We start from the raw sequence: 113,951 nt of genomic DNA, 5'->3' as shown, positions 1-113,951 counted from the left end.
ATCCGGCATTCGGCGAGAGGGAAACGCCCAAGAGCGTCTTCTCCACCCTCCGCGACGGCGACGTCCTGGTCCACCACCCGTACGACTCGTTCTCCACGAGCGTCCAGCGCTTCATCGAACAGGCTGCGGCCGACCCCCAGGTTCTGGCGATCAAGCAGACGCTCTACCGCACTTCGGGCGACTCCCCCATCGTCGACGCGTTGATCACCGCCGCCGAGGCGGGCAAACAGGTTGTGGCACTGGTCGAGATCAAGGCGCGATTCGACGAGCAGGCGAACATCAAGTGGGCCCGCAAGCTCGAACACGCGGGTGTGCACGTGGTGTACGGGCTGGTCGGGCTCAAGACCCACTGCAAGACGTGCCTCGTCGTCCGTCGCGAAGGGTCCACCATCCGGCGTTACTGCCACATCGGTACCGGCAACTACAACCCGAAGACCGCTCGGCTGTACGAAGACATCGGCCTGCTCACCGCTGCACCTGAGATCGGCGCAGACCTCACCGACCTGTTCAATTCCCTCACCGGCTACTCGCGGAAGACGCAGTACCGCAACCTCCTCGTCGCGCCGTACGGTGTGCGCCGGGGAATCATCGAGCGGATCGACGGTGAGATCGCGCACAAGCTGCGGGGCGAGAACGCCGGAATTCTTCTGAAGGCCAACGCCTTGGTCGACGAACAGGTGATCGACTCGCTCTATCGCGCATCCAAGGCCGGTGTCCCCGTCGAGATCGTCGTGCGTGGCATCTGCGCCCTCAAGCCCGGAGTTCCCGGCTTGAGTGAGAACATCCACGTCCGGTCGATTCTCGGACGATTCCTCGAGCATTCCCGGCTCTTCCATTTTCGCGGGGCCGACGAGTTCTGGATCGGCAGCGCAGACATGATGCACCGCAACCTCGACCGACGTGTCGAGGTCATGGCGCAGGTGAAAGATCCTCGACTCACTGCTCAGATAGGCGAGATCGTCGATTCCGCGCTCGATCCCGTCACGCGGTGCTGGGTGCTCGGGCCTGACGGCCGGTGGGTTCCGTCGCCGGCCCACGGCGAGGAGGTTCGCGACCACCAGGAGGCGATGATGCGCAAACGAATGGGCACCGGATCCTGATCGCGGCGAGCGCGCGGCAAAAGGAAGGAAATCGGTGAGCAGTTCACCCGGCAAACCGGTCAAAGCCAATATCTTCGCTGCCGGGGCAGTGCTGTGGCGAAAGTCTCCCGGTAATCCCGACGAGATCGAGATCGCGCTCATTCACCGGCCCAAATATGAGGACTGGTCATTTCCCAAGGGAAAGCTCGACCCCGGTGAGACCGCCGTGGTGGCCGCACTGCGTGAGGTGGAAGAAGAGACGGGTATTCGCGGGCGCCTCGGCAGGCATCTCGGCGCGTTGACATATCCGATTCCGGGCCACCGCCGATTGAAACGAGTCGAATACTGGGCAGCGGAAGCCCGCGCCGGTGAATTCGTCTCCAACAGTGAAGTGGACGAGATGCGGTGGCTTCCCGTATCCGAGGTGGCCGACCAGCTGTCGTATCCCATGGATCGCAAGATGCTCCGTCGATTCACGGCCCAGCCGCCCGACACCGCGACCGTGCTGCTGGTCCGGCACGCCAAGGCTGGAAGCCGGAAACGCTACAAGGGCGACGACACCACCCGGCCCTTGGATGCGAACGGCCGACTTCAGGCCGAAGCGCTCGTCGCGCAGCTCGCGGCGTTCGGGGCCACCGACATCACGTCGGCCGACCGGACGCGCTGCACACAGACGGTCGAGCCGCTGGCACGCGCGGTGGACACGACCGTCCGGTTGGATCCGCTGCTGTCCGAGGAGAGTTACACCGCCGACCCGGTTGCCACCCGCACGCGGGTCCGCAAGATCGCCGCTCTCGGCGGAGTTCAGGTGATCTGCAGTCAGGGTGGCGTCATTCCCGATCTGCTCGACTGGTGGGCGGAGATCGACGGCATCACACTTCCACCGGCACGGAACAGGAAGGCGAGCACCTGGGTGCTCTCGCTGTCCGGTGGCAAACTCATCGCCGCGGACCACATCGACAGTCCGCTGCCTCCCACTCGGAAGGACTGAGCCCCACCGGCCGGAGTTCCCCGGGAGGCAGGAGAACACAGACAGGCGCCAACCCCCAGGGTCGGCGCCTGTCTGTGTTCGGGCAGTCCCGTGTGCGCTGTATTACTTGGCGCGCTTCGCGGGAGCCTTCTTTGCTGCGGTCTTCTTGGCGGCCGTGGTCTTGGCCGGAGCCTTCTTGGCTGCAGTCTTCTTGGCTGCAGTCTTGGCCGGAGCCACCTTCTTCGCCACGGTCTTCTTCGCGGCCGCGGTCTTGGCCGGAGCCACCTTCTTGGCTGCAGTCTTCTTGGCAGCCGCGGTCTTGGCGGGAGCTGCCTTCTTGGCTGCGGTCTTCTTGGCAGCCGTCTTCTTTGCAGCAGCCTTCTTGGCGGCAGCCTTGGTGGCGGGCGCCGCTGCGCCGCGCTTGACTGCCGGACCGGTGGCCGGAAGCTTCTGGCCGCCAGCGATAACCGCCTTGAACTGAGCGCCCGGACGGAACGCCGGCACCGACGTCGGCTTGACCTTGACGGTCTCACCCGTGCGCGGGTTACGTGCGACACGGGCCGCGCGACGACGCTGCTCGAAGACACCGAAACCGGTGATGGTCACGCTGTCGCCGCGGTGCACTGCCCGGACGATCGTGTCCACGACATGCTCGACAGCTTCCGTTGCCGTGCGCCTGTCGGTGCCCAGTTTCTCGGTCAGAACATCGATGAGCTCTGCCTTATTCATTGAAATTCCTCCGCGAACTAATGGTCCATCATCGGACCGACTACGAACTACGGTAAACCTGAATACCGCAGGAGTCTATGTGCCACGCCAATTCTCATACAACGCGGCACCATTCTCAGGAACTTATTATCTGGGAGACAGGGCTCCGATTCCGACTTTCAGTCGGCCGGAGTGGGCTCCGGAAGTGTCGCAGGTTTCCAAGAAGGCCTTGACTTTTCAAACTCGGAAATGGCTTCTACCTGCCGTAATGTCAATCCGATGTCATCCAGACCCTCGATCAGACGCCACCGCGTGTAGTCATCAATCGCAAAGGGCACCACGGTGGTTCCGGCCGTCACAGTCTTGTTCTCGAGGTCGACAATCAATTCGAGACCGGGTTGCTCGTCGAGCAACTTCCAGAGCAGTTCGACATCCGACTGGGCCACCTGAGCGGCCAGCAGACCGGCCTTGCCGGCGTTGCCCCGGAAGATGTCGGCGAAGCGAGACGCGATCACGACCCGAAATCCGAAGTCGGATAGCGCCCACACGGCGTGCTCCCGGGAGGAGCCCGTGCCGAAATCGGGCCCGGCCACCAGAACGCTGCCCTTGTCGTACGGAGCGACGTTCAGAACGAAGTCCGGATCGTTCCGCCACGCGGCGAACAGACCGTCCTCGAAACCGGTGCGGGTCACTCGTTTCAGGTACACCGCCGGAATGATCTGGTCCGTGTCCACGTTGGATCGCCGCAGCGGAACGCCGATACCTTTGTGTGTGCTAAAGGATTCCATCGAAAAATCTCCTAAATTCCTTGGGTCCTAGGCCAGATCTGTCGGCGCGGACAGTGTTCCCCGGACTGCGGTCGCGGCGGCGACCAGCGGCGAAACCAGGTGAGTCCGGCCGCCCTTGCCTTGACGGCCTTCGAAATTGCGGTTGGACGTGGAGGCCGAACGCTCGCCGGGCGCGAGCTGATCCGGGTTCATCCCGAGGCACATCGAGCACCCCGCCTGCCGCCATTCGGCGCCCGCGGCGGTGAAGATCTCGCCGAGACCCTCCTTTTCGGCCTGCGCGCGAACGCGCATCGAACCCGGCACGATCAGCATCCGGACCCCGTCTGCGACGTGGCGGCCGCGCAACACGTCGGCCACGGCCCGCAGATCCTCGATCCGGCCGTTGGTGCACGAACCCACGAAAACTGTGTCGATCGCCACCTCACGCAACGGAGTTCCGGCTTCGAGACCCATGTAGGTCAACGCCTTCTCCGCGGCCTGGCGTTCGCTCTCGTCCACGATCTCGGCCGGATTCGGAACGGCCTCGCCGAGCGGCAGCCCCTGCCCCGGGTTGGTGCCCCAGGTCACGAACGGCGTCAGGGAGCTCGCGTCGATGTGGACCTCGTTGTCGAAAACCGCACCCTCCTCGGTCTTCAACTGCTCCCAGGCCTCCACCGCGGCGTCCCAGTCGGCGCCCTTCGGCGCGTGGGAACGTCCCTTGATGTATTCGTAGGTGATCTCGTCGGGGGCGATCATGCCTGCCCGCGCACCCGCCTCGATGGACATGTTGCAGATGGTCATCCGCGCTTCCATCGACATCTTCCGGATCGCCTCGCCGCGGTACTCCAGGACGTAGCCCTGGCCACCGCCCGTTCCGATCTTCGCGATGACGGCCAAAATGAGATCTTTACTCGTCACGTCTTCGGGCAATTCGCCGTCGACGGTGATCGCCATCGTCCGGAAGGGACGCAACGACAACGTCTGCGTCGCCATGACGTGTTCGACCTCACTGGTGCCGATACCCATCGCGAGTGCGCCGAAGGCGCCGTGGGTGGACGTGTGGCTGTCGCCGCACACCACGGTCATGCCGGGCTGGGTGAGACCCAGCTGGGGGCCGACGACGTGGACGATGCCCTGGTCGATGTTCCCCATCGGGTGCAGCCGGACACCGAATTCCTCACAGTTACGCCGCAGCGTGTCCACCTGGGTCTTGGAAACGGGGTCGGCGATCGGCTTGTCGATGTCGACGGTGGGGACGTTGTGGTCCTCGGTGGCGATCGTCAAGTCGGGCCGGCGCAGTGGGCGCCCCGCCAGCCGAAGTCCGTCGAATGCCTGCGGACTCGTCACTTCGTGAACGAGATGCAGATCGATGTAGATGAGGTCGGGGTTGTCTCCCTCACCCCGGACCACGACGTGGTCGTCCCACACCTTCTCTGCCAGGGTGCGTGCTTTCTCCGCCATCTTCTCCACCTCTGTGTGTCTTCTCGCACCGCGGGCTTCGGGCCGGTCCGCAGTGCGCTTGATGTCGTTACCCTCTTCCCGGACACGCACTCGACGTGAGACGAAGGTGCGCTATGATCCCAGTATGCGAGAACGTGGTATCGACCTATGAGACAGCATAGCGGCATCGGAGTCCTTGACAAAGCGGTGGGCGTGCTGCATGCCGTGGCCGAGAAGCCCTGCAGCCTCACCGAACTGTGCTCGCGCACCGGACTCCCCCGCGCCACCGCCCACCGGCTGGCCGTCGGGCTCGAGGTCCACCGCCTGCTGACCCGCGACTCCGACGGGCTGTGGTGCCCCGGTCCCGGCCTCGCCGAACTCGCTGCAACGGCTAACGATCCGCTCGTCTCGGCGGCGGCGCTCGTCCTTCCGCGACTGCGCGAGATCACCGGTGAGAGCGTGCAGCTGTACCGCAGGGAAGGCACCCAGCGCATCTGTGTGGCGGCGATGGAGCCGCCCACGGGCCTCCGCGACACCGTTCTCGTCGGGGCACGACTGCCGATGAGCGCCGGCTCGGGCGCCAAGGTCCTTCTCGCCTGGGCCGACCCGCAGACCCAGCGCACAGTCCTTCCCGACGCGGCGTTCGGCGAACGCGTGCTGCTCGAGGTCCGCCGTCGCGGCTGGGCACAGAGCGCCGCCGAGCGTGAACCCGGTGTCGCCAGCGTCGCCGCACCCGTGCGGGATTCCGGCGGCGCTGTCATCGCAGCGATTTCGGTGTCCGGACCCATCGACAGAATGGGCAGGCGCCCCGGCGCCCGGTGGGCGGCCGACCTTCTCGCCGCCGCGGAGGCGTTGCACAAGAGACTCTGACCATTCACGACCGACGTTCACCGCGACAGGAGAAGCCGATGGGGAAGAACCAACGATCGCAGATCACGATGACGGATTCGGAGATCGCCGAATTCGTGGACCGGAGCCGGATCGCCACGCTCGCAACGGTGGCAGCGGACGGCAGACCTCATCTGGTCGCCATGTGGTACGCCGTGATCGACGGCGAGATCTGGTTCGAGACGAAGTCGAAATCGCAGAAGGCGGTCAACCTGCGCCGCGACGACCGGGTCACCGTTCTGATCGAGGACGGCCAGACGTACGACACCCTGCGCGGAATTTCCATCGAGGGCCGGGCGGAGATCGTGGAGGCCCCGGACGCGATGTTCGCGGTCGGAGTCAGCGTGTGGGAACGGTACACCGGGCCCTACACCGACGATCTGCGTCCCGCCATCGACCAGCTGCTGTACAAGCGGGTGGTCGTGCGGATCGTTCCCGAGCGCATCAGAAGCTGGGATCACGCCAAACTCGGCCTGCCCGCGATGCCGGTGGGCGGGACCACGGCCGCGTTCCTGGAGACGGCCGACCGCCGCGCCTGATCGCGGGCAGAAAAAACGGAAGCATTCTCGGTGCCCGCGGCGTAGCTTCACAGAGTGAACCGACTACCCGAGGGAGTTCACCATGACCGACGCCAGTAACGAGGACACGAAAAAGAAATTCCGCGAAGCACTCGAGCGGAAGAATCATCAGGCCGGGCTGTCCGCCGATCACAAGGACGGACATTCCAAGGCGCACGAGGCCCACGGGCCTGCCGACCACAAACGCGAATTCCGCCGCAAGACCGGATAAACGACACATCCGGGTAAAAAGAAACACCCTCCAATTTCTTGGAGGGTGTTTCTTATTTGTAGCCCCGACGGGATTCGAACCCGCGCTACCGCCTTGAGAGGGCGGCGTCCTAGGCCGCTAGACGACGGGGCCAGGAACTTTGTCTTGCTTTGGAAGCTCAGCAAGCATAGCTTCCAGAAGTTCGGAGTCAAAATCGGCCGAACTTCCGCTGGGGTACCAGGACTCGAACCTAGAATGGCGGTACCAGAAACCGCTGTGTTGCCAATTACACCATACCCCAATGGCCGTTCTCGAACCGCTGAGCTTCTGGGCTCTGCGGCCCGCCTCGGGCCGAAGAAGAGATTACCAGCCTACTGCCGGGATTTACCAAATCGTATGGTCAGAGGCTGTTTTTGCACCCTTTTCGGCCCGAGAGCGGCGTTCTAGCCGACGATGCCGGCCCGCGCCGTGCGCAGCCGGGACAGCGAAACGTCGCGGCCGAGCAGTTCCATCGATTCGTAGAGCGGCGGGCTGATGTGCGAGCCCGTGACGGCCACCCGCACCGGAGCGAACGCCTTACGTGGCTTGAGGCCCAGTTCGTCCACGAGAGCGGTCTTGAGGGCCTCTTCCAGTGAGGCCGCGTCCCACACCGCGACTGCGTCCAGCGACGCGAGGGCGGCCTCGAGAACCGGTGCGGAGTCGGCGCCCAGGTTCTTGGCAGCGGCGGCAGGATCGATCGCGAAGTCGGCCTCGTCGACGAACAGGAACTTCAGCAGATCCCAGGCGTCGGACAAGACAACGATGCGCGTCTGAACCAGTTCGGCAGCGGTCGCGAAGACGGACTCGTCCACGGTCTCCCCGAGATGGCCGTGGAGTGTCAGGAACCCGCGCAGGCGCGCGGCGAAATCAGCGGGCTCGAGCAGCCGGATGTGTTCGGCGTTGATCGCGTCGGCCTTTTTCTGGTCGAACCGGGCCGGATTGGAATTGACCTTGGAGATATCGAAGGCGGCGACCATCTCGTCCAGCGAGAACACGTCGTGGTCGTCGGAAATACCCCAGCCCAGCAGCGCCAGGTAATTCAACAATCCCTCGGGGACGAAACCGCGGTCGCGATGGATGAAGAGGTTCGACTCGGGGTCGCGCTTGGACAGTTTCTTGTTGCCCTGCCCCATGACGAACGGCAGATGCCCGAACTTCGGAGTGAAATCGGCCACGCCGATCCGCTGCATCGCCTCGTAGAGGGCGAGCTGCCGCGGCGTCGACGACAGCAGGTCCTCGCCGCGCAGGACGTGCGTGATCTTCATCAACGCATCGTCGACGGGGTTGACCAACGTGTACAGCGGAATCCCGTTGCCGCGGGTGAGGGCGAAGTCGGGAACGGTTCCGGCCTTGAACGTCGTCTCGCCGCGCACGAGGTCGTCCCACGTCAGGTCGTGGGCCGGCATCCGGAGCCGGACGACGGGCTTGCGGCCCTCGTCGAGGAACCCCTGCCGCTGCTCCGGCGTCAGATCACGATCGAAGTTGTCGTAGCCGAGCTTGGGATCGCGGCCGGCCGCCTTGTGCCGCTCCTCGACCTCCTCGGGCGTCGAGAACGACTCGTACGCCTCGCCCGCCGCGAGCAGTTTCGCGACGACGTCCAGATGCAGGTCCCGTCGCTGGGACTGGCGGTAGGGCTCGTACGGTCCCCCGACCTCCGGGCCCTCGTCCCAGTTCAATCCGAGCCAGCGCAGCGCGTCCAGGATCGCCTGGTACGACTCCTCGCTGTCACGGGCAGCATCGGTGTCCTCGATGCGGAACACGAACGACCCACCGTTGTGACGGGCGAACGCCCAGTTGAACAGGGCGGTTCGGACGAGCCCCACGTGCGGGGTTCCGGTGGGCGACGGGCAGAAACGGACGCGAACTTCGCTTGTGGTCATGGCTCACTTGGGTCGACGCTGGGAAAACGGACTCCTACAGGCTAGTCCGCTCCCGATTTCGACACGAGAGCCGTCAGCGCTTGGCAGTCACCGGGTTGGTAAGGGTGCCGATGCCACCGATGGTCACGCTCACGCTCTGTCCGTCGACGATCGGACCGACGCCCTCCGGGGTGCCCGTGAGGATGACGTCGCCCGGGAGCAGCGTCATGACGGCCGACACCCATTCGATGATCTTCGGAATGTCGTGCAGGAGAAGCGAAGTGTTGCTCCGCTGCTTCACCACTCCGTCCACCTCGGTGGTGATGTCGACGTCGGAGGCGTCGAGCTGGGTCTCGATCCACGGTCCCAGTGGGCAGAACGTGTCATGACCCTTCGCTCGCGTCCACTGCCCGTCGTGGCGCTGGTGGTCACGGGCCGACACGTCGTTGGCCGCCGTGTAACCGAGCACCACGTCGAGGGCCTTGGCTGCGGGGACGTCCTTGCAGGGGCGTCCGATGACGACGGCGAGTTCTCCTTCGTAATGAACTTCATTGGAGGACTTCGGCAGGACGATTGCGGCGTCGGGGCCCACGATCGAGGTGTTGGGCTTGAGGAAGATCACAGGATCGGCCGGCGCCACTCCCCCCATCTCGGCGGCGTGGGCGGCGTAGTTCTTTCCGATCGCCACGACCTTGCTGGCGAGGATCGGTGCCAGCAGTCGCACATCGGCGAGCGGCCAGCTCCGGCCGGTGAAAGTGGGACTGCCGAACGGGTGCTCGGCGATCTCCTTCGCGATCCGGGACTCCCCGTCCCCCTCGATACTGACGAACGCAACACCATCGGGACTTGCCACTCGACCAAGACGCATGGCGCCGAGTCTATCGGCCCGGGTTCACCGCCGTACCGGGACGCCGGGGGACGCGGGGTATAGACTCCGCATGTTCGCCAATATATGAGACTTCAATCCTAGATATTGAGATGACATGACAGCATCGATCGACACGCCGTCCGCCGTCGGAACCGCCCGCAGATGGTGGATGCTCGCACTCGGGATGTTCGCCCAGGCCGCACAGGCGGTCTTCGTGAACGGCGTCGCCTTCCTGATCCCCGAACTCCAGGAGAATCACGGGCTCAGCCTCGCCCGCACCGGACTCCTCGTCGCCGCACCCACCCTCGGGGTCATGCTGACGCTGATCGCGTGGGGTGCCCTGGCCGACCGCTACGGCGAACGCCGAGTGCTGGCCGCCGGAATGGCGTCCACGGCGGCCGCGGGAATGGGCGCGGCCCTGTCCGGATCACTCACGGCCACCGCAGCCTTCCTGCTGCTCGGCGGCATGGCGGCGGCCTCGGCGAATGCCGCGAGCGGGCGTGTCGTCGTCGGATGGTTCCCGCCGGAGCGGCGCGGACTGGCGATGGGCATCCGGCAGATGTCGCTGCCGCTGGGCATTGCCTGCGCTGCGCTGACGCTCCCCTCGGTCGCACACGACCACGGCATCGGATGGGCGCTCGCGCTGCCCGCCGCCCTGTGCGCGGCTGCCGCGCTGGCCTGTGCACTCTGGGTGGTCGATCCGCCCAGGCCGAGCCGAAGTGCCGCGGCGGATCTCGGCATGCTCGCGAATCCGTATCGCGACAGCGGGATCCTGTGGCGCATCCACGCCGTCTCGGTGCTGCTCGTCGTGCCCCAGTACACGGTGTGGACGTACGCGCTCGTGTGGCTGATCTCCGAAAGGCATTGGGAAGCAACGGCGGCAGGCCTGATCGTGACAGTCGCCCAGATCCTCGGCGCGTTCGGCCGGATGGGAGTCGGTTTCTGGTCCGACGTGGTCGGCAGTCGCATGCGTCCGCTTCGCTGGGTCGCCGTCGCCGGCGGGGTGTCGATGGCGGCGCTCGCCGTGACGGATGCGATGGACTCGCCGCTGGCGATCGTGGCGCTGCTGGCGGCGTCCGTCGCGACGGTGGCACCGAACGGCCTCGCCTTCACCGCCGTCGCCGAGCTCGCCGGTCCGTTCTGGGGCGGACGCGCACTCGGTGTCCAGAACACCGGTCAGTTCGTCGCAGCCTCGATCGTTCCCCCAGTGTTCGGCGCATTGATCGGAATCGTCGGCTTCCCGGTGACTTTCGCCATAGCCGCAGGGTTTCCGGCCGCCTCGATATCACTGATCCCCGTGGCCCGGTCCGAAGACCGGTCCACGGGGATCGAGGGAGACAAGATCGAATCGCGATCCTAGAGGGCGGCGGCGATCCGGTCGCCGACCTCCGACGTGACGACCTTCGAGTCACCACGGGACGCCAGATCCGCCTCGACGGCAGACTCGATGCGCGCGGCATCGCCGTCCCGGCCGAGGTGACGCAGCAGCAGCGCCGCCGACAGAATGGCCGCCGTGGGATCCGCGATCCCCTGGCCGGCGATGTCCGGGGCGCTGCCGTGCACCGGTTCGAACATCGACGGGTTGGTCCCCGACGCGTCGATGTTTCCCGACGCCGCCAGTCCTATGCCTCCCGTGACCGCACCCGCGAGGTCGGTGATGATGTCGCCGAACAGGTTGTCGGTGACGATCACGTCGAAGCGGGACGGGTCGGTGACCATGTAGATGGTGGCCGCGTCGATGTGGCAGTACGCCGTCTCTACGTCCGGGTATTCGGCGGACACCGTCTCCACGGCACGCGTCCAGATCGCACCGGCGTTGGAGAGGACGTTCGTCTTGTGGATCAGGGTGACGTGCTTACGCCGGGTCTGCGCGAGCGCGAACGCGTAGCGCACCACCCGCTCGGCACCGAACCACGTGTTGATCGACACCTCGGTCGCGATCTCGTGCGGGGTGCCGACGCGGATCGCGCCACCGTTGCCGGTGTACGGACCCTCGGTGCCCTCGCGCACGACCACGAAGTCGATGTCCGGCTGCGCCGCGAGCGGCGACTTCGATCCCGGATAGAGCTGCGACGGACGCAGATTCACGTGATGATCCAACGCGAATCGCATGTTCAGCAGCAGACCCCGCTCGAGCACGCCTGGCGTGACCGACGGGTCGCCGATGGCGCCCAGCAGGATCGCGTCGTGCTCGCGGATCGCCGCGAGATCGGCGTCCGGGAGCAGCTCCCCGGTGGCGTTGTATCGACGGGCACCGAGGTCGTACTCGGTGGTCTCGAGATCGGGTACGAGCTTCCGCAGCACCTTCAGCGCCTCGGCAGTGACCTCGACACCGATGCCGTCACCCGGAATGACCGCAAGCTTCATGAACGCCTCACTTCACATAGAGCTGTGCGCGCGCCACGACAACGGAGGTCGCGACACGCGCACAGTGGGGATTAAGCCAGGTTGACGAGCTCGATCTTGGTGGCGCCGACGGCGGTGGAGATCGCGTCCCGCACCTCGCTCGGCACCTCCCGGTCGACGCGGAGGAGGATGGTCGCACCCTCGCCCTCGGCGTCCTGGCTGAGCTGGGCAGCCTGGATGTCGATGCCTGCGTTGCCGAGCTGCGTACCGATCTTGCCCAGCGCGCCGGGCTGATCGGTGTAGTTGACCACCAGGTTGAGACCCTCGGCGCGCAATTCGAAGTTGCGGCCGTTGATGTTGACGATCTTCTCGACCTGCTGCGGTCCGGTCAGCGTGCCCGAGACGTTGATGACGTTGCCGTCGCCGAACACGGCGCGCAGGTCCACGACGCTGCGGTGGTTGGGGCTTTCGGCGGCCTTGGTGACCTCCGCCGTGACGCCGCGCTCCTCCGCGAGTGCGGGGGCGTTGACGAACGTGACCGCGTCCTCGATGACGGCGGAGAACACACCGCGCAGAGCCGAGAGCGCGAGCACCTCGACGTCCTCGGAGGCGAGCTCGCCGCGCACGTCGACGGAAAGGTTGACGGGCAGTTCACCCGACAGGGCGCCGATGAGCACACCCTGCTTGCGGACGATCTCGAGCCACGGGGCAACTTCCTCGCCCACGGCGCCACCGGACACGTTCACGGCGTCGGGAACGAAATCGCCTGCGAGAGCTAGCAGTACGGACTTCGCGACGTCGGTTCCGGCGCGGTCCTGAGCCTCGGTCGTGGAGGCACCGAGGTGCGGCGTCACGACAACCTCGGGCAGGTCGAACAACGGGCTGTCGGTGCAGGGCTCGGTTTCGAACACATCCAGGCCCGCGGCGCGCACGTGACCCGACTTGATGGCCTCGGCCAGCGCTGCCTCGTCGATCAGGCCGCCACGGGCAGCGTTGACGATGACGACGCCCTTCTTGGTCTTCGCCAGGTTCTCCGTGCCGAGCAGTCCCTTGGTCTCGGGAGTCTTGGGGAGGTGCACGGAGATGAGATCGGCGCGCTCGAGAAGTTCGTCGAGGGTGACGAGCTCGATGCCGAGCTGCGCGGCACGGGCAGCCGACACGTAGGGGTCGTACGCGATGACGTGCGTCTCGAACGCGGCGAGACGCTGCGCGAACAGCTGGCCGATGCGGCCGAGGCCGACGACGCCGACGGTCTTGCCGAAGATCTCGACACCGTTGAACTTGCTGCGCTTCCATTCGCGGTCACGCAGGGTGGCGTCGGCCGCGGGGATCTGGCGGGCGGTGGCGAGCATCAGCGCGACGGCGTGCTCGGCGGCCGTGTGGATGTTGGACGTCGGGGCGTTGACGACCATGACACCACGCTCGGTGGCGGCGGGCACGTCGACATTGTCGAGGCCGACACCGGCACGGGCGACGATCTTGAGCTTGGTACCGGCCGCCAGAACCTCGGCGTCCACGGTGGTGGCGGAACGGACGAGGATCGCGTCGGCCTCGGGCACCGCCGCGAGCAGGGCCGGGCGATCAGGTCCGTCGACCCATCGCACCTCCACACCGTCGCCCAATGCCTCGACGGTGGACGGCGCGAGCTTGTCGGCGATCAGAACTACAGGACGGCCTGGCTGGCTCACGTGCAAACTCCCTGAATAGGTGGGTGTGGGGGTGTTTTAACCACACACAGCTTAGTCCGCCCTCACAGGAAAACCGCATCCCGGTCTGCGATACCACATAGTGGACGCCTGTAACAACGGAATCGGACACGAAACAACACCGGCCCGATGTCACATCGGGGGCCTCTGACGAGACCGATGCGACATCGGGCCGGTGGTTCGGTGGAACTGTAAATCAGTGAAACCTAGGCGGTTTCGGTGATCGGGCGGTCGACCCAGCTCATCAGGTCGCGCAGCTTCTTGCCGGTGACCTCGATGGGGTGCTCGGCGTTCGCCTTGCGCAGGCCCTCGAGCTCGGTGTTGCCGTTCTCGACGTTGGCGACGAGGCGGCGGGTGAACTCACCCGACTGGATGTCGGCCAGGATCGCCTTCATGCGCTCCTTGGTGCCGGCGTCGATGACGCGCGGGCCGGAGAGGTAGCCACCGAACTCCGCGGTGTCGGACACCGAGTAGTTCATGCGGGCGATGCCACCCTCGTACATGAGGTCGACGATGAGCTTGAGCTCGTGCAGCACCTCGAAGTACGCCATCTCGGGCGCGTAGCCGGCCTCGACCATGACCTCGAAACCGGTCTTGACCAGTTCCTCGGTGCCGCCGCAGAGCACGGCCTGCTCGCCGAAGAGGTCCGTCTCGGTCTCTTCCTTGAACGTGGTCTTGATGACGCCGGCGCGGGTGCCGCCGATGCCCTTGGCGTAGGACAGCGCGAGAGCCTGGCCCTCACCCTTGGGGTCCTGGTCGATCGCGATGAGCGCGGGAACACCCTTGCCGTCGACGAACTGACGACGCACCAGGTGGCCGGGACCCTTGGGGGCGACCATGCCGACGGTGACGAACTCCGGAGCCTTGATCAGGTCGAAGTGGATGTTGAGGCCGTGTCCGAAGAACAGCGCGTCGCCGTCCTTCAGGTTGGGCTCGATGTCATTGGTGAAGATCGACGCCTGCGCGGTGTCGGGTGCGAGCACCATGATCACGTCGGCCCACTCGGAGACCTCGGCGGGGGTACCGACGGTCAGGCCCTGCTCCTCGGCCTTCGCGCGGGACTTCGAGCCTTCCTTGAGGCCGATACGCACATCGACGCCCGAGTCGCGCAGGCTCAGCGAGTGCGCGTGGCCCTGGCTTCCGTAACCGATCACAGCGACCTTACGGCCCTGGATGATCGACAGATCGGCATCGTCGTCGTAGAACATCTCGACTGCCACAGTTCAACCTCTTTCTTGGATTTGCGTATCTAAAGTACTAGCGAGTGGCCGTGATGGACTTCGGCCCCCGTCCCACGGCCACGACCCCGGACTGCACGATCTCCCGGATACCGTACGGATCGAGCATCCGTAGCAGTGCATCCAGCTTGGATCGCGTTCCAGTCGCCTCGATCGTGACCGACTCCGGGGAGACGTCGATCACCTTGGCGCGGAACAGATTCACGGTCTCGATCACCTGCGTGCGCACGCTGGCGTCGGCTCGCACCTTGATGAGCACCAGCTCGCGGGCGACGGAGGCCTCACCGTCCTGCTCGACGATCTTGATGACGTTGATGAGCTTGTTGAGCTGCTTGGTCACCTGCTCGAGCGGGAACTCGTCGACGGTCACGACGATGGTCATGCGTGAGATCTCGGGAAGCTCGGTACCACCGACGGCGAGCGACTCGATGTTGAACCCACGACGGGAGAACAGCGCGGCCACCCTGGCCAGCACGCCCGGCTTGTCCTCGACGAGAACACTGAGGGTGTGGCTGGTGCTCACTGATCTTCCTCCCCGGCCGCTGCGGCCGTGCCCGAACGCTGCTCGCGCTCCATGGCTTCGTGAATGACGGCCGGCTCGGCAGCCGCTTCGTCGTCGTCGAACAGCGGACGGATGCCCCGTGCCGCCATGATCTCGTCGTTGCTCGTGCCCGCTGCGACCATCGGCCACACCTGGGCGTCGGCACCGACGATGAAGTCGATCACCACCGGCTTGTCGTTGATGGCCTGCGCCTCACGGATCGCCGCCTCGACGTCCTCTTCGCGCTCGACGCGAATGCCGTGGCAGCCCAACGCCTCCGCGAGCTTGACGAAGTCGGGGATGCGAATCGCACCGTGCGTGCCGAGGTTGGTGTTGGAGTAGCGCTGGTCGTAGAACAGCGTCTGCCACTGGCGCACCATGCCGAGGTTTCCGTTGTTGATGAGCGCAACCTTGATCGGGATGCCCTCGAGCGCGCAGGTGGCGAGTTCCTGATTGGTCATCTGGAAGCAGCCGTCACCGTCGATGGCCCACACCTCGGTGTCGGGCATGCCCATCTTGGCGCCCATCGCGGCGGGCACGGCGTATCCCATCGTGCCGAGACCGCCGGAGTTCAGCCAGGTGCGCGGCTTCTCGTAGTTGACGAACTGCGCGGCCCACATCTGGTGCTGTCCGACGCCGGCGCAGTAGATCGCGTCGGGACCGGCAAGCTTGCCGACCGCCTGGATCACGTACTCCGGGGACAGCGCGCCGTCGGACGGACGGTCGTAGCTGAGCGGGTACGTGCGACGGATTCCGTCGAGGTACGCCCACCACTCGGTGAGGTCCAGCGTGGTTCCGGTGGCCAGGTCGGCCTTGATCGCCTCGATCAGTTCGACGATGACCTCTTTGCAGTCACCCACGATCGGGACGTCCGCGTACCGGTTCTTGCCGATCTCCGCCGGATCGATGTCGGCGTGGATGACCTTGGCATCGGGGGCGAACGAATCGAGCTGACCGGTGACGCGGTCGTCGAAGCGTGCGCCGAGCGTGATCAGCAGGTCGCTGCGCTGCAGTGCCGCCACCGCCGCGACCGTGCCGTGCATGCCGGGCATGCCGCAGTTCAGCGTGTGACTGTCCGGGAACGCGCCGCGCGCCATGAGGGTGGTGACCACGGGAATGCCGGTGAGCTCGGCCAGTTCGAGCAGTTCCGGAGACGATTCCGACTTGATGACGCCACCACCGATGTACAGCACCGGGTGCTTCGCGTCGGCGATCAGGCGGGCCGCCTCGCGGACCTGCTTGCCGTGCGGCTTGGTGACGGGACGGTATCCGGGCAGCCGCATCTCCGGCGGCCACGAGAACGTGGTCTGCGCCTGGAGAACGTCCTTCGGGATGTCGACGAGCACCGCGCCGGGACGCCCGCTGGAGGCGAGGTAGAAGGCCTCCGCGATGATCCGGGGGATGTCGACGCCGTCGGTGATGAGGAAGTTGTGCTTGGTGATCGGCATCGTGATGCCGGAAATGTCGGCTTCCTGGAACGCGTCCGTGCCGATGAGCGCACGGCCGACCTGGCCGGTGATGGCCACGACCGGAACGGAGTCCATCTGCGCGTCGGCGAGCGGCGTCACGAGGTTGGTCGCACCGGGACCGGACGTCGCCATGCAGACTCCGACCTTGCCGGTCGCCTGGGCGTACCCGGTGGCGGCGTGGCCTGCACCCTGCTCGTGACGGACGAGCACGTGCCGGACCTTCGTCGAGTCGAAGAGCGGGTCGTAGACAGGCAGAACGGCACCACCCGGAATGCCGAATACCGTGTCGACCTCGAGCTCCTCGAGGGCTCGGACCACGGACTGGGCGCCACTGACCCGCTCGGGGGCGAGTTGGCGGCGGCTACCGGTCTGAGTCGCGGCGGCCGCGGTCGTCGGGCTTGCTGCCCCCGACTTGCGCGGCGTGGGTTGAGGCCGTGCGGTTGGTGCGCTCACTGGGAAATCCTCTGATTCTGGCTCCGGGCAACAAAAAACCCCCGTCAGCTGATGCTGTACGAGGGTGGCGCGTCGTTATCTGGCGAGTTGAAGGAATCGACTCAGGCGACGACGCGCCGGCCGATTACGAGCAACTCATTCTGTTTCACGCGCTCGACGGTAGGCGCGCTAATAGTGAACAGTCAACTTGGTGAGTCGGCCGTCCCAGAATATGAGATACATCGGCTGCGGTGCGAAGATGTAGAGGTGTCAACTCCGCAGCAGCCCGTGCCACCAGAATCATCATCCCACACGACGAACCCACCCAAGCAGGTCATCCGGATTTCTCCCCTGGCCTACCTGGGATGCGCCTTCCTCCTGTTCGCCGTGTCGTTCCCCATCTTCGGCTGGCCCGCCGCCTTCGGCTGGCTCGTGATCGCCCCGATCGTCGCGGTGGCCTGGGTCGCGCGGGTGCGCACCACGGTCACGTCCGAAGGACTCGAGGTGCGCAGGCTGTTCGGCGGCCGGTCGCTGGCATGGTCCGAGATCACGGGATTCCGCTTCCCCAAGCGCGGCTGGGCCCGGGCGACGCTGACCGACGGGGGCGAGGTGACCCTTCCCGTCGTCACGTTCGATCGGCTCCCCGAGATCGCCGACGCCAGCGGCGGCCGCATCACCGACCCCTACGCGGCAGCCGCCGCGGCGGACGAAGCGGCACACCACGCCGGCGCCGAGTCGAACGGCGAACAGCCGGTGAAGAACCGGCCGGACACAGACGGGGAATAGTGCGCGAGTAGCGTTTGTCAGTACTTCCGTACGCTGACTAAGGAATACGCTCATGCCCCCGCTGAGGTCCCGAACCACCACCGCAGGACGAAATGCCGCAGGCGCCCGCGCACTGTGGCGCGCCACCGGAATGACCGACTCCGACTTCGGGAAGCCGATCGTCGCGATCGCGAACTCGTACACGCAGTTCGTTCCCGGGCACGTCCACCTGAAGAACGTCGGCGACATCGTCGCCGACGCCGTCCGCGCCGCCGGTGGTGTACCTCGCGAGTTCCACACGATTGCTGTCGACGACGGCATCGCGATGGGTCACGGCGGGATGCTGTACTCCCTTCCCAGCCGCGAAATCATCGCCGACTCCGTCGAGTACATGGTCAACGCGCACACCGCCGACGCACTGGTGTGCATCTCCAACTGCGACAAGATCACCCCCGGAATGCTCAATGCGGCACTGCGTTTGAACGTCCCGACCGTGTTCGTGTCCGGCGGTCCCATGGAGGCCGGCAAGGCGGTGGTGGTGAACGGTGTCGCCCAGGCACCGACCGACCTCATCACGGCGATCTCGGCGAGCGCCAACGACGAGGTCGACGAGGAAGGACTGTCCGAGGTCGAGCGCAGCGCCTGCCCGACGTGCGGGTCGTGCTCGGGCATGTTCACCGCGAACTCCATGAACTGCCTCACCGAGGCGCTCGGTCTGGCGTTGCCGGGCAACGGTTCCACGCTGGCCACCCACGAGGCCCGTCGCGCGCTGTTCACCCGCGCGGGAACAACCGTCGTCGAAGCCGCGCTGCGGTACTACCGGGACGAGGACGACTCCGTCCTCCCCCGCAACATCGCGACGCCTGCCGCGTTCCGCAACGCGATGGCGCTGGACGTCGCGATGGGCGGTTCCACGAACACGGTGCTGCACACGCTCGCGGCCGCGCAGGAGGGTGAGGTCTACGACTTCGATCTCGACAAGATCGACGAGATCAGCCGCAAGGTGCCGTGCCTGTCGAAGGTCTCGCCCAACTCGGACTACCACATGGAGGACGTGCACCGGGCGGGCGGAATCCCCGCCATCCTCGGCGAACTCCGCCGGGCCGGACTGCTCGAGAGCGACGTCTCGACCGTGCACACGGAGAGCTTCGACGAGTGGCTCGACACGTGGGACATCCGGTCCGGCAAGGCATCCGACGAAGCCGTCGAACTCTTCCACGCCGCGCCCGGCGGTGTCCGCACCACCGAGCCGTTCTCGACGAACAACCGCTGGTCGTCGCTCGACACGGACGCCGCCAACGGCTGCATCCGCGACTTCGAGCACAAGCACACGGTCGAGGGCGGCCTGGCCGTGCTGCGCGGCAACATCGCCCTCGACGGCGCGGTCATCAAGACGGCGGGCATCGACGAAGACCTGTTCCACTTCCAGGGACCCGCGCGCGTCGTGGAGTCGCAGGAAGAGGCGGTGTCGGTGATCCTAGGCAAGAAGATCCAGCCCGGTGAGGTCCTTGTCGTGCGCTACGAGGGTCCCGCAGGCGGCCCGGGCATGCAGGAGATGCTGCACCCCACCGCATTCCTCAAGGGCTCCGGCCTCGGGAAGAAGTGCGCGCTGATCACCGACGGCCGCTTCTCCGGCGGTTCCTCGGGACTGTCCATCGGCCACATCTCCCCCGAGGCCGCCAGTGGCGGCGCCATCGGCCTGGTGGAGGACGGCGACCAGATCCTCATCGACATCGCGACCCGCACGCTGAAGCTCCTCGTCGACGACGCGGTGCTCGCCGAGCGCCGGGCGAAGATGGACTCGTCCGAGCGTCCGTGGCAGCCGGTGAACCGCGAACGCACCGTCACCACAGCCCTGCGCGCGTACGCCGCGCTGGCCACGTCCGCCGACAAGGGCGCGGTCCGTCAGGTCCCCTGACGCACCCGCACCGGGCGCACCGAGCAACACGAAGCCGGGTGCCGCAGCAGGAGCTTCCTGCCGCGGCACCCGGCTTCCGTCGTCGGTGCGCCCACGGATTCCGCCTCGAATGTGACCGCGCTCACGGGTGATCAACTCGCTCAAACGGCAACACCCCAGAACAGGTTCTACTGATCGATTTGATTAGTTGAGACCGCGCTTCTTGCACACGGCGCTCAGTAGTGGTTCCCTCAGTTGGCCGTTGAGACCTACATCACAACCGGCAGCACCACCGGAACATCTCCGGCCCACGAGGCCATCGGGAACACAACCTAGGAGCGACACATGCCAGGAGTCGGCATTTGGCGAACGAAATCCGTTGAGCAATCGATAGCGGACACCGACGAACCCGACACCCGGCTGCGGAGGGAACTCACCGCGAAGGACCTCACCGTCTTCGGTGTCGCCGTCGTGATCGGCGCCGGCATCTTCACGCTCACCGCCCGGACTGCAGGCAACGTCGCCGGGCCGTCCATCTCGCTCGCCTTCGTCCTCGCCGCCATCGCGTGCGGCCTGGCCGCCCTCTGCTACGCCGAGTTCGCCTCCACCGTCCCCGTCGCGGGCAGTGCGTACACGTTCTCCTACGCCACCTTCGGCGAGTTCGTCGCCTGGATCATCGGCTGGGACCTCATCCTCGAATTCGCCCTCGCGGCGGCCGTCGTCTCCAAGGGCTGGTCGCTGTATCTGGGTAACGTCCTCGGGTTCAGCGGATCCACCACCGCCCACCTCGGTCCCATCGACTTCGACTGGGGCTCGCTCATCATCGTCGGCGGCATCACGATCGTGCTCGCCATCGGGACCAAGGTGTCCTCGCGCGTGTCCGCCGTCATCACGGCCATCAAGATCGCCGTCGTCCTCCTCGTCATCGCCGTGGGCGTCTTCTACATCAAGAAGGAGAACTACGCCCCCTACATCCCGCCCGCCGAGGGCAACGAGAGCGCCGCGCACGGTGTGCACCAGACCCTCTTCTCCTTCCTCTCCGGAGCCGACGGCAGCAGCTACGGCTGGTACGGCCTGCTCGCCGCCGCAAGCCTCGTCTTCTTCGCCTTCATCGGATTCGACGTCGTAGCCACCACCGCCGAAGAGACCAAGAACCCGCAGAAGGCGCTCCCCCGCGGCATTCTCGGCTCGCTGGCCATCGTCACCGTGCTCTACGTCGCCGTCACCCTCGTGATCACCGGCATGGTGAAATACACCGACCTCAAGACCGGCAGCCCGCTCGTCGGCGACAGCAGCGCCACCCTCGCCACCGCCTTCGAGGCACACGGCATCACCTGGGCTCAGACCGCCATCAACTTCGGCGGACTCGCCGGCCTCACCACCGTCGTGATGGTGATGATGCTCGGCCAGACCCGCGTCCTGTTCGCCATGTCCCGCGACGGACTCGTCCCGCGCAGTCTCGCCAAGACCGGCAAGAACGGCACCCCGGTCCGCATCACGCTGTTCGTCGGCGCCGTCGTGGCACTCCTCGCCGCCTTCTTCCCGATGGGCACGCTCGAGGAGATGGTGAACATCGGCACCCTCTTCGCGTTCGTGCTCGTCTGCATCGGCGTCATCATCCTCCGCCGCACGCGCCCCGATCTGCCCCGCGGATTCCGCGTTCCGCTGGTCCCGCTGGTCCCCATCCTCGCCGTCCTGGCCTGCGGCTGGCTGATGCTGAACCTCTCGGTCGAGACCTGGATCCGATTCCTCGTGTGGATGGCCATCGGCGTCGTCGTGTACCTCGCCTACGGCCGCCGCAAGTCGGTCCTCGGACAGAAGCTCGCCGCACAGGCCGGCCCGCCCGAGGAGGAGACCATCCCGGAACTCGTCCAGCGCTGATTTCGAACGAAAACGACTGCGCCGCACTCCCGATCCGGGGGTGCGGCGCAGTCGTGGATATACGAGACGTTCAGATGAGGGGGTTGGCGCCGTTCAGGAAGATCCACACGCAGACACCGGCGGCAACGCCAAGGATCAGTGCCGCGAAGGACCCGATGAACGGGCGTGTCGCCCAGCCCCGTCGGCCGTCGAGCGAGATACGTCCCGGCCCGGTGAGAATGATCACGCCGGCGCACACACCCAGCAGCGTCTCGTATTCGGTGCCTGCAGGCGCGAAGTACTCGAGCCCCGGTTCCGCGATCTGCCGGAACGCCCACGCATTGATCATCACGGCCAGCACCGAGGCTGCAGCGAGCGGGGTGACGAGACCGAGGATCAGCAGCGCACCACCCGCGACCTCACCGATGGCGCCCAGGATCGCAAGCAGTTTCGCCTGCTGGAACCCCGAGTTCACCAGCACCTCCTCGAACCCGTCGAGTCCCGGACCGTTCCACATCCCCGTCAGCTTCTGCAGACCGTGCACGAGTGCCGTACCGCCGACCGCGAGTCGCAGGGCCAGGAGGCCGAGGTCCAGGGTGCCGCGGCCGATCTTCACGTCGCCTTCGCCGATCCGGTCGATCGACGGATCACCCGCCGTGGCACCGAGGGACGCGCCGGAACCCGCGCTGATCACCTGTGTCGGCTGGTCCGGCATGCCGGACGCCCCCGCCTGCCGGTACGCGGGGATCTGCTCGGTGGGAAGGCCCGCGCCGCGCGCATCGCCGTAGTCGAGTTCGTCGTCGGTGTGCGGGAGACCCTGCCCCGCGGAACCGGACGTCGGCGTGGCCGACTGGAAGCGCTCGGTGGGAAGGTCGTAAGGGCTCGAGACCTTGCCGTAGCCGGGGGAGGCGCCCTGGTCCACAGCACCCTGGTCCGACGACTCGCTGGGGTCTTTCCGCATGTCAGTCACACCGTCAAGCCTAGGTCGACCGGCCGGACATCGCTGGTAGGCGGAACCGGCGTGGCGGCGACCTCGCACTCTTCCGTAACGTCTCCATCATGATGGTGGGTGGGCGGCGCCGTACGGCGTCCCGCAAGATGGCGATGTCCGCATTGTGCGTCACGGCGGTCCTCGCCGCCGGGTGCGCGAAATTCGACGACTCCGCGTCCTCACCCTTCACACCCGAGCCGACGGGTGCATCGGGCGCCGAGGTGGAACCGGAGAACCCGCCGCCGTCCACGACCACCACCCCACCGCCGAGCGGGCCGCTGGGACCGTGCCAGGATCCGGACCCCAGCGTCATCGCCACCTGCCTCGACACCACCGGCGGACTCGTCGTCCTCCCCGACGGGGCCACCGCCCTGGTCGCGGAGCGGCGGACCGGACGCATCCTGCAGGTCGCCCAGGGGCAGACCCCCAAGGAGATCGCGCACGTCGACGTCGACGGCACCACCGACGGCGGACTACTCGACATCGCGCTGTCGCCGAGTTTCGTCGAGGACAACCTCATCTACGCCTACGTCACGACCCCGACCGACAACCGGGTGGTGCGGATCGCACCGGGAGACTCCGCGAAGGAGGTTCTCGGCGGGATTCCACGCGGCGACGCGGGCAATGCGGGGTCGCTCGAATTCTCCGGCGACGAACTGATGGTCCTGACCGGCAATGCGGGCAATGTCGCCGCGGCTGCCGATCCGGCGTCCCTCGCCGGGAAACTGCTGAAGGTCACCGCCCTCTCGCCCGCACCGGCACCGGCGCAGCCCCGCCCTCAGGTGGTGTTGTCGGGCATCGGGACCGCGGGAGGGGTGTGCGTCGACCCGGGTGTGGCCGTGTGGGTCACCGACCGCACCCCGTTGGAGGATCGGCTGTTGCGGGTCAGCGCCGACGGGGCGGTGTCGTCTCCGGTGTGGACGTGGCCGGAGCGGCCCGGCGTCGGCGGCTGCGTCGCCGCCGGTGACGTCGTGGCGGTGTCACTGAGCACCGCGAAGGCCATGTCCGCACTCGCTGCCGACCCCGGCACGGGAGCCGTGACCACAGCCCCCGGTGTCATCGTCCAGGACCGGTACGGCCAACTCGGCGGCGCCGCACTCGGACCCGACGGTCTCATCTGGGTGAGCACCGTCAACAAGACCGGCGGTCAGCCCGGACCCAACGACGACCGCGTGATCAAGATGCCCCTGCCCTCCGGTGGCGGCGGATTCGACTGACGGCCCGCCCCCGTCGAAACGAACGGGACGCTCGTTCGGTTGATCCGAACGAGCGTCCCGTTGGTGCAGAAGGGGGCTCAGCCGCAGGCCTCGATGACCAGTTCCTTGACGCGGGCCGGGTCGGCCTGACCACGGGTGGCCTTCATCACGTCGCCGACGATCTTGCCCGCGGCCGCGACCTTGCCGCCGCGAATCTTCTCGGCGATGTCGGGGTTCGCGGCCAGAGCCTCGTCGACGGCCGCCTTCAGCTTCGTGTCGTCGCGTTCGACGACCAGCTCGGGGTGGTTCGCGACGACCTGCTCGGGGTCGCCCTCACCCTCGAGGACGTGGTCGACCACCTGGCGGGCCACCTTGTTGTTGAGCTTCCCGCTGTCGATCAGCGCGACCACCTGCGCGACCTGAGCCGGCGTGATCGGCAGCTCGGCGAGTTCCACCCCGCGGGTGTTCGCCTGCTGCGCCAGGTACGACACCCACCAGGACCGTGCGGCCTCCGGGGAGGCGCCGGCCTCGACTGTGGCGATGACGAGGTCGAGGGCGCCCGCGTTGACGAGGTCACGCATGACCTCGTCCGAGACACCCCAGTCGGCCTGGATCCGGCCGCGGCGGACCCACGGCAGCTCCGGCAGGGTGCCACGCAGTTCCTCGACCCATTCCGCGCTGGGCGCGACCGGCTCGAGATCGGGCTCCGGGAAGTAGCGGTAGTCCTCGGCGGTCTCCTTGCGGCGGCCCGGCGACGTCGTCCCGTCGGCCTCCTGGAAGTGCCGGGTCTCCTGGATCACCTCACCGCCGGCCTCCAGCACCGCGGCCTGGCGGCGCATCTCGTACCGGACCGCCACCTCGACGCTTTTGAGGGAGTTGACGTTCTTCGTCTCGGTGCGGGTACCGAGTTCGGTCGCCCCGATCGGCATGAGGGACGCGTTGGCGTCGCAGCGCATCGAACCCTGGTCCATACGGACGTCGGACACGTTCAGCGACTTCAGCAGGTCGCGCAGGGCGGTGACGTACGCGCGGGCCACCTCGGGGGCGCGGGCACCGGCGCCGCTGATGGTCTTGGTGACGATCTCGACCAGCGGGACGCCGGCGCGGTTGTAGTCGAGCAGCGAGTGGCTGGCACCGTGGATGCGCCCGGTCGCGCCGCCGACGTGCAGCGACTTTCCGGTGTCCTCTTCCATGTGCGCGCGCTCGATCTCCACGCGCCACGTGGTGCCGTCGTCGAGGATGACGTCGAGGTAGCCGTCGGTGGCAATCGGCTCGTCGTACTGGGAGATCTGGTAGTTCTTCGGCTGATCCGGGTAGAAGTAGTTCTTCCGTGCGAACCGGCCCCACGGCGTGATGGAACAGTTCAGTGCGAGTCCGATCCGGATCGCGGACTCGACCGCCGCCTCGTTCACGACGGGCAACGAGCCGGGCAGACCGAGGCACACCGGGCAGACCTGCGTGTTCGGCTCGGCGCCGAACTCGGTGGGGCACGGGCAGAACATCTTCGTGTTGGTGCCGAGCTCTACGTGCACCTCCATGCCGAGAACAGGCTCGTACTTGGCGAGCACTTCGTCGTAGTCGAGGAGGTCCGGAGTGTCGACAGCAGTCATGCCACAGAGTTTATGCGTCCGGCGGTTCGCCGGAAAACGCGGTCAGCCGAAAAATGCGGCCGCCTCGTCGTACCGCTCCCTCGGCACCGTCTTGAGGCGCCGGGTCGCCTCCTGCAGGGGCACGAGGTCGATCGACGTGCCGTGCAGGGCCACCATGTTGCCGAAGTCGCCGCGGTGGACGGCGTCGGTGGCGTGCACCCCGAAGCGGGTGGCGAGCACCCGGTCGTACGGCGTCGGGGTTCCGCCCCGCTGCACGTGCCCGAGTACCGTCGTCCGCACTTCCTTGCCGATGCGGCGGACGATCTCGTCGCCGAGCTGCTGCGCGACGCCGGTGAAGCGTTTGTGACCGAACTCGTCGATGCCGCCCTCGCGCAGACTCATCGACTCCGGGGTCGGAGTGGCGCCCTCGGCGACGACGCAGATGAAATGCGAATCGCCGCGCTGGAATCGCTTCTTCACGAGGGAGCAGACTTCGCCGACGTCGAACGGAACCTCGGGAACGAGAGTGAGATGCGCACCGGTCGCGAGCCCGGAGTGCAACGCGATCCAGCCCGCGTGCCGGCCCATCACCTCGACGAGCATCACCCGCTGGTGGGATTCGGCGGTGGTGTGCAGGCGGTCGATCGCATCGGTCGCGATGGACAGAGCGGTGTCGAAACCGAACGTCACGTCGGTGCAGTCGATGTCGTTGTCGATCGTCTTCGGAACCCCGATCACGGGCACCCCACTCTCGGCGAGCCAGCTCGCGGCGGTGAGTGTGCCCTCCCCGCCGATCGGGATGAGCGCGTCGATCCCGTTGTCGTCGAGAGTCTGCCGGATCTGATCGAGGCCGGCCTTCAACTTGTCGGGGTTGACCCGCGCGGTGCCGAGGATGGTGCCGCCCCGGGTGAGGATTCGATCGATCCGGTCGTCGTTGGACAGCACCACCTTGCGATCCTCGAGCAGGCCGCGCCAGCCGTCACGGAATCCCACCACCGAGCTGCCGTATCGGCCGGCGGCGGTCCGAACCACCGCCCTGATCACCGCATTCAGTCCGGGGCAGTCTCCGCCTCCGGTGAGCATTCCGATCCGCATCCAAGCACCCCTCGTCGTCTCGTGTGGTGATGGTGGTTCTCATTACACATCTTGCCGCTCGAACCGTGTTCGAGCACCTCGGACCGGCCGGTTCGCTCAGCCGGGTGTGACGAGACCGCTCTCGTACGCCAGGACCACTGCCTGTGCGCGGTCGCGCAGATCCAGTTTGGACAGCACCTTGCCGACGTGCGTCTTGACGGTCTGCTCGGCGACGAACAGGCGCTCCGCGATCTCGGTGTTGGACATGCCGCGGGCGATGAGTTCGAGCACCTCGCGTTCGCGGGGCGTCAGCGCCGACAGCGCGGCCGGTTTGCGGCGCGCCGTGCTGCGGCGGCTGGTCACGTCGGCGATGAGACGCCGGGTGACGGTCGGCGCGAGAAGCGCCTCGCCGTCCGCGACCACCCGCACGGCACGGATGAGTTCCTCCGCGGGCGCGTCCTTGAGCATGAAGCCGCTGGCCCCGATGCTCAGCGCCTCGTACACGTAGTCGTCGACGTCGAACGTGGTGAGCATGAGCACGCGCACCGGCGGATCGAAACCGGCCGACAGGATGACGCGGGCCGCGTCGAGTCCGTTCATCTCCGGCATGCGGACGTCCATCAGGACCACGTCGGGTCGCAGCCGGCGGACCTCGCTCACCGCCACGGCCCCGTCCGGAGCGTCACCGATGACACTGATGTCGGGCTGTGAGGCGAGCAGGGCTCCGAAGCCCTGCCGGACCATAGCCTGGTCGTCGGCGATGAATACGGTGATGGCCACCCAGCCAGCCTAGGCGGAGGCCACCGGGAACTCGGCGTGGACCTCGAATCCGCCGTTGTCGTGCAGGTGGGTGGTGAGTACGCCCCCGACTGCCTGCGCACGCTCGCGCATACCGATGATGCCGTTGCCGCCGGTCGACTCGTGTCTGGTCAGCGCCGAGACGAGGCTCCGCCTCGGCTGGCCGTTCACGATCGACACGGACGCGATCGGCGACTCGTACGCGATCTTCACCTCGACCGCGGCGCCCGCCGCGTGGCGGGCCGTGTTGGCGAGGGATTCCTGCAGGATGCGGTACATCACGAGCCCGACCGACTCCGACACGAGCGTCGGGTCGCCGTCGACGTGCCAGGAGACGGGAATGCCGGCTCTGCGGCTGCCCTCGAGCAGCTCGCTGATCTGCTGAACCCCGGGCTGCGGCGCGTGCTCGGCCAGCTGGCCGTCGCTGCGCAGCACTCCGAGCAGTCCGCGCACCTCGTTCAACGCGGCGCGGCCGGCGGCTCCGATCGATTCGAACTCGGCCCGCGTCTCGTCCGACATGTCGGCGATGCGGTACGGCGCGCTCTGCGCCTGCACCACGACCATCGACATGTGGTGCGCGACGACGTCGTGCAGGTCCCGGGCGATGCGCGCCTTCTCCTCGAGGATCGTCCGGCGAGTGCGCTCGAGCTCGCTCAGCTCCTCCTGCTGTGCGAGCTGCCGGCGGGACAGCACCAGCCAGCGGATCAGCAGGCCGAAGACGACGATCGCGGTCAGGCCCACCGCCCACCCGCGGCCGTTGGTGCCCGGGGTGTCGGCGAGGAACAGCAGGACGGTGGAGATCCATGCCACACCCACGACCGGAATTGCGGCGCGCATGCTGACGGCGGCCAGCAGGGCGAGCATCACCAGGATGTGGACCACCTGCCAGGGGTAGTCGTAGCCGTCCTGCAGTGCGAAGACGCGCGGAATCACCAGCGCCGAGACCGCGGAGACGGCCCAGGCCAGCGCCGGATTCGACCGGATGAGCAGGAACGGGAACGTCGCGAGCGCTGCCACGAACGGTTGAATTGGAGGACTGACCTGGTGGGTCAGCTGCAGGGTCGGCCACGCCACGGCGAACAGAATCGCCGTGACCACGACGATTGCCACGTTCAGCCACTGACCTTCGGCGGCTCTCCGGATGCGCGTCTTCGTCTTCACATCGTCGACATTAGAAACCCTGGTCACGGAGTGTCCTCATACCCCGGGTCCAGGTCGGCGTAGCCCCGCAGTATGAGATCGGTGCCCCCTCGCACCACGAAGCCAGAGATCGAACCGGACTCCGGGGTGATGTGGCTGCGCAACACGAATTCATAACGTTCTCGTCATGCGAACGACGGGGACACGGAGAACGACTTGGGCCGCGGTGGCGTGCGCCGCAACCGCACTACTGACCACGACAGGATTCGCAGGCACCGGCGCGGCGAGCACACCCCGGCACGAGAACGTCGCCGCCTCCGCCGCGGTGCACACCCTCACCGCACCGGCAGAGCTCTCCGGGGACTCCATTCCCGCGGACTTCGCTTCCGTGATGGGGTACACGCCGGTGCCGATCGACGGGATGCTCGCCAATCCCGGCGGAGACTGCTCGTCCCCCGTGCCGCTGCCCCTCGAGTTCGACACCTCGTGCAAGGCACACGACCTCGGGTACGACCTTCTGCGGTACGCATCACGGTCCGGCGAGGACCTGGGTCCCTGGGCGCGGCAGAGCCTCGACGCGCAGCTGGATCAGCGCATGCACGCGGCGTGCGACACCCGCGCCGACGAGCAGGCACGGGCGCAGTGCTTCGTGATGGCGAATGTCGCGACCACCTTCGTCACCGGAAACAGCTGGCGACAGGGCTATTCGGCACCGGTCACCGAATCCGGGCTCCCGTATGTACTGGCAGGCGGTGTCGGTGTCGCGCTCCTCGCCGGCGCGGCCTGGTCGATCCGCCGCCGCCCGCATCCGGTCGGAGCCGTCGCATGACCACCGCCGCTCTGTCCGATCCCGGACGGAGCACGGTGCACGGTCGCTCGCGAACGAAGCCGAATGCCCTGCGCCGGACACTGGTCACGACGATTCCGGTCTCTGCTCTCCCCCGCGCCTCGTCCACGATCGTCGTCACCGCCGTCACACTCGCGTCTCTCGCTCCTTCACTGCTCCCCCGGAGTGCGCTGACGCAGGCCTTGTTCACCGGGGTCCTCGCCGCATTCGGTTTCGGGTTCGTCGTCCTCATCCGTCGGGTGAGGTACCTCGTCACCCGTTCGCGCAGCCATCACCCTCCGCGGGACTCGGTGCGTCTGCTGGTCCTGATCGGCGCCATGATCGTGGTGGCCTGGGCGATCGTGCTCGCCGACCACTGGCAGGATTCGCTGCGCGCTGCCATGGGCATGCCGGGCATCGGGCCGGATCACTGGATGCAGGCGATCATCGGGGCGGCGCTGACGTTCCTGCTGTTCGTCGGCATCGGCAGCTTCGTCGGCACGGTCGCCCGCCGTCTCGGCTGGATCGGCAGCGCCACCACCGCCGTCGTTCTCGCGACCGGACTGCAACTGGTCGCCGGTCCCGCGTTGTGGGGAATGATGTCGCGTTCCTACAGCGACTCCAACGCGCTCGTCGACGTGTCCCTGCACCGGCCGATGTCCGCCGAATTCTCCGGCAGCCCGGACTCCGCGATCAGCTGGGAGTCGCTCGGGCGCCAGGGACGACGGTTCGTAGCAGCGGGCGAGCAGTCGGCCGGCATCCGCACCTATGTGGGAATGGACTCGGCGCCGAACATCGAATCGCGTGCGGCACTGGCAGTCTCGGAGCTCGAGCGGGCCGGCGGATTCACCCGGTCCGCCATCGTCGTCACCGTACCCACCGGCTCGGGGTGGATCGACGAGAACGCCGCCGAGGGATTCGAGGAACGCTTCGCTGACGACGTCGCCATCGTCGGCATGCAGTACTCGTACCTGCCGAGCTGGATCACGTTCATGTTCGGACGTTCCGCTGCAGACGAATCGGCCGCAGCATTGTTCGATGCCGTCGCCGAGCGGATCGCCGACCTCCCCGACCTCCTGCGCCCGGCACTCTACGTCTACGGCCAGAGCCTCGGATCCGTCGGCGGCAGTTCAATTTTCACCGACGCCGACCAACTCCGCGAGCGAGTCTGCGGCGCACTGTGGGCAGGCCCGCCCGCCGGCTCCGTGCTGACGGACGGAGCGAAAGTGCTCGCGAACACATCCGACCCGGTGGTGTGGTGGTCCCCCGACCTGATCGTGCACCGACCCGACCTCTCGCTCGCAGAACGCGATGCGCCGGTACCCCAATGGATTCCGGGCATCACGTTTCTGCAGACGAGCGTCGATCTGGTGTCCGCGCTGAACTTCGCGGCCGGGCACGGACACCGCTACGGCAGCGAGCAGGGCACCGCCCTGCCCGACTGCTCCCAGCTCGGCGAGACCGGGCCCTAGTTCGGCGAGCCGATCGGACCGCGTGCAGCCTCGTAGGCGGCACCGACGCGGTACAGCCGCTCGTCGGCCAGCGCGGGAGCCATGATCTGCAGGCCCACCGGCAGACCGTCGTCCGCGGACAGTCCCGACGGCACCGACATCGCGCAGTGCCCGGCCAGGTTGGTGGGCAGCGTGCACAGGTCCGAGAGGTACATCGCGAGCGGGTCGCCGACCTTCTCTCCCAGCTTCCACGGGGTGAACGGGCTGGTGGGCGACACCAGGACGTCCACCTTCTCGTAGGCCTTCTCGAAGTCCCTGGCGATGAGCGTCCGCACCTTGAGCGCCTGACCGTAGTAGGCGTCGTAGTAGCCCGACGACAGCGCGTACGTGCCGATCATGATGCGGCGCTTGACCTCCGGGCCGAAGCCGGCGGCACGCGTCGCGGCCATCACCTGGTCGGCGCTCATGTCGCCCTCGTCGATGCGCAGTCCGTACCGCATCGCGTCGAAGCGCGCGAGGTTCGACGACACCTCGCTCGGCAGGATCAGGTAGTACGACGCGAGCGCGTACTCGAAGTTGGGGCACGACACCTCGACGACCTCGGCACCGAGTTCGGTGAGTTGCGCGACGGCGGCGTCGAACGAGGAGATGACCCCGGGCTGGTAGCTGTCGGAGTGCAGTTCCTTGACGACACCGACCTTGACGCCCTTGAGATTGCCGCCGGCACCCTCACGCGCAGCCGCCACCACGGGTCGCACGGGCGCGTCGATCGACGTCGAGTCGCGCGGGTCGTGCCCGGCGATGACCTCGTGCAACAGTGCCGTGTCGAGGACCGTGCGGCCGCACGGGCCACCCTGGTCGAGCGAGGACGCGCAGGCCACCAGGCCGAACCGGGAGACCGTGCCGTACGTCGGCTTGGTGCCGACCGTCGCCGTGACGGCGGCGGGCTGACGGATCGAGCCGCCGGTGTCGGTGCCGATCGCGAGGGGAGCCTGCCGGGACGCGAGGGCCGCGGCACTGCCGCCGCCCGAGCCGCCCGGGATGCGCGTGGTGTCCCACGGGTTGCGGGTGGGGCCGTAGGCGGAGTTCTCGGTGGACGAACCCATCGCGAACTCGTCGAGGTTGGTCTTTCCCAGGATCGGGATGCCGGCCTCGCGCAGTTTCGTCGTGAGCGTCGCGTCGTACGGTGCGATCCAGCCTTCGAGAATCTTCGACGCGCACGTGGTGGGCATGTCGGTGGTGGTGAAGATGTCCTTGAGCGCCAACGGAACTCCCGCGAGCGGGGAGGCGGGCGCATTGCCTGCGGCGAGGCTGCTGTCCACTTCCTTCGCCGACACGAGGGCCTGCTCGCCTGCCACGTGCAGGAAGGCGTTCAGTTCGCCGTCGACTGCGGCGATCCGGTCGAGATGTGCCTGGGTGACCTCGACGGACGACACCTCACGGCGGTGGATCTTCGACGCGAGATCTGCGGCGTCGAGTGTGGTCAGTTCGGCGCTCATTCGCCCTCTCCAAGGATCTGCGGGACGGCGAAGCGATCCTGCTCGACAGCCGGGGCGCCGGACAGCGCCTGCTCGGGAGTCAGGCCGGGGACGATCACGTCGGGACGGGTCACGTTGGTGACCGAGTTCGGGTTCGCCATCGGCGGAACATCCTCGGCGGGTACCTCGGTGACCACCTTCACGTGGCTGAGAATCGAGTCCAGCTGACCGGCGAACTCGTCGAGCTCGGCGTCGGTCAGGGCGAGTCGAGACAGCCGCGCGAGGTGCGCGACCTCGTCACGGGAGATGGCAGGCACCGCGGGGCCCCTTTCGGTTCGGACGTACACAAGTGGGTCCCAGCCTAGAGCCTGGCTCGATCAGCCGTGCAGCCAGCGCCGCAACCTGCCCGTCAGGAACGGCAGAACCACGAAGACCATCACCGGAGTCGTCACCACCGACGCCACCACGGTGCGGGTCACCACGTCCAGTGCCGCGAGCCGGGGGGTGACGAACAACGCGATGAGGAGTGATATCGGGAAGAAGCCGAGCCAGATGGTGACCGCCTGCTTCCATCGCGGCGGTGGCGGCGTGACCCGAACGGCGTGCGTGAGCGTCGACTGCGGTTCGAACCAGCCCTCCACCCCGGTCAGCCGGTGCGTGACCGTGTCCTGCGCGAGACCAGTCCCCCTGCCTACCCACACCTTCCTGGCGGGCGACGTCGTCCACGCCTCGAGAGTGTCCTCGTCCGCGAACCGGTACACCACGTGGTACTGCTCGGGATCGGACGCCGCACGCAGCCAGCCCCCGCCGAGGAACCCCGGGAATGTGCCCGCCATCGCCATCCCGGCGTCCGTCCAGCGCAGGAATTCCTGTTCCCGGCCGGCCGCCACCCGCCTCGAGACGGACGTCGTCACTCCCGTTGCCGTGGTGTTCATGCACCCATGTTTGGGCTGTCGTGTTTCGCGGACGAGGCGAATCCGTATCGGCGGTGTCACGAATCGAGCGCGACCTGCGAGTCCCCGTCCCGTCCCCGGCGAAGCCGCAGGGGGGACCGCATACTCGGGAACGAAAGTGCAAGGATGGTGAGCGACGGGGGTCGCAGGTACTCCCGCGTCTATCTCGTGGTGAAAGGGACGCACGTGTCGTATCTGCTTCGCGTCCAGCTCCCCGACCGTCCCGGTAGCCTCGGCTCTCTCGCCGTCGCCCTGGGCTCGGTGGGTGCTGACATTCTGTCGCTCGACGTGGTGGAACGGGGTGCCGGATTCGCCATCGACGACCTCGTGGTCGATGTCGAGCCGGGATCGCTCCCCGACACCCTCATCACGGCCGCCGAGAACCTGCCCGGCGTCACCGTCGACTCCATCCGGCCGTACGCCGGAATCCTCGACACCCACCGCGAGCTCGAGCTCATCGACCAGGTCGCCACCGCGGCGGACGATCGGCTGCAGGTCCTCGTCGACGGGGCGCCGCGCGTGCTCCGGGTCGGCTGGTCCGTGGTCGCCGACCTCGGACCGCACGGCGCATACCGTGTGGTCGGCAGCTCGGGAGCTCCCGAGACCCACGCCACCGAGATCCCGTGGATGCCGCTGGAGAAGCCCACTGCGCTCGACGGCGAGGGCGACTGGGTGCCGCAGGTGTGGCGCGACATGAACACCACACTCGCGGCGGCTCCCCTCGGGACCACCGGCCGTGTGCTGATGCTCGGCCGCCCCGGCGGCCCGGAATTCCGTCCGTCCGAGATCGCCCGGCTGGGTTACCTCGCCGGCATCATCGCGACGGTCCTGAGCTGACCGCCGTCCCGGGCCGAGAGGTCCGGCGGTGGTCGCCTCAGACCAGTTCGCGAACCAGGACCGTCAGCTCGACACCCGGCACGGGCACCCAATTGCGTTCGGGCACAGGCACGAAACCGTTGCGGTCGTAGATGCGGCGGGCATCTTCCATGTCCGGCTGGGTGGACATCACGACCGCGCGGTCCCCGCGGTCGTAGGCCGTGTCCAGCACGTGCCGCACGAGCGCCGACCCGACCCCGGACCCGCGGGCGTCGGGTGTCACGGCGAGCATCCGGAATTCGAGTTCACCCGGCTGCGCGACATCGGCGTACGGTGACGCCGGTTCTGCGATCGTGACGGAACCCACGATCTGGCCCTCCATCACGGCCACCCGGACATCCGCCTTCTCCGCGCGCTCGGCCGTGTCGCGCAACCGGTTCGTGTACGGATCGTGCGCCTCGACGAATCCGCCGCCCACGTAGGCGATCACCGTCAGGTCACCGACGGCCTCGTAGTCGTCCGGCGTCGCATTCCGAATCTCGATCATGTCCAGAACTATGACAGGACGGCTCACGCCGCCCAAAATGCGAGCGTGAGGTTCCGATCACACTCCGGAATCCGCGACCGCGTCCGGTCCGCCCTCCAGCAGTCGGCGGAACCCGTCCTCGTCGAGGACCGGCACTCCGAGTTCAACGGCTTTGTCGTGCTTCGTTCCCGGCGATTCGCCGACCACCACGAATGCCGTCTTCTTCGACACCGAACCCGCGGCCTTACCGCCTCGGACGAGGATCGCCTCCTTCGCCTGGTCGCGCGAGAACGTCTCGAGCGAACCCGTGACGACGATCGACAGTCCCTCGAGATTGCGCGGAATCGATTCGTCGCGTTCGTCTTCCATGCGAACCCCGGCCGCGGACCACTTCTCCACGATCTGCTGGTGCCAGTCGACGCCGAACCACTCGGCGACGGCAGCGGCGATGGTGCCGCCGACCCCGTCCACTGCCGCGAGTTCCTCGACGGAGCTCTCCCGGATCCGCTGGAGCGACCCGAATTCACCGGCCAACGCGCGCGCCGCCGTGGGACCGACATGACGGATGGACAGCGCGACCAGCACCCGCCACAGCGGCTTGTCCTTGGCGGAATCGAGATTGTCGAGCAGCCGGCGGCCGTTGGCCGACAGCCCGCCGGCCTTGGTCCGGAAGAGCGACGTCTTGAGCAGATCGTCCTCGGTGAGCGAGAACAGGTCGCCCTCGTCACCGATCGCCTTCGCTTCGAGCAGGCTCGTGGCGGCCTCGTAGCCGAGGACCTCGATGTCGAATGCGCCGCGTCCCGCGACGTGGAACACGCGTTCCCGGAGCTGCGCGGGGCAGTACTGCTGGTTGGGGCAGCGAATGTCCGCGTCACCCTCCTTGGCGGGGGCCAGCGGCGTGTCGCACTCCGGGCAGTGGGTGGGCATCACGAACTCGTACTCGTCGCCCGTCCGGGCGTCGACCACCGGCCCGAGAACCTCGGGAATGACGTCACCGGCCTTGCGCAGCACGACCGTGTCGCCGATGAGCACGCCCTTGCGTTTGACCTCCGAGCCGTTGTGCAGGGTGGCCAGGGAAACGGTGGAGCCGGCGACCGTGACCGGTTCCATGTAGGCGAACGGGGTGACCCGGCCGGTACGACCGACGTTGACCCGGATGTCGAGGAGCTTGGTGGTGGCCTCTTCCGGCGGGTACTTGTAGGCGATCGCCCAGCGCGGCGCCCGCGACGTGGACCCCAGCCGGCGTTGCAGCGACGTCTCGTCGACCTTCACCACCAGACCGTCGATCTCGTGCTCGACGTCGTGCCGATGCTCGCCCCAGTACTGCACCCTGTCCACGACGGCGTCCGCGCCCGTGACGCGGGCGGTGTGGGTCGACACCGGCAGGCCCCACGCCGCCAGTGCCGTGTACGCGTCGTACTGGGAGACCGGCTCGAATCCTTCGCTCCGGCCGAGGCCGTGGCAGATCATCCCGAGGCGCCTGCGGGCCGTCACGGCCGGATTCTTCTGCCGCAGCGATCCGGCCGCGGAGTTCCGGGGATTCGCGAACGGCGCCTTGCCTTCCTCGACGAGCGCCGCGTTGAGTGCCGCGAAGTCCTCGAGCCGGAAGAACACCTCGCCGCGCACCTCGAGGAGCGCCGGGACCGGGTATTCGTCTGTGCCGGTGAGCTTTTCCGGGATATCGTCGATGGTCCGCGCGTTGAGCGTCACTTCTTCGCCGGTCCGGCCGTCGCCGCGCGTGGCGGCCCGGACGAGCCGACCGTTCTCGTAAACCAGGTTCAGCGCCACCCCGTCGATCTTCACCTCGCACAGGTAGTGCAGGTCGGGGCCGGTCTCCTGCTCCACCCGGCTGATCCAGGTGCGCAGTTCGTCGGTGGCGAAGACGTTGTCGAGGCTGAGCATCCGCTCGAGATGGTCGGCGGAGGCGAAGTCGGTGGCGAAACCGCCGCCGACGAGTTGTGTCGGCGAATCGGGCGTCCGCAGGTCGGGGTACTGGTTCTCGAGGTCGTTCAGCTCGCCCAGCAGCACATCGAACTCTCCGTCGGAGATGATGGGCGCGTCGCGGACGTAGTAGCGGAACTGGTGCTGCCGCACATCCTCGGCCAGCTCGTTCCAGTGCTCCCGGACGTGTCCGGGAGCCGGTGTCGGGGCTTCGGTCGATTCACTCACTACCGAAGATTAACCGGTCCGGCCGACACCGAACGCCGGACTCAGAGTGATTCGGGGTCGTCGGTGAACGCGCTGCTCACCTCGGCGCACAACTTCAGCGCCTCCCGGCTCCAGGACGCATCGGCGCCCGCGAGCCCGCAAGCGGGAGTCACAGCGACCTGGGTCCGCAGCATCGTGCGCGCAAATCCGAGCCGGTCGATCAGCGTCACCGCAGGTCGGGCCAGGTCGCGCCACGTGGCAGGCACGGCGGGAGCGTCGGTCGGGACGAGGCCCAGTGCGAGCTCCTTGCCCGCGTCGAGCAACTCGCCGATGCCGTCCAGGTCCGCGGACGCCAGCTGTGACACGTCCAGACCCACCGCGCGGGCACTGCTGCGCCGCAGGAGGTCGGTGGGCAGACCCGCAGAACAGCAATGCACCATGGTCACCGCGCCGCAGCCCGCGAGCGCGGCCTCGAGCACGGCGAGAGCCTCCGGTTCCGGCATCGCCCGCACGGTCTCGAGCCGCGATCGACCGGACAGTGTGCCCGCCAGCACGGCGGGCAGTCGCGGCTCGTCGAACTGGACCAACACCTGCGCGCCGAGACGTCGGGTGACTTCCGCGGCGTGCCGCGCGAGTCCCTCGCCCAGCGATTCGGCGAAGTCGCGCACCGCACCCGGGTCGGTGAGCACGCGCCGGCCGGTGCCGAGTTCAACCTCGGCCGCCAGCGTGAGAGGGCCGACCGACTGCACCTTCACCACGTGGTCGGCGCCGACGAGGCCCGCACTCTCCCACGCCTCCTCGAGGGCGTCGAGATCCTGGTTCAGGAGGTCGGTCGCCCGCTTGGCGACCGAGCCGCGACGCTGCACCACGCGGTAGGCCGTCGTGGACACGTCCAGTTGCAGATCCACGAGCAGAGCGCTGGCGCGTCCGATCATGTCGGCGCCGAGCCCGCGGGCGGGCAGTTCGACCAGGTGCGGGAGCCGGCCGAGTTCGCCGAGGACGACCGTGGCGGCTTCACGCGGATCGGTGCCCGGCCACGAGCCGACGCCGGTGACGGCTCCGGCCAGTGAGATACCTTGCGTCACTGCGTGTTCGGACGCGCGTCGGTACCCGAGATGGTTCCGCTGCCCAGCACGATGTCGCCTGCCGCGTCGGTCCGGTACAGGACGACGGCCTGCCCCTTCGCGACGCCGGTGAGCGGCTCGCGAAGGGAGATGGCGATGCCGCCGTCGACCGCTTCGGCGACGGCCTCGGCGAGACCGCCGTGGGCCCGCACCTGGACGGTGCATTCGACCGGTCCGGCCGGCGTGCTCCCGGATGTCCACACGGCGCGGTCCGCCGTGATGGCGTGCACCTCGAGGTTGCGCGCGGAACCCACACGGACGGTGCCGGTGTCGGGCTCGATCGACGTCACGTACCGCGGTTGCCCGTCGACTGCGGGACCCTGGACGCCGAGGCCCTTCCGCTGGCCGATCGTGAAACCGTGCACGCCTTCGTGTTCCGCGAGCACCTCACCCGATTCGGCGTCGACGACACTGCCCGGACGGACACCGATGCGGGCGCCCAGGAATGCGCGGGTGTCACCGGACGGGATGAAGCAGATGTCGTGGCTGTCGGGCTTGTTCGCCACGGCGAGGCCACGTTCGGCGGCCTCCTCCCGGATCCGGTCCTTCGGGGTGTCACCCACCGGGAACATCGCCCGCGACAGCTGCTCGGCGGTGAGCACACCGAGCACGTACGACTGATCCTTGCCCGCGTCGACGGCACGGCGCAGCACGCCGTTCTCGAGCTGCGCGTAGTGGCCGGTGGCCACCGCGTCGAACCCGAGGGCGATCGCACGGTCCGCGAGGGCCGCGAACTTGATCTTCTCGTTGCACCGCAGGCACGGGTTGGGGGTCTCCCCCGCGGCGTACGACGCCACGAAGTCGTCGATCACGTCTTCCTTGAAGCGGTCGGCGAAATCCCAGACGTAGAACGGGATTCCGAGCACGTCCGCGGCACGCCGGGCATCACCGGCGTCCTCCTTGGAGCAGCAGCCCCGGGATCCGGTCCGCAGCGTGCCCGGCTCGGCGGACAGTGCGAGATGCACTCCCACCACGTCGTGTCCGGCAGCGACCGCCCGTGCCGCCGCCACAGCGGAATCCACGCCGCCACTCATGGCCGCCAGTACTCGCATCAACGATCCCCTCCACGCGCTCCGACACCTGCGAGCCCGGCGGCGCGGGCCCGCTCCACAACTTGCGGCAGTGCCGCGATGACTGCATCCACGTCCGCGACCGTCGACGTGTGCCCGAACGAGAAGCGCAACGATCCCCGCGCGGTCGCGGAATCCACGCCCATCGCGGTCAGGACGTGGCTCGGGCGAGCGACTCCGGCGGTACACGCCGAGCCGGTCGAACACTCGATCCCGGCGGCGTCGAGCAGCATCAGCAGCGAATCGCCCTCGCAGCCGGGGAACGTGAAGTGCGCGTTGCCCGGCAGTCGCGCGCTGCCCACCGGCCCGTTCAGCACGGCGCCGGGAACGATCTCGCCGACGCGCTCGATCAGGCGGTCGCGCAGGACGGTCAGTTCCGCCGCGCGGGAGTCGAGGTCGGCGGTCGCGGCGTGCAGCGCCGCCGCCATGCCGACGACACCCGCCGTGTCCGGGGTGCCCGAACGCAGGTCGCGTTCGTGTCCCCCGCCGTGCAGCAGCGGCACACACGGCACCTGCCGTCCCAGCAGTAGTGCACCGACGCCCTGCGGTCCGCCGACCTTGTGCGCGGCGATGCTCAGCGCGGACAGCCCGCTCGCAGCGAAGTCCACGGGGATGTGCGTGACGGCCTGAACGGCGTCACTGTGCATCGGCACACCGAACTCGGCCGCGACCGCGGCGAGTTCGGTGATCGGCATGATCGTGCCGACCTCGTTGTTGGCCCACATGATCGTGACCAGGGCCGTCTCGTCCGCATGGACGGCGAGTTCGTCGCGCAGCGTCTGCGGGGACACCCGGCCCAGTTCGTCGACGGGCAGCCACGTGACCTGAGCACCCTCGTGCTTCTCGAGCCACTCCACCGCGTCGAGAACCGCATGGTGCTCGACGGAACTGGCGAGAAGCCGCACCCGGCCGGGGTCGGCGTCGCGCCGGGCCCAGAAGATGCCCTTGACGGCGAGGTTGTCGCTCTCGGTGCCACCGGAGGTGAAGATGACCTCGGACGGCCTGGCGCCGAGGTCGGCGGCGATGGACTCGCGGGCCTCCTCGATGCGACGGCGGGCGGCGCGCCCGGAACCGTGCAGCGAGGACGCATTGCCTACGGTCCTGAAGATGTCGGTCATCGCCCGGACGGCTGCGTGCACCATGGGAGTGGTGGCTGCGTGGTCCAGGTAGACGGGGTGATCGGCACTGCGGGCAGAGGTCATGACGTGACCAGGATAGCTCAGGCGACGAGACGCTCCGCCGCCTCGATGCCCGCGGCCGCCGTCCCGACCGCACCCTGCAGCGGATCGACGATGTCGTGCGCTGCGAGATCGATCCGTTCGTCGCCTCGTGCGGCGCGCTCACACCGGGCCGCCAGATCGCGACGGCACTCCCCCGGATACTCGATCGGCGCCAGCCGGACCTCCGCGGTGACACCCTTCTGACGGATGATGCGCCGGATCGACTGACCGATCGTCTCCTCGCCCACGAAGCACGGCCCGGTCGTCAGCTCCCCGCCCCGGCCGGTGTACCGCAGCGAGATCGGCTGGACGGGGCATTCCGCGTCGATCGCCGCCTGAAACAGCGCGGGCCGGAAGCCGCCGTACGCCCGTCCGCACCACGTGGTGCCCTCCGGGAACGCCACGACTCGTTCGCCGCAGCGCAGCCTGCCCGCCGTCGTCGCCACCGTGTCCGGGAGCGCCCGCAGGCTCTGCCGCTCGATCGGGACGACCCTCATCCGCCGCGCGAGCGACCCCAGAACCGGCCAGTCCAGCAGATCCCCGCGGGCGACGAAGTTCGCCGGTGCGATCGCGCTGAGCACCAGCACGTCGGTCCACGACACGTGGCCGGCCACCACCAGGATCCCGCCGGTGTGGCGGCGCTTTCCGCGATGATCGACGATGACGAGTCGAATTCCCATGCAACGCAACAGGATCGCCGCGTACCGCCGCTGCAGGCCGGTCCGCCACGACCGGGGCAGCAGCCATCCCGCGGTCAGGAGCGGCGCCGTCGCCAGGGCCGACACCACGAGGCACCACCGAACGACCACGGTCGGGGTCGACACACGGTTCGACTCGGCGGGCAGACATCCAGCGCCGCACGGACTCGACGGCATCCACGAGTGCACGGTCACCTCGGTCGACTCGGACACGGCCGTGCTCATGCCCGTGCCCCCGCCTCGAGAGTGGCCGACGCCGACCGCAGCCGTTCGAGGTACCGCTCGTTGGCGCCGTGCAGTCCCTGCAGGGCGACGAAGTCGGCGACACCGAACTCCGGATCGTGCGCGGGCTCACCACACACCTTGGCCCCGAGGCGCAGGTAGCCCCGGAGCAGCGGCGGCAGGGTCGGCCGGGCGGGCGGCTCGATCTCGTCGAGCGACCGCCCGTCGACGCGCACCGGGTTCCTGGGCACGGCCCGCGCGGCCGGGTCGTTGCCGTACTTGCGGAGCAGCAGATCACGGACCCCGCGGACGTTGGAACCGGCGACGGCGTCCGGATGCTCCCGCATCGGCACGGAGACGCACCCCATGACCCATTCGTATCCGGTGAGTTGCAGGTAGTGGAGGATGCCGGCCCACATCAGGCTCAGGACCGAACCGGAGCGGTGGTCGGGGTCGACGCACGCCCGGCCCATCTCGACGATGCGGTTGCCGACGGGGTCCAGAGCGGAGATGTCGAATTCGGTTGCGGTGTAGTAGCCGCCGGCCTGGGCAGCGGCGTCGGGTGGGAGCATGCGGTAGCACCCGACGAACTCGCCCGACTCCTCGTGGCGGACGAGGAGGTGGTCGCAGAAGTCGTCGAACCGGTCGGCGTCGAGGGCATCCGCGTGTGCGGGGACGGAGAATCCGGGTTCGGAGGCGAACACGCGGTAGCGCAGCCGCTGGGCGGCCACGCGGTGTTCGCGGTCGGACGAAACGACCAGGGAGTATCGGGGCGTGGTTACAACAGAATCGGCGGTCTCACTCGGTGCGCGGAGAACTGACGAAGTTGTCATGGCGCAGGTTTACCGAGCAGGGGCGGCGTGGGGGCATCGCCCGGGTGTCGTGTCGATGCAGCCCGGATGAACGACGGAAGATACGACGGCGGCCCCGCTCCCCTCGAAGGGAACGGGGCCGCCGTCGGTCCGGAATCAGCCCTTGTGGGCCTTGACAGCCTCGGTGAGCTGCGGAGCGACCTTGAACAGGTCGCCGACGATGCCGTAGTCCGCGATCTCGAAGATCGGGGCTTCCTCGTCCTTGTTCACGGCGACGATGGTCTTCGACGTCTGCATACCTGCGCGGTGCTGGATGGCACCGGAGATGCCGAGCGCGATGTACAGCTGCGGGGAGACCGTCTTACCGGTCTGACCGACCTGGAACTGGCCCGGGTAGTAGCCCGAGTCGACCGCGGCACGCGAGGCACCGACAGCGGCACCCAGCGAGTCGGCGAGTTCCTCGACGACGGAGAACTTGTCGGCGCTGCCGACCCCGCGGCCACCGGAGACGACGACGGTAGCCTCGGTCAGCTCGGGGCGGTCGCCACCGACGATCGGATTACGCGAGGTGATCTTGACGGCGCCCTCGTCCTGGGCCGGAACCTCGACGGAGACCTGCTCGCCTGCGCCTGCTTCGGGCTTCGCCTCGATGGCACCCGGGCGGACCGAGATGACCGGGACGTCGCCGTTGGCCTTGGCCTCGACGGTGAACGCGCCACCGAAGATGGAGTGCACGGCGCTGCCGTCGGACTTCACGTCGACGACGTCGACGAGCAGGCCGGAGCCGATGCGGGCAGCAAGACGTCCGGAGACCTCCTTGCCCTCGACGCTGGCGGCGGTGATGACCGCAGCCGGGGCTGCCGACTCGACGAGCGACGCGAGCACGTCGACCTTCGGGGTGACCAGGTAGCCGTCGATGTCGTCGGACTCGGCGACGTAGATCTTGGCCGCGCCTGCGGCGGCGAGGCCCTCGGCCAGCTTGTCGGCGGTACCGGCGGGACCGGTGACCACTGCGGCCGGCTCACCGAGCGCGCGAGCGGCGGTGATGAGTTCGGTGCTGACCTTCTTCAGCGCACCCTCTGCGTGCTCGACGAGCACCAGTACTTCTGCCATGTCTAACTCTCCCTGTATGTGTCTGCTGGTCTGTAGAGGGGCGCGATCAGATGATCTTCTGGCCCACGAGGTAGGCAGCGATCTTGCTGCCGCCGTCGCCCTCGTCGACGATGCGCTCACCAGCGGTACGCGGGGGCTTGGGGGTGGAAGCGGTGACGGTGGTGCCCGCGTTGGCGACACCCACGGTCTCCGGGTCGACACCGAGGTCGGCCAGCGTGTAGACGAGAACTTCCTTCTTCTTCGCGGCCATGATGCCCTTGAAGGAGGGGAAGCGGGGCTCGTTGATCTTCTCGGTGACGCTGACGATGACCGGCAGGCTCGCCTCGAGGCCGAAGAGGCCCTCGTCGGTCTCGCGCTCGCCGGTGGCGGTGCCGTCGGCGACCGTGAGCTTGCGCAGCTGCGTGAGCTGCGGGATGCCCAGGTACTCGGCGATGATGGCCGGAACGGCGCCGACGCGGCCGTCGGTGGCCTCGTTACCGGCGATGATCAGGTCGGCAGGCTCTTCGTTCTCGAACGTGATCTGCCCGAGTGCCGCGGCCAGGGTCCACGCGGTCTGCACCGCGTCGGAGCCGTGGAGGGCCGGGTCGTTGATGTGCACTGCCTTGTCGGCACCCATGGACAGGGCCTTGCGGATGGCGTCGGTGGCGCGGTCCGGACCTGCGGAGAGGACGGTCACCTCGCCGCCCTGAGCCTCCTTGATCAGGAGCGCTTCTTCGACGGCGCGCTCGTTGATCTCGTCGAGCACTGCATCGGCGGCCTCGCGGTCAAGCGTGTAGTCACCGTCAGTCAGCTTGCGCTCGGACCACGTGTCGGGGACCTGCTTGATCAAAACAACGATGTTCGTCATGGGTCTTCGTCGACCTCCTGTGTGTTCTTGCGTGGTTATCGTGAGTTGCTCCGCGTGGGCCGAGCTCCCGTTTTCGATATTTCGTCGCACGATTGCTCTGCGACAGATTACCCCACGTTAAGTTACCCGTCGGTAACTTACGTGAAAGTCTCGTTCACCATAACGGCCGAAAGCGCATTTCATCCCTGTGATGTAGACCACCTGGACGAGCGACCTTGCCGGTGGCACTAACCTCGCACCGGTGAGCGAATCATTTGTCGGCGACCGCGAGGACGCACCGCTGCCCCCGCTCGGTCACGAGCAATTGCCAACGACCGGAGACGAGCAACTGCCCCTCACGGGCGAGCGGACCGTGCCCGGGATCCCCGAGGAGAACTACTGGTTCCGGCGTCACGAGGTGGTCTACCGCGACCTCCTCCCCCGCTGCGCGGGACGCCGGGTGCTCGAGGCCGGATCCGGAGAAGGCTACGGCGCCAACATGATTGCTGATGTGGCACAGAGCGTCACCGGACTCGACTACGACATCTCCGCGGTCGAACACGTGCGTGCGCGGTACCCCCGCGTCGAGATGCTGCACGGCAACCTCGCGGAACTTCCCCTCGACGACGAATCCGTCGACACGGTCGTCAATTTCCAGGTGATCGAACACCTATGGGACCAGGCCCAATTCCTGCGCGAGTGCTTCCGGGTGCTGACGCCCGGAGGGGAACTGCTCGTCAGCACACCCAACCGGATCACGTTCTCGCCGGGCCGCGACACACCCCTCAATCCGTTCCACACCCGCGAACTCGACGCGGCCGAGCTGACCGAACTGCTCGAGGAGGCCGGGTTCACGGTCGCCCTCATGACCGGCGTCCATCACGGCGATCGGCTGAGGTCCCTCGACGCCAAGCACGGCGGCTCGTTCATCGGCGCGCAGATCGACCGCGCACTCGCCGGTGAACCGTGGCCCGACGAACTGACCCGCGACGTCGAGGGCATCACCGTCGACGATTTCGCCCTGCACGAGGGCGACATCGACGACAGCCTCGACCTGGTGGCCGTCGCGGTGAAGGATCCTGTTCGGTGACCGAAACCGACAACCGCACCGGAGCGGGCGACGCGACGGAACCGGGCATGTTCTGCCTGGTTCTGCACTCTCACCTGCCCTGGCTCGCCAACCACGGTCGGTGGCCGGTGGGCGAGGAGTGGCTGTACCAGTCGTGGGCGGCGTCGTACCTCCCCCTCACCGCGATGCTGCGGCGGCTGTCCGACGAGGGTCGCTCGCATCTGCTGACCCTCGGCATCACCCCCGTTCTCGCAGCTCAGCTCGATGATCCGCACTGTCTCGCGGGAATGCATCACTGGCTCGGGAACTGGCAGATCCGCGCGCACGAGGCGGCAGGCCTGCCCGACGAGGCGCACCGCGATCTCGGTGCCCGCGAGCACCGCGCCTCCGCCGCCGCACTCGCCGACTTCGAGCTGCGCTGGCTGCACGGCGGCTCACCGGTACTGCGCGACCTTCTCGACCGCGAGGCGTTCGAACTGCTCGGCGGGCCGCTGGCCCACCCGTTCCAGCCGCTGCTCGACCCGCGGTTGCGCGCCTTCTCCCTTCGCGAGGGGCTCGCCGACGCCACCGCGCGGTGGAACTGCACACCGACAGGTATCTGGGGGCCCGAATGCGGGTACACCCCCGGCATGGAGACCGGATACGCCGAGGCGGGCGTCACTCATTTCATGGTCGACGGTCCCGCCCTGCGCGGCGACACGTCGCTCGGCAGGCCGGTCCGTGAGTCCGACGTCGTCGCGTTCGGACGCGACCTGCAGGTGAGCTACCGGGTGTGGTCGCCGAAATCGGGCTATCCCGGGCACGGCGCCTACCGCGACTTCCACACGTACGACCACGACACGGGTCTCAAACCGGCCCGGGTCACCGGCCGCACGGTCGACTCGGCCGACAAGGCGCCGTACGACCCCGCCCTCGCGACGGCCGCGGTCGATCGGCACGTGGCCGACTTCGTCGCCACCGTCCGCAAGCGGCTGCGCGCCGAGTCCGAGCGCATCAGGCGGCCCGCTCTCGTCGTCGCGGCGTTCGACACGGAACTGTTCGGGCACTGGTGGCACGAGGGCCCCGAGTGGCTCGAGAAGGTGCTGCGCGCGCTGCCCGAGGCCGGAATTCGGGTCGGCACCCTCGACGACGCCCGCAGTCAGGGCTACGTGGGCGAACCCGTCCAGCTCGAGAACTCGTCGTGGGGATCCGGCAAGGATTGGCGGGTATGGGCCGGCGATCAGGTCTCGGACCTGGTGCAACTCAACTCCGAGGTGGTCGCGACCGCCCTCGACACCGTCGACAAGACTCGCGACGCCGACACCGCCCCCGGACGTCCCGCGCTCCGGAGCCGCGTGAACGATCAGATACTGCGGGAGGCACTCATGACGGTGTCGAGCGACTGGGCGTTCATGGTCAGCAAGGATTCGGCGGCCGGGTATGCCCGCGACCGGGCACACAAGCACGCGCACGCCACCCGCGAGATCGCCGCCGCGGTCTCGGCGGGCAAGGACGTGGCCGCGAACCGGCTCGCAGAGGGATGGAACCGCGCCGACGGCCTGTTCCCCGGGCTCGACGCGCGGCGTCTGCCCGGCAGGGACCACCGGCTGACGGGCACCGAGGGAGGGGCGTCGTGAAGATCCTGATTGTGTCGTGGGAGTACCCACCCGTCGTGGTCGGCGGTCTCGGCCGCCACGTCCACCACCTGGCCACCGAACTCGCAGCGGCCGGACACGAAGTGGTGGTGCTGTCGCGACGACCGTCGGGCACCGACGCCTCCACCCATCCCACCGTCACCCACATCGAGGACGGCGTCCTCGTGGTCGCCGTCGCCGAGGACCCCGCGCACTTCGTCTTCGGCGAGGACATGCTGGCGTGGACACTCGCGATGGGGCACGCGATGGTGCGGGCCGGTGTCGCCCTGCACAAGCCGGGTGTCGGGGAGGGCTGGCAGCCGGACGTGGTGCACGCGCACGACTGGCTCGTGGCGCACCCGGCCATCGCGTTGGCCGAATTCTACGACGTCCCTTTGGTTTCCACGCTCCACGCCACTGAGGCCGGGCGGCACAGCGGTTGGGTCTCCGGCCGGATCAACCGGCAGGTGCATTCGGTGGAATGGTGGCTGGCCAACGAATCCGATGCGCTCATCACCTGTTCCGCGTCGATGCAGGACGAAGTGACCACACTCTACGGTCCGCAGCTCCCGCCGATCACGGTGATCCGCAACGGAATCGACCTCACCACCTGGAGCTTCCGCGAGCGCGCGCCGCGGTCCGGACCGCCGAAACTTCTGTTCGTCGGCCGCCTCGAATACGAGAAGGGTGTGCAGGACGCCATCGCCGCGCTTCCCCGCATCCGCCGCAGCCACCCCGGGACGACCCTGTCGATCGCCGGTGAGGGCACCCAGTTCACCTGGCTCTACCAGCAGGCCCGCACCCATCGCGTCGCCCGTGCCGTGAACTTCCTCGGCAACCTCGACCACATCGAGCTGCACGGGTGGCTGCACGGCGCCGACGCGATCGTCCTGCCCAGCCGGTACGAGCCGTTCGGCATCATCGCACTCGAGGCCGCCGCCTCCGGAACCCCGCTCGTGGCGTCCACCGCCGGCGGCCTCGGTGAAGCGGTCGTCGACGGGGAGACCGGCATGTCGTTCCAGCCGGGCGACGTCACCGGGCTCACGTCCGCGGTCCGGGAGGTCCTCGACGACCCGGCCGGGGCCCAGCAGCGCGCGGTGGCCGCGCGCGACCGTCTCACCGCCGATTTCGACTGGCACACGGTGGCCGAGGACACCGTCCACGTCTACGCGGGCGCCAAGCGTCGCGTGCGGCACCCGTTGGCGAGGCCGGAGATTCCCGAGCGTCCGCTGCCCGGTCGCTGACGAGGCCCTCAGTCCGTGCGTGCCCGCCGGATCCGGATCGGACCCCGTGCCGATCCCGGTTCCACCACGGCGCCCTTCTGAGTGACCTCGACCTCCCCGGCGTCGGCCAGACGCCGGGCGGCCTCCCGAACCGGTTCCATGAGGGGTCGCCAGTCATCGGGTGCGACGGCGCGCGCGACATCCGACGGGCAGATGCTCGCACTCTCGGAACGGGCGTCGAGGAGCGCCCGGATGCGCTCCTCCAGTTCGCTGTCCGACACCGTCATGATGCCGACTATGCCACCGCGTCGGTCAGTTCTCCTGCGCCGCCTTCTTCCGGGCGATGTCTTCGAGGGCCGCGATGTACTTCGCGCGTTCGGACGCGCCTGCGTCCCACTCGGCCTTGCGGTTCTTCACGGGCTTGGCGGGCGACCCGACTGCGATGCTGAAGTCCGGGATGTCGCCCTTCACCACGGCATGCGCGCCGAGGACACAGCCTCGCCCCACCCGCGTGTTGCGGAGAACCGTGACCTTGGCCGCCACCCACGTGTCGGGTCCGATGCGGACCGGGCCCTTCACGATGCCCTGATCCTTGATCGGGACGTTCACGTCGTCCATGCGGTGATCGAAATCCGTGATGTAGCACCAGTCGGCCACGAGCGTCGACGCACCGATCTCGATGTCGAGGTACGCGTTGACGACGTTGTCCTTGCCGAAGACCACCTTGTCGCCGATGCGCAGCGAACCCTCGTGGCAGCGGATCGCATTGCCGTCGCCGATGTGTACCCAGCGGCCGATCTCGAGCCGCGACAGGTCGGGGGTCGAATGGATCTCCACCCGCTTGCCGAGGAACACCATGCCGCGCAGGATCACGTGCGGATTGGCCAGCTTGAACTTCGCGAGCCGGTAGTACCGCACGAGGTACCACGGCGTGTACGCCTTGTTCGCCAGCACCCATCGCAGCGAGTCGCGTGTCAGGAAGCGGGCCTGCTCGCTGTCGCTCCGCCGGGATCCTCGCCACCTCGTACGCAACGGTGCGCCCCACATGCTCGTCATAGCCTGTCAGCCTACGTTCACGGCTCGCGCCTCCGTTCGGGTGTGTCCGGACTCCGACACCCGCATCGGGGTGTGCCGATCGGCGCAGCCTCGGCGGGATAGTCTCTGGGCCGAGCGTTATCGAAGACGAGGAGATGTAATGCGGCGGGTCCTACGTTCGTCAGTACTGGCGCTGGCGACGATCTCGGCTGTCGTCCTCAGCGGCTGCAGCAGCGGGCCGCAGGTCGACTACATCTTCTCCGCAGGCGGGTGGCCCGGCATGCACGCCGACGCCCGCAACAGCGACACCAGCCCCGTCACCGGTTCCCGCGACCTCTCCTTCGCCTGGTCGCGCCCACTCGGCGGCCCGGTGGCGAACTACGCGTCGGTGGCCGCCAGCGGCCAGATCTTCATCACGGCCCGCACCGAGAAGGGCTGCAACCTCTTCTCCTACCAGATGGACACCGGCCGCAAACGCTGGTGCCGTCAACTCGCGCCGGGTGTCGTGGCGTCCACGCCCGTCGTCGACGGCGCCGCCAACGTGTACGTGGGCGAGAACGGCGCCATCAACTCGTTCAACGAGTACGGCCAGCTGCGTTGGCGCACACCGGTGGTCGGGACACCGCTGTCGGCGCAGTTCACCGGCGACGGCAATCTCCTCTTCATCACCCAGCTCGGCCAGATCAACGTCGTGAACACGCAGACCGGTCAGAAGGTCGTGGCACCGTACGATCTCGTCCCGCCGCCGTCCGTCGCCGAAGGCGCGAACGTCGACATCCTGCCCGACGACAAGGGCCTCAGCGGCTGCTTCTTCGGCTCCCCCGACTGCCCGGTGGCCAACATGCCGGCCATCGACCTCGAGTCCGGCAAGTTCTATTTCACGTTCTTCGCGCCCGGTGCTCCCGAGGCGGAACTCGTCGCGATGAAGTACTCCGGCGGCGACAACCCCGCGATCACCCAGGAATGGTCCAGCGACACTCTGCCGGGCGGCAGCGCGTCCAGCCCCGATCTGTCGGCCGACGGCTCCGTCGTCTACACCAACGACAACTGGGGCACGTTGTGGGCGATCGATTCTGCGACCGGCGATCCGAAGTGGAGTTACGACATCGGGTACGCCGCCGCCGGCAGCCCCTCGACGTCCGCGGACGGTCTGATCATCCCCGCGGGCGGACTCGACGGCCACCTCCTGGCGTTGCAGGACAAGGGCGATCACGCCGAACTGGTCTGGGAGCGAAAGGATCTGCTGCAGCTGGGCGTCCCGGCACAGACAGCCGGGTCCACCGGTTACGCGGTGGTCCGCGAGGGTACGGACGGACTGGCGATGCTCACGTTCGACACCGGGACCGGCGAAACCCTCGACCAGGACACCCTGCCCGGGGCGAAGGGCTTCACGGTCGGCACGTCCGTCGGACCGAAGGGCGAAGTCCTCACGCCGACACTGCTCGGGGAGCTGTTCGTCCTCCGCTGACCCGTGAGTACTTATTAACGTCCGGCGGTTGACAAGTACTCACGGGCGCGAAGCGCAGATGAAGGCGACGCCCGCTCTGCCGATCCGCGTGATCACCACACTGAGCGAACGACTTCCGCGCAACTTCAGTTTCGGACGCAGGACCGCGGGATCGACGTCGACGCCGCGCACGAGGATCTCGGCCACCCCGCAGTCGTGACGCGCCAGGTCCTGCCGCAGCGACTTCTCCGAATACTTCACCTGTTCGAGAATGCGGAAGCCCCGCACGCCCTCGGGAACCGAATCGCCGGTGAGATAGGCGATCCGGGGATCCAGCTGCCACAGTCCGTGCCGGGCGGCGTAGTGCCGCACCAGGCCCGCACGCACGACGGCCCCGTCCGGGTCGACGATCCATTCCCCCGGCGCGCGTTCGGGGATGTCGTCGTCCTCGGCGTCCGTCACCGTCCACGCGGTTCCGCCCGAGCCGAGGACGCTCGCCCGCCGGGTGACACCGCCTCCGGACAGTCCCGGCGACCACAGGCACGCTTCGCGCACGCCGCCGTCGAGCGACACCACCTCCACCTCGCCGTCCCAGCCGAGCCGGTCGAAGTCGAGTCCGGGTGCGCACTTCACCGCGAGGTCCCGTCCGCGGTACGCGTCGATCAGATCCGGCAGCGGCGGTTCCAGCGCGGCGGGGTCGTGCGTGCGCCTGCCACCGGACCGTCGCGCCGGATCCGCGAGCACGACGGTGCCGCGCGTGCACGGGACGAGCGCGTCGGCGCGGAGAACGGCCGCCCCGGGAACGTTGTGCTGCGCCATCAGGAGCCGGATCGGGTCGAGGTCGCTGCCGATCACGGTCGCCGCCGTCCCGACCACCGCGTCCAGTTCGGCACCGATGGAACATGTGACGTCGTGGACGTCCCGGCCCTTCAGCCGCATCGCACGATGTGCGGCGACCGCACGCGGCGTCGCCTGTTGCAGGGCGTCGTCCGTGAAGAACCAGGTTTCGGTGCCGGGAAGTTTGGCGGCCGCCTTCCGCCGCAACAGCACGGTCTCCACCAGCAACGCCACGTGTGAGCCGAAACGCGTACGCGCCCGGCCGATGTCGGCAAGGCGCGTAGACGTGGTCAGTGCGAAGCCGTCCACTTCCGCGAGAGCGGCTTCCCCGTCCGGGCTCTGCAGGAACTCCACGTCCCCGGCAGTGAACGCATAGCCCAATTCAGTTGCCGGGCTTCACGCCGGTGATCATGACGTTGTAGAAGAATCCCCGCGGCACCACGTGCCGGAGAACCTTCTCGTCGACCCAGCTGAGCGTCTTCCATCCGGTGAACGCGAAACGCCCCCAGCCCCAGCCCAGCTTCTCCGGGGGCACAGCGGCCTCGAACGTGCGGACGGGCCACCCGAGCAGAGCGGCGGCGAATTCCTCGGTGGCCGCGTGAACCTGCTCGGCGCCTGCCGATTTCGCGATATTCTCGAGGTCGCTCGGATCGAACGTGTGAAGGTCGACGACGGCCTCGAGCGCGGCCGCGCGGGAGGACTCGTCCAATTCCGCCTGCGGGCGCCGCCAGTCGGCGAGGAACGGCAACTTGGTGACCCGGGTGGTGACCTCCCACGTCGCGCGACCCAGCCAGCGGGCGTAGAAGTTGCCGATCGTGGTCGGCTCACCGGCGAACACGAAACGCCCGCCCGGCTTCAGGACGCGGAGAACCTCGCGCAGCGACTGCTCCACGTCCGGGATGTGATGCAGGACCGCGTGTCCCACGACGAGGTCGAACGTGTCGTCCTCGTACGGGATGGTTTCCGCGTCGGCGACGCGGCCGTCGACGGACAATCCCAGGCCCTCGGCGTTGCGGAGGGCCACCTTCACCATGCCGGGCGACAGATCGGTGACCGAACCGGTCTTCGCGACTCCACCCTGCATCAGGTTGAGGAGGAAGAACCCGGTGCCGCAGCCCAGCTCGAGTGCCCGCTCGTAGGGCAGCGGCTGATCGCCCGCGACGGCGTCGAAACGCCCGCGCGCGTAGTCGATGCACCGCTCGTCGTACGAGATCGACCACTTCTCGTCGTACGTCTCGGCTTCCCAGTCGTGGTAGAGCACCTGGGCGAGTTTCGTGTCCTTCAGCGCTGCCTCTACCTCTTCGGCGGTGGCGTGCGGATGAGGAGCTGGGTCGTCATGGGCGCTTGCAGTCATGCGGCAAATCCTACTCGCTGGTAAGAGTGAACAGGTTCTAGTTTCGGGCTCCAGACTACTCGCCCGTGAACCGAGCCTTACCTGGGCCGTTCTCGATGAACGATTCCATCCCGATCTTGCGGTCCTGGGTGGCGAACAGCGAGGTGAACAGCTGACGCTCCACCGCGAGCCCCGTACCCAGATCGACGTCCAGCCCACGGTCGACGGCGGCCTTCGCCGCGGCAAGGGCGCGGCCCGCTCCCTTCGTGAACTGCGACGCCCACGTGTGGGCCGCCTCGTACACGTCGTCCGGCGCCACCACCTCGTCGACCAGACCGATCGCAAGAGCCTCCTCGGCGTCGACGAACCGGCCGGTGAACAGCAGGTCCTTGGCCTTGGAGGGTCCGATCAGCCGGGCGAGACGCTGGGTGCCGCCCCCACCGGGGATGATGCCGAGCAGGATCTCCGGCACGCCGAGCTTGGCGTTGTCGCCCGCGATCCGCCGGTCCGCCGACAGCGCGACCTCCAGGCCGCCGCCGAGCGCGTACCCCGTGATGGCGGCGACGGTGGGCTTCGGGATCTCGGAGACCGCCGCGAGGTCCGACTGCAGGTCGCCGATCACGTCGGCCATCTGCCCGAAGTTCATCTCGGACATTTCCTTCACGTCCGCGCCCGCGGCGAAGACCTTCTCGCCGCCGTAGACGATGACGGCCTTCACGTCGGAATTGACGGTCGCCTCCCGCGCCGCCGCCCGCAACTCCTGCTGAACCTGACGGTTCAGGGCGTTCATCGGGGGGCGCGCGAGCCGGATCGTGCCGATGCCTTCGGATACCTCGAGAGTGACAAACTCAGCCATGAGGCAAAAGGCTACTTGTCTGCCTCCGACCCGGTTTCGCGGCCCGCCGCATCGCGATCAGTCGCGGGACGCCCACGGATGCGGACCGGCTTCGTAGTAGCCGTCCTGTCCCGGGAACTCCACGCGGAGCTGCTCCTCGTCCGTGATGAGCGTCGGCAGGATCACCGGGATCTCCGGCTCCGCGGCCAGCACCTCCGCGACCGAGCCGAACGCGCTGAGCGCCGTGAGCTGACTCCACGTCGGGGGCAGCAGGATGCTGCCGCCGCCCTGCCAGTGCGCGAGCGCCGCGGCCGGACTCTGCCATTGCACGTCCTCGGCCTCGGACGTCGCGCCGTCCGCGATCTGGCCGTGCGGTGCGGCGGCGACGAAGAAACGGGTGTCGTAGCGGCGGCCCTCGCCGACCGGGGTGATCCAGTTCGCCCAGGGCCTCAGCAGGTCGGCCCGCAGGACGAGGTCCTCACGCTTCAGGAAGTCGCTGAACGACAGTTCGCGCTTCTCGAGCTGTGTGCGGGACTGCGCGTAACGGGACGTGTCCGCCACGACCGTGTCCGCGCTCGGTCCCGCGAGAAGCACGCCGCATTCCTCGAACGTCTCGCGCACCGCCGCGCACACCAGGGCCTTCGCGCGTGCCGCGTCGGTCGAGAACCGCCCGGCCCACCAGTCGACGGACGGTCCCGCCCAGTCGACCTCTGCGTCGGCGTCCGACGGGTCGACGCCGCCGCCGGGGAACACGGTCATGCCGCCGGCGAACGCCATCCCCTTCACCCGGCGGAGGAGGAACACCTCGATACCCGGCGCCGCGACGTCTGCCGCGGCGTCGACGTCTGCCGCGGCGTCACGGATGAGGATGACGGTGGACGCGTCCTTGGGTGCCACGTCGGTACTGTCGCGGGGCGCCTGCTCTTGCTTCGAGACCATGTCTCGGAACCTACGCCGCCGGGTGACGCGGGTCGCAGTCGGTCCCCCGGTGTGACCGCCGGTCCTCAGCCCCGCCGGTGCGCGCCGGGGACGCGTGTCCGCCGCGCGAAGAACCGGCCGTCGACCTTGTCCAGGCTGATGGACTGACTGAACGCCTCGCTGAGGTTCTCGGCCGTGATGACCTGATCCAGGAGCCCCTGCGAGACCACCTCCCCCTCCTTGAGGAGCAGTGCATGAGTGAATCCCGGCGGGATCTCCTCGACGTGGTGGGTGATGAGGACCGTCGCGGGGGCGTCGGGGTCGGCGGCGAGGTCGGTGAGGCGCGCGACGAGTTCCTCGCGCCCACCGAGGTCGAGACCGGCGGCGGGCTCGTCGAGCAGCAGCAGTTCCGGGTCGGTCATCAGCGCACGGGCGATGAGGACGCGTTTGCGCTCGCCCTCGGACAGGGTGCCGTACGTGCGCTTGGCGAGGTGCTCGGCGCCGAGGCTCTCGAGCATCTCGACGGCACGGTCGGTGTCCATATCGTCGTAGCGCTCACGCCAGCGTCCGAGTACCGCGTAGCCGGCGGAGACGACGAGATCGGTCACGACCTCCTCGGACGGCACCCGGTTGGCGAGTGCCGAGGAGGACAGTCCGATCCGCGGTCTCAGTTCGTTGATGTCGACGCGGCCGAGCCTTTCGCCGAGGAGGTAGGCGCTTCCGCTCGTGGGATGCAGTTCGGCGGCCGCGATCCGGAGCAACGACGTCTTCCCTGCCCCGTTCGGTCCGAGGACGACCCATCGTTCGTCGAGTTCCACCTTCCAGGTGACCGGGCCCACCAGAGTGTTGCCCCCGCGGCGGAGGAGAACGTCGTCGAATTCGATGAGGAGATCAGGATCAGGTTCATGCACGCACCCATCTTCCCGCACATCTTTCGAGCATTCACGGCAGGATCAGTTGCGTGTCGCCTCACATCGATTCGCACCCCGGCGAGATGTCGTCGCTCCCGCCGAGTCTGCGGCTGCCCGGATCACCGTTTCCCCTGGGAGCGAAAGTGCGTGGCACCGAAACGCAGTTCGCGGTTCACGCCCCCGACGCCGAACTGGTACAGGTGTGCCTGATTTCCGAGGACGGCGACGAGACCCGGATCGATCTGGTCCAGCGGACGTACGGCATCTGGCACGGCATCGTCGAGGGGGTCGGTGCGGGGCAGCGCTACGGTTACCGTGCGCACGGACGTTGGGACCCCGCACGCGGCGTGCGCCTCAATCCGGCCAAGATGCTTCTGGATCCGTGGGCGACCCGCATCACGGGCAAACTCGGCGACCACGACGCGCTCGTCTCCCACGACGGCAACCCGTTCGGCGGCCCGTCGAGCGTCGACAGCCTGGGCCACACACCGCTGTCGGTGGTGACGGCCGACCACGCCCGCACGAGCGGACCGCGTATCGAAAGGCCGTGGGAGGAAACCGTTGTCTACGAACTTCACGTGGGGTCGTTCACCGCACGGCACCCCGACGTGCCGCCGCAGTACCGCGGAACGTATCTGGGTCTCGCCGAACCCGCCGTCGTCGGCCATCTCGTCCGTCTCGGGGTGACCGCGGTCGAACTGCTTCCCGTCCAGGCGTATGTCTCCGAGGCCACCGTGCGCTCGCGGGGCATGCGCAACCACTGGGGATACTCCACCGCAGCGTTCTTCGCCCCCCACCCGGGCTATGCGGTGGAGCCCGGTGAGGAGATCACCGAGTTCCACACGATGGTCGACGCGCTGCACGCCGCGGGGATCGAGGTCATCCTCGACGTGGTGTACAACCACACCTGCGAGCAGAGCGTCGACGGCATCAGCCTCAGCTGGCGCGGCCTCGACGCCCCCGGCTACTACCTCCTCGACTCCGACGGCCAGGACATCGATCTCACCGGTTGCGGAAACACCGTCGACGCACAGTCGCCCGTCGTCGTCCGGATGATCGGCGACAGCCTGCGCTACTGGGCGCACGAGATGGGGGTCGACGGCTTCCGGTTCGACCTCGCGTCCGCTCTCGGCCGGCCCGGTGGCGGCCGATTCGATTCCCGCGCTTCGATCTTCTCTGCGATCACGGCGGATCCCGTTCTCTCCCGGTGCAAACTGATCGCCGAACCGTGGGACGCCACTTCGGACGGATATCGGGTCGGGCACTTCGGCGTTCAGTGGTCGGAATGGAACGACAAGTACCGCAACACAGTTCGGCGGTTCTGGAACGGCGGCACCGGGGTACGCGATCTCGCCTCCCGGGTGGCGGGTTCCGAGGACGTGTTCGGAAACCGACGGCCGTGGGCGTCCGTCAATTTCGTGACCGCTCACGACGGGTTCACCGCAGCGGACCTCGTGTCGTACGTCCGCAAACACAACGAGGCCAACGGCGAGGACAACCGGGACGGCGCCGATCACAACGACTCCGTCGACCACGGCGTCGAAGGCCCCACCGACGATCCGTCGATCACCGAGGCGCGGTCCCGGCACGTCCGCGCGCTCCTGGCCTCGCTCGCACTGTCGACCGGCACGCCGATGTTCACCGCCGGCGACGAATTCGGTCACACCCTCGGCGGCAACAACAACGCGTACTGCGTCCCCGAGGACACCCCGCGTGAAGATTCCTGGCCGCTCGACTGGAGCACCGGGGACACGACACTCACCGCGTTCGTCACGCGCGCCCTCGACCTCCGGCGCGCCTCCCCCGCCCTGCGCCAGCCGGAATTCTTCGAAGGCAGGCGCACACCCACCGGCCATCCCGACCTCGTGTGGTTCGGAGCCGACGGCGCTGAGATGGACGACCGGGCGTGGTACGACGACTACAGGCGCACCCTCCAGGCGTGGATCGACGGATCCGACATCCGATCCCACACCGAGGACGGGCACCAGCTCACCGACGACAGCTGGCTTCTCGTCTTCCACTCCGGCGGACCCACCGTGATCACCCTGGGCTGTCCCGAATGGTTCTACGGGACGGTACTCGCCGAATTCGACTCGGCGTCCCCCGACGGCGCACCGGCACCAGGCGGCCCGATCTCCGGAGACTCCACGATCGCACTGTCCGGTCCGACGCTGCTCGTCTTCCGTGCGGTCGGGTAGATGCCGCCGAAGCGCATCATCAGCTGGATGAGCGGGCCGATGCCCAGCGCGTAGACGACGGTGCCCACCCCCACGGTGCCGCCGAGCAACCAGCCCGTGGCCAGCACCGCCACCTCGATCGACGTGCGGATCACACGCACCGACAGCCCGGTGCGCGCGACCAGACCGGTCATGAGACCGTCCCTCGGTCCGGGACCCATCCCCGCACCGATGTACAGCACGGTGGCGAGCGCGTTGAGGACCACGCCACCGAGCATCACCACGATCCGCACGACAAGGGAGTCGGACGGCTCGAGGAACGCCAGCGACGTGTCCACCGAGACGGCGATGACCACGACGTTGGCGATCGTCCCGAATCCCGGTTTCTGACGGATCGGGATCCAGAGCGCGAGCACCACGACGCCGGTCAGTGCGGTCACCACACCGAAACTGAGCGGCGTGCGACCGGCGATCCCCTGATGGAACACGTCCCACGGGTCGAGGCCGAGACCGGCGGTGATCATCATGGCCATCGAGAAGCCGTACAGCCACAGTCCGGCGAACAGAGCGATCAGGCGTCGAGCGAGCATGACCGTCAGTGTTCCGGGAAATCCTGCCGCACCCCATAGCCAGGACGCACGCACTGGACTGTCGATGCGTCGACGCTCAGGGGCAGGCGATCACGGTCATCGATCCGGGAGCCACCTCGGTGAAGCCGGCATCGCGCACCGCGATCGCCCTGCCCCGCACCACCTCGATGGTCAGCTCTTCCCACAGTCCGACGTCGGCGTCCCGCACGGCGCAGCGGTAGCCGATGGCCGCCCATCCGCGTGCCTGCTCGGTGGTCATCGCACCGGCGAGAAGCATCGACGCGTGCCCGACCTGCGCCGCAGCCTTGCCCACCGTCATGTCCAGGGTGGAGTTGATCCACAGCACCGGAATCCCGTCCGGGATCTCCCCGGGGTCGTCGTGGTCGAGATCCGTCCCGCCGATCTGCAACTTCCTGATGCGGGGATCGAGCGCGCCCACGGCGACGGGCACGAGTGCGCGGGCCTGCGCACCGCCGACGTCGACGGTGATCCCGTCGACCTCCTGCGCCGCACGCCACCCCGCTCCCCGCGCACGCCGCGACACCTTGCGGATCCGGGACCCGATCCAGGCGAGGTAATCCTCCTGCCACGGTCCGGGCGTGCCCGTCTCGTCGGGGCCGACGCGGGGGTCGAGGCACAACGCCACTGCCGCGGTCGCGGCAGCCTCGAGCAGCGCACTCCGCGGCGGGGGGTCCGCCTTCGGAATGTGCAGCACGATCGGCATGGCGAGGACCTGCGCCGGGTCGTCCGGATCCGGCCGGCCGCCGTATCCGGCCGCGAGGACGGCGTGACGCGCCGCCCACAGGGTGTCGTCACCGGTCTGCCCGGTGACCGCGTCGCGGCACGATTCCGTCACGACAGCGGGACTCGTCGCACCACGCCGTCCACCGCGTCGGCGGCCTCGACCTCGTCGCGGGTGACCCCGAGAATGAACAGCACCGCATCGAGGAAAGGGTGCGACAGTGCGGTGTCCGCGACCTCCCGCAGAGCCGGCTTGGCGTTGAACGCGATTCCCAGCCCGGCCGCGTTGAGCATGTCGATGTCGTTGGCGCCGTCGCCGACCGCCACCGTCTGTTCCATCGGGACGCCGACCTGAGCGGCGAACTTGCGCAGTGCGGTCGCCTTCGCGGCGCGGTCGACGATGTCGCCGATCACCCGGCCGGTGAGCTTGCCGTCCACGATCTCGAGCGTGTTGGCCTGCACGAAGTCCAGTTCCAATTCGTGGGCCAGCCCCTCGATGACCTGCCGGAAACCACCGGACACCACACCGCAGTGGAAGCCGAGCCTGCGCAGCGTCCGGATGGTGGTGCGGGCGCCGGGAGTCAGTTCCAGATTCTCCGCGACGTCGTCGATTACGGACGCGTCGAGACCGGCGAGGGTCGCGACCCGCTGGTGCAGGGATTCGGTGAAGTCGATCTCGCCGCGCATCGCCGATTCGGTGACGGCGCGCACCTCGTCCTCGACGCCCGCGCGGGCGGCGAGCATCTCGATGACCTCGCCCTGGACGAGGGTCGAGTCGACGTCGAACACGATGAGCCGCTTGGCGCGCCGGGCCAGTCCCCCTCGCTCGACCGCGATGTCGACGTTCTCGCGCACGGCCACTTCCGCCAGCACGGTGCGCAGACTTTTGTCCGCCTCCGCCGTGCCGGGAGCGCTCACGAGGAGTTCGAGGCCCGTCACCGGGTAGTCGGCGACACCGCGAATCGAGTCGATGTTGACCCCGAGGGTTGCCATCTCCCGCGCCACCGAACGCAGTGCGCGAGCCGACACCGGACTACCGAGGACGACCACGGCGTGGGTGGACAGCGACTGCCTGCCGGGATCGGCACCGATCTCGACGTCCACCGACATCCCGACGGTGGCCATCGCCTCTTCGAGTTCCTCCTGCAGCGCTTCCCCGTTCTCGGGGCAGGCCACCAGGACACCGAGGGTCAGTCGCCCACGAATCACCACCTGCTCCACGTCGAGAAGGCTCACATCGTGGCGGGAGAGCGACCCGAAGAGCACCGAGGTGACGCCGGGTCGGTCGGGTCCCGTCACGGTCACCAGGACAGTGGTGTCAGCTGCACCCACCGATGTACTCCGATCATGTTGCTCGCGCGGCTTGTCCGGCACCCATTGTGCCAAGTCAAAGGCCCCGCCCGTTGCTGGGGCGGGGCCTTTCTCAAACTGATGTGTCAGCGGCCGGTGTCGGTTCCGGGGTCGCCTTCTTCGCCGACGGTCAGCGGCTCGTGGCGTTCCTTCTCGAGCACGGTGCTGGCGTGCTTGCCACCGTGGCCCGGTCCGACGTGCGCCTCGGCCTTCATCCGCTCGACCATGTGCGGGTAGTGCAGCTCGAACGCGGGACGCTCGGAGCGGATACGCGGCAGCTCGGTGAAGTTGTGCCGCGGCGGCGGGCAGCTGGTGGCCCACTCGAGCGAGTTGCCGTAACCCCACGGATCGTCGACGGTCACCACCTCGCCGTACCGGTAGCTCTTGAATACGTTCCAGATGAACGGCAGCGTCGACGCACCGAGAACGAAAGCGAAGATCGTCGAGAACGAGTTCAGGAACGTGAAGCCGTCCGAGGGCAGGTAGTCGGCGTAGCGACGCGGCATGCCTTCGTTACCCAGCCAGTGCTGGACGAGGAACGTGCCGTGGAAGCCGATGAACGTGGTCCAGAAGTGCCACTTGCCGAGACGCTCGTCCATCATGCGACCGGTCATCTTCGGGAACCAGAAATAGATGCCGGCGTACGTGGCGAACACGACGGTGCCGAAGACCACGTAGTGGAAGTGGGCGACCACGAAGTAGGTGTCCGTGACGTGGAAGTCGAGGGGCGGGCTCGCGAGGATGACGCCGGACAGACCACCGAAGAGGAACGTGATGAGGAATCCGATGGAGAACAGCATCGGCGACTCGAACGTCAACTGTCCCTTCCACATGGTGCCGATCCAGTTGAAGATCTTCACACCCGTCGGGACGGCGATCAGGAACGTCATGAACGAGAAGTACGGGAGCAGCACGGCGCCGGTGGCGTACATGTGGTGTGCCCACACCGCGATGGAGAGGGCGGCGATCGCCAGGGTCGCGTAGACCAGGCCGCTGTAACCGAACACCGGCTTACGGCTGAAGACCGGGAAGATCTCCGAGACGATGCCGAAGAACGGCAGCGCGATGATGTACACCTCGGGGTGACCGAAGAACCAGAACAGGTGCTGCCACAGCAGCACACCGCCGGTGGCCGGGTCGAAGATGTGGCCACCGAGGTGACGGTCCACGAACAGACCCATGAATGCAGCGGTCAGCAGCGGGAACGCCAGCAGAATCAGGATGCTGGTGATGAAGATGTTCCACGTGAAGATCGGCATACGGAACATGGTCATGCCGGGGGCACGCAGGCAGATGACGGTGGTGATCATGTTGACACCACCGAGGATGGTGCCGAGGCCGGCGACCGCGAGGCCCATGACCCAGAGGTCGGCGCCGACGCCCGGGGAGTGCAGCGCACTCGTCAGGGGCGTGTAAGCGGTCCAGCCGAAGTCCGCGGCACCGCCGGGGGTGATGAAGCCGGCGGTCGTGATGATCGCGCCGAACACGTACAGCCAGTAGCTGAACGCGTTGAGTCGCGGGAACGCCACGTCGGGGGCACCGATCTGCAGCGGCAGGATGTAGTTGGCGAACCCGAACACGATCGGCGTCGCGTACAGCAGCAGCATGATCGTGCCGTGCATCGTGAACAGCTGGTTGAACTGCTCGTTCGACAAGAACTGCATACCGGGCACAGCGAGCTCGGCGCGCATCATCAGGGCCATGAGACCACCGATGAGGAAGAACGCGATCGAGGTCGTCAAGTACATGATTCCGAGCACCTTGGGGTCGGTGGTCGTAATCATTTTGAAGATGAACGAGCCCTTGGGTCCCTGCCGCGGCGGGTAAGGCCTGGCTGCAGCTATCGCGGGGACTGGCTGGGGCGCTACGGCAGTCACTGATCCTCCTGAATGCGCGTCCGTCCCCGGGCTGCGAGGCGAACGGTCTCTGGCTTGCGCTCATCGAATCGTAGACCGTGCCCTGAGCGGCCTCCGACTGGGTCCTACCCACTGTCGTACTTACCCGGACTCAGAGCAAATTGTGGCGCATGCGACCTGCGGTTTGTCGCGCCGGGGAGTGCTCACTGTCACGCGGTCCGGCGTGTCGGACGTGACCGGTCGACACGGACTCACGAGGCTCCGAGACACCACAACCCCGGTGCTAAGGTTTCGCTCACCTAACTTCTAACAGGAGCTCCATGTGAACGTTCTCTCCCGACGCCGGGTAGTCGCCGGCGCGGTCGCACTAGCCGCTGCAGCCACCTTCTCGATCACGTCCTGCTCCAGCAGCGCCGACTCCGCTGCCGCGTCCGGCACCACCTCGTCGACCGGGCAGTTCCCCCGCACCGTCGACCACTTCCGCGGCAGCACCGAGATCCCGGCCGCACCGCAGCGCATCGTGGCACTCGACAACAGCTTCACCGACGCCGTCCTCCTCCTCGAGGCGCCACTCGTCGGATACGTCGACTACCGCGAACCCGGCCTGCCCGACTACCTCGGCTCCTCGCGGGACCGGTTCGCGGCGGAAGCCGAGTCGGTGGGCAAGGTCAGCACCGCGAGCCTCGAGCAGATCGCCGCGCTGCAACCCGATCTGATCATCTCCGCGGAGGTGCGCGACGGAAAGAACTACGAGCAACTGTCCGCGATCGCACCGACCATCTTCACCGAGACGACCGGGCCCACGTGGAAGGACAACATCCGGCTCGTCGGCAAGGCACTGGGCAAGGAAGCACTCGCGGAGCAGAAGATCGCCGCCTACGAGGAGCGGGCCGCCGCCGTCGGCGCGGAGATCAACGACACGGCGTCGAATCCGGTGATCTCGGTCGTCCGGTTCGCGGGCGAGCCGACGGCACGCCTCTACCGCACCACCTCGTTCAGCGGGATCGTCCTCTCGGACGCCGGGCTCGCTCGTCCGCAGAGCCAGGGCCCCGATCCGGCCGATCCCGACAACATCATGCAAGCCATCAGCCCCGAGCTGATCAGCGAAGCGGAGGGCGACGCCATCTTCGTCAGCACCTGGCAGGACCCGGCCGGCAAGAGCGCCGAAGCGGCGAAGCCGTTCCTGGAGAGCCCGCTGTGGCAGACGCTGAAGGGACACAAGGTCGACGTCGACGACGCCCGCTGGATGTCGCCGGTCAGCATCCAGGGCGCGCACCTCATCCTCGACGACCTGTCGGACACGTTCGGGGTGGACAAGCACAGCGGCTAACCTGAACGCGCCCGCACACACAGGAAGTCGCCGAATTGTCCCCTCGTAGGTTTTCCGCCCGCCGCGCGTCCACCGGTCTCGTCGCCGCCGTCGCTGCGCTCGCAGTCGCCGGCTGCTCTCAACCGGCCGACGACGATCCCGCAGCGTCCATCGTCCGGACCACCACGCAGATCGCCGGAGCCGGTGTGGTCGGCATCGAGCGGGACACCACGACCGCCTGCGCCGAGCCGGCTCCGGTCGACGCCGCCCTCGCGGCCGGCTCGACGCACCGGGTGGTCCACACGAAGGGCGAGAGCGACGTTCCGTCCGATCCGCAGCGGATCGTGGTACTCGACAGTGCCGCGCTGGACGCGGTGTGCGCACTCGGTCTGTGGGCGAACGTGGTCGGCGCGGCGACCGTCGACGGGGACTCACCTCAGCCCGGCTACCTCGGCACGGGCATCTCCGAGATCCCGAGCGTCGGATCCGTCGACGCCCCGGACGTGAACAAGATCGCGCAGGCGGACCCGGACCTGATCCTCGGATCGAGTCCGGCGTCCGACCAGCTGTACGGCGCACTCTCCCCCATCGCGCCCACCGTGTTCGTCGGCTCCGACCCCGTGTACTGGAAGGCGCAGTTCGTCCTCGCCGGCAACGCGCTGGGCCGGGCCGACGCGGCGACGGCGGCGCTCGAGCAGTACCAGCAGGACGCGAAGCAACTCGGCGTCGACATCGATGCCGCGCAGACGCAGGCGTCCGTCGTCCGCTTCGGCGCCGACAGCATGGAAGTCGAGGGTCCGGCCACGTTCGCCGGCCAGGTCCTCACCGACGCCGGAGTGCGGCGTCCCGCGTATCAGAACCTCGACGGCGTCGTCACCGAACCGATCTCCGAATCCGACATCGACCAGGCCGAGGGCGACCTCATCTACGCCGTCCTGGACGGCGAGGAGGGCACCGCGCACGCGGAGGATGTCATGTCCGGTGAGGCATGGGAAGACCTCGAGGCGGCCTCCGACAAGCGGGTCTTCGCCGTGGAGGGTGACGTGTGGGGCGGAAACGGTGTCGTCGCCGCGCGCGCGATGCTCACCGACCTGCGGAACACCCTGAACGGCTATGTCGGCTAGGAGGCCCGGTGCCCGTCCCCGAGTTCGTCACCGCCCTGCGCGGCCACGTCGGCACTGCGCCGCTGTGGCTGTCGGGGGTGAGCGTCGTGGTGCGCGACGCCGACGGCCGGGTGCTGCTGACCCGGCGCGTCGACAACGGCAAATGGGCCGTCGTGTCCGGCATCCTCGAACCCGGGGAGGAACCCGGGCCCGCGGCGCTGCGTGAGGTACGCGAGGAAACCGGCGTGGACGCGGAACTGGTCCGGATCACGAGCGTCGACGTCACCGACCCGATCACCTACCCCAACGGCGACGTCGCGCAGTATCTCGACGTGTGCTTCCTCGCGCGCTACGTGAGCGGTGACGCGGCCGTGTCGGACGACGAGAACCACGACGTGGCCTGGTTCTCCCCCGACGCGCTGCCGCCGGACCTCACCCCGTCGTCGCGGCTCCGGCTCGACAAGGCGCTGCAGGACGAGCCCGAGGCGTGGTTCCGCCGCTGAACGCAGTTCGCCCAATGTCACACCGGTGCAGTCGAACTGAACCGGTGTGACATTGGGCGACGCGAAGGGGTGGAGCGGGTCGCTCTAGAAGTCGCGAGCGGGTCGCTCTAGAAGTCCCAGTCCTCGTCTTCGGTGTTGACGGCCTTGCCGATGACGTAGGAGCTACCCGAGCCGGAGAAGAAGTCGTGGTTCTCGTCCGCGTTGGGTGAGAGCGCCGACAGGATCGCCGGGTTGACGTCCGTCTCGTCCTTCGGGAACAAACCCTCGTAGCCTAGGTTCATCAGCGCCTTGTTGGCGTTGTACCGCAGGAACTTCTTGACGTCCTCGGTGAGGCCCACCTCGTCGTAGAGGTCCTGGGTGTAGTCGACCTCGTTGTCGTAGAGCTCGAAGAGCAACTCGAACGTGTAGTTCTTGAGGTCGTCGCGCTCGGCCTCGGTGAGCTGCTCGAGACCCTTCTGGTACTTGTAGCCGATGTAGTACCCGTGCACGGCCTCGTCACGGATGATGAGGCGGATGAGGTCGGCGGTGTTGGTGAGCTTCGCCCGCGACGACCAGTACATCGGCAGGTAGAAGCCCGAGTAGAACAGGAAGCTCTCCAGCAGGGTGGATGCCACCTTGCGCTTGAGCGGCTCGTCGCCCTGGTAGTAGTCCATGACGATCTCGGCCTTGCGCTGCAGGTTCGGGTTCTCCTCGGACCAGCGGAAGGCGTCGTCGATGTCGCGGGTGGAGCACAGCGTCGAGAAGATCGAGCTGTAGCTCTTGGCGTGCACCGACTCCATGAACGCGATGTTGGTGTACACCGCCTCTTCGTGCGGGGTGATGGCGTCGGGGATGAGGCTGACGGCGCCCACGGTGCCCTGAATGGTGTCGAGGAGCGTCAGCCCCGTGAACACCCGCATCGTGAGCTGCTTCTCCTGCGGCGTGAGCGTCCCCCACGACGGGATGTCGTTGGACACCGGCACCTTTTCGGGCAGCCAGAAGTTGCCGACGAGACGGTCCCACACCTCGGCGTCCTTCTCGTCCTGGACGCGGTTCCAGTTGATCGCGGATACGCGACTCACCAGCTTGACCATTGATTCCTCACTTCGTTCGGCTGTGAGTACTTGTTAACCGCCGGCGGTTAAGAAGTACTCACGGGCGGCGGAGCCGCCTACAGCATGCAGGAAACGCAACCTTCGACCTCGGTACCCTCGAGTGCCATCTGACGCAGCCGGATGTAGTACAGCGTCTTGATGCCCTTGCGCCACGCGTAGATCTGCGCCTTGTTGATGTCGCGGGTGGTGGCGGTGTCCTTGAAGAACAGCGTTAGCGACAGCCCCTGGTCGACGTGCTGCGTCGCGGCAGCATAGGTGTCGACGATCTTCTCGTACCCGATCTCGTAGGCATCCTGGTAGTACTCCAGGTTGTCGTTGGTCAGGTAGGGCGCCGGGTAGTAGACGCGGCCGATCTTGCCTTCCTTACGAATCTCGATCTTCGACGCCACCGGGTGGATGGAGCTGGTGGAGTAGTTGATGTACGAGATCGACCCGGTGGGCGGGACGGCCTGCAGGTTCTGGTTGTAGATGCCGTACTTCTGCACGGACGCCTTCAGCTCGCGCCAGTCGTCCTGCGTCGGGATGTGCACACCGGATTCGGCGAACAGCTGACGCACCCGTTCCGTCTTCGGCTCCCACACCTGATCGGTGTACTTGTCGAAGTACTCGCCGGACGCGTACTGGGACTGCGGGAAGCCCTTGAAGTGGGTGCCCCGTTCGATGGCGATCCGGTTGGACGCCCGCACCGCGTGGAACACGACGGTGTAGAAGTAGATGTTCGTGAAGTCGATGCCCTCGTCGGAGCCGTAGAAGATCCGCTCACGGGCCAGGTACCCGTGCAGGTTCATCTGTCCGAGGCCGATGGCGTGAGAATCGTTGTTGCCCTGCTCGATCGACGGCACCGAGTAGATGTGCGTCTGATCGGACACCGCGGTGAGGGCGCGGATCGACACCTCGATGGTGCGGGCGAAGTCCGGCGAGTCCATGGCCTTCGCGATGTTCAGCGAGCCGAGGTTGCAGGAGATGTCCTTGCCGACCTCGCTGTAGGAGAGGTCGTCATTGAACAGCGACGGCGTCGAGACCTGCAGGATCTCCGAGCACAGGTTCGAGTGGGTGATCTTGCCCTCGATGGGGTTGGCCCGGTTCACCGTGTCCTCGAACATGATGTACGGGTAGCCCGACTCGAACTGCAGCTCGGCGATGGTCTGGAAGAACTCGCGCGCCTTGATCTTCGACTTGCGGATCCGCTTGTCGTCGACCATCTCGTAGTACTTCTCGGTGACGTTGACGTCCGCGAACGGGACACCGTAGATGCGCTCGACATCGTACGGCGAGAACAGGTACATGTCCTCGTTCTTCTTCGCCAGCTCGAACGTGATGTCCGGGATGACCACACCCAGCGACAGCGTCTTGATGCGGATCTTCTCGTCGGCGTTCTCCCGCTTGGTGTCGAGGAAGCGGTAGATGTCCGGGTGGTGTGCGTGCAGGTACACCGCGCCCGCGCCCTGACGCGCGCCGAGCTGGTTGGCGTACGAGAAGGAGTCCTCGAGCAGCTTCATGATCGGGATGACACCGGAGCTCTGGTTCTCGATCTTCTTGATCGGGGCACCGTGCTCGCGAACATTGCTGAGCAGCAACGCAACTCCACCGCCGCGCTTGGACAGCTGCAGGGCGGAGTTGATGGAGCGGCCGATCGACTCCATGTTGTCCTCGATGCGCAGCAGGAAGCAGGACACGGGCTCGCCGCGCTGCTTCTTGCCGGAGTTGAGGAACGTGGGGGTGGCGGGCTGGAACCGGCCGGCGATGATCTCGTCGACGAGCTTGGTCGCCAGCTCTTCGTCTCCGGCGGCGAGCGTGAGCGCGACCATGCAGACCCGGTCCTCGAACCGCTCCAGGTAACGCTTGCCGTCGAACGTCTTGAGCGTGTACGACGTGTAGTACTTGAACGCGCCCAGGAACGTCGGAAAGCGGAACTTCTTGGCGTAGGCGTGATCGATCAGCGACTTCACGAACGCGCGCGAGTACTGGTCGAGGACCTCGGGCTCGTAGTAGTTCTCCTCCACGAGGTAGTCGAGCTTCTCGTCCAGGTTGTGGAAGAAGACGGTGTTCTGGTTGACGTGCTGCAGGAAGTACTGGCGGGCGGCGGCGACGTCCTTGTCGAACTGGATCTCACCGTTGGGTCCGTACAGGTTGAGCATTGCGTTGAGTGCGTGGTAATCGAGACCGTTCGTCGAGTCTCCACCGCGCGCGTCGCGCTCTACGCTCCCCGCGTCGATGGTGTCTGTGATGGTCGGCGCCACTTCTCGTGCTCCTCGTCGTCTAAGTGATCCCAGAATTCACCCAGACCGGCCCTGACCCGCTCGACGTCCTCGGCTGTGCCCATGAGTTCGAAGCGGTAGAGGTAGGGAACGTGGCATTTCTGAGAAATGATGTTTCCTGCAAAGCAATAGGATTCACCGAAATTGGTGTTTCCTGCCGCGATCACTGCTCGGATCAGCGACCTGTTGTGTGTGTTGTTGAGAAATCGGATGACCGGCTTCGGGACATAACTGGTGTCGCGGCCCATGGCCGTCGTTCCCCCGCCATAGGTGGGGACGATCAGCACGTAGGGTTCGCGAACCTCGAAGGTGCCCTCGCGGTCATGAATGGGTATGCGCGTCGCAGGCAGCCCGAGCCGCTGGACGAATCGGTGCGTGTTCTCCGAGGCGCTGGAGAAGTACACCAGCGATGTCATCGGTTTCCACCATCTGGACTATTACTACCGTTTACTGCCGTCCGGGAATCGGATCGATCTCCGCCTCGGGCGGTGCGATCGTCTCGCTTCAAGCAGCGTTTGCCGAGAGGGTCTTGATGCGGTCGGGGCGGAAGCCCGACCAGTGCTCGTCACCGGCCACGATCACGGGCGCCTGCAGGTATCCCAGTGCCATGACGTAGTCCCGGGCTTCGGGGTCTTCGGTGATGTCGACGACGGAGTAATCGATACCCGCCTTGTCGAGGGCCCGGTAGGTGGCATTGCACTGAACGCAAGCGGGCTTGGTGTAGACGGTGATGCTCATGAAGTCCCTCTTTCCACTGCCGAATGGAGCTGACGAAGTGTGTGTTCAGCGCACTGAGACTTCCCCTGATCGAGATGGCGGTGACCCCCGATGGAGATGCTCACCGAGTCGATTCTCGTTGTGGTCTCTCAGTGCTCAAGACACTACACCTAGTGGCCGACAGAAACACTTAACCCGAGATGTTGTGAGTCACATTGATGAAATTCCCAGGTCGTCATCCCACGGACCATAAATTTCGTGCTCGCTCCGGCGTGTCGCACATCACATTTTCGGCGTGACGCGGAACACCCCTCGCATCGCGCTCGTGCACTGGAGGCTCCGGGAGCTTACGTCACCTCCGGAGACACGCCCGCATCCGCGGCGCGGGCTTCGGGAGAGCACCGTCCGGACCGGCCGGAGACGACTCCGCGGGACGACGTCGGTGCCTCCGAGGCCCGTACTCGCCATACCCTGCACCGCTCCCCGGCCGCCCGCGGCCGAGCACAGTGGGGCGTCGCGCACGACGCGCACCCCACGCTTGCCGACCGGTAACTACCGGCCCGGCCCGGTACCTTGAGCGCATGTCCGACGACTCCCTGGACCACCTCGACTGGTCGGCGCCTGTGGCGCGTACGACGCGGGTGACACCGAACATGCAGCGGATCACCCTCGCGGGCGGAGATCTCGGTCGATTCGAGTCCAGCGGGCGGCCGGACGAGCGCCTGCTCCTCGCCTTCCCCCCGGACGGCGCGGAGAAGCGCAGCTATACCGTGCGCCGGTGGGATCCGGACGCCCTGCAGATGGACATCGATTTCGCCGTTCACGCGGGCGGGACCGCGGCGCACTGGGCCGCGCGGGCGCGCCTGGGTGAGACGCTCGGCTTCTCGACCGCGTCGGGGTGGTACGCGCCGCCCGCCGACGCCGAGTGGCAGCTCCTCGTCGCCGACATGACGGCACTGCCCGCGGTCGGCCGGATCGTCGAGGAACTACCGGATTCGGCGCGGGTGCACTTGATCGCGGAGGTCACGACCCCCGAGGACCGGCAGCAGTTCGCCACCGATGCCGCGCTGACCGTGACATGGCTGACCGGGAGCGGCAACGGCGCCGGGGACAGCCTGCTCGCCGAGGCGGCCCGCGACTGGTCGCGACCGGGTCTACCGGGATACGTGTGGTTCGCGGGCGAGGCGACGGTGTCGCGGGTGGTGCGGCGCTGGTTGCGCCACGACCTGGGCTGGCATGCGGACCGGTACGACGTCATCGGTTATTGGCGGGACAACAAGGAGGAGTGGGTCGCGCGGTACGAGACGGTGCGCGAACAGATAGAAGCCGCCAGGGACTCTGCCCTGGCGGCCGGTGAAGACTTCGACTCGGTGCGCGACGCCGTCGACGCAGCCCTGGATCGGACCGGGCTGTAGCGGCGGCGCCGCGCGCGAGCGGATCGTCAGGCGTCGACGAGCTGCTTCGTGGCGTCGACGAGGCTGGCGACGACGTCGGCAACCTGCTGCGCGACCTCGGCGTTCTCGCGCGGGTGCCGGTCACCGAACTTGTCGATGGTGCCGCCGATGGCGAGGGTGACATCCTCGAGGACCTTGCCGCCTGCGATGCGGACGGCCTTGCGGGTGTCCTCGTGCGCCCACTGTGCGCCGTTGCCGCTGGGCGAGGCGCTGATGACGGCGACGGGCTTGTCCTTGACGGCGCCGGTGCCGTACGGCCGGGAGATCCAGTCGATGGCGTTCTTGAGGACGGCGGGGATGGTGCCGTTGTACTCGGGGGTGAGGAGCAGGAGCGCGTCGGCGCGGCCGGCGGCCTCACGCAGCGCCTCGACAGCGGGGATGGAACCGGCGACGTCGATGTCCTCGTTGTAGAAGGGGACGTCTCCGAGGCCGTCGAACACGGTCACCTCGGCACCCTCGGGCGCCACGGCGATCGCGGTCTCGGCGAGCTGACGGTTGACCGAGGCGGCGCGCAGGCTGCCGACGAGAACGAGAACGTTGGTCTGTGACATGTCAATAATCCTTCGATGGTGCGTAGGGCGACTCGTGAACATGTATAGCAACTAAACGGACCGCGGTCCACTTATGTTCCCGTCACGGTAGGATGCGAGGCGTGACCAGTCCCCTGCTGCCCCAGATCGGGGTCGATCCCCCGGAACGCGGAGACGCCGCACGTAATCGGCGTCTTCTGCTCGATGCGGCTGCGCTGCTGGTCGCGGAGCGCGGCGTCGACGCCGTCACGATGGACGCGGTCGCATGCAAGGCCGGTGTGGGCAAGGGCACAGTGTTCCGCCGGTTCGGCAGCCGGTCGGGCCTCATGCACGCACTCCTCGACCACACCGAACGGGAACTCCAGCAGTCCTTCATGTTCGGTCCACCGCCTCTCGGGCCGGGCGCCGACCCGATCGACCGGCTGATCGCCTTCGGGCACGCCCGCATCGCGATCGTCGAAGTGCAGGGCGAGGTCCAGCGTGCGGCCGAGAATTCCCTCGAGTTCCGTTTCGCCGCACCCGCCCGGGCGGTGTCCGTGCGTCACGTCGTGTCCCTGCTCCGCGCGGCCGGGGTGCAGGGCGACCACGAACTGCTCGCCTGTTCACTGCTCGCACCCCTCGAGGCCACGCTGGTACTGCACGAATTGCGCGACCTCGGGATGTCCGTCGAACGGCTCGGCAACGCCTGGGAGGACCTGATCCGGCGCGTCACCCGATGTTGATCCCGAATCGGGACAATGTGTCTAACCTCGGGGAATGCGCACCACCGCCACCGTTCTCGGCCTCCTGACGTTCGCCTCGCTCACCGCGTGCGGCGGGGACGCGCAGATCGCGCCCCCGGATCCGGCGGGCCGCACCTTCGTCTCCACCTCCGTCGAGGGCGATCCCATTCCCGGCGGTGGGCCGCTCGTGCTCGGCTTCACCGACACCGGACGCCTCTCCGTCGAGGCAGGATGCAATCAGGGCAGCGCCGACGTCGACCTGTCCGGCGGGAAGGTCGTGGCTGGACCGCTCGCGATGACGCTGATGGCGTGTCCGGGAGAGGCCGCCGGCGCGGACGCCTGGGTGGCGGCACTGCTGGACGCGCAGCCGAACTGGACCCTCGGCGGCGACACGCTCACCCTCACCACGCCCACCGGTTCGGTGACGCTGACGGACGAGAAGGTCGTCCGGCCGGATCGGCCCGTCGTCGGGACCACCTGGACGGTGACCGCGCTGATCAGTCCGGACGCGGTCACGACGACAGCGGCACTGGAGAGGACGGCACCCCAGTTGCTGATCGCCGGCGACGGTTCGGCGTCCGGCTTCACCGGCTGCAACCGCATGACCGGGACAGCGGACGTGCAGCGGAGTTCGATCTCGTTCGGGCCCTGGGCCACCACCCGGATGGCGTGCCCCCCGGACGTGTCCGAGGTCGAGCGTGCCGTACTCGCGGCGTTGACCGGGGAGACGGGCTACAGCGTCCATTCGGACTCGCTGCGACTGGTCGACGCCGACGGGATCGGGCTGGAACTGCGGGCGAGCTAGAGAGCCGTCAGCCAGCGCCCGAGTTCCCGCGCGCTCGCGTCGATCCGGGCGGGCCAGTCCAGTGCCGAGTCGTCGGCCGTGTCACTGACGTGCTTGACCAGCCGGCACCGGGCGCCGCCGCGAGCGCTGGCATAGGCGACGGCGAAACCCTCCATGTCCACGAGGTCGGCTCTGCGGGCGAGCACATCGCGCACGCCGGCGTCGGACACGAACAGATCACCGGTCGCGAGCACCGAACCGTCGCCGTCCGGCAGGGCGAGGAGATCGGCCACCTCGTGCCCGAGCGCCCGAATGGCGTCGCCGCTGATGTCGTGGTTGAGGACGGTCGAGGGCGTGAACAGGCCGCTGTGATGCTCGTGCAACGCACCGGCGGTACCGATGTTGACGACGAGCGGTTTGTCCGTTCGCGAGTAGTCGGCGAGCGCGGACGCCACGGCCACGGCGGCGCTCACCTTGCCGATCCCGGTGATCAGGACCTCGAACTCGGACGGGACGTGCACCGCCTCCGCCTTGGTCGCGCTGACCACCAGAACGTCCGATCTACTCATGCGCGGAACCGTACCCTGCGCTCGTCAGGGGCACTCGCTAGAGTTCTGTCATGGCGAATCTACGTGCGCAGATCCTCGAGGAACTCGGTGCCCAGCCCACCATCGACGCGGCTGACGAGATCCGCAAACGTGTTCAGTTCCTGAAGGACTACCTGCTGTCGACCCCGGCCACGGGATTCGTCCTGGGCATCAGCGGCGGCCAGGACAGCACCCTCACCGGACGCCTCGCCCAGCTCGCGGCGAGCGAGCTGCGCGACGAGGGCCACGACGCCGAGTTCGTCGCCGTGCGGCTGCCCTACGGCACCCAGGCCGACGAGTCCGACGCGCAGATCTCCCTCGACTTCATCAAGCCCGACCGGTCGGTGGTCGTCAACGTGAAGCCCGGCGCGGACGCCACCGCGAAGGAGTCGTCCGAGGCGCTGCGCGACATCATCGGCGACGGCGGCGAACTCCGCGACTTCGTCCGCGGAAACATCAAGGCCCGCGAACGCATGGTGATCCAGTACTCGATCGCAGGCCAGCTCGGATACCTCGTGGTCGGCACCGACCATGCCGCCGAGGCGATCACCGGCTTCTTCACCAAGTTCGGCGACGGCGGCGTGGACGTCACCCCGCTGACCGGGTTGTCGAAGCGTCAGGGCGCCGCACTCCTGCGCGAACTCGGCGCACCCGAGAGCACGTGGAAGAAGGTCCCCACCGCCGACCTCGAGGACGATCGCCCCGCCCTCCCCGACGAGGAAGCACTGGGAGTCACATACGCGCAGATCGACGACTATCTCGAAGGCAAGGACGTGCCGGACGCCGTCGCCCGGAAGCTCGAGACAATGTTCCGCAGCACCCGCCACAAGCGCACGGTCCCGGTGACCCCGCTCGACACGTGGTGGCGGTGACCGATGGTCCAGGCGCTGGTCGCGGGCGGTACCGGCACTGCAGGCCGGCAGGTGGTCAAGGAGTTCCTCGCGCGCGGTCACTCCGTCCGGGTCCTGACCCGGCACGGCGGTGCGCCGGGCAGCGAGATCGCCCATTTCCACGGTGATCTCGTCACCGGTGAGAGTCTCGCGGAGGCACTCGACGGTGTCGACGTCGTGGTGGACACCACCGACGGCAAGACCCGCGGCACCCGGGCCGTACTCGAGAAGGGCGCCGAGAATCTCCTCGCAACCGCGGACGGCGCGGGAGTCGGACGCGCCGTGCTGCTCTCCATCGTCAACGTCGACCGGAGCGAATTCCCCTATTACCAGGCGAAGCGGAAGCAGGAACGGGTCTACGAGAGCGCCGCGATGGAGACGTCGATCGTGCGAGCGACCCAGTTCCACGACTTCATACCCATGATCGCGAAGCCGGCGAGCCGAACCGGGTTGATCCCCGCCTTCTCCAAGACGAGCTTCCAGACCATCGACACCAGGGATGTCGCGACCGCGCTGGTCGACGCCGCCCTGGCCGCCGAACCGGCGCCGGAGGGGCCGATCACGATCGGTGGCCCGGAGGTTCGCACCGCCCGCGACCTGACGGCGGCGTGGAAGAAGGCCACCGGGACGCACGGGTTCGTCGTGAACGTGCCACTTCCCGGCGCGATGGGTCAGTTCTTTCGGGACGGATCGAACCTGGTGCCCGACAATCGGTTCGGAACGATTACCTTCGACCGGTGGCTGGCCGACTCCGTGAACGCGGCCCGCTAGCCACCGGCGAACGGCGGCAGCACGTCCACCTGGGTACCGGCAGTCCGGGTCAGATCGCGCGTCAACTCGGAGTCCACCAGGAAGGCGGAGACCGACAGCACCTGCTGCATGGCGGGACCGTACTTGGCGAGGAGAAGTTCTTTCACCTGGCCGAGGTCGGCGCCGGCCGGGAGGTCCAACGTTTCCTTGGTGCAGCCCGCCGCGTCGGCGGCGGCCGCGAAGTATCGAACCGAAATGCCCGTCACGTCAACCACCGATTGCTCCCATGCTGCGCTGCGGCGGCGCGAAACCGTCCGCGTTGATTCCGTGGCCTGCCCACTTGTTCCACATCGCGCCGCGCCACAACTGCGCCAGCTCCTCGTCGCCCGCACCCGACCGCAGTGCCGCCCGCAGGTCGATCTCCTGGTCACTGAACAGGCACGACCGTACCGTTCCCTCGGCGGTGAGACGGGTGCGGTCGCAGTCCGAGCAGAACGAGCGGGTGACGGACGCGATGATCCCGACCGTGGCCGGTCCGCCGTCGACGAGCCACTCCTCGGCGGGCGCCGACGGATCTTCCCTCCCGTGTTCGGTGAGGGTGAACCGCTCGCCGAGGACGGCCAGTAACCGGTCGGCGGCGACCATGTTCTCGCGTGCCCACTCGTGATCGGCGTCGAGCGGCATCTCCTCGATGAACCGCAGCGCCACGCCCTCGTCGAGGCACCACGCCAGGAGATCGGCCGCTCCACTGAGCGTTTCGGGCATCAGCACCGCGTTGATCTTCAGCGGCGCCAGTCCGGCTCGGGCGGCGGCGCGGATACCGGCGATCACCGACGGCAGACGGTCGCGCCGCGTCAGTCTCGCGAAGTGCTCACGATCGACCGAATCGAGGGAGACATTGACCCGCGTCAGTCCGGCGCGCGCGAGCCCGGCCGCGCGGTGCTCGAGACCGACCGCGTTGGTGGTCATCGCCAGCGGAATCCCCGGCGCGCGCTCGGCGCACCCGGCGATCATCTGCTCGAGATCCACGCGCATCAGCGGCTCGCCCCCGGTGAACCGCACCTCGCGCACACCGAGCCGGTGGACGCCGATGTCGACGAGCCGGACGATCTCGTTCGCGGTGAGGAGGTTCTCCGCCGCAATGGCGGGCAGGCCTTCCTCGGGCATGCAGTACGTGCAGCGCAGCGAACACTTCTCGGTGATGGACACCCTCAGGTCACGCGCGACCCGGCCGAACCGGTCGACCAGCTGGTCGACGTCCGGCCGCCCGTCGAGCGAGACCGACGACCGGACGGTCGGGATACCCATCGCCACCGCTGTCATCGAGTTGCCTTTCCCTGCATCTGTCCAGTATGCCGCGAGGGGGTGACCGCTGTCCGGCCCGGTGCACTCGTCGCTCCACTGGAGGGATGCCTAGGATTGGTGACCATGGCCGGAGGAACATCGTGACCGCACGCTCTGTGGAGCAGCACGCCCAGCACGTCGCCGAACTCCTCGCGACGCTCCATGAGCGCCCGGCCGAGGAGATTCCGCTCGGCGAGGCACTCGGGCGCACCCTCGCCGCCGACGTCCACTCCCCCGTCGACCTGCCGTTGTTCCGCAATTCGCAGATGGACGGCTATGCGGTCGACGCCGCATCCGTCACGTCGGTCCCGGCCGTGCTGCCGGTGCTGGGCGTGATCGCCGCGGGACCGGCCGGCGCCACCACCCACACACCCGGGACCGCATACCGGATCATGACCGGTGCACCGATCCCCGACGGCGCCGACGCCGTCGTCCCGGTGGAGGACACGGAGGCCACGGACGGACAGGTCCGCATCGAACGCTCGCGCATCGCGGGCGAATTCGTGCGCGAGCGCGGCAGCGACGTCCGGGAGGGCACGCTCCTGCTGCCCGTCGGCAGTGTTCTCGCCGCCCGGCACATCGCCGTCCTCGCCGCCGTCGGCCTGCAGCGCGTCCCGGTGCGTCCGCGTCCCCGCGTCGCCGTGATCACCACGGGGGCCGAACTGGTGGACGCCGGGACCACGCTGCATCCCGGAGAGATCTACGACTCCAACGGAATCGCTCTCGCGTCGAGCGCCAGGGCCAACGGCGCCGAGGTCGTCTCGATCACCCGCAGCGGCGACGACCCGGCCGAGTTCCGCACCCTGCTCGCGGAGGCGACCACCACCGCCGATCTCGTCCTCACCTCCGGCGGGGTGTCCATGGGCGACTTCGAGGTGGTCAAGGAAACGCTCTCCCCGCTCGGCGCGCAGTTCGGTCACGTCGCGATGCAACCGGGTGGCCCGCAGGGCACCGCCGTCGTGGACGGCACGCCCGTCCTCAACTTTCCCGGGAACCCGGTCAGCACCCTCGTCTCGTTCGAGGTGTTCGCGCGTCCCGAGATCCGGCGCGCAGCCGGGCTCCCCCCGACGGAACCCGAGGAACTGCCGCTCGCCGCGGCCGTCACCTCCATTCCCGGCAAGCGGCAGTTCCTCCGCGCACGCCGCACCGACGCCGGAGTCGAACTCGTGTCCGGCCCCGGTTCCCATCTCGTCGCCGCGATGGCATGGGCGGACGTCCTCCTGGACGTTCCCGCCGACGTCACCGCGCTCGACGCCGGCCAACTCGTGAAGGTGATCCCCCTATGAGCGACCTGACGCACCTCGACAGTGAGGGCCGCGCCCGCATGGTCGACGTGAGCGCGAAAGCGGACACGACCCGAATCGCGGTGGCCGCCGGGCAATTGGTCACCACGCCCGCGGTGATCGAACTGGTGCGGGCCGACGATCTGCCCAAGGCCGATGTTCTCGCGACGGCCAGGATCGCCGGGATCTCGGGGGCGAAGAAAACGTCCGAGCTTATTCCGCTGTGCCATCAGCTCGCGCTGTCGTCGGTGAAGCTGGAGTTCGGGTTCACCGACGATGCCATCACGATCGAGGCCACCGCGAAGACGAAGGGCCCGACCGGCGTCGAGATGGAGGCCCTCACCGCTGTGGCGGTGGCCGGATTGACGTTGCACGACATGGTGAAAGCCGTCGACCCCGCCGCGACACTGGACGGTGTCCGGTTGCTCACCAAGGACGGCGGCAAACGCGGACACTGGACGCGTGAGCAGCAGAATTCCGGAACTCCCACGGTGACACCGCGATCCGCGGCCGTCCTGGTCGCCTCGACCGGCGGCGCGAGGGGCACACGGGAAGACACCACCGGCCCGGTGATCGCCGCGTGGCTCGAGGACCGTGGTTTCGCCACCCGGGGTCCGCTGGTCTACGCGGACGCCGACATCGCGGCCGGCCTCGCCGACGCACTGTCCGGCAATCCGGCGCTGATCATCAGTACCGGCGGCACCGGCGTCTCCCCCACGGATGCCACCCCGGAGGCCACCCGCGCAGTGCTCGACCGAGAACTCCCCGGTGTGGCCGACGCCATCCGGAACCGCGGAACGGAGGTGACGCCGCACGCCTCGCTGAGCCGCGGACTCGCCGGTGTGGCGAACGGCACAGTCGTGGTGAATCTCCCCGGCTCGCCGGGCGGTGTCAAGGACGGATTGTCCGTCCTAGATCCCATCGTCGACCACCTTCTCGCTCAGGTCGCCGGCGGAGGTGCGCACGATGAGTGACATCCTCGCCCAGATCTCGGATCAACCCCTCGATCCCGCCGTCGTCGACGCCGCCGTGGCCGGGCCCGAGCACGGCGCCGTCGTGGTCTTCACCGGCGTAGTCCGCAATCACGATGGCGGACAATCCGTTTCGGCCCTCGAGTACCAGTCGCACCCGGACGCAGAGCGCTTCCTCCGTACCGTCTGCGAGGAGGTCGCGGCGTCCACCGGATTGCCCGTGGCGGCCATCCACCGGGTCGGATCCCTCACCGTCGGCGACCTCGCGGTGGTCGCCGCGGTCGCCGCTCCCCACCGTGCCGAGGCGTTCGCCGCGTGCGCCGAACTGGTGGAGCGGATCAAGCACGAGGTACCCATCTGGAAGCGGCAGAAGTTCGCCGACGGGGCGTCGGAATGGGTCGGTTTGTGACTCCTCGGTCGGACCGTTCGGCTGCCACCGGGTAGAGTGGCGATCACTAGGTGACCACGACGGTCATCCAGCGTCGTAGAACGCATTCAGTTCGGTCACCCGAATCCTGTTGGATGTGCATCACCGCATCCGCTCTTCTTACGGCGAAGAAGCTTGCCGACCGGCAACGCCGCCAACCTGTGCTCGAGCTCCGACGGAGACCTTCCGTATCGGCCCTCCGGGCACAACCCTGTGCCCGAAAGGCCTGACCACTTGTCTGATACACATACTCCCGACACGACGTTCGCCGCGCTCGGCGTTCGCGAACCGCTGGTGAAAGCACTCGCCGACAAGGGGATCACCTCCCCGTTCCCCATCCAGGTCGACACCCTCCCCGACACGCTGTCGGGCCGCGACGTGCTCGGCCGGGGCAAGACGGGCAGCGGTAAGACGCTCGCCTTCGCCATCCCGATGGTGTCCCGCCTCGCGGGTGAACTGTCGGGCGGAAAGCGCCGCCCGGGTCGCCCGGTGGGCCTGATCCTGGCCCCCACCCGCGAGCTCGCCACGCAGATCACCGTCGCCCTCGAGCCCCTCGCCGCCGCCTACGACCTGCGGGTCACCACGATCTTCGGTGGTGTCTCCCAGAACCGTCAGGTGAGCGCGCTCAAGGCCGGCGTCGACATCGTCGTCGCGTGCCCCGGACGGCTCGAAGACCTGATGAAGCAGAAGTTCGTGAGCCTCGACGCCGTCGAGATCACCGTGCTCGACGAGGCCGATCACATGGCCGACCTCGGCTTCCTGCCCGTCGTCACCCGCATCCTCTCCGCGACCCCCCAGCAGGGGCAGCGGCTGCTGTTCTCCGCCACCCTGGACAATGGCGTCGACAAACTGGTGAAGCGGTTCCTGAAGAACGAGGTCCTGCACTCGGTCGACGAGGCGAACTCGCCCGTCGCGGCCATGACGCACCACGTGTTCGACGTGGACGGTGTCGAAGCCAAGCGCAAGCTCGTCGAGCGGCTGGCGTCCGGAACCGGCCGCCGGATCCTGTTCATGCGCACCAAGCACCAGGCCCGCAAGCTGGCCCGTCAGCTCACCGAGGCGGGAATCCCCTCGGTCGACCTGCACGGCAACCTGTCGCAGGCGGCCCGTGACCGTAACCTCGCGTCGTTCTCGGCCGGTGAGGCACGCGTGCTGGTGGCAACCGACGTCGCAGCGCGCGGCGTCCACGTCGACGACGTGCAGTTGGTCGTCCACGTCGATCCGCCCGCCGAGCACAAGGCGTACCTGCACCGTTCCGGTCGCACCGCACGCGCGGGCAGCGCCGGCGACGTCGTGACGGTCGTGCTGCCCGAGCAGCGCAAGGACCTCGCCGTCCTCATGCGCAAGGCCGCGATCAAGGTGACCCCCGTTCGCAGCACCGCGGATTCCGCACACGTGCTCGACCTGGTCGGCGACATCGCACCGCATGTCGCTCCCGCCCCCAAGGCGGCGGCACCGGCGTCGAACGGCGGCGGACGCAATCAGCGACCGGGCGGCGCCCAGGGTGGACGCGGCGGTCAGGGCGGTCGCGCACACGGTCAGGGCGGCGGGGCACGTCGCTCCCGCACGGGGGGAGCCGGACGCCCGCGTGCCGCATCGTCCACGGGCGGCGGAACTCACACGGCGTCCGCCGGTGGCTCACGCCGCCGTCAGGGCTAGAACTTCTCGAGGTGGACGGCGTCGGCCAGTGGCCGGCGCCCCCGCCACCCGAAGCGCTCGAGATCCGGCACCTGCTGGAACTCGGCGACCTTCCCCACGCACAGCCAGGCGATGGGGCGCACCGGCTCGGGGATGCCCAGCAGTTCGGTGAGATAGGGCTCGTCGTAGAACGACACCCAGCCGACGCCGACGTTCTCGGCGGCCGCGGCGAGCCACAGATTCTGGATCGCGAGCACCGCGGAGAACAGACCGGTGTCGTCGACCGTATGCCTCCCGAGGATGTGTTCGCCGCCGCGGCTCCGGTCGTAGGTGACGACGACGCCCATGCCGCTCTCGCAGATCCCTTCGATCTTGATGGGATCGAACGTCTTCTTACGGTCTTCGGGCAACGAGTCCGCGAAACGCCTGCGGGCGCCGGCCACGTGGTCGGCGAACGTGGCCAGCGTCCCGGTTTCGCGTACGACGACGAAGTCCCATGGCTGCGTGTTGCCGACGCTGGGGGCGCAGTGCGCCGCGCCCAGGATGCGGTCGAGCACGTCGGCCGCGATCGGCTCCCCGGTGAACTCGGCCCGCACGTCGCGGCGACGACGGATCGCGTCGTACACGGACAGCGCGGGCTCGGGATTCGTTTCAGGACTACACGCAGACTCGGTCACGCGGTCACGGTATAGCGGTGCACGCCCAGCATCGCGCCGGGGTCCGCCTCTTCCCCGTCCGCCACGACGCAGTCCGCGAGCCGGGTCCGCACATGCTCGGCCTCGATGTCGGCGCCGATGAGCACCAGCTGGGTCGCCCGCTCCTCGCCGGGTTCCCAGCGCGTCGACGTGAATCTGATGTGCGGACCGACCGTCTGCACTTCGAACTTCCGCGACTGTCCGGGCACCGCGAAGTGCACGAATCCCTTGATCCGGTAGATCCCGACCGGCCGCTTCTCGAGAAACTCGACGAGGCGCCGCGGATCGATCGGCGCGTCGGAGGCGAAATCGACTGCCTCGTAGGACGAGTGCAGGTGATCGTGGTCTTCGCAGTGGTCGTGCTGGTCCAGCAGGAGCCGGTCGAGGGTGAGCTGCTCCCCCGCCGCCGGTTCGCGCCCGGGTTCACGATCGAACAGCAGGGTGGGCTCGATCCTGCCGTGCACGGTCGTCAGGACCGGCGCGCGATCGTTGTAGTCGCGGACCATCGCCTGCACGGCGGCGCGGCGGCCGTCGTCGATGCGGTCCGTCTTGTTCAGAATCACGAGGTCGGCGAGCGTGACGTGCTTGCCGAGGTCCGGGTGCTGCGCCGACATGTCCTCGAACTGCTCGCCGTCGACCATCACGACGAGACCGCCGTACACGACGTGCGGGTTGGTGCTGCCGAGGACGAGCCGAATCATGTTGCGCGGCTCGGCAAGTCCGCTCGCCTCGACGATGATCACGTCGATCTGCGACGTGGGATGGGCGAGTCGGTCCAGCATCTCGTCCATGTCGCTGACGTCCACGGCGCAGCACATGCACCCATTGCTCAGCGACACCATGGAATCGACCTGACCGGCCACCATCATCGAATCGATGTTCACGGCGCCGAAGTCGTTGACGATGACGCCGACCCGGACCCCGCGGTTGTTACGCAGCACGTGGTTGAGCAGGGTGGTCTTTCCCGAACCGAGGAATCCGGCGACGATGACGACGGGAATCCGCTTCTTCGCCAACGCTGCAACCTCCATGGGACCTCGACGAGCTACCGGGCGCCCATCCTAGCGCCCCGCCCCGGCGGCGAGGATCGCCGCGTCGACGTCGGCAGCGGGCGCCATCGGCAGCGCGTGATGCGTGGCTCCGGGAATGGTCGTGACCGTCGCCGACGGGAGCAACCGGCGGATGTTCGCCGCCACCTTGGCCGGATCGTGCGCCCGGCTGCCTCCTGCCAGCACCACCGCGGTGTGGGCGGTGAGCCTCGCCAGCGCGTCAGGCTTCGGGCGCGGCGGCGCGCCTGCGGTCTCCCAGCCGATCAGACTCCGCTGCCGCGCCTCCGTCGGATTGATCAGCACCGGCACCGCACGGAGCAGGTATCTCGGGCTCATGCGCGCAAAGCAGGACGTCGGGTCGAGCAGCTCCAGGCGGTCGACGCGGCGGAAATCGTGCAGCGCGTACGCGAGGGCGATCATGGCGCCGTACGAATGACCGACCATCGCGGACGCGTTCACCCCGAGGTGGTCGAGCACCGCGTCCAGCCACTCGAACAGACTCTCGACCGTGTGCAACGGTGCACCGCCGTTCACGCTGCGCCCCACGTCGCCCATGACGTCCACCGCGAACACCCGGTGACTGCGGGCGAGCGCCGCGACGTTCGCGATCCACACGGTCGACGTCGACCGCGCGGGGCCCCGCCGCCACACCCGGATGGCTCGGAAGTCAGCTCGGCATCAACTCCGCCTCGGTCACCGCCCTGCTCGACCGCATGGAGAAGGCGGGCCTGATCCGCCGCAACCGGGACGCCGACGACCGTCGCAGGTCGTTGCTCGCCGTCACACCCCGCGCCATCGAGCTCGGTCAGACGTTCTTCGGACCGCTCAGCGCACGGACGGCGCGGAGTCGAGGTCGCGGACACGACGCGCCGGCGACCCCGCATAGAGCCCGTTCGGCTCGCAGTCGCGGGTGACCACGGTGCCCGCCCCGATGACACACCCGTCCCCTACCGTCACTCCGGGCAGGATGATCGCGCCCGCGCCGATCCAGCACCCGTCGCCGACCACGATCGGACGGTCGACCACCCGCCCGCCCCGGCCGGAGCTCGGACCGATCTCGTGCGTGCTCGTGATGAACTGGGCACGGTGCCCGACAGCGACCTGCCGGCCGAGCGTGATGGGCGCGGTACCGTCGAACAGCACTCCGCGGTTGACGAACGTCCCCAGCCCCATCGTGACGTCCTTGCTGCCGAAATAGCAGCCGGAATAGATGCCGGCTCCCCACACTTTCGCGCCCGCCGCCATCAGCAGGAGAACGCGCAGCCACACGGGGACGAACGCGGAGGCCTGGACGATGGTGACGAACCGCATCCCGTCACCCTATCCCCGCAGAGCAGGTTCGCGACCGGGAGTTGCTCTCCATTAACTGCGACACTGCCCGAAGATCCGAGGCGCGGCGTACTATGTGGGCGCCATCGAAGATGCCCGAGGGGGGACAGTGAGACAACTGGATAGCGACGGATTCGCTGCACTGGTGGAGTCCATCCCCCACGCGATCAGCGTCCACGACCGGGAACGAAACCTCGTGTTCAGCAACTCCGCCTGCGCGGCCCTGATCGGCTACAGCGCCGACGAATTCGCAGACCTTGAACACGAGCAACTGTTCCACCCCGACGACGCCGAACTGTGGCGCACCATGCTCGCCCGGGTCCTGAGCACGGAAAACCCCAGCGCGACAGCACATCTGCGCATCCGCCACCGGGAAGGCCACTGGATCTGGGTGCGCGTAGCGGCGTCCACGTTCACCGCAGGCACCGAGAGGCTGGTTGCCCTCGTGCTCCAGGACGAGTCCGACACGATCTGGGGCGACCCCACGGCCGCGAGGCAACCGATCCGGTAACCGCCCGCTCACCGAGCGTCGCCGGAAGCCGGGCCGCTGCACGGCGGAGTCCGGACGGTGGCGCCGCATCGCCGGCAGAAGTGGGTGCGGTGCCCACCGTTGTTCGACGTCGCGCACCCGCACACCTCCCACCCCACCAGGCACGTGTTGGCGGCCAGCGTGTGCCCGTTCGGACAGCGCCCCGGCGCAGTTTCGGTTCTGGCGGCCACACGTCGAACCTACCGGTGTTCGAACATATGTGCGAGTCCGGCCCCGAGCCCCCTCGCTGCGGTGATCGGTCACATGTAGTTGCCGGGCGAACCGTCCTCCTGCCCGTCCTCCCGCTCCACCAGGAACCAGCTCCCGGGGGCGTAGATCAGCTCCCGGGCGGCACGGACGATGACGAGCGCCCCGGACTCGTGGATGCTGTAGCTGTCGTCGTCGCCGAAGTCGGTGACGGCGAACTCCGCCAATTGGTCGAATGATCGATGCGTCACAGTGAATGTCATGACGCCAGTGTCCCACCGGGACAAGGGGGATGAATGAGGAAAACCTCCCACCCGCATTGTCTGCGGATGAGAGGCTTCTCTCGAAAGTGGAGCTAAGGGGACTCGAACCCCTGACCCCCACACTGCCAGTGTGGTGCGCTACCAGCTGCGCCATAGCCCCGTATTCGGTTGTTCTCCGCACTCGGAATGACTTCCTCCGTGCTCGAAGAAAGTTACACCATAGCCGACCGGGCCAACAAATCGCCTGGTCAGAGGCGCTTCGCGCCCGTGCGCCTTTCTGGTTGTTCCAGCTACCAAAAAGGCGCACGGGCGGCGGAGCCGCCTACAGCTGCGACACCCAGTTCTCGTTGGAGAGTGCATCGATGACGGTGCCGTCCTCGACCACGGCTGGGGTGCCGGTAGCGCCGCTCGCGGCGAGGGCCTGACGGCCCGCCTCGGCGTGCGCACGGGCCTGCTCGACCTTCGCACCGGTGGTGATGCACTGGGCGGCCGCGTCGGACGCTCCGGCGTCGCCGGCGATCTGCGCGAGCTCCTCGTTGGTGTGATCGGAGCTGCCGTTCTCCTTCGGCTGGTTCGACGGGGAGAACAGCGCCGCATGGAACGCCGAATACGCCAGGGCATCACCGGATTCCGCGATGCACTCGGACGCCGCGACAGCGCGGGTGGAGTAGTCACCGCTCGCCGACAGCTGGTCGAGGAAGTTCAGGATGTGGTAGCGGACGGCCACCTTGCCGTCGTCGATGGCCTGCGCGAGTTCCTGGCCGTTCTTGTTCTCGAGCTCGGCGCAGTACGGGCACATGGGGTCCTCGAACAGGTCGACCGTGGTCGCCGCGTCGGGACGGCCGAGACGCACGACGCCGTCGTCCTGCAGCGCAACCTGGACCTCGGAGTTCTGGACCCCGCCGTACCCGTCGTTGCGCGGCTTGCTGCGGTTGCTCTGCCAGATCACACCACCGATGACCAGTACGGCGATGACCAGTACGGCGAGCCCACCGAGAATGTAGGTGGACCGGCTGGATTCCGGCTGCGGGTTGTACTTGTTCTTCGAGCTCACGTGGATGCAGTCCTTCGACGTCGGATCGATTTACCGAATGCTTACTCTGCCACCGTCTGCTGAGGGGTCACTGAGAAAGTGGTGCGGGAGCGGAGCCCCAGCGCGAACGGGGTACGGGGAAACACGATCAGCCACACGGCCAGTGCGAGGAAGCCCACATCCCGGAGGATTTCCTTGGTGTAGTCCCAGCCGTTCACGTCGGCCGTACCGCCGCCGCCGAAGCATCCGCAGTCGATGGACAGCCCGCGGGCCCACACCGAGACGATCACGCCGATGAGCACGAGCAGGAGCGCGGCGGACACCGCGGCCGTGGCGCGGACGGCGAGCCCGATCAGCAGGAGCAGCCCGAGGGCGATCTCGAAGAACGGCAGCGTGTTCGCGACCGGCCGGACGAGGTCCTCGGGAAGCAGTTGGTAGGCGCGGACCGCGATGATCGTCTGGGCGGGGTCGGCGACTTTGAGTGCGCCGGAGACCAGCCAGACGGTGGCGAGAGACAGCCGGGCGAGAAGGGAGACGACCTTGATCCACACCCGGACGAGCGTACCGAAGACGCCGGTCAGACCGCCTCGACGGACACCTTGGGCGCCGGCTTGTTCGGCACGAGCAGCCAGCCCACTGCGGCGAGGAGCATGACCCCGCCGGTCACGCCGAATGCGACCGCGTACGACAGGTGCTGGGCGAGCAGACCCGCCCCGACCGGGCCGAGGACTCCGCCGACGTCGGCGACCATCTGGAAGGCGGCCAGCACGGGACCACCACGGGACTTCGCGCCCACGACGTCGGCGACCGCGGCTTGCTGCGCGGGACTCATCACTCCGGAGCCGATGCCTGCGATGCCGGACAGCACCAGGAACACCAGCAGGTTCTCGCTGAGGCCCATCCCGACGGTGCTGGCACCACACACCAGCAGTCCGATCAGGACGAACAACTTTCGGCCGTAGACGTCGGACAATCGCCCGGACACGATGAGGACGAGCGCATTGCCGACCGCGAAGACGGTGAGGGCGATGCCGGCGAGGGCGGCGTCGCGGTGCAGTGCCTCGACGACGAACAGGGGGACCATCGCCACCCGCACTCCGAAGATCACCCCGCCGAACGCGAAATTCGAGCCGAGCGCGGCGCGGTAGACGGGCTGGCCGAGGGCCTCCCGGAGCGTCATGGTGGCACCGGCGGCGGTGGCGTCGGGCGCCGTCAGGTGCGAACCCCGCAGGCTCACGAAGACGACCGCGGCCGCGATGACGAGGGCGATCGCGTAGATGACGAACGGAACCCGGAGTCCGAATCCGACGAGCAGCCCGCCGACGAGGGGTCCGGAGATCGATCCCATCAGGAAGCTCGTCGCGTAGAGCCCGGACACTCGGCCGCGCCTGTCCACGGGGGCGATGCGGATCACCAGCCCCATCGCCGACACCGTGAACATTGTCGAGCCGATGCCACCGAGTGCGCGGAAGACGAGCAATTGCCAGTAGTCCCCCGCGACCGCGCAGGCGGCGGTCGAGGCGGCGACGATCAGGAGTCCGGTGATGTAGACCGGCCGCTCCCCCAGTTTCTGCACCAGCCGGCCGCTGACCGGGGCGAAGATCAGGCGCATGAACGCGAACGACGAGATCACGACGGTGGCCGCCGTCACGCTCACGTCGAAGCTGCGGGCGAACTGCGGGAGGGCGGGTGCGACGATCCCGAATCCGAGTGCGATGACGAAGCTGGCCGAGACCAGCACCCAGATTTCCGAAGGGAGCCGCGGGCTGAGCCCGGCGGGCAGCCCGGCTGCGCGAGTGTTCATAGTTGAATCCGATGGTAGGTGCCCCCGCTTCTGCCGCAGCACCTACCCCGGCCGAACACCTACTTCAGGACGTCGGCCACCAGTTCCTTGGCCGCCGCCTGCACCTCCGCGAGATGGTCCGGGCCTTTGAAGGATTCGGCGTAGATCTTGTAGACGTCCTCGGTGCCCGACGGCCGCGCCGCGAACCACGCCGACTCGGTGGTGACCTTCAGCCCGCCGAGGGCTGCCCCGTTACCCGGGGCACTCGTCAGCGTCGCGGTGATCGGCTCCCCCGCCAGTTCGGTGGCCGACACCTGTTCGGGCGACAGTTTCGCCAGCACCGCCTTCTGGTCCCGCGTGGCGGGGGCATCGATGCGCGCGTAGGCGGGGCTGCCGAACTGCTCCGCCAGTTCCCGATACCGGACCGACGGTGTCTTGCCGGTCACCGCCGTCATCTCCGAGGCGAGCAGGGCCAGGATGATCCCGTCCTTGTCGGTGGTCCACACCCCGCCGTCGTGGCGCAGGAACGACGCACCGGCACTCTCCTCGCCGCCGAAACCGAGCGAGCCCTCGAGAAGTCCGGGGACGAACCACTTGAAACCCACCGGCACCTCCAGCAGTTCACGGCCGAGGCTCCCGACCACCCGGTCGATCATCGACGAACTGACGAGGGTCTTGCCCACCTTCACCGTCGAACCCCACCCCGTGCGGTGCGAGAACAGGTAGTCGATGGCCACCGCGAGGTAGTGATTGGGATTCATCAGTCCCCCATCGGGAGTGACGATCCCGTGCCGGTCCGCGTCCGCGTCGTTTCCGGTGGAGATGTCGAACCGGTCCCGGGCTCCGATCAGCGAGGCCATGGCGTCCGGCGACGAGCAGTCCATGCGGATCTTGCCGTCGGTGTCGAGGGTCATGAACCGCCACGTCGCATCGACGAGCGGATTGACGACTTCGAGATCGAGCCGATGGGTGTCGGCGATCGCACCCCAGTAGTCGACGCTCGCGCCGCCCAGCGGATCGGCGCCGATCCGCACTCCGGCGCTCCGGATGGCGTCGAGATCGAGCACGCTCGGCAGGTCGTCGATGTAGAAGCGGAGGAAGTCGTACCGCTCGGCCCGCTGGATCGCCCGGTCCGCGGAGACTCTCCGCACACCCGAGAGGTCGCGGCGGAGTAACTCGTTGGCACGGTCGGCGATGATCGTCGTCGCCTCGGAGCCGGCGGGGCCTCCGTGCGGCGGGTTGTACTTGAAGCCGCCGTCGCGGGGCGGGTTGTGCGACGGCGTCACGACGATGCCGTCGGCCTGCGACTCCGGACCGCTGCGGTTGTAGCGGAGAATCGCGTGACTGACCGCGGGGGTCGGGGTGTACCGGTTCCGCGAATCGATCAGCACCGTCACGTCGTTCGCGGCCAGCACCTCGAGAGCTGACGTCCACGCCGGCTCCGACAGAGCGTGCGTGTCGCGCCCGACGAACAGCGGTCCGTCGATGCCCTGGGACGCCCGGTACTCGACGATGGCCTGCGTGGTGGCCAGGATGTGTGCCTCGTTGAATGCGTTGTCGAGGCTCGATCCCCGGTGCCCGGATGTCCCGAACACCACCTGCTGCAAAGGATTCTCGGGGTCGGGCACGCCGCTGTAGTACGCGGTCACCAGGTGCGCGATGTCTACGAGATCCTCCGGCAGTGCCACCTGACCCGCTCTGTCGTGCGCCACGAGACCTCCTGGAAACTCATCGGGATCGAACTCGACTACCCATCCATCCTGCACCCTCGCACCGGAGTCTGCCCTCAAGACGTCAATCGGAATCCCAGCCAGGCGGCGGCCAGTCCGGCCGCGACACTCGCGACCACGTAGACGACGGACGTGAGCTCCCGCCGGATCCGCAGCAGTCCCACCGATTCCACCGCGAACGTCGAGTACGTGGTCAGTCCGCCGCAGAAGCCCGTGCCCAGCAAGGCGAACGTCTGCTCGGACATCGACGCCCCCGACAACAGTCCGAGGATCAGGCACCCGGAAACGTTCACGAGGAAGGTGGCCACCGGAAAACTGCGGTACGAGTCGACGTACCGGCCGGTGAGGTATCGCGTCGTCGCACCGAGCGCGCCGCCGAGGGCTACGAGCAGGACGGTCATGCCGCCGCCTGCCGCGCCAGCCGGTGCCGGTGACCGACGAGCATGCCCAGCCGCGCCGCGAGCAGGGCCGGTATCAGGGTGGCCACCACGTAGAGCGTCGCGGTGACGGCGTCCTCCTGCACCGCGTCGACGGCGAACGTCGAGAACGTGGTGAAACCGCCGAGAACGCCGACTCCCAGGAACAGTCGCCACAACCGGTCCGGTCCGACCGTCTCGGCGAGGTAGCCGAGCAGCAGCGACCCGACCACGTTGATCAGGAGGACGGTCCAGATGCCCGGCCACAGCTGGGCCAGCAGAAATCTCGCGGACGCACCGAGCGCACCGCCGAAGGCGACCACGGCCACCGGTTTCGTCAGGGACACGGCACATATCGTGTCACGATGGCAGGTCGAGGCGTCCGAACTCCGCCGGGCACAAAAAATCCGGGCCGGACACCTGGTGGTGTCCGGCCCGGATCTGGTGGAGCTGCCGGGAATTGAACCCGGGTCCTCCGCAGCAAAGCTAGGGCTTCTCCGTGTGCAGTTTGCTATGTCTCTACTTGGATCTCCCAGTCTCGCAAACAAGCCAGGATGACGATCCCAGTCGCTGTTGGTTGTCCCATTCGACTCCGCGACCGAGCCGAACGGTAAAGCCCTCTAGCTGATGCCAGTACCCGGACCGAGGGCGAACCCGGACTGACAGACACGCAGTCGCTACTTAGGCAGCGAGTGCGTAGTCGCGCTGATTGGAATCGGCGCTTATATGTTTGCAGCGACGCTTACGGTGGTCTCTTGCCTGCACCGACACGCTTCCCCTACCTCAACGTACGCAGTCGAAACCGTTCAGCCCCGTACGTGCCCCACGAGTCTCGCGGGGCCACCTAGTGTAACGCGAACCCGGTCCGGATTCATCCCGGTTTTCCTCCCGAGTGTCGGCGGCCGTATTTCAGCTGGCCACGGCGATCATTCCGACGGCCGCCAGAGCGAGGAGCATGCCCGCCTGCTGCATTCTGCTCACCCGTTCGCCGAGCATCACCATGGCCAGCAACACGGTGGCGGCGGGATACAGCGACCCGATCACGCTGACGAGCGACAGCAGCCCGCCCTGGAACGCGTACATCATGGCCGCGTTGGCCAGGACGTCGAGGAAACTCACGTATACGGCGAGCTTGAGGGGTTCGCCGTGCGGCAGCACGAAGTGGCCTGCGGACAACGCGACGAGCCACACCACCGCGGTCGCCGCGGCACGGGACACGGCGAGCGCCCACATCCCGCCGTCGTCACCGATCTGGTGCAGCGAGACGAAGGAAAGCGCGAATGCGATGCCGGATCCGACGGTGAGCAGCGCCACGGTCCGGGTGAAGCGCAGCACCCTTCCCCCGGCCACCTCCCCCGCGGTCTCGTCGGGAGATTCCCGGCTGACGAGGACGACGGCAATGAGGGCCACTGCGATCCCGATGTACGCGACGGACCCGGGCCGCTCACCGAACGCGAGTCCGATCAGTACCGGAATACCCGCGACCAGCACGGCCGTCAGTGGCGACACCACCGACATCGGTCCGGACGCCAGCGCGAGGTAGAACCACCAGACCGCCACGCCACCGGCCACTCCCGCCAGGGCTCCCCAGACGAGGGAGGACGAGGTGAGGGTGCCCCCGGCGAACGGGGCGATCACGAGCACGATCAGCAGCGACAGCGGGTACGACACGATGACGACGCGAAGCGCCGCGACCCTTCGGGACGCGACTCCCCCGATGAAATCGCTCACACCGTAACCGATCGCGGCCACGAGCGCGAGCAGGATGGACGTCAGCGCATGCCCTTGACTCGGCGGCCGAGTTCGCGGGTCACCTCACGCTCGGCGGTCCGCTTGGCCAGGTCCTGGCGCTTGTCGTAGTCCTGCTTACCCTTCGCGAGCGCGAGTTCCACCTTGACCTTGCCGTCGGAGAAGTACATCGACAGGGGAACCAGGGTCTGGTTTCCCTCCCTCGTCTTGCCGACGAGGTGCTCGATCTCGCGCTTGTGCAGCAGCAACTTCCGGGTGCGGCGCGGCGAGTGGTTGGTCCACGTGCCCTGCGTGTATTCGGGAATGTGCAGGGAACGCAGCCAGACCTCACCGTCGTCGACGGTGGCGAACGCGTCGACCAGCGACGCCTTGCCCTCGCGCAGACTCTTCACCTCGGTCCCGACGAGGGCGATCCCCGCCTCGTAGACGTCGAGGATGGTGTAGTTGTGACGCGCCTTGCGATTGGTCGCAATGACCTTGCGGCCCTTTTCCTTCACGTTCCGGGCCTTTCAGTCCGCGATGTCCGAGGTGGACAGTTCGTACTCTCCAGCATAGAAGAAGAGGCAAGCCGAATTATTCGCGGACGTACAGGCGCAGGGTCACGTACGCGGTGACCGCGGCCATTCCGACGCCGACGAGCACCAGCACCGGTGAGACGAACAGCACGTCACTGTTGGAGATCCGGGCCACGATGTTGGCCTCGTACACGTCGGCGAGCACGTCGTCGATGAACATGTTCTTCGCGGTGAACAGGCCGACGATGGCGAGGACGGCACCCACCAGCGCGGCGACCACCGCCTCGAGCAGGAAAGGCAACTGCGTGTACCAGCGGGTGGCACCGACCAGCCTCATGATGCCGACCTCGGTGCGCCGGGTGAACGCCGCGATCTGAACCATGTTCGCGATCAGCAGGATTGCCGCCACCGCCTGCACGATCGCGATCGCGAACGCGGCGTTGCGCACACCGTTGAGGACGCTGAAGAGCCGCTCCACCAGCTCGCGCTGGTTGAGGACGCTCTCGACTCCCGGGCGGGTGCCGAACTTCTCGTTGATCACGCCGAACCGCTCGGGGTCGCTGAGCTTGACCTTGAACGAGGCCGGGAAACTGTCGGGGCTGACGAGTGCGGCGAGCTCGGGCTGATCCTTGAACACCCGCTCCGTCGCGTCCTTCACGGCGTCGTCGCGGTTGAGGTACTCCACCGACACCACCGACGGCGTCTCCTCCAATTCGGTGCGCAGCGTCTTGCAGATCTGCCCCTCACAACCCGGGTCCGACGTGGAGATGTCGTCGGTGAGGAAGATCTGCACCTCGACGCGGTCCAGGAAGATCTGCTGGGTCTTGCCGGCCATCTGCACCACCAGCAACCCGCTGCCGAACAGGCCGAGCGAGATCGCGGTGGTGAGGATCATCGCGATGGTCATGGTGACGTTGCGACGGAGTCCGGTCAGGACCTCACTGAAAATGAAACTGGCACGCATCGGGGAATCAGAGTCCTTCGTAGGAGACTTGGGGACCGTACTGAAGCTGGAGTGCAGGGAGGGCGGCTAACGCCCCACGCCGTACACACCCCGAGCCTCGTCGCGCACCACTCTGCCGAGGTCGAGTTCCACCACCCGACGGCGCATCGAGTCGACGATGTGGTGGTCGTGGGTGGCCATCACCACCGTCGTTCCGGTGCGGTTGATCCGTTCGAGCAGCAGCATGATGTCCTGGCTCGTCTCCGGGTCGAGGTTTCCGGTGGGCTCGTCGCACAGCAGCACCAGCGGCCGGTTCACGAACGCCCGCGCGATTGCGACACGCTGCTGCTCACCGCCCGACAGTTCGGTGGGGAGACGGTCCGCCTTTCCGGACAGCCCGACCATCTCGAGCACCTCGGGAACGGTCCGGGAGATCATCGCGCGCGGCTTCCCGATCACCTCGAGCGCGAACGCGACGTTCTCGGACACGGTCTTCTTCTGCAGGAGCCGGAAGTCCTGGAAGACGACGCCCATGCTCTGCCGCAGCTTCGGCACGCGCCGGGCGGAAAGCTTGTTGACGTGGAAGTCCGCGATGTGGATGTCACCCGACGTCGGCGACTCCTCCTTGAGGAGCAGGCGCATGAAGGTCGACTTTCCCGAGCCCGACGGGCCGATGAGGAAGACGAACTCGCCCTTGTCCACCTCGACGCTCACCTTGTCCAGGGCGGGCCTCGTGGAGGTCTTGTACGACTTCGACACATTCTCGACGCTGATCACGAGGAGCCAGTCTAGACGTTATCGAACAGTGACCAAATGGAGCGACGCGCGGACGTCATCGCCCACTCGACGGTGTCGCCGACGTCGTCGGGACGGAAGAGGTGGTCGGCGGTGTGCCCGTCGGCGGAGGTGGGAACGGGTTGGGAATCCCGAACGGCAACGTCGGGGTCGACGTCACCTGACTGGTCCCGGTGGGCGCCGTCTCCTGCGGGGTCGGCTCGGGTGTCGTCTCGGTGGTCGTGACAGTCTCCGACGTCGACTCGGTCGTCGTCTCGATCTCCGACGTCGGCAGCGTGGTCTCCTGAAGGGGTGCCTCCCGGGTGGGAACGACTGCCGGAGCGACGGGCCCCTGGACCACCTCCTCAGCGGGGTTCAGATACGTGTACAGCGTGTACAGCACCACCCAGAGGATGCACAGCACCAGCGTCGACGTCCGCACCCGTCCGCCGAAGATCTTCGCGGGAAGGAACGACGAGTGCAGAATCCGGTCCAGTCCGCGCCGGGGTTCGTCGGTCATCCCTCGCCCTCCGCTGCCCGGACCGTCTGGAGGTCCGGTTCGACGGTGATCCCCTGCCGTCTCATCGCGGTGGCGATGCGCACGCGCAGTGCGCGACCCACCTGGAACTGCTTACCCGGCAGGGTTCGCGCCACGACGCGAACGCTGACCTCGTCGACAGTCAGACTCTCCACTCCCATCACTGTCGGTTCGTCGAGCAGTAGTTTCTTCAGTCCGCGATCCGCGAAGGCCTCGACACCGACCTGGTGCAGCACCTCGTTGACCCGGTTGATGTCCGATGTGGCCGGGACGGGAACGTCGATCACGGCGCGCGCCCAGTCCTTGGACAGGTTGATCGCCTTGACGATCTGGCCGTTGGGAACGGTGATGACCTCACCGTCCGAGTTCCGCATCCGGGTGACCCGGAGTGTGACGTCCTCGATCACGCCCTCGGCGTCTTCCGACGACCCCGTCACCGCGAGCTGCACCGTGTCGCCGAAGCCGTACTGCCGTTCGGTGATGATGAAGAAGCCGGCGAGGATGTCCTGCACCACGCGCTGCGCGCCGAAGCCGAGTGCCGCACCGAGCACGGTGGCCGGGGCCACCAGGCTGCCGATCGGCAGGCTCAGCTGGTCCAGCACCTTCATCGTCGCGATGACATAGATGATGGTGATGATCACCCAGGTGATCACCTGTGCCACCGAGTGCCGGTGCTTGGTCGCCTCCGACCGCACGAGGGCGTCGCCCTGCATGTAGTTGCTGTCGATCCGGTCGGTGACCTTGCTGCCGCCCCAATTGACGAATCGCGCCATCAGGATCGCTCCGAGGACGGTGAGCGACACCGCAAGCCCCGTCGACGAGAGCCAGTCGAGCAGGTTCCGGGTGGGAGCGAACATCGCCGCCGTCGCTTCCATAGGTATTAGGACGCCTGATTCTCGCGCATCCGCCACCGGATGCCCGATTCGAGGAATCCGTCGATGTCACCGTCGAGCACCGCCGACGGGTTGTTGACCTCGTACTCGGTGCGCAGATCCTTCACCATCTGGTAAGGGTGCAGCACGTACGACCGCATCTGGTTGCCCCAGGAGCTGCCACCGTCGCCCTTGAGCGCGTCCATCTCGGCGCGCTCCTCCTTCCGCTTGACCTCGAGCAGCTTGGCCTGCAGGACGCGCATCGCCGACACCTTGTTCTGCAGCTGCGACTTCTCGTTCTGACAGGTCACGACGATGCCGGTCGGGATGTGCGTCAACCGGACCGCGGAGTCGGTGGTGTTGACGGACTGCCCACCGGGGCCCGACGAGCGGTACACGTCGACGCGGACGTCGTTCTCGTTGACGTCGATGTGGTCGGTGGTCTCGACCACGGGCAGGACCTCGACCTCGGCGAACGACGTCTGCCGACGACCCTGGTTGTCGAACGGGCTGATCCGGACCAGCCGGTGCGTGCCCATCTCGACGGACAGGGTTCCGTAGCTGTACGGCGCCTTGACCGCGAACGTCGCGCTCTTGATGCCGGCCTCCTCGGCGTAGGACGTGTCGTAGACCTCGACGCCGTAACCGTGCTTCTCCGCCCAGCGGATGTACATGCGCATCAGCATCTCGGCCCAGTCGGCGGCGTCGACGCCACCGGCGCCGGAGCGGATGTTTACCAGCGCATCACGCTCGTCGTATTCGCCGGAGAGCATCGTCTTGACTTCCATCGCGGCGATGTCCTCGCGCAGGCCGTGTCGCTCGGCGTCGGCGTCCGCGATGGCCTCCGCGCCCTCGTCCTCGGCGAGTTCGTAGAGCACCGGCATGTCGTCGAGCCGCGACCGCAGTTCTTCGACGCGCCGCAGTTCGGCCTGTGAATGCGAGAGCTGGCTGGTGACCTGCTGGGCATGCTCCTGGTCGTTCCACAGCTCCGGATCGGCGGCCTGGTGTTCGAGCTCGTCGATGCGGCGGCGCAACTCCTCCACGTCCAGCACCGCTTCGACGGTACGGAGGGTGGTGTCGAGCTCGCTCAGGTCTGCGGATACGTCGGGATGCACGGTTCCCAAGGTTACCGGGTGCGCGCGCGGGCCCTCTCACCCCTGCTTCCCAGGCGAAGTCACCCCTTCCGATCACATCGAGTCAAACCCTTGCGGACCTCGGATACACCTTGTTGCATGCACGGGTACGCACATGTTTGTGCCGCCATTCCGGACGGAGTCGACGATGACCGTGACCGACCAGTACCTGAAGAACAACGAGGAGTACGCCGCCGGATTCACCGGGCCGCTCCCCCTCCCCCCGAGCAAGCACGTCGCGGTCCTCGCCTGCATGGACGCGCGCCTGGACATCTACCGGATCCTCGGCATCCAGGAGGGTGAATCGCACGTCATCCGCAATGCCGGCGGTGTGGTGACGGACGACGAGATCCGGTCGCTCGCGATCAGCCAGCGACTGCTCGGCACCACCGAGATCATCCTCATCCACCACACGGACTGCGGGATGCTCACGTTCACGGACGACGACTTCAAGAAATCCATCCAGGACGAGGTCGGCATCAAACCGGCCTGGTCGGCCGAGGCGTTCTCCGACCTCGACGAGGACGTCCGGCAGTCGCTGCGCCGCATCGAGTCCAGCCCGTTCATCACGGCGACCACGTCCCTTCGCGGGTTCGTCTTCGACGTCGCCACCGGAAAGCTCGCCGAAGTGAAGATCGACTGAGTTCGCGCGGGCGCCGTACGACCACGCGGTACGAGTAATCTGTGCGACCGTGACCGACCTCCACGCCGACCTGCAGCTCGCCCTCCGAATCGCCGACGAGGCGGACGCGATCACCAGGGCCCGATTCGGGGCGCTCGACCTGTCGGTCGACGACAAGCCCGACCTCACGCCGGTCACCGACGCCGACCTGGCCGTGGAACGGGCAGTGCGCGCGACGTTGGAAGCCGAGCGGCCCACCGACGCCGTGCTGGGTGAGGAGTTCGGCGGCGACGCTCAGCTCTCGGGACGCCAGTGGGTGGTCGACCCGATCGACGGCACCAAGAACTTCGTCCGCGGCGTCCCCATCTGGGCCACCCTGATCTCGTTGCTCGAGGACGGCGTCCCCACCGTCGGCGTGGTGAGCGCCCCGGCACTCGCACGCCGCTGGTGGGCCGCTTCGGGCGCGGGTGCCTGGTCGACGTTCGACGGGTCGGCGCCCGCTCGCCTCGCCGTCTCCGCCGTAGACCGACTGGGATCGGCCAGCCTCACGTTCTCGAGCCTGTCGGGATGGAAGGAACTGGGCATCCGCGAACAGTTCCTCTCCCTCACCGACGACGTGTGGCGGGTCCGCGGGTTCGGCGACTTCTTCTCTTACTGCCTGCTCGCCGAGGGCGCCGTCGACATCGCCGCCGAACCCGAGGTGTCGCTGTGGGACCTCGCGCCGCTCGACGTTCTGGTGCGCGAAGCCGGCGGCCGCTTCACCAACCTCGCCGGCGCCGACGGCCCGCACGGAGGCAGCGCACTGGCCACCAACACGCTGCTCCACGACGAGGCGCTGTCCCGCCTGCGCTCGAACTGACGCCGGCAGTAAGACAGACAGCGGTTCCCGACAAGACTCCGACGGAGGAGTCCGGCGTCGCCATCCTCGGCCCCGAGGAGGACGGAACGCCGGTGTCCGTCACGAAGAATTTCTCCTGAGCCAATTCCCGCCGCGTGTGCCTCATCGCGTTCGTCGGCGATTCCTGAACCACACGCAGGAGCGTCAGCCGGCCGATCGCGTCGAGCCGGGCGATGCCGGGGCCGATCCCCGCTGACACCGGGAAGCCCGCAGCCCGCGTGCGGTCGACCGCAGCGGCGATCTCTATCGACAGCGCCTCGGGTTCCACGAGCGCCACGTCGCCCATCGAGGGATCGTGCAGCGCGACGAGCAGCCGCCGGATGTCGGCGAGGGCATCGGATGCGATGCGGTGCACGTCCTCGAGCACCGAACTCGTGCGGCCGTCCACACCGTCAGCACGTGCTGCGCCACCCCGATCCGGAGCACGATCGACGCCATGTGGTGCGCGACGAGATCGTGCAGTTCCCGCTCCAGTGCGTTGCGCTCGGCGACGACGGCGCGGGACTGCGACTCCAGCCGGCGTGATTCGGCTTCGGCGGCGCGCAGCCGGTACGTCGCGGCGAGATCGCGCTGCGCGCGCAGATAAAGACCGAGCAGCAGCGGCAGTCCGACGAACGCGACCGTGGACACGACGGTAGGAGCCGGGGCGCTTTCGCGGACGGTCGCAGACATTCGAACTTACTCGATAGTAGACACCCACCTTACTGCTGAGTAAGATAGATCCTGTCCACGCCCGAACACCGAGAAACAGCTGGTGATCATGAGCAAGCAAGACACTGTTGCCCCCAACGACAGCGCGAAGCGGAAGCCCCGCGACACGTCCGCCGTCGGACTGAATCCGGTCAAGCGCGACGCCATGGGTGCCGCGATGCGCGTGCTGACCAAGATCACCGGTTCCGATTTGGCCGAGAAGTACAACCTGCGCCAGACGATCGACCGGGTGACCTACGAAGGCACGAAGACCGGCTTCAAAACCCTCGGCGCCGCGACCCGCGGCTTCCAGAAGGTGTCCGGCGGCGGTGCGCCGAAGCGCCTCCCCGACAACCCGACCGCCAAGGCCGGCTACTTCGACCTCACCCCCAGCGACGAGCAGCAGATGATCGTCGAGACCGTGCGCGAGTTCGCGGCCGAGATCCTGCGGCCCGCGGGCCACGACGCCGACGCTGCCGCCGCCGCGCCCGCGGATCTCGTGAAGCGCGCCGCCGAACTCGGCATCACCCTCATCAACGTTCCCGAGGAACTCGACGGGGCCGCCAGCGAGCGCGGGGCCGTCACCAACTCTCTCGTCGCCGAGGCTCTCGCCCACGGCGACATGGGACTCGCGTTGCCGATCCTCGCGCCGAGCGGTGTCGCCGTCGCCCTCACGCAGTGGGGCACCGACTCCCAGCAGAAGACCTACCTGCCCTCGTTCACGGGCGAGCAGGTTCCGAACGCCGCCGTGGTCGTCAACGAGCCCCGCGCACTGTTCGATCCGTTCGCGCTGCAGACCAAGGCGGTTCGCTCCCCCAGCGGTTACAAGCTCAACGGCGTCAAGAGCCTCGTTCCCGCCGCCGCCTCGTCGGAGCTGTTCATCGTGGCAGCCGAACTCGACGGCAAGCCCTCCTTCTTCATCGTCGAGGCCGACACCAAGGGACTCGTCGTCGAGGCGGACCCGAGCATGGGTCTGCGCGCCGCGGGCCTCGGCCGGCTCAACCTCACCGACGTCGCCGTGCCCGAGTCGGGTCTGCTCGGCGACACCGACGCCGACGTGCGGAAGGCCGAGTACGCCGACGCCATCCGGCTCGCCCGCCTGGGCTGGGCGTCGCTCGCGGTCGGAACCGGACAGGCCGTTCTCGACTACGTGATCCCGTATGTCAACGAGCGAGTCGCGTTCGGCGAACCGATCAGCAACCGTCAAGCGGTCGCGTTCATGGTCGCGAACATCGGCATCGAGCTCGACGGCCTGCGTCTGGTGACGTTGCGCGGCGCCTCGCGCGCCGAGCAGGGGCTCTCCTTCGCCCGCGAATCGGCCCTCGCCCGAAAGCTGGCGTCCGAGAAGGGCATGCAGATCGGTCTCGACGGCGTCCAGCTGCTCGGTGGCCACGGTTACACCAAGGAACATCCCGTGGAGCGCTGGTACCGCGATCTGCGCGCCATCGGCGTCGCCGAGGGCATCGTCCTGATCTGAGCGGCCGGATTCGAACTAAGGAAACTGTCATGATCAACCTCGAACTTCCCAAGAAGCTCAAAGCCTCCGCGAACCAGGCGCACCAGGTCGCCGCGGAAATCTTCCGGCCGATCTCCCGCAAGTACGATATCGCCGAGCACGCCTACCCCAAGGAACTCGACACCATGGCCGCCATGGTGGAGGGACTCAACGACTCCGGCAAGGGCGCGGCGGGCGCCGCCCTCGGCCGCGGCGACGAGCCGAAGGTCATCGGGAACGTCAACGGCGGCAACATGTCGTCGCTGATGAACGTCATCGAAACCTGCTGGGGCGACGTGGGTCTCACACTGGCGATCCCGTACCAGGGTCTCGGCAACTCGGCCATCGCCGCCGTCGCCACCGACGAGCAGCTCGAGCGTTTCGGCAAGGTGTGGGCGTCGATGGCCATCACCGAACCCGGTTTCGGTTCCGACTCCGCCGCCGTCACCACCACCGCGGTGCTCGACGGCGACGAATACGTGCTCAACGGCGAGAAGATCTTCGTCACGGCCGGCGAGCGCTCCACGCACATCGTCGTGTGGGCCACCGTCGACAAGACGAAGGGCCGCGCCGCGATCAAGTCGTTCGTCGTACCGCGCGACGCCCCGGGCCTGAGCGTCGCCCGCCTCGAGCACAAACTGGGCATCAAGGCGTCCGACACCGCAGTGCTGCTGCTGCAGGACTGCCGGATCCCCATGGACAACCTGCTCGGCACGCCGGAGGTCAACGTCGAGAAGGGCTTCGCCGGCGTCATGCAGACGTTCGACAACACCCGTCCGATCGTCGCCGGCATGGCGGTCGGCCTCGGCCGCGCCGCGCTCGAGGAACTGCGCAGCATCCTCTCCGACGCCGGTGTGGAGATCTCCTACGACACCCCCGCATACAACCAGCACGCGGCCGCCGCCGAGTTCCTGCAGCTCGAGGCCGACTGGGAGTCCGCCTACCTGCTCGCTCTGCGCGCAACGTGGATGGCGGACAACAAGAAGCCGAACTCACTCGAAGCATCCATGTCGAAGGCGAAGGCCGGTCGCACCGGAACCGCCATCTCCCTCAAGGCCGTCGAACTCGCCGGCACCTTGGGCTACTCGGAGCGCCCGCTGCTCGAGAAGTGGGCACGCGATTCCAAGATCCTCGACATCTTCGAGGGAACGCAGCAGATCCAGCAGCTGATCGTCGCCCGCCGTCTGCTCGGAAAGTCGTCCGCCGAGCTGAAGTAGCAGCTCGTGGGGGACTTTCATCGAGGGGTGTAGCCCCCGCCGCGCTCACCTGCGGCGGGGGCTTCTTCGTGCTCGAAGCCCGGGGACCTCGCAGCAACTTCGCAGCATCGGGGTGATCGCGTCCGGCTTCGCCGGACGGCGTGGCTGGACCGCTCTCTTCCTCTACGCTGAACGGGAAGTCCGTCACTGCGGCCGGAGGGGTTCTTCATGCCAGCTCAGCACTTCCTCACCAAGATCACGGACACCGTGGGAGCGGTGCGGGTGATGAACCGCGCAGGCCTCGTTCCCTTTCCCCGCGTCGACCAGGGCGTCCGATCGATCCTGGCCGTGCGGAAGTACGGTCCGTTCGCCGGGCCCGTCCACGCGAACGCGGAGGCCGGGCTGGATGCGGTGGCCCTGATCGACGAGCGCGGCCCGCTCACCTACGCCGACATCGAGGAACTGTCCAATGCCCTGGTTCGGGCGTGGCAGGCGGACGGCATCACTCCCGGTTCCGTCATGGGATGCATGTGCCGCAATCATCGCGGCCTGGTCCTCACGATGCTCGCCGCCGCCAAGAACGGCACCAAGCTGGTGCTGATGAACACCGGGTTCGCGCGACCCCAGCTCGTCGACGTCGCCGCCCGCGAGCAGGTTCAGGCCTTCGTATACGACGACGAGTTCCATGCGGTCGCCGAGGCCCTCCCCGACGAGGTCATCGCCTATCGCTCGTGGGCGGAGGACGATTCGACGTCTCAGGTCCGCACACTCGACGACGTGATGGAGGGCAGAGACCGCAGTTCGCTTCCCGCGCCGTCCACGCAGGGCGGATTCGTCCTCCTCACCAGCGGCACCACGGGCACACCGAAGGGCGCTCCCCGCGGACACACGTCGCCGCTCGCGTCGGCCCAGTTCCTCGACCGGGTTCCGCTGCGACGCGGCCAGACGATGATGATGGCGGCCCCCGCCTTCCACGGGACGGGAGTCTCCCAGTTCGCACTCGCGCTGGCACTGGGCCAGACCGTGGTGATGCATCGCAAGTTCGATCCGGAGAACACGATCCGTCTGGTCGAGAAGCACCGCTGCGACATACTCGTCGTCGTTCCCACCATGCTGCAGCGCATCATCGACCTCGGGCCGGAGACCCTGGCCAAGTACGACACGTCGAGCCTGAAGATCATCTTCGCGGCCGGGTCCGCACTCTCCCCCGACCTGTGCAAGCGCACCACCGCCGCCTTCGGCGAGGTGCTCCACAACCTGTACGGCTCCACCGAGGTCGCCGTCGCCACCGTCGCGACTCCGGCCGACCTTGCGCTGGCGCCGGGCACCGCGGGGCGGGCGCCCGTCACCTGCCACGTGGAACTCTACGACGAGTCGGGTCAACGGATCACCGAACCCGAGACCGTCGGACGGATCTTCGTCGCCAGCGGACTCAGCTTCTCCGGATACACCGACGGTCGCGACAAGGAGCGCATCAACGGTCTGCTGTCCACCGGCGACGTCGGCCACTTCGACCGCAACGGCCTCCTCTTCGTGGATGGCCGCGACGACGACATGATCGTCTCCGGCGGCGAGAACGTCTACCCCCTCGAGGTCGAGAACCTGCTCGCCGACCGCGAGGACGTGCTCGAAGCCGCCGTGATCGGTGTCGAGGATTCCGAATTCGGCCATCGCCTCAGGGCTTTCGTGGTACCCGGCCCGAAGTCCGCGAAGGACGCCGACGAGTTGAAAGCACACGTCAAGTCGAACCTGGCGCGGTACAAGGTGCCCCGCGAGATCATCTTCATCGAGGAACTCCCCCGCAACGCGACGGGCAAGTTGCTGCGTCGCGTCCTGATCGAGATGGACGTTACGGAGAGCTGATCCCGCCGAGTGCGATCGAATCATCCACGTAGATCTGCGAAGTCACCGTCTGGAAGCCGATCGCCGGACCGTCGGCGCGGCGTGTCGGATCCAGCCAGGACATCCGCCGATCACGGTCGCGGAGAACATCGCGGCCAAGGTGGCCGGGTTGAAGGAATTCGTCAAACCGACTGCGGCACTTCGTGAATCCGCACGGGTACTGTCCGCCCGCTAGCGGGATCAGCCGGTGGGACGCCCTCCCGCCGGCGATCGAATTGGGTCGACGCAGGAGCCGGGCCGGGCGGCGAGGTCACGACCCGCTGCCCCCCGACACGCCACTGAGCGTTCCGCGCTGGCCGCGAAGCTGAACGTCAGCCGCACCCCTGTCCGGGAGGCCGTGCAGCAACTCATCTACGAGGGCATCGCGGTCTACACCCGCAATGCGGGCGCCAGGGTCGATTCTCTCGACGCGAACTCGATCCGCGCCGTCTTCGAGGTCCGCGAGGTACTCGACGGGCTGGCCTCATTTCACGCGACTGCCGCTGCCACCGATGAGGCGGTGCAGCAGTTGAAGAAGATGGTGCAGCCCCAACGTGAGCGAAGCTCTCCTGCGGTTGGACGGGCAATCGCACCTGTACCGGTCGGACATGTGGAGTGCGGATCTCGATCGGAGGCTCGCCGGACCGCGCACGTGCGGATCGTGGGTGCCATCGAGTCCGGCGATGCGGTGGGAGCGCGCGTCGCGGCGTGCGCGCACGTGGCAGGACTGCTGGTGTGAACGACGCGTACGTAAGAACCGCCCACACCGACCAAGACAGACAAAAAAGAACCGGTGTCCTGGATTCCAGGACACCGGTTCTTCAGTGGTAGCGGGGACAGGATTTGAACCTGCGACCTCTGGGTTATGAGCCCAGCGAGCTACCGAGCTGCTCCACCCCGCGTTGCATGGACAAAGTTACACGAGCGAACGAACGGATTGCAAATCGCCCGGAAAGAGTCCGAGTAGCAACCTTTCAGCACCACTCGAGTCACATCCGTTACCTAAAAGTTATGACGCTCGTCACATATTAGGGAAAATCTGTAACGCTGCCGAAACCTGATATTTCCGGGACGACCTGGGAAAACACCGTCCGTTCGTCCCAGTATTTGGACGCCCGTCACAGAAAATCTACCCGTGACCATTCCGTGATCACCGCGTACGTTCGTTGCCAGCCCGAAACTACCGGGCAACGCCGACCCGCCGCAGCTCGACCTGCCCCCGCGGAATTCGGAATCCCGACACCTCGAGGGGCAGGGACGAGGACAGATCGACCACCGGGTCGGCACACCAGCCGTTACCGCACCACCACCACCTCGTCAGCAGGCGCGGAGAGGAATCAACCACATGACCAATTCCAGCATCGTCAAGCGGACCATGGGCGCAATCGCACTCACCGGAGCAGTCATCGGAGTGCCGCTCGGCCTGAGCGCCGGCACCGCATCGGCTGCTTCCGGAGACTGGGACGCCGTCGCAGCGTGTGAGAGCAGCGGCAACTGGGGCGCCGACACCGGCAACGGCTTCTCGGGCGGTCTGCAGTTCACCGACAGCACCTGGGCCGCGAACGGCGGCTCCGGCTCGCCGGCCAATGCCTCGCGCGAAGAGCAGATCCGCGTGGCCGAGAGTGTCCTGGCGACCCAGGGACCCGGCGCCTGGCCGGTCTGCGGACAGTACCTCTGATCCGCACCACACACTTGCTCGGAGTGCCCCGCGCGCAGCACGACTGCGCGCGGGGCACTCCTGCATTGCACGGCCTCGCCCTACACCACCGGGATCCGATTCCCGGCCATTTCGACGTGAGCCGCTGCACAAATTCGTGGTGATCCCCACCACATAACAGTGGGGTAACGAATAGGGTCCGAAACGATATCGAGGCCGGTTGACCTGCGCAAACAGGGAAAATTTGCCGTCGACGCCGGACAGCTGTCCACCATTTTCGCCAGGTGAACTGCGGGCGAAGCTCCCGTACGGTCGCTCTCGGCCCGAAACAACCGGGCGAAAGCCGGCCCGCCGCTGCTAGCTCTGCCCCGCGGGTTCGGAATCCCCGAAACCTTCGAGGGGCAGGGACGCGGCACAGAATCGCAGCCCGGCGTGACGACGCTGACGTCGTCGCCCGCAGGCCGGCCACGCCAGCAAGCGCGGAGAGGATTGACCCGCATGACCAATCACAGCATCAGCAAGCGTGCCCTCGGCTGGATCGCCGTCACCGGAGCCGTCGTCGCCGCCCCACTCGGACTGAGCACCGGCACCGCCTCCGCCGCTTCCCACAACTGGGACGGCGTCGCCCAGTGCGAGAGCGGCGGCAACTGGGGAATCAACACCGGAAACGGCTACTACGGCGGCCTGCAGTTCTCGCAGAGCACCTGGGAGGCCAACGGCGGCGCCGGTTCGGCATCGAGCGCCAGCAAGGCCGAGCAGGTCCGCGTCGCCGAGAATGTTCTCGCGACGCAGGGCCAGGGTGCGTGGCCGGTGTGCGGTCAGTACCTGTCCACCGGTGGCGGCGGCGTCGCCGAGGCTCCCGCACCCGCTCCGGAGCCCACCCCGGCTCCCGCCCCTGCGGCTCCGGCTCAGGTCCAGGCACCCGCCCCGGTCCAGCCCGCCGCACAGCAGGCACTGGACTCCGCGCGTCAGGTCGCCGAGCAGAACGGCTACGGGCAGCAGTTCCAGCAGCTGGTGGACGCCAACCCGCAGTTGGTCGACGCACTGCGCTGATCTTCCGATCAGACATAACGAGGCCCTGTCATCCGAACCGGATGACAGGGCCTCGTTCTCTCTGCGGCTGAAGCGCCTCTACTTCGGGATCGCCTCGTACGCGGCGACCGCCTTCTGGACGCGGGCGAGGGCGGCGCCGTAGGCCGCGAAGTCACCGCTGCGCTGCGCCGACGTCAAGGCGTCGAGCGACGCGTCCAACTCCGCCACGGCCGCCGAGACATCCGTGCCGGACGGCGGTGTCGCCGGGGCGGTCGGCGCCGGTGCCGCACCCTGACCGGTTGGCGGCGTGGCTCCGGTCTCCGGAGGCGTTCCTTCTTCCGCACTGGGTGCCGTCGCCACCGAGCCCGTGCCGGCACCGAACACCTGGTCGAGCGCCTGCGCCAACGTCGGGGCGTACCCGACGCGCACACTGTTACTCGGCGGTGGCTCGCGGTAGCTCACCAGCACTCGGGACAGCTGCGGGAACGTCGACGTGTTCGGGCCCGTCGAACTTCGCTCCGTATACATCGGTTCGACGTAGAGGATGCCGCCGTCCGCGATCGGCAAGGTCAGCAGGTTGCCGTACTGAATCTTGTTCGATCTCTCGAGCAGGGTTCTCTCCGACGCCACCCGTGGATCCGAGATCATCGAGTTCTGCGTCTGCTGCGGACCCTGGGTCTGCGTGTCGGTCGGCAACTGGAGCACCGTGAACTTGCCGTAATTCTCCGGATCCGATTTCACCGACAGATATGCGGACAGGAACTCGCGACTGTAACCCACCATCGCACTGGTCAGATTGAACGACGGTTTCCCGGTCTCGGGATCACCGACCAGCACGTAGTACGGCGGCTGGTTCGCGCTCGTGTCGATCGTGGGATCGCTCGGCACCGACCAGAACGCGTTGTTGGTGAAGAACTCCTTCGGATCGTCCACGTGGTACTTGGCGAGCATCTCTCGCTGCACCTTGAACAGGTCCTCGGGATAGCGGAAGTGCGCACGCAGCTCGTCGGGAATCGAATCCGCCGGCTGAACCGCATCCGGGAACACACCCATCCACGCATCGAGCACCGGATCGTTCTGGTCCACCTGGTAGAGCTTCACGGTGCCGTCGTACGCGTCGACGGTGGCCTTCACCGAGTTGCGGATGTAGGACACCTCCTTACGGGGCAGCAGGCGGCCGGTGTTCTGGTCGATGCTGTCCTCGACGAGTCCGTCGAGCGAACTGCGCTGGGCGTACGGGTAGTCCTGCAGAGTGGTGTAGGCGTCCACGATCCACACGACCTTGCCGTCGACGACGGCCGGGTACGAGTCGCCGTCCGCGGTCAGCCACGGGGCGACGTGCGTTACCCGGTCCCGCGGGTCCCGGTTGTAGATGATCTTGGAATCCGAACCGATGGCACCGGAGAACAGGATATTGCGCTCGGTGTACTTGGCCGCGAACGCCAACCGGTTGAACCAGTTGCCGATCGGCACACCACCCGAACCGGTGTACGTGTAGCGCGACGTGTCGGTGTCGTACTCCCGCGGGTCCGAACCCTCGGATCCGCCGACGATCGCGTAGTCGGCGTCCGTGTCGGCGATGACCTCGCCGTAGTAGATGCGCGGCTGCTCGACCGGAATGACCTGATTACCCGCCTCCTGCGAGGCGATGTCGCTGACCATATAGACGGGGTAACCGCTGTTACTGTTGGCGGCTTCCTCCGCGGACTCGCCGGCAGCGGCGTTCACCCGGTTCGCGGGGGCCGCGACCAGCCCGTTGCCGTGCGTGTAGACGGTGTGCTTGTTGATCCAGTCGGTCTGGTTACCCGTCAGGCTCTTGGACGACAATTCGCGCGCCGCGACGATGTAGTCACGCAACTGCCCGTCGATGTCGTACCGGTCGATGTCGAGCGTCGGCGGGAAACCGTAGAAGTTCTTCAACTGCTGCTGCTGGGTGAACGTCCGCGACAGGATGTTCGGATCGAGCAGTCGCGTGTTCTCGATGGTCGTGACGTCGGCGGGCACGTCCCGCGGCGGCGTCGTTCCGTACCCCTGATAGTCCTGGTACTCGACCTTGTCGTCGGTGATGCCGTACGCCTGTCGGGTGGCGGCGATGTTCCGCTCGATGTACGCGCTCTCCTTGTCGGCGGCGTTGGGACGCACCGAGAACTGCTCCACCACGAGCGGCCACACCGCGCCGACCAGGATCGAGGAGAGCACGAGAAGCGCTGTCGCCATTGCGGGAATCCGCAGATCGCGGAGGAAGATCGCCGCGAAGAACGCGCCCGCACAGATGACCGCGATGGCCAGCAGGATCAGCTTCGCCTGCAGCACCGCATTCATGTCGGTGTAGCTACCACCGGTGAACGTGGGTTCCTTGCGGCTACTCGACAGCAGCGAGTAGCGGTCGAACCAGTACGCGACTGCCTTGAGGAGAATGAACGTTCCCGCGAGCACCGCCAACTGGACTCGCGCCGCATTGGTCAGTGCCCCGCCCCGGCCCGCCAGCTTGAGACCGCCGAAGATGTAGTGCGTCACCAGGCTCGCGAAGAACGCCAGCAGAACCGCGACGAACAGCCAGTTGAGGACGAAACGGTAGAACGGCAGATCGAACGTATAGAAGCCGACGTCGAGGCCGAATTCGGGATCGGCGACACCGAACGCGCCGCCGTTGATGAACAACTGCACCGTCACCCAGCTGGACTGGGCGATCAACCCGGCGAGCAGTCCCACCGCGATCGGAATGGCCAGGCCGAACAGGCGCAGCCGAGTCATCACCGTGGTGCGGTACCGCGCCACCGGATCGTTGGGACCCGACACCGGGACGAACACCGGCCGCGAACGGTAGGCGAGCAGCAGTGCCAGCCAGACGATTCCGCCGACCACGACCCCGACTACGAGGAAGAGCAGCAGACGGGTGACGAGGACCGTGGTGAAGACACCACGGAATCCGACCTCACCGAACCACAACCAGTCCGTGTAGGTACTGATGAGCCGAGGGCCCACCAGCAACAGGGCCGCGACGACAAGCGCCAGCACCAGCAGCACTCGGCTGCGTTTGGACAACGACGGTAAACCTGCGGGGGGCCGCATGCCCACGTGCCACACTCCAAGAACTCGGCGACGCTGTCGCGCCGCGATCATCTGCACCGTTCGTTCGTCCACACCCGAACAGCGAGGGCGTGACCGTTTCGTCCCACTCTACGTAACAACCGAGAGATGCCGCCGCCGGTCCTGTTCCGGGGGTGCGAAGATGGGTCTCGTGAGTGAAGAGAATGTGAACCGAGTGACGGACGCCCTCGCCCGCTGTGTGCGCGAGGTGGTCGAATTCGTCGATGCCGGAGGGTGGGATCAGCCGCCCCAGATGTTCGCACTCGTCCCGACCGAACTGCTCGCGGCCGCCGAACCGAGCCTGCTCGACCAACTCGCCGACGGCGCGGAATTGACGCCGGTGGAACAGGATCCGTTTCCCGACGACATCGACGGCGGGTCGCGCGCACTCGACGAGTTCCTCGCCACCACCAGTTGGCCGGAGTCCGTGGTGGGGTGCGCCCTCGTTCAGGAGATCGTCGTTCTGCCGCCCGAGGCGGAGTCCGATCTCGACGACGCACTCGTCCCCCTGCTGTCCGATCGCAATGCCGCCGACGACGCCGCGCGGGCCGCGGCCGAGTCGCACCCCGACCGCCGGTCCGCCCGGTTGATCGCCGCCGTGCTGCGCGACGGACCGTCGTTGTGTCTGATGCAGTTGCGCCCCGACGAGGACGCCGACCCGTACGCCGGGATCGAACTCCTCACCTACGAGGATCTGGCGCCGAATCTCATCAGCGCGTTGTACGCCACCCTCGACGCGACCGAGGAGGACTGACCGCTCAGCAGTGCGGCGCGTCGGCTCCGGCATCGATAGCCTCGAGCGCGTCGACGGCTCCGTCGAGGTTCTCGACCTTCACCAGCCGGAGCCCGTCGGGTGCACCCTGGCGTGCTTCGTCGCAGTTCTTCGCCGGCACGAGGAACGTCTCGGCGCCCGCTTCCTCCGCGGCGATCAACTTGTACTTGATTCCGCCGATGGGGCCGACGTCGCCGTCGGAGTCGATCGTTCCGGTGCCGGCTACGAACTTGCCACCGTTGAGTTCGCCCGGGCTGAGTTTGTCGATCACGGCGAGGGTGAACATGAGCCCTGCCGAGGGGCCGCCGACGTCGGCGAGGTTGAAGTCGATCGTGAACGTGACGTCCGGGATCTCCTCGGGAGTGATCCCCAGGTAGCCCTTGGACTCGTCGTCCGGGCGTGCGCCGAGCACCACCCGCACCGTCGTCTCCGCGCCGTCACGCCGGATCACGATCGGCACCTCGGTGTTCGGGGGCACATCGGCCACCGCCTCCTGCACGCCACCGACCGTCGACACCGGCTTCCCGTCGACACTCACCAAGACGTCGCCCTCGCGCAGTAGTCCGTTGGAGGGGCCGTCGTCACCGACCTTGGCGATCCGCAGGTCCACCGGCTTGCCCAGGAAGTGGAGTGCCGCGAGTTCGGCGCTGTCCTCCGACTGCTGGAAGTCGGCGTCGTTCTCCTGCTTGACCTCGTCCTTCGACTTGTCGGGCGGGTAGACCTCCTCGCGGGGGACGATGCCCTGCCGCCCACTGGCCCACAATCCGAACGCTTCGAACACGTTGAGGTCGTCGCGGACGGCGACCGTCGTCATATTGAGGTGGCCGGTGGTGTCGTCGACCTCCGTTCCCTCGATGGCGACGACTTCCTCACCACCCACTTCGCCGAGCGTGTTGAACGTGGGTCCCGGCCCGAGGGCCACATACGGCACCTTGATCACCGTGCCGAGAATTCCGAGTACCACGATCGGGGCCAGCGCAGCCAGAAGCGTCACGATCCGTCGATTCACCTGGACCAGCGTAGAGCGCGAACCCGTAGACGCCGCTGTCGGCCGTCCGCGTGTTCGCCGTCAGCGTGACGTGGTGGACAGCCACGGAACCACGCGCCTTGTACCGTTGAGTCATGAGCAATCCGCCCTTCGGCTTCTCCAAACCCGACGACGATCCCGATCGTGACAAGAACACGGGGGATCAGAACGGGCCCGACCGCGACAAGAACGCGGGCGGTTCCGACGACTTCGGTTTCGGGGCGGGTGGTTTCCCCGCCGGGGGCTTCGACCCGGCCTCCCTCGGCCAGATGCTGACCCAGTTCGGCCAGATGCTGAGCGGGATGGGCACGTCGATGGGTTCCGGGGAGCAGACCGGCCCGGTCAACTACGAGATCGCGAAGAAACTCGCGCGCCAGCAGATGGGGTCCGTCGCGCCCATCACCCAGGGCAACTCCGAGGCGATCGCCGATGCCTCACGGCTCGCCGAACTGTGGCTCGACGCCGCGACGACGCTGCCCGCGGGCGCGACGAAGACTGTCGCGTGGACGCCCAACGACTGGCTCGACAACACCCTCGACACCTGGAAGCGGCTGTGCGACCCCGTCGCGGAGAAGGTGTCCGGCATGTGGGTGCAGGGGCTGCCCGAAGAAGCGCAGCAGATGGCAGGCCCGATGATCGGGATGATGAGCCAGATGGGTGGCCTCGCGTTCGGCTCCCAGCTCGGCCAGGCCCTGGGCCAGCTGTCGAAGGAGGTGCTCACCTCCACCGACATCGGTCTCCCCCTCGGTCCGGCAGGCACGGGCGCACTGCTCCCCGCCGCGGTGGAGCGGTTCAGCAAGGGGCTCGAGCAGCCCGACCGCGAGATCCTCGTCTTCCTCGCCGCACGCGAGGCCGCCTACCAGCGCCTGTACAGCCACGTCCCGTGGCTGCGTCAGCGTCTCCTCGCCACCGTCGAGGAATACGCCCGCGGCATCACGATGGACTTCTCGGCCATCGAGGACATGGCGAAGGGACTCGACCCGTCCGCGCTGACCGATCCGTCGCAGCTCGAGAACATCCTGCAGCAGGGCGCGTTCGAACCGCAGACCACACCCGAACAGAAGCAGGCGCTCGAGCGACTCGAGACACTGCTCGCCCTCATCGAGGGCTGGGTCGAGGTCGTCGTCGCGTCGGCGCTGAACGACCGCCTTCCCGGCGTCGCGGCCCTCAGCGAGACGCTGCGCCGTCGGCGTGCGACCGGCGGACCCGCCGAGCAGACGTTCGCGACGCTCGTCGGACTCGAACTGCGTCCCCGTAAGGTCCGGGAGGCCGCGCAGCTGTGGACCCGCCTCACGTCCGAGGCAACCGTCGACGCCCGTGACGGTGTGTGGGCCCACCCCGACCTGTTGCCCGACTCGTCCGATCTCGACAGCCCGGATTCGTTCGTCGAACGTGTGCTCGGCGGCGGCGACGGCGGCGACTTCGACAATCCGATGGCGCAGCTGGAGGCAACCGAGGCCCGCGAGCGGGCCGAGGAGGCCGAACGCGGCAAGTCCGGCAAGGACGACCAGCCCGAGTCCTGACCTCCTGATCTCACCAATTTTCGATAGCAGGAGATCCACAGGTCGAAGCACGTTTCGGCCTGTGGACAACCCGCATTTTCCGCGCTGATGCCCGGTCGTGGCCTGCGATCCTCAGCGGGTGACCATCCAGCCCACACCTCACGTCGGTGTCACTCTCGATCCCCGGATCGCCGTACTCGTCCGCCCTGACGGGCGCGTGCAGTTCGGCTGGGATCCCGAGCGCGCGCTCGTACTCGCCCCGCCGCCCGGTGTCCGGACCGAGCAACTCCTCGCCGTCGTCCGACTGCTCGACGGGAAGAACTCGCGGCCGCACATCCTGTGGACTGCCGTCGGGCACGGCCTGGCACCCACGGACGTGTCGAAGCTTCTCGGCGACCTCGACCGGGCCGGTCTGATCGATGTCGCCGGCACGTCCCCCGTCGCGGACACGATCCCGATCCGCGTGCACGGGCGCGGACCGCTGTCGGATGCGGTGTCGGCCGGACTCACGGACGGCGGCATCCGAGTCTCACGCTCCTTCCGTTATTCCGCCGACGGCGACGTCCGGCGGTGGAACGCCCTGTGCGTCGTGCTCGCGGACGATCTGGTGGCGGACCCTCGGCTCGTCGCGGATCTGGTCCAGAACGGGATACCGCACCTGCAGGTCCGGCTGCGTGACGGTCGCGGTGTGGTCGGCCCGCTGGTGCTCCCGGGCCACACCAGTTGCCTGCGGTGCGCCGACCTTCTCCGCGCCGCGTACGACGAGGACTGGCCGCACCTGTCCGCTCAGCTCCTCGGGACGGTCGGGCACGCGAGCCCCGCCGTGATCATGGCCACGGCCGCAGTCGCCCTCGGCCAGCTCGAGGCCGTCTTGTCCGCCCCGCGAGGCGCGCCGCCCAGCAGCCTCGATACGACGCTCGAGATCGATCTCGGCGCGCACCGGCTGGTGACCCGGCGCTGGCCGCGGCAGGCGAGCTGCAGCTGCACGTATCTGGCACCCGCCGTGGGCGAATCGAACCGGCTTCGGTCATGATGCATGATGGTGGGGTGTCCGACATCCCCCGCAGGAGTTCTGCCCGCACCGCCAAACTCGCGAGCATCCCGTTGGGGATCGCGGGGCGTGCTGCGATGGGCTTCGGCCGGAAGCTGACCGGCGGCGACAGGGACGAGATCGACGCCCAGCTGAGCGCGAAGGCCGCCGAGCAATTGTTCGCGGTCCTCGGCGAACTCAAGGGCGGCGCCATGAAACTGGGGCAGGCGCTCAGCGTCATGGAGGCGGCGATCCCCGAGGAGTTCGCGGAGCCCTACCGTGAATCGCTGAACAAGCTGCAGGCGCAGGCGCCTCCCCTGCCCGCGCGGGCAGTCCACAGAATGCTCGACCAGCAGCTGGGCACCAAGTGGCGTGACCGGTTCCAGTCGTTCGACGACACCCCGACCGCATCGGCCAGCATCGGCCAGGTGCACCGCGCGGTGTGGGCCGACGGTCGCGACGTGGCCGTCAAGGTTCAGTACCCCGGCGCGGACGAGGCCCTGCGCGCCGACCTGAAGACGCTCGGCCGGTTCGCGGGACTGTTCGCCTCGGTCATGCCCGGCGTCGACGTGCGCCCGGTCATCGACGAGTTCACGGCCCGCACCGAGGAAGAGCTCGACTACCGGATCGAGGCGAACAATCAGCGCCGCTTCGCCAAGGTGTACGACGGGGATCCGCAGTTCGCAATTCCGCACGTGGTCGCCAGTGCCCCCAAGGTGGTGGTCACCGAATGGATGTCGGCGAAGCCGCTGTCGGCCATCATCGCCGACGGCACCCCCGAGGAACGCAATACCGCGGGCGCATTGCTCGCGGAGTTCCACTTCGCCTCCCCCACCCGCGTCGGCCTGCTTCACTGCGACCCGCATCCGGGTAACTTCATGCTGCACAGCGACGGCCGCCTCGGTGTCATCGATTTCGGTGCCGCGGCACCGTTTCCGCACGGCCTTCCCCCGGTGCTCGGGTCGATGGTCCGGCTGGCGCTCCACGAGCAGTTCGACGAACTGACGGAGTTGCTGCACGCCAACGGATTCGTCCTGCCCGGCCGAACGGTCACCGACAAGGAGATCGCGGACTACCTGCGTCCCGTCACCGACCCGATCCGTACCGAATCGTTCCACTTCACCCGCTCCTGGCTGCAGAAGGCCGCGGGTTCCGCCACCGACTTCAACAGTGCGCAGTTCCGGACGGCCCGGGCACTGAATCTGCCTGCGGAGTATCTGATGATCTTCCGGGTTCTCGTCGGCTCGGTGGGAATCTGCGCTCAGCTGGACGCATACGCGCCGTACATGGAGATCCTCACGCGGTGGCTCCCCGGGTTCGCCGAGCCTGCCCCCGAGGACGAAGACACCGTCTGACCCGAAGTCGCAGAACGGGCGTTCGCCCGGCCCACTCGTGTGAGTGTGCGGGCGCACGCCCCCAATGGGCCCCCCCCGCTCGGGGTGTACGCCCACACCCCGCTCTCCGTCGTGCGGGGGGGGCCCCCCGGGCGCG

The 113,951-nt window shown here is 67.6% G+C and carries 107 protein-coding genes, 4 tRNA genes, 1 other RNA gene and 4 pseudogenes (1 of these 116 running past the window's edge); 44 read left to right on the top strand and 72 right to left on the bottom strand.

Going from position 1 to position 113,951, the window contains the following annotated elements; genetic code table 11:
- Together ACFVJ3_RS00580 and ACFVJ3_RS00575 are read left to right on the top strand one after the other, a co-directional pair.
- A protein-coding gene (locus tag ACFVJ3_RS00580; RefSeq protein ID WP_378450202.1) for an RNA degradosome polyphosphate kinase crosses the window boundary here: on the top strand, positions 1-1,100 show its final stretch. It extends 1,105 nt beyond the left edge of the window; the window shows 1,100 of its 2,205 coding nt (coding positions 1,106-2,205); the start codon falls outside the window, past its left edge; the stop codon is at positions 1,098-1,100.
- 34 nt (positions 1,101-1,134) lie between these two features.
- A complete protein-coding gene (locus ACFVJ3_RS00575; RefSeq protein WP_378450201.1) occupies positions 1,135-2,070 on the top strand; it encodes an NUDIX domain-containing protein in 936 nt (311 codons plus the stop codon).
- Between the two features lie 102 nt (positions 2,071-2,172).
- Here ACFVJ3_RS00575 and ACFVJ3_RS00570 read toward each other — a convergent pair whose 3' ends face one another.
- The 3 genes from ACFVJ3_RS00570 to leuC all read right to left on the bottom strand — a co-directional run bounded on the left by ACFVJ3_RS00570 (position 2,173) and on the right by leuC (position 4,994).
- On the bottom strand, positions 2,173-2,778 hold the full coding sequence (locus ACFVJ3_RS00570) for an HU family DNA-binding protein (RefSeq protein ID WP_378450200.1): 606 nt from the start codon (positions 2,776-2,778) through the stop codon (positions 2,173-2,175).
- Positions 2,779-2,936: 158 nt separating this feature from the next.
- Positions 2,937-3,545: a 3-isopropylmalate dehydratase small subunit gene (gene leuD, locus ACFVJ3_RS00565; RefSeq protein WP_037245463.1), complete on the bottom strand. Its 609-nt coding sequence runs from the start codon at positions 3,543-3,545 to the stop codon at positions 2,937-2,939.
- Between the two features lie 27 nt (positions 3,546-3,572).
- On the bottom strand, positions 3,573-4,994 hold the full coding sequence (gene leuC / locus ACFVJ3_RS00560) for a 3-isopropylmalate dehydratase large subunit (RefSeq protein ID WP_378450199.1): 1,422 nt from the start codon (positions 4,992-4,994) through the stop codon (positions 3,573-3,575).
- A gap of 138 nt (positions 4,995-5,132) precedes the next feature.
- Here leuC and ACFVJ3_RS00555 point away from each other — a divergent pair, with 138 nt between their 5' ends.
- The 3 genes from ACFVJ3_RS00555 (at position 5,133) to ACFVJ3_RS00545 (ending at position 6,641) form a co-directional block, all read left to right on the top strand.
- Positions 5,133-5,834 carry an IclR family transcriptional regulator gene (locus ACFVJ3_RS00555; protein WP_378450198.1) on the top strand — a complete coding sequence of 234 codons (702 nt, stop codon included), beginning with the start codon at positions 5,133-5,135 and terminating at the stop codon, positions 5,832-5,834.
- A 38-nt stretch (positions 5,835-5,872) separates the two neighbouring features.
- Positions 5,873-6,391 carry a pyridoxamine 5'-phosphate oxidase family protein gene (locus tag ACFVJ3_RS00550; protein WP_378450197.1) on the top strand — a complete coding sequence of 173 codons (519 nt, stop codon included), beginning with the start codon at positions 5,873-5,875 and terminating at the stop codon, positions 6,389-6,391.
- Positions 6,392-6,473: 82 nt separating this feature from the next.
- The gene (locus ACFVJ3_RS00545) at positions 6,474-6,641 is read left to right on the top strand and encodes a DUF5302 domain-containing protein (protein WP_378450196.1); all 168 of its coding nucleotides are present in this window, start codon (positions 6,474-6,476) and stop codon (positions 6,639-6,641) included.
- 59 nt (positions 6,642-6,700) lie between these two features.
- Here the strand turns inward: ACFVJ3_RS00545 and ACFVJ3_RS00540 are convergent.
- From ACFVJ3_RS00540 to ACFVJ3_RS00525, 4 genes are all read right to left on the bottom strand, one after another.
- Positions 6,701-6,773, bottom strand: a tRNA-Glu gene (locus ACFVJ3_RS00540).
- Between the two features lie 76 nt (positions 6,774-6,849).
- A tRNA-Gln gene (locus ACFVJ3_RS00535) sits at positions 6,850-6,921 on the bottom strand.
- 142 nt (positions 6,922-7,063) lie between these two features.
- Entirely contained in the window at positions 7,064-8,539 is a 1,476-nt protein-coding gene (gene gltX / locus ACFVJ3_RS00530; RefSeq protein WP_378450195.1) for a glutamate--tRNA ligase, read from the bottom strand.
- Positions 8,540-8,612: 73 nt separating this feature from the next.
- A complete protein-coding gene (locus tag ACFVJ3_RS00525; protein ID WP_378450194.1) occupies positions 8,613-9,386 on the bottom strand; it encodes a fumarylacetoacetate hydrolase family protein in 774 nt (257 codons plus the stop codon).
- 115 nt (positions 9,387-9,501) lie between these two features.
- On the opposite strand from ACFVJ3_RS00525, the gene ACFVJ3_RS00520 reads away from it, so the two are divergent.
- Entirely contained in the window at positions 9,502-10,746 is a 1,245-nt protein-coding gene (locus tag ACFVJ3_RS00520) for an MFS transporter (protein WP_378450193.1), read from the top strand.
- On the opposite strand, the gene ACFVJ3_RS00515 is transcribed toward ACFVJ3_RS00520, so the two are convergent.
- From ACFVJ3_RS00515 to ACFVJ3_RS00495, 5 genes are all read right to left on the bottom strand, one after another.
- Positions 10,743-11,753, bottom strand: coding sequence for a 3-isopropylmalate dehydrogenase (locus tag ACFVJ3_RS00515; RefSeq protein WP_378450192.1), 1,011 nt, complete (start codon positions 11,751-11,753; stop codon positions 10,743-10,745). The genes ACFVJ3_RS00520 and ACFVJ3_RS00515 overlap by 4 nt on opposite strands.
- Positions 11,754-11,824: 71 nt before the next feature.
- Complete coding sequence (serA, locus tag ACFVJ3_RS00510) at positions 11,825-13,420, bottom strand: phosphoglycerate dehydrogenase (protein ID WP_378450191.1); 1,596 nt, start codon at positions 13,418-13,420, stop codon at positions 11,825-11,827.
- A gap of 224 nt (positions 13,421-13,644) precedes the next feature.
- A complete protein-coding gene (ilvC, locus tag ACFVJ3_RS00505; protein ID WP_061700158.1) occupies positions 13,645-14,646 on the bottom strand; it encodes a ketol-acid reductoisomerase in 1,002 nt (333 codons plus the stop codon).
- A 49-nt stretch (positions 14,647-14,695) separates the two neighbouring features.
- Positions 14,696-15,199 (bottom strand): acetolactate synthase small subunit, encoded by a 504-nt coding sequence (ilvN, locus tag ACFVJ3_RS00500; RefSeq protein WP_005240383.1) that lies wholly within the window; start codon positions 15,197-15,199, stop codon positions 14,696-14,698.
- Positions 15,196-17,139 carry an acetolactate synthase large subunit gene (locus ACFVJ3_RS00495; protein ID WP_378450190.1) on the bottom strand — a complete coding sequence of 648 codons (1,944 nt, stop codon included), beginning with the start codon at positions 17,137-17,139 and terminating at the stop codon, positions 15,196-15,198. Before ACFVJ3_RS00495 ends, ilvN begins: the two co-directional genes overlap by 4 nt.
- 267 nt (positions 17,140-17,406) lie before the next feature.
- Here ACFVJ3_RS00495 and ACFVJ3_RS00490 point away from each other — a divergent pair, with 267 nt between their 5' ends.
- The 3 genes from ACFVJ3_RS00490 to ACFVJ3_RS00480 all read left to right on the top strand — a co-directional run bounded on the left by ACFVJ3_RS00490 (position 17,407) and on the right by ACFVJ3_RS00480 (position 21,661).
- Positions 17,407-17,904 (top strand): PH domain-containing protein, encoded by a 498-nt coding sequence (locus ACFVJ3_RS00490; protein ID WP_378450397.1) that lies wholly within the window; start codon positions 17,407-17,409, stop codon positions 17,902-17,904.
- A gap of 52 nt (positions 17,905-17,956) precedes the next feature.
- The gene (gene ilvD / locus ACFVJ3_RS00485) at positions 17,957-19,801 is read left to right on the top strand and encodes a dihydroxy-acid dehydratase (protein ID WP_378450189.1); all 1,845 of its coding nucleotides are present in this window, start codon (positions 17,957-17,959) and stop codon (positions 19,799-19,801) included.
- A 324-nt stretch (positions 19,802-20,125) separates the two neighbouring features.
- Positions 20,126-21,661, top strand: a complete 1,536-nt coding sequence (locus ACFVJ3_RS00480; protein WP_378450188.1) for an amino acid permease — start codon at positions 20,126-20,128, stop codon at positions 21,659-21,661.
- A gap of 70 nt (positions 21,662-21,731) precedes the next feature.
- Here the strand turns inward: ACFVJ3_RS00480 and ACFVJ3_RS00475 are convergent, their stop codons facing one another.
- Positions 21,732-22,601, bottom strand: a complete 870-nt coding sequence (locus ACFVJ3_RS00475) for a DoxX family protein (RefSeq protein ID WP_378450396.1) — start codon at positions 22,599-22,601, stop codon at positions 21,732-21,734.
- Positions 22,602-22,699: 98 nt separating this feature from the next.
- On the opposite strand from ACFVJ3_RS00475, the gene ACFVJ3_RS00470 reads away from it, so the two are divergent.
- On the top strand, positions 22,700-23,848 hold the full coding sequence (locus ACFVJ3_RS00470; protein WP_378450187.1) for a PQQ-dependent sugar dehydrogenase: 1,149 nt from the start codon (positions 22,700-22,702) through the stop codon (positions 23,846-23,848).
- 77 nt (positions 23,849-23,925) lie between these two features.
- Here ACFVJ3_RS00470 and gatB read toward each other — a convergent pair whose 3' ends face one another.
- The 4 genes from gatB to ACFVJ3_RS00450 form a co-directional block, all read right to left on the bottom strand.
- Positions 23,926-25,437 (bottom strand): Asp-tRNA(Asn)/Glu-tRNA(Gln) amidotransferase subunit GatB, encoded by a 1,512-nt coding sequence (gene gatB / locus ACFVJ3_RS00465; RefSeq protein WP_378450186.1) that lies wholly within the window; start codon positions 25,435-25,437, stop codon positions 23,926-23,928.
- A 42-nt stretch (positions 25,438-25,479) separates the two neighbouring features.
- Positions 25,480-26,511 (bottom strand): ATP-dependent 6-phosphofructokinase, encoded by a 1,032-nt coding sequence (locus ACFVJ3_RS00460; RefSeq protein ID WP_072937743.1) that lies wholly within the window; start codon positions 26,509-26,511, stop codon positions 25,480-25,482.
- Between the two features lie 96 nt (positions 26,512-26,607).
- Positions 26,608-27,270, bottom strand: coding sequence for a response regulator transcription factor (locus ACFVJ3_RS00455; protein WP_005240363.1), 663 nt, complete (start codon positions 27,268-27,270; stop codon positions 26,608-26,610).
- Positions 27,271-27,279: 9 nt separating this feature from the next.
- Complete coding sequence (locus ACFVJ3_RS00450; RefSeq protein ID WP_378450185.1) at positions 27,280-28,476, bottom strand: sensor histidine kinase; 1,197 nt, start codon at positions 28,474-28,476, stop codon at positions 27,280-27,282.
- Between the two features lie 139 nt (positions 28,477-28,615).
- On the opposite strand from ACFVJ3_RS00450, the gene ACFVJ3_RS00445 reads away from it, so the two are divergent.
- Complete coding sequence (locus ACFVJ3_RS00445; protein WP_378450184.1) at positions 28,616-29,257, top strand: hypothetical protein; 642 nt, start codon at positions 28,616-28,618, stop codon at positions 29,255-29,257.
- Positions 29,254-30,726 carry an alpha/beta-hydrolase family protein gene (locus ACFVJ3_RS00440; RefSeq protein WP_378450183.1) on the top strand — a complete coding sequence of 491 codons (1,473 nt, stop codon included), beginning with the start codon at positions 29,254-29,256 and terminating at the stop codon, positions 30,724-30,726. Before ACFVJ3_RS00445 ends, ACFVJ3_RS00440 begins: the two co-directional genes overlap by 4 nt.
- Here ACFVJ3_RS00440 and gatA read toward each other — a convergent pair.
- The 3 genes from gatA to ACFVJ3_RS00425 are packed head-to-tail and all read right to left on the bottom strand — an operon-like array spanning position 30,723 to position 33,118.
- Entirely contained in the window at positions 30,723-32,204 is a 1,482-nt protein-coding gene (gatA, locus tag ACFVJ3_RS00435) for an Asp-tRNA(Asn)/Glu-tRNA(Gln) amidotransferase subunit GatA (RefSeq protein ID WP_378450182.1), read from the bottom strand. The two genes, ACFVJ3_RS00440 and gatA, sit on opposite strands and share 4 nt — an antisense overlap.
- Positions 32,201-32,500, bottom strand: a complete 300-nt coding sequence (gene gatC, locus ACFVJ3_RS00430) for an Asp-tRNA(Asn)/Glu-tRNA(Gln) amidotransferase subunit GatC (protein WP_378450181.1) — start codon at positions 32,498-32,500, stop codon at positions 32,201-32,203. Before gatC ends, gatA begins: the two co-directional genes overlap by 4 nt.
- 60 nt (positions 32,501-32,560) lie before the next feature.
- On the bottom strand, positions 32,561-33,118 hold the full coding sequence (locus ACFVJ3_RS00425; protein WP_378450180.1) for an antibiotic biosynthesis monooxygenase: 558 nt from the start codon (positions 33,116-33,118) through the stop codon (positions 32,561-32,563).
- Between the two features lie 204 nt (positions 33,119-33,322).
- Here ACFVJ3_RS00425 and ACFVJ3_RS00420 point away from each other — a divergent pair, with 204 nt between their 5' ends.
- Positions 33,323-33,973: an amino acid-binding protein gene (locus ACFVJ3_RS00420; protein ID WP_025432327.1), complete on the top strand. Its 651-nt coding sequence runs from the start codon at positions 33,323-33,325 to the stop codon at positions 33,971-33,973.
- Between the two features lie 37 nt (positions 33,974-34,010).
- On the opposite strand, the gene ACFVJ3_RS00415 is transcribed toward ACFVJ3_RS00420, so the two are convergent.
- From ACFVJ3_RS00415 to ACFVJ3_RS00375, 9 genes are all read right to left on the bottom strand, one after another.
- Positions 34,011-34,499 carry a GNAT family N-acetyltransferase gene (locus ACFVJ3_RS00415; RefSeq protein WP_378450179.1) on the bottom strand — a complete coding sequence of 163 codons (489 nt, stop codon included), beginning with the start codon at positions 34,497-34,499 and terminating at the stop codon, positions 34,011-34,013.
- A gap of 57 nt (positions 34,500-34,556) precedes the next feature.
- On the bottom strand, positions 34,557-36,647 hold the full coding sequence (gene ligA, locus ACFVJ3_RS00410; protein WP_378450178.1) for an NAD-dependent DNA ligase LigA: 2,091 nt from the start codon (positions 36,645-36,647) through the stop codon (positions 34,557-34,559).
- A 41-nt stretch (positions 36,648-36,688) separates the two neighbouring features.
- On the bottom strand, positions 36,689-37,711 hold the full coding sequence (locus ACFVJ3_RS00405) for a methionine synthase (RefSeq protein WP_378450177.1): 1,023 nt from the start codon (positions 37,709-37,711) through the stop codon (positions 36,689-36,691).
- Entirely contained in the window at positions 37,708-38,802 is a 1,095-nt protein-coding gene (gene mnmA / locus ACFVJ3_RS00400; RefSeq protein ID WP_378450176.1) for a tRNA 2-thiouridine(34) synthase MnmA, read from the bottom strand. The genes ACFVJ3_RS00405 and mnmA overlap by 4 nt, the downstream gene beginning before the upstream one ends.
- A complete protein-coding gene (locus ACFVJ3_RS00395; RefSeq protein ID WP_378450175.1) occupies positions 38,802-40,022 on the bottom strand; it encodes a cysteine desulfurase family protein in 1,221 nt (406 codons plus the stop codon). Before ACFVJ3_RS00395 ends, mnmA begins: the two co-directional genes overlap by 1 nt.
- A gap of 17 nt (positions 40,023-40,039) precedes the next feature.
- Positions 40,040-40,963: a lysophospholipid acyltransferase family protein gene (locus tag ACFVJ3_RS00390; RefSeq protein WP_378450174.1), complete on the bottom strand. Its 924-nt coding sequence runs from the start codon at positions 40,961-40,963 to the stop codon at positions 40,040-40,042.
- Positions 40,960-41,793: a GNAT family N-acetyltransferase gene (locus tag ACFVJ3_RS00385; RefSeq protein WP_378450173.1), complete on the bottom strand. Its 834-nt coding sequence runs from the start codon at positions 41,791-41,793 to the stop codon at positions 40,960-40,962. The genes ACFVJ3_RS00390 and ACFVJ3_RS00385 overlap by 4 nt, the downstream gene beginning before the upstream one ends.
- Positions 41,794-41,928: 135 nt before the next feature.
- Positions 41,929-42,885, bottom strand: a complete 957-nt coding sequence (locus ACFVJ3_RS00380; protein ID WP_378450172.1) for an electron transfer flavoprotein subunit alpha/FixB family protein — start codon at positions 42,883-42,885, stop codon at positions 41,929-41,931.
- Positions 42,886-42,931: 46 nt separating this feature from the next.
- Positions 42,932-43,732 (bottom strand): electron transfer flavoprotein subunit beta/FixA family protein, encoded by an 801-nt coding sequence (locus ACFVJ3_RS00375; RefSeq protein WP_378450171.1) that lies wholly within the window; start codon positions 43,730-43,732, stop codon positions 42,932-42,934.
- Between the two features lie 241 nt (positions 43,733-43,973).
- Between ACFVJ3_RS00375 and ACFVJ3_RS00370 the strand changes: the two genes are divergently transcribed.
- From ACFVJ3_RS00370 to ACFVJ3_RS00360, 3 genes are read left to right on the top strand one after another with little or no spacing between them, the layout of a single operon-like run.
- The gene (locus tag ACFVJ3_RS00370) at positions 43,974-44,801 is read left to right on the top strand and encodes a class I SAM-dependent methyltransferase (protein WP_378450170.1); all 828 of its coding nucleotides are present in this window, start codon (positions 43,974-43,976) and stop codon (positions 44,799-44,801) included.
- Positions 44,798-46,396, top strand: a complete 1,599-nt coding sequence (locus tag ACFVJ3_RS00365; protein ID WP_378450169.1) for a 1,4-alpha-glucan branching protein domain-containing protein — start codon at positions 44,798-44,800, stop codon at positions 46,394-46,396. Before ACFVJ3_RS00370 ends, ACFVJ3_RS00365 begins: the two co-directional genes overlap by 4 nt.
- Positions 46,393-47,637 (top strand): glycosyltransferase family 4 protein, encoded by a 1,245-nt coding sequence (locus ACFVJ3_RS00360; RefSeq protein ID WP_378450168.1) that lies wholly within the window; start codon positions 46,393-46,395, stop codon positions 47,635-47,637. The genes ACFVJ3_RS00365 and ACFVJ3_RS00360 overlap by 4 nt, the downstream gene beginning before the upstream one ends.
- 8 nt (positions 47,638-47,645) lie before the next feature.
- On the opposite strand, the gene ACFVJ3_RS00355 is transcribed toward ACFVJ3_RS00360, so the two are convergent.
- Both ACFVJ3_RS00355 and ACFVJ3_RS00350 read right to left on the bottom strand, forming a co-directional pair.
- Positions 47,646-47,903, bottom strand: a complete 258-nt coding sequence (locus tag ACFVJ3_RS00355; protein ID WP_378450167.1) for a DUF3253 domain-containing protein — start codon at positions 47,901-47,903, stop codon at positions 47,646-47,648.
- A gap of 25 nt (positions 47,904-47,928) precedes the next feature.
- Positions 47,929-48,672 carry an acyltransferase gene (locus ACFVJ3_RS00350; protein WP_378450166.1) on the bottom strand — a complete coding sequence of 248 codons (744 nt, stop codon included), beginning with the start codon at positions 48,670-48,672 and terminating at the stop codon, positions 47,929-47,931.
- A gap of 139 nt (positions 48,673-48,811) precedes the next feature.
- Here ACFVJ3_RS00350 and ACFVJ3_RS00345 point away from each other — a divergent pair, with 139 nt between their 5' ends.
- Positions 48,812-50,119, top strand: a complete 1,308-nt coding sequence (locus ACFVJ3_RS00345; RefSeq protein ID WP_378450165.1) for a PQQ-binding-like beta-propeller repeat protein — start codon at positions 48,812-48,814, stop codon at positions 50,117-50,119.
- A gap of 39 nt (positions 50,120-50,158) precedes the next feature.
- Here ACFVJ3_RS00345 and ACFVJ3_RS00340 read toward each other — a convergent pair whose 3' ends face one another.
- The 5 genes from ACFVJ3_RS00340 to ACFVJ3_RS00320 form a co-directional block, all read right to left on the bottom strand.
- Positions 50,159-51,316: a class I SAM-dependent methyltransferase gene (locus tag ACFVJ3_RS00340; protein WP_378450164.1), complete on the bottom strand. Its 1,158-nt coding sequence runs from the start codon at positions 51,314-51,316 to the stop codon at positions 50,159-50,161.
- A 1-nt stretch (position 51,317) separates the two neighbouring features.
- Positions 51,318-52,289, bottom strand: coding sequence for a class I SAM-dependent methyltransferase (locus ACFVJ3_RS00335; protein WP_378450163.1), 972 nt, complete (start codon positions 52,287-52,289; stop codon positions 51,318-51,320).
- Between the two features lie 55 nt (positions 52,290-52,344).
- Entirely contained in the window at positions 52,345-53,124 is a 780-nt protein-coding gene (locus tag ACFVJ3_RS00330; protein ID WP_378450162.1) for an enoyl-CoA hydratase/isomerase family protein, read from the bottom strand.
- Between the two features lie 57 nt (positions 53,125-53,181).
- Positions 53,182-54,042 carry an NUDIX hydrolase gene (locus tag ACFVJ3_RS00325; protein ID WP_378450161.1) on the bottom strand — a complete coding sequence of 287 codons (861 nt, stop codon included), beginning with the start codon at positions 54,040-54,042 and terminating at the stop codon, positions 53,182-53,184.
- A gap of 65 nt (positions 54,043-54,107) precedes the next feature.
- Positions 54,108-54,932: an ABC transporter ATP-binding protein gene (locus tag ACFVJ3_RS00320; protein WP_052033815.1), complete on the bottom strand. Its 825-nt coding sequence runs from the start codon at positions 54,930-54,932 to the stop codon at positions 54,108-54,110.
- Positions 54,933-55,015: 83 nt separating this feature from the next.
- Here ACFVJ3_RS00320 and glgX point away from each other — a divergent pair.
- Positions 55,016-56,935 (top strand): annotated as a pseudogene (gene glgX, locus ACFVJ3_RS00315) (glycogen debranching protein GlgX); the annotation flags it as partial.
- 62 nt (positions 56,936-56,997) lie between these two features.
- On the opposite strand, the gene ACFVJ3_RS00310 reads toward glgX, so the two are convergent.
- From ACFVJ3_RS00310 to ctaD, 4 genes are all read right to left on the bottom strand, one after another.
- Complete coding sequence (locus ACFVJ3_RS00310) at positions 56,998-57,699, bottom strand: YitT family protein (protein WP_378450160.1); 702 nt, start codon at positions 57,697-57,699, stop codon at positions 56,998-57,000.
- Positions 57,700-57,775: 76 nt separating this feature from the next.
- A complete protein-coding gene (locus tag ACFVJ3_RS00305) occupies positions 57,776-58,555 on the bottom strand; it encodes an aminoacyl-tRNA hydrolase (protein WP_378450159.1) in 780 nt (259 codons plus the stop codon).
- Positions 58,552-59,772, bottom strand: coding sequence for a phosphoserine phosphatase SerB (gene serB, locus ACFVJ3_RS00300; protein WP_005240300.1), 1,221 nt, complete (start codon positions 59,770-59,772; stop codon positions 58,552-58,554). Before serB ends, ACFVJ3_RS00305 begins: the two co-directional genes overlap by 4 nt.
- A gap of 104 nt (positions 59,773-59,876) precedes the next feature.
- Entirely contained in the window at positions 59,877-61,667 is a 1,791-nt protein-coding gene (ctaD, locus tag ACFVJ3_RS00295) for a cytochrome c oxidase subunit I (protein WP_378450158.1), read from the bottom strand.
- Between the two features lie 301 nt (positions 61,668-61,968).
- Here ctaD and ACFVJ3_RS00290 point away from each other — a divergent pair, with 301 nt between their 5' ends.
- Genes ACFVJ3_RS00290 through ACFVJ3_RS00280 form a run of 3 tightly spaced genes read left to right on the top strand, consistent with a single transcriptional unit; the run spans position 61,969 to position 64,561 of the window.
- Positions 61,969-62,976 (top strand): ABC transporter substrate-binding protein, encoded by a 1,008-nt coding sequence (locus tag ACFVJ3_RS00290; RefSeq protein ID WP_378450157.1) that lies wholly within the window; start codon positions 61,969-61,971, stop codon positions 62,974-62,976.
- Positions 62,977-63,011: 35 nt separating this feature from the next.
- On the top strand, positions 63,012-64,079 hold the full coding sequence (locus ACFVJ3_RS00285; protein WP_378450156.1) for an iron-siderophore ABC transporter substrate-binding protein: 1,068 nt from the start codon (positions 63,012-63,014) through the stop codon (positions 64,077-64,079).
- An 8-nt stretch (positions 64,080-64,087) separates the two neighbouring features.
- Positions 64,088-64,561, top strand: a complete 474-nt coding sequence (locus tag ACFVJ3_RS00280) for an NUDIX domain-containing protein (RefSeq protein ID WP_378450155.1) — start codon at positions 64,088-64,090, stop codon at positions 64,559-64,561.
- Between the two features lie 107 nt (positions 64,562-64,668).
- Here ACFVJ3_RS00280 and nrdF read toward each other — a convergent pair whose 3' ends face one another.
- From nrdF to ACFVJ3_RS00260, 4 genes are all read right to left on the bottom strand, one after another.
- Entirely contained in the window at positions 64,669-65,634 is a 966-nt protein-coding gene (gene nrdF / locus ACFVJ3_RS00275) for a class 1b ribonucleoside-diphosphate reductase subunit beta (protein ID WP_005240291.1), read from the bottom strand.
- Between the two features lie 77 nt (positions 65,635-65,711).
- Positions 65,712-67,895, bottom strand: coding sequence for a class 1b ribonucleoside-diphosphate reductase subunit alpha (gene nrdE, locus ACFVJ3_RS00270; protein ID WP_378450154.1), 2,184 nt, complete (start codon positions 67,893-67,895; stop codon positions 65,712-65,714).
- Entirely contained in the window at positions 67,853-68,329 is a 477-nt protein-coding gene (gene nrdI / locus ACFVJ3_RS00265) for a class Ib ribonucleoside-diphosphate reductase assembly flavoprotein NrdI (protein WP_005259574.1), read from the bottom strand. The genes nrdE and nrdI overlap by 43 nt, the downstream gene beginning before the upstream one ends.
- A gap of 88 nt (positions 68,330-68,417) precedes the next feature.
- Positions 68,418-68,651 (bottom strand): redoxin NrdH, encoded by a 234-nt coding sequence (locus ACFVJ3_RS00260; protein WP_378450153.1) that lies wholly within the window; start codon positions 68,649-68,651, stop codon positions 68,418-68,420.
- A gap of 560 nt (positions 68,652-69,211) precedes the next feature.
- On the opposite strand from ACFVJ3_RS00260, the gene ACFVJ3_RS00255 reads away from it, so the two are divergent.
- Complete coding sequence (locus ACFVJ3_RS00255) at positions 69,212-70,045, top strand: siderophore-interacting protein (RefSeq protein WP_378450152.1); 834 nt, start codon at positions 69,212-69,214, stop codon at positions 70,043-70,045.
- Between the two features lie 26 nt (positions 70,046-70,071).
- Here the strand turns inward: ACFVJ3_RS00255 and ACFVJ3_RS00250 are convergent, their stop codons facing one another.
- On the bottom strand, positions 70,072-70,635 hold the full coding sequence (locus tag ACFVJ3_RS00250; protein WP_105413092.1) for an NAD(P)H-dependent oxidoreductase: 564 nt from the start codon (positions 70,633-70,635) through the stop codon (positions 70,072-70,074).
- A gap of 101 nt (positions 70,636-70,736) precedes the next feature.
- Between ACFVJ3_RS00250 and ACFVJ3_RS00245 the strand changes: the two genes are divergently transcribed.
- The gene (locus tag ACFVJ3_RS00245) at positions 70,737-71,336 is read left to right on the top strand and encodes a TetR/AcrR family transcriptional regulator (RefSeq protein ID WP_378450151.1); all 600 of its coding nucleotides are present in this window, start codon (positions 70,737-70,739) and stop codon (positions 71,334-71,336) included.
- Between the two features lie 34 nt (positions 71,337-71,370).
- Complete coding sequence (locus ACFVJ3_RS00240) at positions 71,371-72,141, top strand: META domain-containing protein (RefSeq protein WP_378450150.1); 771 nt, start codon at positions 71,371-71,373, stop codon at positions 72,139-72,141.
- Here the strand turns inward: ACFVJ3_RS00240 and ACFVJ3_RS00235 are convergent.
- The gene (locus tag ACFVJ3_RS00235) at positions 72,138-72,689 is read right to left on the bottom strand and encodes a nucleosidase (RefSeq protein ID WP_378450149.1); all 552 of its coding nucleotides are present in this window, start codon (positions 72,687-72,689) and stop codon (positions 72,138-72,140) included. The two genes, ACFVJ3_RS00240 and ACFVJ3_RS00235, sit on opposite strands and share 4 nt — an antisense overlap.
- Positions 72,690-72,739: 50 nt before the next feature.
- On the opposite strand from ACFVJ3_RS00235, the gene nadE reads away from it, so the two are divergent.
- Positions 72,740-73,579 (top strand): ammonia-dependent NAD(+) synthetase, encoded by an 840-nt coding sequence (gene nadE, locus ACFVJ3_RS00230; protein ID WP_378450148.1) that lies wholly within the window; start codon positions 72,740-72,742, stop codon positions 73,577-73,579.
- A 3-nt stretch (positions 73,580-73,582) separates the two neighbouring features.
- Complete coding sequence (locus ACFVJ3_RS00225; RefSeq protein WP_378450147.1) at positions 73,583-74,368, top strand: SDR family oxidoreductase; 786 nt, start codon at positions 73,583-73,585, stop codon at positions 74,366-74,368.
- Here the strand turns inward: ACFVJ3_RS00225 and ACFVJ3_RS00220 are convergent.
- Both ACFVJ3_RS00220 and moaA read right to left on the bottom strand, forming a co-directional pair.
- On the bottom strand, positions 74,365-74,622 hold the full coding sequence (locus tag ACFVJ3_RS00220) for a MoaD/ThiS family protein (RefSeq protein WP_378450146.1): 258 nt from the start codon (positions 74,620-74,622) through the stop codon (positions 74,365-74,367). The genes ACFVJ3_RS00225 and ACFVJ3_RS00220 overlap by 4 nt on opposite strands.
- Complete coding sequence (gene moaA / locus ACFVJ3_RS00215) at positions 74,615-75,670, bottom strand: GTP 3',8-cyclase MoaA (RefSeq protein WP_378450145.1); 1,056 nt, start codon at positions 75,668-75,670, stop codon at positions 74,615-74,617. Before moaA ends, ACFVJ3_RS00220 begins: the two co-directional genes overlap by 8 nt.
- Positions 75,671-75,792: 122 nt before the next feature.
- Between moaA and glp the strand changes: the two genes are divergently transcribed.
- The 4 genes from glp (at position 75,793) to ACFVJ3_RS00195 (ending at position 80,031) form a co-directional block, all read left to right on the top strand.
- Entirely contained in the window at positions 75,793-76,977 is a 1,185-nt protein-coding gene (gene glp / locus ACFVJ3_RS00210; RefSeq protein WP_378450144.1) for a gephyrin-like molybdotransferase Glp, read from the top strand.
- Positions 76,974-77,948: a bifunctional molybdenum cofactor biosynthesis protein MoaC/MoaB gene (gene moaCB, locus ACFVJ3_RS00205; RefSeq protein WP_378450143.1), complete on the top strand. Its 975-nt coding sequence runs from the start codon at positions 76,974-76,976 to the stop codon at positions 77,946-77,948. The genes glp and moaCB overlap by 4 nt, the downstream gene beginning before the upstream one ends.
- A complete protein-coding gene (locus tag ACFVJ3_RS00200) occupies positions 77,941-78,354 on the top strand; it encodes a molybdenum cofactor biosynthesis protein MoaE (protein WP_378450142.1) in 414 nt (137 codons plus the stop codon). Before moaCB ends, ACFVJ3_RS00200 begins: the two co-directional genes overlap by 8 nt.
- Positions 78,355-78,606: 252 nt before the next feature.
- Positions 78,607-80,031, top strand: a complete 1,425-nt coding sequence (locus ACFVJ3_RS00195) for a DEAD/DEAH box helicase (RefSeq protein ID WP_378450141.1) — start codon at positions 78,607-78,609, stop codon at positions 80,029-80,031.
- On the opposite strand, the gene bluB is transcribed toward ACFVJ3_RS00195, so the two are convergent.
- Genes bluB through ACFVJ3_RS00180 form a run of 3 tightly spaced genes read right to left on the bottom strand, consistent with a single transcriptional unit; the run spans position 80,028 to position 82,369 of the window.
- Positions 80,028-80,687: a 5,6-dimethylbenzimidazole synthase gene (gene bluB / locus ACFVJ3_RS00190; protein ID WP_378450140.1), complete on the bottom strand. Its 660-nt coding sequence runs from the start codon at positions 80,685-80,687 to the stop codon at positions 80,028-80,030. The genes ACFVJ3_RS00195 and bluB overlap by 4 nt on opposite strands.
- Complete coding sequence (locus ACFVJ3_RS00185) at positions 80,684-81,721, bottom strand: CobW family GTP-binding protein (RefSeq protein WP_378450395.1); 1,038 nt, start codon at positions 81,719-81,721, stop codon at positions 80,684-80,686. The genes bluB and ACFVJ3_RS00185 overlap by 4 nt, the downstream gene beginning before the upstream one ends.
- 45 nt (positions 81,722-81,766) lie before the next feature.
- Positions 81,767-82,369, bottom strand: coding sequence for an alpha/beta fold hydrolase (locus ACFVJ3_RS00180; RefSeq protein WP_378450139.1), 603 nt, complete (start codon positions 82,367-82,369; stop codon positions 81,767-81,769).
- A 62-nt stretch (positions 82,370-82,431) separates the two neighbouring features.
- Here ACFVJ3_RS00180 and ACFVJ3_RS00175 point away from each other — a divergent pair, with 62 nt between their 5' ends.
- Positions 82,432-82,668 carry a MarR family transcriptional regulator gene (locus tag ACFVJ3_RS00175; RefSeq protein ID WP_378450394.1) on the top strand — a complete coding sequence of 79 codons (237 nt, stop codon included), beginning with the start codon at positions 82,432-82,434 and terminating at the stop codon, positions 82,666-82,668.
- Here the strand turns inward: ACFVJ3_RS00175 and ACFVJ3_RS00170 are convergent.
- The gene (locus tag ACFVJ3_RS00170; protein WP_378450138.1) at positions 82,580-83,065 is read right to left on the bottom strand and encodes an acyltransferase; all 486 of its coding nucleotides are present in this window, start codon (positions 83,063-83,065) and stop codon (positions 82,580-82,582) included. The genes ACFVJ3_RS00175 and ACFVJ3_RS00170 overlap by 89 nt on opposite strands.
- Before the next feature lie 127 nt (positions 83,066-83,192).
- On the opposite strand from ACFVJ3_RS00170, the gene ACFVJ3_RS00165 reads away from it, so the two are divergent.
- Positions 83,193-83,594 (top strand): PAS domain S-box protein, encoded by a 402-nt coding sequence (locus tag ACFVJ3_RS00165; protein ID WP_378450137.1) that lies wholly within the window; start codon positions 83,193-83,195, stop codon positions 83,592-83,594.
- Between the two features lie 278 nt (positions 83,595-83,872).
- On the opposite strand, the gene ACFVJ3_RS00160 is transcribed toward ACFVJ3_RS00165, so the two are convergent.
- The 16 genes from ACFVJ3_RS00160 to prfB form a co-directional block, all read right to left on the bottom strand.
- On the bottom strand, positions 83,873-84,082 hold the full coding sequence (locus ACFVJ3_RS00160; protein ID WP_011598322.1) for a hypothetical protein: 210 nt from the start codon (positions 84,080-84,082) through the stop codon (positions 83,873-83,875).
- An 87-nt stretch (positions 84,083-84,169) separates the two neighbouring features.
- Positions 84,170-84,242 (bottom strand) — tRNA-Ala (locus ACFVJ3_RS00155).
- 162 nt (positions 84,243-84,404) lie between these two features.
- Positions 84,405-85,136 carry a DsbA family protein gene (locus ACFVJ3_RS00150; RefSeq protein WP_378450136.1) on the bottom strand — a complete coding sequence of 244 codons (732 nt, stop codon included), beginning with the start codon at positions 85,134-85,136 and terminating at the stop codon, positions 84,405-84,407.
- 41 nt (positions 85,137-85,177) lie between these two features.
- Positions 85,178-85,666, bottom strand: coding sequence for a MauE/DoxX family redox-associated membrane protein (locus ACFVJ3_RS00145; protein ID WP_378450135.1), 489 nt, complete (start codon positions 85,664-85,666; stop codon positions 85,178-85,180).
- Positions 85,667-85,692: 26 nt separating this feature from the next.
- Complete coding sequence (locus tag ACFVJ3_RS00140; RefSeq protein ID WP_378450134.1) at positions 85,693-86,919, bottom strand: MFS transporter; 1,227 nt, start codon at positions 86,917-86,919, stop codon at positions 85,693-85,695.
- A gap of 59 nt (positions 86,920-86,978) precedes the next feature.
- Complete coding sequence (gene pgm, locus ACFVJ3_RS00135) at positions 86,979-88,610, bottom strand: phosphoglucomutase (alpha-D-glucose-1,6-bisphosphate-dependent) (protein ID WP_378450133.1); 1,632 nt, start codon at positions 88,608-88,610, stop codon at positions 86,979-86,981.
- Positions 88,611-88,684: 74 nt separating this feature from the next.
- Positions 88,685-89,029, bottom strand: a complete 345-nt coding sequence (gene crcB / locus ACFVJ3_RS00130; RefSeq protein WP_378450132.1) for a fluoride efflux transporter CrcB — start codon at positions 89,027-89,029, stop codon at positions 88,685-88,687.
- Complete coding sequence (locus ACFVJ3_RS00125) at positions 89,026-89,400, bottom strand: fluoride efflux transporter FluC (RefSeq protein WP_378450393.1); 375 nt, start codon at positions 89,398-89,400, stop codon at positions 89,026-89,028. Before ACFVJ3_RS00125 ends, crcB begins: the two co-directional genes overlap by 4 nt.
- An 86-nt stretch (positions 89,401-89,486) precedes the next feature.
- Positions 89,487-89,858: a transfer-messenger RNA gene (gene ssrA / locus ACFVJ3_RS00120) on the bottom strand.
- 95 nt (positions 89,859-89,953) lie between these two features.
- On the bottom strand, positions 89,954-90,808 hold the full coding sequence (locus ACFVJ3_RS00115; RefSeq protein ID WP_378450392.1) for an EamA family transporter: 855 nt from the start codon (positions 90,806-90,808) through the stop codon (positions 89,954-89,956).
- Between the two features lie 8 nt (positions 90,809-90,816).
- Complete coding sequence (smpB, locus tag ACFVJ3_RS00110) at positions 90,817-91,290, bottom strand: SsrA-binding protein SmpB (protein WP_378450131.1); 474 nt, start codon at positions 91,288-91,290, stop codon at positions 90,817-90,819.
- Between the two features lie 76 nt (positions 91,291-91,366).
- Positions 91,367-92,272 carry a permease-like cell division protein FtsX gene (gene ftsX / locus ACFVJ3_RS00105; protein WP_378450130.1) on the bottom strand — a complete coding sequence of 302 codons (906 nt, stop codon included), beginning with the start codon at positions 92,270-92,272 and terminating at the stop codon, positions 91,367-91,369.
- Between the two features lie 66 nt (positions 92,273-92,338).
- Positions 92,339-93,028 (bottom strand): cell division ATP-binding protein FtsE, encoded by a 690-nt coding sequence (gene ftsE / locus ACFVJ3_RS00100; protein WP_005240222.1) that lies wholly within the window; start codon positions 93,026-93,028, stop codon positions 92,339-92,341.
- 55 nt (positions 93,029-93,083) lie between these two features.
- Entirely contained in the window at positions 93,084-93,545 is a 462-nt protein-coding gene (locus ACFVJ3_RS00095) for a hypothetical protein (RefSeq protein WP_378450129.1), read from the bottom strand.
- Complete coding sequence (locus ACFVJ3_RS00090; RefSeq protein ID WP_378450128.1) at positions 93,542-94,438, bottom strand: mechanosensitive ion channel family protein; 897 nt, start codon at positions 94,436-94,438, stop codon at positions 93,542-93,544. The genes ACFVJ3_RS00095 and ACFVJ3_RS00090 overlap by 4 nt, the downstream gene beginning before the upstream one ends.
- A 5-nt stretch (positions 94,439-94,443) precedes the next feature.
- Positions 94,444-95,550 carry a peptide chain release factor 2 gene (prfB, locus tag ACFVJ3_RS00085; protein ID WP_378450127.1) on the bottom strand — a complete coding sequence of 369 codons (1,107 nt, stop codon included), beginning with the start codon at positions 95,548-95,550 and terminating at the stop codon, positions 94,444-94,446.
- 166 nt (positions 95,551-95,716) lie between these two features.
- On the opposite strand from prfB, the gene ACFVJ3_RS00080 reads away from it, so the two are divergent.
- Together ACFVJ3_RS00080 and hisN are read left to right on the top strand one after the other, a co-directional pair.
- Positions 95,717-96,211 carry a beta-class carbonic anhydrase gene (locus tag ACFVJ3_RS00080; protein WP_378450126.1) on the top strand — a complete coding sequence of 165 codons (495 nt, stop codon included), beginning with the start codon at positions 95,717-95,719 and terminating at the stop codon, positions 96,209-96,211.
- Positions 96,212-96,260: 49 nt separating this feature from the next.
- Positions 96,261-97,049 carry a histidinol-phosphatase gene (gene hisN / locus ACFVJ3_RS00075; protein ID WP_378450125.1) on the top strand — a complete coding sequence of 263 codons (789 nt, stop codon included), beginning with the start codon at positions 96,261-96,263 and terminating at the stop codon, positions 97,047-97,049.
- 136 nt (positions 97,050-97,185) lie between these two features.
- Here hisN and ACFVJ3_RS00070 read toward each other — a convergent pair.
- Positions 97,186-97,724: pseudogene (locus tag ACFVJ3_RS00070) on the bottom strand (sensor histidine kinase); the annotation flags it as partial.
- Positions 97,725-97,842: 118 nt separating this feature from the next.
- Here ACFVJ3_RS00070 and ACFVJ3_RS00065 point away from each other — a divergent pair.
- The 4 genes and pseudogenes from ACFVJ3_RS00065 to ACFVJ3_RS00050 all read left to right on the top strand — a co-directional run bounded on the left by ACFVJ3_RS00065 (position 97,843) and on the right by ACFVJ3_RS00050 (position 103,089).
- The gene (locus ACFVJ3_RS00065) at positions 97,843-99,255 is read left to right on the top strand and encodes an acyl-CoA dehydrogenase family protein (protein WP_378450124.1); all 1,413 of its coding nucleotides are present in this window, start codon (positions 97,843-97,845) and stop codon (positions 99,253-99,255) included.
- Between the two features lie 29 nt (positions 99,256-99,284).
- Positions 99,285-100,490: an acyl-CoA dehydrogenase family protein gene (locus ACFVJ3_RS00060; RefSeq protein ID WP_378450123.1), complete on the top strand. Its 1,206-nt coding sequence runs from the start codon at positions 99,285-99,287 to the stop codon at positions 100,488-100,490.
- A gap of 207 nt (positions 100,491-100,697) precedes the next feature.
- Positions 100,698-102,332: an acyl-CoA synthetase gene (locus ACFVJ3_RS00055; RefSeq protein WP_378450122.1), complete on the top strand. Its 1,635-nt coding sequence runs from the start codon at positions 100,698-100,700 to the stop codon at positions 102,330-102,332.
- A gap of 248 nt (positions 102,333-102,580) precedes the next feature.
- A pseudogene (locus tag ACFVJ3_RS00050) lies at positions 102,581-103,089 on the top strand (GntR family transcriptional regulator).
- A gap of 86 nt (positions 103,090-103,175) precedes the next feature.
- Here ACFVJ3_RS00050 and ACFVJ3_RS00045 read toward each other — a convergent pair.
- Positions 103,176-103,252, bottom strand: a tRNA-Met gene (locus tag ACFVJ3_RS00045).
- A gap of 443 nt (positions 103,253-103,695) precedes the next feature.
- Here ACFVJ3_RS00045 and ACFVJ3_RS00040 point away from each other — a divergent pair.
- A pseudogene (locus ACFVJ3_RS00040) lies at positions 103,696-104,025 on the top strand (transglycosylase family protein); the annotation flags it as partial.
- Between the two features lie 480 nt (positions 104,026-104,505).
- Complete coding sequence (locus ACFVJ3_RS00035; RefSeq protein WP_378450121.1) at positions 104,506-105,060, top strand: transglycosylase family protein; 555 nt, start codon at positions 104,506-104,508, stop codon at positions 105,058-105,060.
- Between the two features lie 78 nt (positions 105,061-105,138).
- Here the strand turns inward: ACFVJ3_RS00035 and ACFVJ3_RS00030 are convergent, their stop codons facing one another.
- A complete protein-coding gene (locus ACFVJ3_RS00030) occupies positions 105,139-108,117 on the bottom strand; it encodes a UPF0182 family protein (RefSeq protein WP_378450120.1) in 2,979 nt (992 codons plus the stop codon).
- A 154-nt stretch (positions 108,118-108,271) separates the two neighbouring features.
- On the opposite strand from ACFVJ3_RS00030, the gene ACFVJ3_RS00025 reads away from it, so the two are divergent.
- Entirely contained in the window at positions 108,272-108,883 is a 612-nt protein-coding gene (locus ACFVJ3_RS00025; protein ID WP_378450119.1) for a PPA1309 family protein, read from the top strand.
- Positions 108,884-108,887: 4 nt separating this feature from the next.
- Here the strand turns inward: ACFVJ3_RS00025 and ACFVJ3_RS00020 are convergent, their stop codons facing one another.
- Positions 108,888-109,910: a PDZ domain-containing protein gene (locus ACFVJ3_RS00020; RefSeq protein WP_378450118.1), complete on the bottom strand. Its 1,023-nt coding sequence runs from the start codon at positions 109,908-109,910 to the stop codon at positions 108,888-108,890.
- Positions 109,911-110,023: 113 nt separating this feature from the next.
- On the opposite strand from ACFVJ3_RS00020, the gene ACFVJ3_RS00015 reads away from it, so the two are divergent.
- The 3 genes from ACFVJ3_RS00015 to ACFVJ3_RS00005 all read left to right on the top strand — a co-directional run bounded on the left by ACFVJ3_RS00015 (position 110,024) and on the right by ACFVJ3_RS00005 (position 113,815).
- Complete coding sequence (locus ACFVJ3_RS00015) at positions 110,024-111,451, top strand: zinc-dependent metalloprotease (RefSeq protein WP_378450117.1); 1,428 nt, start codon at positions 110,024-110,026, stop codon at positions 111,449-111,451.
- 118 nt (positions 111,452-111,569) lie between these two features.
- Positions 111,570-112,463 carry a hypothetical protein gene (locus ACFVJ3_RS00010; protein WP_378450116.1) on the top strand — a complete coding sequence of 298 codons (894 nt, stop codon included), beginning with the start codon at positions 111,570-111,572 and terminating at the stop codon, positions 112,461-112,463.
- A complete protein-coding gene (locus ACFVJ3_RS00005) occupies positions 112,460-113,815 on the top strand; it encodes an ABC1 kinase family protein (protein ID WP_378450115.1) in 1,356 nt (451 codons plus the stop codon). The genes ACFVJ3_RS00010 and ACFVJ3_RS00005 overlap by 4 nt, the downstream gene beginning before the upstream one ends.
- Positions 113,816-113,951: the final 136 nt, after the last annotated feature.

The organism is Rhodococcus sp. NPDC127593, assembly GCF_042671975.1.
Taxonomy (GTDB): Bacteria; Actinomycetota; Actinomycetes; order Mycobacteriales; family Mycobacteriaceae; genus Rhodococcus_F.
Note: the sequence above shows the minus strand (reverse complement) of the source record. Positions and strands in the feature narration are given on the sequence as shown.

Excerpts from the sequence above, each read along its gene's own strand:
- nrdF (WP_005240291.1), bottom strand. The coding sequence starts at position 65,634 with ATGGTCAAGCTGGTGAGTCGCGTATCCGCGATCAACTGGAACCGCGTC.
- ACFVJ3_RS00475 (WP_378450396.1), bottom strand. The coding sequence starts at position 22,601 with ATGCGGAAAGACCCCAGCGAGTCGTCGGACCAGGGTGCTGTGGACCAG.
- ACFVJ3_RS00440 (WP_378450183.1), top strand. The coding sequence starts at position 29,254 with ATGACCACCGCCGCTCTGTCCGATCCCGGACGGAGCACGGTGCACGGT.
- ACFVJ3_RS00250 (WP_105413092.1), bottom strand. The coding sequence starts at position 70,635 with ATGTCACAGACCAACGTTCTCGTTCTCGTCGGCAGCCTGCGCGCCGCC.
- ACFVJ3_RS00380 (WP_378450172.1), bottom strand. The coding sequence starts at position 42,885 with ATGGCAGAAGTACTGGTGCTCGTCGAGCACGCAGAGGGTGCGCTGAAG.
- ACFVJ3_RS00460 (WP_072937743.1), bottom strand. The coding sequence starts at position 26,511 with ATGCGGATCGGAATGCTCACCGGAGGCGGAGACTGCCCCGGACTGAAT.
- ACFVJ3_RS00520 (WP_378450193.1), top strand. The coding sequence starts at position 9,502 with ATGACAGCATCGATCGACACGCCGTCCGCCGTCGGAACCGCCCGCAGA.
- ACFVJ3_RS00240 (WP_378450150.1), top strand. The coding sequence starts at position 71,371 with ATGCGCACCACCGCCACCGTTCTCGGCCTCCTGACGTTCGCCTCGCTC.
- ACFVJ3_RS00425 (WP_378450180.1), bottom strand. The coding sequence starts at position 33,118 with ATGAACACCACGGCAACGGGAGTGACGACGTCCGTCTCGAGGCGGGTG.
- ACFVJ3_RS00390 (WP_378450174.1), bottom strand. The coding sequence starts at position 40,963 with ATGAGCACGGCCGTGTCCGAGTCGACCGAGGTGACCGTGCACTCGTGG.
- gltX (WP_378450195.1), bottom strand. The coding sequence starts at position 8,539 with ATGACCACAAGCGAAGTTCGCGTCCGTTTCTGCCCGTCGCCCACCGGA.
- ACFVJ3_RS00335 (WP_378450163.1), bottom strand. The coding sequence starts at position 52,289 with ATGACTGCAAGCGCCCATGACGACCCAGCTCCTCATCCGCACGCCACC.
- moaCB (WP_378450143.1), top strand. The coding sequence starts at position 76,974 with ATGAGCGACCTGACGCACCTCGACAGTGAGGGCCGCGCCCGCATGGTC.
- ACFVJ3_RS00395 (WP_378450175.1), bottom strand. The coding sequence starts at position 40,022 with ATGACCTCTGCCCGCAGTGCCGATCACCCCGTCTACCTGGACCACGCA.
- ACFVJ3_RS00570 (WP_378450200.1), bottom strand. The coding sequence starts at position 2,778 with ATGAATAAGGCAGAGCTCATCGATGTTCTGACCGAGAAACTGGGCACC.
- ACFVJ3_RS00140 (WP_378450134.1), bottom strand. The coding sequence starts at position 86,919 with ATGAACACTCGCGCAGCCGGGCTGCCCGCCGGGCTCAGCCCGCGGCTC.
- ACFVJ3_RS00005 (WP_378450115.1), top strand. The coding sequence starts at position 112,460 with ATGATGCATGATGGTGGGGTGTCCGACATCCCCCGCAGGAGTTCTGCC.
- ACFVJ3_RS00225 (WP_378450147.1), top strand. The coding sequence starts at position 73,583 with ATGGTCCAGGCGCTGGTCGCGGGCGGTACCGGCACTGCAGGCCGGCAG.
- ftsX (WP_378450130.1), bottom strand. The coding sequence starts at position 92,272 with ATGCGTGCCAGTTTCATTTTCAGTGAGGTCCTGACCGGACTCCGTCGC.
- ACFVJ3_RS00055 (WP_378450122.1), top strand. The coding sequence starts at position 100,698 with ATGCCAGCTCAGCACTTCCTCACCAAGATCACGGACACCGTGGGAGCG.
- ACFVJ3_RS00260 (WP_378450153.1), bottom strand. The coding sequence starts at position 68,651 with ATGAGCATCACCGTCTACACCAAGCCCGCTTGCGTTCAGTGCAATGCC.
- ACFVJ3_RS00255 (WP_378450152.1), top strand. The coding sequence starts at position 69,212 with ATGTCCGACGACTCCCTGGACCACCTCGACTGGTCGGCGCCTGTGGCG.
- ACFVJ3_RS00350 (WP_378450166.1), bottom strand. The coding sequence starts at position 48,672 with ATGACGAGCATGTGGGGCGCACCGTTGCGTACGAGGTGGCGAGGATCC.
- ACFVJ3_RS00480 (WP_378450188.1), top strand. The coding sequence starts at position 20,126 with ATGCCAGGAGTCGGCATTTGGCGAACGAAATCCGTTGAGCAATCGATA.
- ACFVJ3_RS00160 (WP_011598322.1), bottom strand. The coding sequence starts at position 84,082 with ATGACATTCACTGTGACGCATCGATCATTCGACCAATTGGCGGAGTTC.
- ACFVJ3_RS00025 (WP_378450119.1), top strand. The coding sequence starts at position 108,272 with ATGGGTCTCGTGAGTGAAGAGAATGTGAACCGAGTGACGGACGCCCTC.
- nrdI (WP_005259574.1), bottom strand. The coding sequence starts at position 68,329 with ATGACATCGCTGGTGTACTTCTCCAGCGCCTCGGAGAACACGCACCGA.
- ACFVJ3_RS00375 (WP_378450171.1), bottom strand. The coding sequence starts at position 43,732 with ATGACGAACATCGTTGTTTTGATCAAGCAGGTCCCCGACACGTGGTCC.
- ACFVJ3_RS00545 (WP_378450196.1), top strand. The coding sequence starts at position 6,474 with ATGACCGACGCCAGTAACGAGGACACGAAAAAGAAATTCCGCGAAGCA.
- ACFVJ3_RS00170 (WP_378450138.1), bottom strand. The coding sequence starts at position 83,065 with ATGCGGTTCGTCACCATCGTCCAGGCCTCCGCGTTCGTCCCCGTGTGG.
- gatB (WP_378450186.1), bottom strand. The coding sequence starts at position 25,437 with ATGACTGCTGTCGACACTCCGGACCTCCTCGACTACGACGAAGTGCTC.
- ACFVJ3_RS00385 (WP_378450173.1), bottom strand. The coding sequence starts at position 41,793 with ATGACAACTTCGTCAGTTCTCCGCGCACCGAGTGAGACCGCCGATTCT.
- ACFVJ3_RS00200 (WP_378450142.1), top strand. The coding sequence starts at position 77,941 with ATGAGTGACATCCTCGCCCAGATCTCGGATCAACCCCTCGATCCCGCC.
- ilvD (WP_378450189.1), top strand. The coding sequence starts at position 17,957 with ATGCCCCCGCTGAGGTCCCGAACCACCACCGCAGGACGAAATGCCGCA.
- ilvC (WP_061700158.1), bottom strand. The coding sequence starts at position 14,646 with ATGTTCTACGACGACGATGCCGATCTGTCGATCATCCAGGGCCGTAAG.
- gatA (WP_378450182.1), bottom strand. The coding sequence starts at position 32,204 with ATGAGCGCCGAACTGACCACACTCGACGCCGCAGATCTCGCGTCGAAG.
- ACFVJ3_RS00330 (WP_378450162.1), bottom strand. The coding sequence starts at position 53,124 with ATGGCTGAGTTTGTCACTCTCGAGGTATCCGAAGGCATCGGCACGATC.
- ACFVJ3_RS00235 (WP_378450149.1), bottom strand. The coding sequence starts at position 72,689 with ATGAGTAGATCGGACGTTCTGGTGGTCAGCGCGACCAAGGCGGAGGCG.
- ACFVJ3_RS00515 (WP_378450192.1), bottom strand. The coding sequence starts at position 11,753 with ATGAAGCTTGCGGTCATTCCGGGTGACGGCATCGGTGTCGAGGTCACT.
- ACFVJ3_RS00415 (WP_378450179.1), bottom strand. The coding sequence starts at position 34,499 with ATGATCGAGATTCGGAATGCGACGCCGGACGACTACGAGGCCGTCGGT.
- ACFVJ3_RS00310 (WP_378450160.1), bottom strand. The coding sequence starts at position 57,699 with ATGCTCGCTCGACGCCTGATCGCTCTGTTCGCCGGACTGTGGCTGTAC.
- ACFVJ3_RS00035 (WP_378450121.1), top strand. The coding sequence starts at position 104,506 with ATGACCAATCACAGCATCAGCAAGCGTGCCCTCGGCTGGATCGCCGTC.
- ACFVJ3_RS00090 (WP_378450128.1), bottom strand. The coding sequence starts at position 94,438 with ATGGAAGCGACGGCGGCGATGTTCGCTCCCACCCGGAACCTGCTCGAC.
- ACFVJ3_RS00555 (WP_378450198.1), top strand. The coding sequence starts at position 5,133 with ATGAGACAGCATAGCGGCATCGGAGTCCTTGACAAAGCGGTGGGCGTG.
- ACFVJ3_RS00080 (WP_378450126.1), top strand. The coding sequence starts at position 95,717 with ATGACCGTGACCGACCAGTACCTGAAGAACAACGAGGAGTACGCCGCC.
- crcB (WP_378450132.1), bottom strand. The coding sequence starts at position 89,029 with ATGACCGTCCTGCTCGTAGCCCTCGGCGGCGCGCTCGGTGCGACGACG.
- leuD (WP_037245463.1), bottom strand. The coding sequence starts at position 3,545 with ATGGAATCCTTTAGCACACACAAAGGTATCGGCGTTCCGCTGCGGCGA.
- ACFVJ3_RS00345 (WP_378450165.1), top strand. The coding sequence starts at position 48,812 with ATGCGGCGGGTCCTACGTTCGTCAGTACTGGCGCTGGCGACGATCTCG.
- ACFVJ3_RS00355 (WP_378450167.1), bottom strand. The coding sequence starts at position 47,903 with ATGACGGTGTCGGACAGCGAACTGGAGGAGCGCATCCGGGCGCTCCTC.
- ACFVJ3_RS00015 (WP_378450117.1), top strand. The coding sequence starts at position 110,024 with ATGAGCAATCCGCCCTTCGGCTTCTCCAAACCCGACGACGATCCCGAT.
- ACFVJ3_RS00325 (WP_378450161.1), bottom strand. The coding sequence starts at position 54,042 with ATGGTCTCGAAGCAAGAGCAGGCGCCCCGCGACAGTACCGACGTGGCA.
- ACFVJ3_RS00445 (WP_378450184.1), top strand. The coding sequence starts at position 28,616 with ATGCGAACGACGGGGACACGGAGAACGACTTGGGCCGCGGTGGCGTGC.
- nadE (WP_378450148.1), top strand. The coding sequence starts at position 72,740 with ATGGCGAATCTACGTGCGCAGATCCTCGAGGAACTCGGTGCCCAGCCC.
- ACFVJ3_RS00525 (WP_378450194.1), bottom strand. The coding sequence starts at position 9,386 with ATGCGTCTTGGTCGAGTGGCAAGTCCCGATGGTGTTGCGTTCGTCAGT.
- ACFVJ3_RS00060 (WP_378450123.1), top strand. The coding sequence starts at position 99,285 with ATGATCAACCTCGAACTTCCCAAGAAGCTCAAAGCCTCCGCGAACCAG.
- mnmA (WP_378450176.1), bottom strand. The coding sequence starts at position 38,802 with ATGCGAGTACTGGCGGCCATGAGTGGCGGCGTGGATTCCGCTGTGGCG.
- ACFVJ3_RS00470 (WP_378450187.1), top strand. The coding sequence starts at position 22,700 with ATGATGGTGGGTGGGCGGCGCCGTACGGCGTCCCGCAAGATGGCGATG.
- moaA (WP_378450145.1), bottom strand. The coding sequence starts at position 75,670 with ATGACAGCGGTGGCGATGGGTATCCCGACCGTCCGGTCGTCGGTCTCG.
- ACFVJ3_RS00095 (WP_378450129.1), bottom strand. The coding sequence starts at position 93,545 with ATGACCGACGAACCCCGGCGCGGACTGGACCGGATTCTGCACTCGTCG.
- ACFVJ3_RS00550 (WP_378450197.1), top strand. The coding sequence starts at position 5,873 with ATGGGGAAGAACCAACGATCGCAGATCACGATGACGGATTCGGAGATC.